The organism is Massilia sp. 01N410 (assembly GCF_056399665.1).
The window spans coordinates 54,936-168,986 of record NZ_JBFTRV010000011.1; the positions used below are offsets into that span (position 1 = coordinate 54,936).

Sequence of the window (114,051 nt, forward strand, 5' to 3'; positions counted from 1 at the left end):
TAACGAAAATTTCTTCGAAAACAGAGAATAAGTCGAATTTAGCGGTGAATTACGTGAAAAAGAAGCGTGATATCAGCCATGTGCAAACCTCATAATGGCCGCGATTTGTGACTGGAAAGCAAAAAATCGCCGTGGAACCCGCCGCTGCCGGACGCGTGAAAGCCACCTCGCCGCGTGTCATGCGAGCAGGTTTTCGGCAGGAGAGATTTTGTAACTGAATGCAACGCGCAGCTGCTGCCGGCGTTACGAATGTGCGGATGCAGCCCGGTCGATCAGGTCGGCCGGGACACTGCACCGACCTGCGCCGGTCAGCTCTTCAGGAAATCCAGCATCAGCCCGTTGAGCTGCTGGGCGTGGGTCGCGGCAAAGCCGTGCGGCGCGCCCTTCACCACCTCGAGGCGGCTGCCGGGAATCATCTGGTGCGAGCGCTGGCCGGACACTGCCAGCGGCACGATCTGGTCGGCGTCGCCGTGGGCGACCAGGGTCGGGACGTCGAATTTTTTCAGGTCGGCGCGAAAGTCCGTGGTGCCGAAGGCGACGATGCATTGTTCGGTCGCCAGCGGCGATGCCGCCCAGGCCTGCCATTTGCTGAAGGCCAGCAAGTCCTGGCCTTGCCCCGGCTGCAGGTTGTAGAAATTCGGGAAGAATCCTTCGAGGAAGGCGATGCGGTCTTTCCTCACGCCCTCCAGCATGCCGTCGAACACGGATTTGTCCACGCCCTCCGGGTTGTCGTCCGTCTTCAGCAGGAAGGGCGGCACGGCGCCCAGCAGCATGGCCTTCGACACGCGCTCCGTGCCGTAGCGGCCGATGTAGCGCGCCACCTCGCCGCCGCCCATCGAAAAGCCGGCCAGCGCCACGTCGCGCAGGTCGAGCTGGGTGATCAGCTCGTTCAGGTCGGCGGCAAAGCTGTCGTAGTCGTAGCCCGCGGTCGGACGGCCGGACTGGCCGAAGCCGCGGCGGTCGTAGGCGATCGCGCGGTAGCCGGCCTCGGCCAGCGCCGTGATCTGCGATTCCCACATGCGGTGGCTGAGCGGCCAGCCGTGGATCAGCACGACGGGTTTTCCTTGCCCCTGTTCGTAGTAGTACAGCTCGGTCGGATTGGCGCCGGACGTGCGGATGGTAGGCATGGACACTCCTTTCATGAGAAGTCGGCAGTGTAAGGCTTTGTCCGGCGACGAATCGCACGCTTGCCCGCCGCCACAAGCTGAATTGCCTCCAGCTTCTCCGAGCGCTTGTCGTTCCGCCCGGCGGCAGCGGTTCCATCATCTGTCCTCGCTTACTTCGCCGCGTTCCAGGCCGCAACCTTGGCACGCGTCTGCGCCAGCATGGCGTCCAGCGCCGCCCGATCCTGCAATCGACCGCGCAGCACCACGGCGCGGATCTCGCGCAGCGCGCCGATATCCTCCAGCGGATTGCGCTCGACCAGCAACAGGTCGGCCGCCTTGCCGGCTTGCACCGCGCCGTAGCGATCGAGTTTGCCGAACCAGGCCGGTCCCGCACGCGTGGCCGCGGCCAGCGCCTGGGGCGGCGTCAGGCCGAGTTTGACGAACAGGGCCAGCTCATCGTGCAGGCCGATGCCGGGATAGTTGAACGAATTGAGGAAGCCCGCATCGGTGCCCGCCATGATCGTCACCCCGGCTTGTTGCAGCATGGGCAGCACGGCCGCCACCTGCTCATAGTGGGCGTGGCGCGCCGCCACGTCGGCCGGCGTGGCCTTGGCCGCGCGGTCGACACGCCACTGGTAAGTCTGGCGCAGGCGCGGACCGATATAGGCGAGGTAGGCGTCCTTGTCATGCGCTTCGCTGTCGAGAAAGGCCAGGACGCGGCTGCCGTTCAGGGTCGGCGTCACGAACACGCCGGCTTGCGCCAGCTGGCGATACGACGCCATCGCCCCTTGCGGGTCGAAGCCTTTGGCAAGGCGGGCGCTGGCCTGGGCGCGCGTGATGCGGCCAGCCGCAAAATCGGCGGCGATACTGTCGCCATCACGCACTCCTGCGTTGTAGGCGTAGTCGAGGTGTTCGATCGAACTGATGCCGGCATCGACGGCCTGGCGCACCGTCAGCGCCATCGGGATGTGGCCCGAGGTGCGCATGTGGCGCGCCTTGGCCTGGGCCAGCGTGTACAGGAACAGCTGGGGATCGAGCGTGCTGTCGGTGATCTTGACGAAGTCGACTTTATCGCGCCGCTGCAGGCGGTCCAGCGCGGCGTCGGCATCGGCCCGGCTGCCCACCTCCAGGGTGCCCTTCCAGACCGGCTTGATGCCCTCGATCTTGGCGCCCGAGGTGAACAGCTGCGGCCCGAACAGGCGGCCTGCCGCGATATCGGCGCGCCAGGCCAGCACTTGCTCGGGCAAGTCGCCCGAGGCGTCGCGCACGGTCGTGATGCCATGCGCGACATACAGCGGCAGCAATGCCTGGTTTTCTTCGATCAGTTCGGGACCACCGCCGAAATGCACGTGCATATCCCACAAACCGGGCAGCAGGTAACGGCCGGCGGCATCGCTGTTGCGCGTGGCGCGCCAGCCGGCGGCGATGACGGCGTCGGGACCGCTGGCGACAATGTCCTGGCCGCGCACGGCCACGGCCTGGTCGTCGAGAACGCGCGCCTGCGCCACGTCGACCACGCGCGCATGGCGGATCAGCAGGTCAGCCTGGGCCGGCTCGGCCGCTTGGACGGAGGACAGCAGGAATGCGAACGAGAAAGCAAGGGGGCGAAACAGGGACATGGCAAGTCGAATCAGTAGAAGGTGAACGGGATGCGGAAGATCAAAAGAAAACGGCGAGCGCCGGGTGGCGCTCGCCGTTTCGACAGCGAATCCGCTTGGGGACCTTCCTGGTTTAGAACGGGATGTCGTCATCCATATCCGAGAAGTTCGGTGCCGGTTTCGGCTGCGGACGGGCTGCCGGTGCCGGCGGGGCCTGGCGCGGCGCCGGACGGCTCGGCGGTGCGTCGTAGCTGTCGCCGCCGCCGCCGTAGCTGTCGCCACCACCGAAGCTGTCGCCGCCGCCCATGCCCTGGCGGCCGCCCAGCATCTGCATGTTTTCAGCGATGATGTCGGTGGCGTAGCGTTCGATGCCGTCCTTGTCGGTGTACTTGCGGGTCTGCAGGCGGCCTTCGACGTAGACCGAGGAACCTTTCTTCAGGTACTGGCCGACGATTTCAGCGAGGCGGCCGAAGAAGGAGATGCGGTGCCACTCGGTCAGCTCTTTCTGTTCGCCGGTGTTGCGGTCCTTGGATTTGTACGAAGTGGCCACAGCGATGTTGGCGATGGCGTCACCGCTCGGCATGTAGCGGATTTCCGGATCGCGGCCGAGGTTGCCGACGATGATGACCTTGTTGACTGATGCCATGGTGAAACTCCTTCAGAATGATGTGAGCCCTGGCTCTGCGTGTTGACTAAGTGCCAGGGAAATTAAGGGTATTGCCTCCGTTATTATGCCTGTTTGCTAGGCTTAACAGGCAACTTTTTAAACGCTGCGGAGGCAGGCGCATGCCGGTTTATCCGACATCCGCTCAGACAGGCAAAATGGGGGCGAAGTGCCCCATTTGGAAGAGACGCCCGTCAAAGTTCTCGAGGTAACGATGCGCTAGTAAGTCGCTTTACCCGAGCGCTTTTTACTCGAGGTTCACCGCGGTAATCTCGCCCCCGAGCGGCGTGATGTACAGCACCCCGTTCGGCGACAGCGACAGCCGGCCTCCCTCCGGGCAGGACCACACGACCTTCCGGGTCGCGATATCGATCGCAACCGTGCCGGCGCCGCCCTGCGGCTCGCCGCTGACGAACAGCAGGTTCCTGGTGGCCAGGATCGAATGCGAGACCGAGACCGGGCCCGGTCTCGGCATGCTCCACAAGGTCTTGCCGGTGGCGCGGTCGAGCGCCAGCACGGCATTGCCGGTGACGCCGTACAGCACCGGCCCCGGCGGTGCTGCCATCTCCAGCAGTACCGGCCCCTGCCACTTGAAGCTGCCCTGGGCGATGCCGGTCGCCACGAGTCCGTTCGGCGACAGCGCATACGCCAGGCCATCCGCCACCATTCCGTCCATGGGGCTGTCGGTGAATTGGCGGTGATGATCCACCACCTTGGCGCCGGTCTTCGCATCCATGCCGAGCAGGCCGCCATCGGAAAAGGCCACGTAGACCCGGCCCTGGTCGACGGCCGGCGCGAAGGCATGGTTCGGCGCGCCGGTCCACTCGCTTTCCCACAGCAGCTCATGGGTCGCGGCGTCGAATTTCGCCAGCAGCTTGCCGGCGGCGCGGTCGTTCACGTAGATGCCGCCGTCGGCAATGACGGGCGCCATGCGCATGTCGGCGGTCGAGTGGCCGGGTGCACGCCGGCTCGGGATGACCCGCTTGTCGAGCAACGCGCCGGTGCGCTGGTCGAAGAACAGGAGGGCATCGCCATCGATGCCGGCCTGGGCGCTCAGCACCACCTTGCCGTCATCGGCCGCCGGCGGATCGACGAGGTCGAATTTGCCGAGCGCCGCGGCCCAGCTTTCCTTGCCCGTCGCTTCGTCGAGGGCGCGCAGGGTCCATTGCCCGGCGGCTTCCTGGACGACGGCGAAAGCCTGCCCCTTGTCGAGCGCAAGCTGGGCCTGGGAAACCGATGCGCCGGCAGGCAGGGACCAGGCGAAACGGCGTGTGAATCTTGCCGGGTCGAAGGCGGCGGGCACGTGGTTCGTGTGGCCGGCATTGCCGCCCGTCGCCGACCAGGCCGGCAGGCCCGGCATGGCGGACAAGGGCGTCAGGTGGCTTGCCGGCGCCGCCTGCGGCAAGGCGCCGGCGGGAACGCGCGCCGGCCCGGCAACCGGGCCGGCGCCGACCGCACTCTTGCCGCTGCCGTTGCAGCCTACCTGTGCGATGGCCAGCGTCGCCAGGAACAGCGTGCGCAGGATGATCTTCATGAAATGAGCCGGGGACGGCAAGCGTTGAAAACCGAAAAGTATTTCACTGTCCGGCCGACCTCTCAATTCCATTCCAATAGAAACCAAAAGTAATTATGCACTTAATACTTTTAATAAAACGCCACCTGTCTCAGGAATTAATTTCGAGATTTTGATCGCTTTGTCATTGAAGAGGGCCTGAAGCAGCCCACATACGAAAGACCAGAGATTCCATGTAGATAACGCGGCCACAGTTAATTCACGCCACGTATACCACTGTGAATAAAAACAGGTAAACTAGTGAGTTCTTCTCGCTTGGCCCGCTCACCGTGGAACTTCGTGCGCCGGCCCTCAACCATTCGAAAGCCAGCAAAAACCTGATGGAAGAAATCCGAATCCGCGGCGCCCGCACGCACAACCTCAAGAACATCAATCTCGACCTGCCGCGCAACAAGCTGATCGTGATCACCGGCCTGTCGGGCTCCGGCAAATCCTCGCTCGCCTTCGATACCCTGTATGCCGAGGGCCAGCGCCGCTACGTCGAATCGCTGTCGGCCTATGCGCGCCAGTTCCTGCAGCTGATGGAAAAGCCGGACGTCGACCTGATCGAAGGCCTGTCGCCGGCGATCTCGATCGAACAGAAAGCGACCTCGCACAACCCGCGTTCGACCGTCGGCACCGTCACCGAGATCCACGACTACCTGCGCCTGCTGTACGCGCGCGTCGGCACGCCCTATTGCCCGGACCACTCGCACGAGCCGCTGACCGCGCAGACCGTCTCGCAGATGGTCGACGCCGTGCTCGCCATGCCGGAAGAGACCAAGCTGATGATCCTGGCTCCGGTGGTCGCCAACCGCAAGGGCGAGCACAGCGACCTGTTCGCCTCGATGCAGGCCCAGGGCTTCGTGCGCTTCCGCGTGCAGAGCGGCACCGGCGACGCCAGGATCCATGACGTCGACGACCTGCCGAAGCTGAAGAAGACCGAGAAGCACACCATCGACGTCGTGATCGACCGCGTGAAGGTCAACGCCGAGATCAAGCAGCGCCTGGCCGAAAGTTTCGAAACCGCGCTGCGCCTGGCCGACGGCCGCGCCGTGGCCTACGAGATGGACACCGCCAAGGAACACATCTTCTCGAACAAGTTCGCCTGCAATGTCTGCGGCTATTCGCTGCAGGAGCTTGAGCCGCGCCTGTTCTCCTTCAATAACCCGATGGGCGCCTGCCAGGAATGCGATGGCCTGGGCCACATCGAGTTCTTCGATCCGAAGCGCATCGTCGCCTTCCCCAACCTGTCGCTGGCCTCCGGCGCCGTGAAGGGCTGGGACCGCCGCAACCAGTTCTACTTCCAGATGCTGAGCAGCCTGGCGCAGCACTACGGCTTCGACCTCGACAAACCCTTCGAGCAGTTGCCGAAGACGGCCCAGGACGCGGTCCTGTTCGGCTCCGGCAAGAACACCGTGCCCTTCGCCTATGTGAACGAGCGTGGCCGCACCGTGATCCGCGAACACACCTTCGAGGGCGTGGTCAACAACCTGCAGCGCCGCTACCGCGAGACCGATTCGATGGCGGTGAAGGAGGAGCTGGCCAAGTTCATCAACGAGAAGGAATGCCCGACCTGCGGCGGCGCGCGCCTGCGCACCGAAGCGCGCTATGTCCGCATCGGCCACGGCGAGCAGGAACGCGCCATCTACGAGGTCGCCAGGACCCCGCTGCGCGACTGCCTGGCCTACTTCGACAGCCTGCAGCTGACGGGCGCCAAGAAGGACATCGCCGAGCGCGTGATCAAGGAGATCATCGCACGCCTGAAATTCCTGAACGACGTCGGCCTCGACTACCTGTCGCTGGACCGCAGCGCCGATACCCTGTCGGGCGGCGAAGCCCAGCGTATCCGCCTGGCCTCGCAGATCGGCTCCGGCCTGACCGGCGTGATGTACGTGCTGGACGAGCCCTCGATCGGCCTGCACCAGCGCGACAACGACCGCCTGATCGCGACCCTCAAGCACCTGCGCGACATCGGCAACAGCGTGCTGGTGGTCGAGCACGACGAGGATGCGATCCGTACCGCCGACTACATCGTCGACATGGGTCCGGGCGCCGGCGTGCATGGCGGCGCCGTGATCGCCGAGGGAACGATCAAGGACATCATGAAGAACAAGGAGTCCCTGACCGCGGCCTACCTGAGCGGCCGGAAGAAGATCGAGGTGCCGAAGAAGCGTACCGAGGCCGACCCGGAGCGCATGCTGCACATTAGCGGCGCGACCGGCAACAACCTGAAGAACGTCACCCTGGAACTGCCGGTGGGCCTGATGACCTGCGTGACCGGCGTGTCCGGCTCGGGCAAGTCGACCCTGGTCAACGACACGCTGTATCCTGCCCTGTCGCGCCACCTGTACGGCTCGCAGACCGAGCCGGCGCCGCACGCGACGATCCACGGCCTGGAACACTTCGACAAGGTGATCTCGGTCGACCAGGCGCCGATCGGCCGCACCCCGCGTTCGAACCCCGCCACCTATACCGGCGTGTTCACCCCGATCCGCGACCTGTTCGCGACGGTGCCGACCGCGAAGGAACGCGGCTACTCGGCCGGCCGCTTCTCGTTCAACGTGAAGGGCGGCCGCTGCGAAGCCTGCCAGGGCGACGGCGTGATCAAGGTCGAGATGCACTTCCTGCCGGACGTCTACGTGCCTTGCGACGTCTGCCACGGCAAGCGCTACAACCGCGAGACGCTGGAAGTCCAGTACAAGGGCAAGAACATCACCGAAGTGCTGGAGATGACGGTCGAGGACGCGCATGAGTTCTTCAAGCCGGTGCCGGTCATCGCCCGCAAGCTGCACACGCTGCTGGACGTGGGCCTCGGCTACATCAAGCTGGGCCAGAGCGCGACCACGCTGTCGGGCGGCGAGGCGCAGCGCGTAAAGCTGTCGCTGGAACTGTCCAAGCGCGACACCGGCCGCACGCTGTACATCCTGGATGAACCGACCACCGGCCTGCACTTCGCCGACATCGACCTGCTGCTGAAGGTGATCCACCGCCTGCGCGACCAGGGCAACACGCTCGTGATCATCGAGCACAACCTGGACGTGGTCAAGACCGCGGACTGGATCGTCGACCTCGGTCCCGAAGGCGGCGCGGGCGGCGGCACCATCGTCGCCACCGGCACGCCGGAGGACGTGGCCAAGAACAAGGCCAGCGTGACCGGCAAGTACCTGAAGCCGCTGCTGAAGCAGTAAGCCAAGAGGACGTCGTCCCCGCGCAGGCGGGGACCCAAGTTATGAGGCACCCGAAGCTTGGATTCCCGCCTGCGCGGGAATGACGAGGCTTCTTATCTCGCTAACTGGTACCCCTCGTCCAGCCAGCCGGTGATCCCGCCGATCATCAGTTTCACGGGCCGTCCCAGCCTGGCCAGGCGCAGCGCCCCGCGGTGGGCGCCATTGCAGTGCGGCCCGGCGCAGTACACCACGAACAGGGTCTCCGTCGGGTATTCCTTCAGCTTCGCCTCGACGATCTTCCCATGCGGCAGATTGAGCGCGCCCGGCACGTGGCCCTGCCCGTACAGCGCGGGTCCGCGCACATCCAGCAGCACGAAGTCCTGCAGGCCGCCGCTCATCGCCTCGTGCACGTCGGCGCAATCGGTCTCGTATTCGAAGGCCGTGCCGAAATGCCGGGCCGCCTGTTCGCCGGGCGCAGCGGGTATGCTTGAAACTGCTGAAGCCATCTCGATCTCCTTTGCAAAATGAGACTGCAGTGTGCCCGTGGGTTCGACAACCCGGCAGTGGCCGCGGCGACAGAAGCTGGTAACATCCGGCCATGTCCCACCACGTCGCCATCCTCGCCTACGATCGCCTGTGCACCTTCGAATTCGGCTGCGCGGTCGAGCTGTTCGCGCTGGAACGGCCGGAGCTGGATGTGGACTGGTACAGCTACGCGGTGTGCGCCATCGAGCCGGGCCCGCTGCGCGCCGCCGGCGGCCTGACAGTGCAGGCGCCGCACGGCCTGGATGCCCTCGACGGCGCCGGCACCATCGTCATCCCCGGCTGGCGCGACGCGGACGAAGCCCCCCCTCCGGCGCTGCTTGACGCCCTGCGCCGCGCCCACGCACGCGGCGCGCGCCTGTGCTCGATCTGCTCGGGCGCCTTCGTGCTGGCGCATGCCGGCCTGCTCGACGGCCGCAGGGCAACCACCCACTGGCGCTATTTCGACAGGCTGGCTTCGCATTTCCCGGCCATCGCGATCGAGCACGGCACGCTGTACGTCGAGGATGGGAATATCGTCACCTCGGCCGGCTCGGCGGCCGGCCTCGACATGCTGCTGCACCTGGTGCGCAGCGACTTCGGCGCCGGCATCGCGAACAGGGTCGCCCAGCGCCTGGTCATCCCGGCCCACCGCGACGGCGACCAGGCGCAGCTGGTGGCGCGTCCGCTGCCGCAGTCGAATACCGACCCGATCGCCCGCACCATGGACTGGGCAAGAGAAAACCTGCGCGCCGCGCACACGCTGGCCTCGATGGCGGAACAGGCCCGCATGGGCGTGCGCACCTTCCAGCGCCACTTCAAGGAACGCACCGGCGCCAGCCCGCTGGACTGGCTGGTGCGCGAACGCGTGATGCTCGCCGCGCAGCTGCTGGAGACCCGGCCGGCGCTCGGCATCGAGGCCGTGGCCGACCTGGCGGGACTCGGCTCGCCCGAATCGCTGCGGCGCCACTTCCGCAGCCACGGCCTGCCCTCGCCGGCGCGCTACCGCAGACAACACGGAGAATCCAGACCATGAGCGACTTCCTGCTGGCCTCGGTCCACCACCTGATCGTGTTCGGCATCGCCTCGGTGCTGGCGGCCGAACTGGCGCTGATGCGCCCCGCGGCCATGTCGCCGCACACGGTCAGGCTGCTGGGGCGCTTCGATGCGGTTTACGGCGCTCTGGCGATGGCGATCCTGGGGGTCGGCTTCGCGCGGGTGTGGTTCGGCGCCAGGGGGCCGGATTTCTATCTGCACAATCCGATGTTCTGGGCCAAGATCGGCGCCTTCCTCGTGGTCGGGCTGGTGTCGATCCGCCCCACCCTGCGCATCCTGGCGTGGCAAAAGGTGTTGAAGGCCGATGCCGCCTTCGTGCCGGCCGTGCAGGAGATCGGCGCGGTGCGCCGCCAGCTGCTGATCGAGATCCACGTGTTCGCGCTGATCCCGATCTTCGCGGCCGCCATGGCGCGCGGCATCGGCTTCTAGCCGGCGCTCAGTCGGCCGAGTACAGCGGCTGGTGCATCTTGACCGGCCGGATATCCATCCTGATCCGGTAGATCGAATACGCATCCTCGCGGTTGGTGGCGTATTCCCTGGTGTCCGGCACGCGCGTAAACGTAAACTCGAAGCCGCGTTCCGGCGACTTGCTGGCAGGTCCGTCGAAAGCGATGCCGACGGCGCGCTGCTGGTCGCTGTCCACCAGCTTCTCGAGCAGGTTCACCACCGAGGTGTTGCCGAGGATGTCGGTGGTGAAGATCGATTCGCGGTGCTCGCGGTCGATGTTCTTCAAGGGCTCCTTGTCCGGTCCCGGCGAATAGGCGCGGTTGACGAGGTTGAAGCGGTCGCCGCTGTCCAGGTAACTGATGCGCGCATTCGACAGGTTGAAGTCCGGCTTCGCCTTGTCGACGGTGGCCCCGGCCAGGTCGAGCACCAGTGCGCCGCGGTAGCCGACGATGCTCACGTCGCGCGAGGGACCGACCACGGCGGCGGTGTTCTCGTCGATGCCCAGTCCCAGCGTGTAACCCTTGGCCAGCATCACCGGCAGCATGCGGGCGAAGCGTCCGCGGACCAGGAAGTGCTGGTCGATGAAGACGTCGTCGCCGACGAAGCCGAGCCCCGGCGCGACGTCCTTGCCGTCGACCACGCCGTGCTTCAGCAACGGCAGCACATCCAGCGGCGGATCGTAGAACATGGTGCTGCTCATGATGGCGGCGCCGGCGCTGGTGCCGGCGATCACGCCGCCTCTCCGGTACATCGCCCACAGCGCATCCAGCACGGCGGTGTTGCTGCCGTCGACGCGGCGCAGCGCGCCTGTGATGCGGGCCTGGTCGCCGCCGGTGAAGAAGGCGCCGCCGGCCTTGCCCACCGCCTCCGCCAGGGCCGGATCGTCGGCGGCCCTGCGTGCGTCCGTGCCCGCCAGGCGCGGCGCGATCGGCACCACGAAGGGCTGGGCGCCGTAGCGCTTCAGGTTGGCGGCGGTGAGCTCGGCTTCCCGCTGCGGCGTCCCGGCCGCGGTCGGGAACACCGCGATGCGCGCTCCCTTGCCGCCCGCCAGCGCGACGATCTTCTGGTACACCTCGGCGTTGTTGGCGCGCAGGCCGCCGCCGATGATGACCAGCGATCCTTTCACGGCGGCCGGCGCACCGGCGGCCGGCGCTGCGGGTTCGGCCGCCTGTCCGCCGGCGCCGGCGGCCAGCATCGCCAGCGCGAAGTACCATCTCTTCAGCATACGGAACCCATCACTTGAACGAGTAGTTCACGCTCACGAAGCCGCTGCGGCCGCGCGGATCGGTGTAGCTCGGGTCGTAGCCGGCCAGGAAGAACCAGGCCTGGTTCGAGAACGGCGGATCCTTGTCGAGCAGGTTCAGGATGCCGGCGCGCAGCTTGAGGTTCTTGCCGATCGCCCAGCTGCCGGTCAGGTCCCACAGCGAATACGCCTTCACGTGGTTCGGCGGCAGCAGCGTGTCGGTGTAGGGGTCGTAGGTCGTGTTCTGGTCGGTGTAGCTGGTCGAGTACTGGTTCGCCAGGGTCAGCGTGACCGGGCCGTTGTCCCATTCGAAGTTGATGCGGTGGCGCCACTTCTGGATCACCTGGTCGTTCAGGAACACGTTCAGGTTGCTGCGGTAGGGTTCCTGCGGGCCGAACTGGCGGTCGTACTTCAGCACCCAGGTGCCGGACAGGTTGATGCCGAAGCGTCCCCAGGGGCCGCGCTCGGTGCGCCAGTCGCCGGCGATGTCGAAGCCCGAGGTCTTCAGGCGGCCCTGGTTCTCCTTCATCAGCAGGATGTTGGAGATGAAGCCGTCCTCGTCGCGCTCGATGTACTTGCCGTTGTAGGCGGCCGGGTTTTCGATGATGACCTGTTCGCCCAGGGTGCTGATCACGTCCTTCTTCTCGATGTTCCAGTAGTCGATCGAGAGGCTGGCGCGCTTGACCGGCTCGAACACCACGCCCAGCGTGAACTGGCGCGACTTCTCGGGCTTCAGGTTCGGATTCGAGCGGCGCTCGACGTTCCACTGGTCGGTACAGGTGTCGATGCTGCCTTCCTGCTTCACGCACTGCGGGTCGGTCAGGATGCCGGCGGTGGTGCCGAAGATGGTCGGGCGCTTCAGGTCCGACAGCGAGGGCGCGCGGAAGCCGGTGCCGGCCGAGGCGCGCAGCAGCAGGGCCTGGGACGGCTGCCAGCGCAGGCCGATCTTCGGATTGGTGGTGTTGCCGACTTCGCTGTAGTGGTCCCAGCGCAGCGCGAACTGCATCTCCAGTTCCTTGGTGAACGGCGCCACCACTTCGGTGAACACCGAGGCCACCTTGCGGGTATTGTCCGCGGTCTCGACCTCGAGCAGCTGGCCGGCGGGAACCGTGCTGTCGCGGTCGCCGGCGATATTGTTCGACTTCAGCAGCTCCGAAGGCGTGAACAGCTGGTGCTCATGACGCAGTTCGCCGCCGATCGCGATCGCGAGGTCGCCGCCGGCGAGCGGGGTCAGCGCGCGCGACATCTTGCCGTCCAGCGAAGTGGCAATGCCCTTGGCCTTGCGCGCCTCGTCGTTGATCTTGATGCTGTTGATCAGGTCGATGCCGGCCTTGGACGAAGGCGCGAAGGGATTGACGGTGCCGTTGCGCACGGCGGCGTCGAACTTGTCGTAGAGGACGTAGCCGTCGACGTACTTGTCGATCGCGCGGTTCTCGGCGCGCGCCAGGGCCGCGTCGTAGTCCCAGCCGCCCAGGGTACCGGTGGCGCCCAGCACCAGGCGCTGGCCGGTACTGGTCACCTCGTTGCTGCGGTTGCCGGCTTCCGCCATGCGGTAGCGGATCCCGCTGAAGGTGGTGGGCAGGCCGGCGCCCGAGAGCGCCGTGCGATAGGCCTGCGGCAGGATGCTGACCGGCAGGTTGCGGATCCGGACCGGGTTCGGCGACAGCACGTATTTCGTCTTCGCCTCGCTCTGCACCAGTTCCGCGAACAACTGGTTTTCCGAATCCAGCTGGAAGGTCGCGCGGCCGATGAAGCCGACCTTGCGCGAATCCGGATAGATCTCGGTATCTTCCATGTAGTCGTAGCTGCAGCCTGCCACGCCGCCAGGGCCCTTGGGCGCATACACGGTGGCGGGCGGGTTACAGCCCGGCGAGCTCGGATTGACCCGGCTGGAGGTGGTGCCGGCCGGGAGCAGGCCGGCGGCGATCAGGGCGGCGCGCTGCGCGCCCGAGATGTCGATATTCGCCGGGAAGGTATTGCTCGACATCTGGGCCGGCAAGGTGGTCGCCAGCTCGCGTTCCTTGATGAAGCTGCGCTGGCCCGAACGCAGGCGGTCGAGCTGCTGCACGTCGAGCACGCCGAACACATTGAAGCGGTCGGTGCTCAGGTCGCCGAAGCCGGCGCTGATGCTGGCGGTCTTCTTGCCGGCACCGCCGTGCTGGGTACCGGCCAGCGAGCCGGCCAGGTCGACGCCGGTATAGTCCTTGCGCGTGATGAAGTTGATCACGCCGCCGATGGCGTCGGTGCCGTAGATCGCCGAAGCGCCGTCCTTCAGCACCTCGACGCGCTGGATGGCGGCGGCCGGGATGTTGTTCAGGTCGACGCCGGCGTTGTCGCCGGGGGAAGCGAAGTTGGCCAGGCGGCGGCCGTTCAGCAGGACCAGCGTCGACGAGGCGCCGATGCCGCGCATGTTCGCGGCGTTCAGGCCGCGCTGGCCCGAGGTGCCGTCCGTGATGCTGGGGCCGTCCGTGATCGGCGCCGTGTTGGCGCTGATGTTCTTGACCAGTTCGGCGGCGGTGGTGGCGCCCATCTTCTCGATCTCTTCGCGCGTGATCGTCTGCACCGGCAGCGCGGTCTCGGTATCGATGCGCTTGATCGACGAACCGGTGATCTCCACCCGGTGCATCGTCTGGCCCTGCGCCTGCTCCTGCGCCCAGGCCTGTTGCGCCATCAGGCCCAGCGCCGCGGCGACGCTCGATGCCAGGATGGCGGGCCGAAGGGTACTCGAAGTGTGCTTAGTCATTGGTGCTCCCTCTTGGTTTCACTGTGCGGCGCCTGCGGGCGCCTTCCTTTTTCTGCATGCTGCCGGTACGAATCTGGTGTTCGCCGTAGAGGTAGGCGGCAATGGCTTCGGTATGCCGGGCCGCCTTGGCCACATTGGCTTTGTTGGAGGTCATCAGCGATACGGCCAGCGCTTCGATCACGGCCAGTGCGGAGCTCGAGCTACTGGGCAGCACGGGGTGCGCACTGTGGGCATACAGCACGTGATGCCCCAGCTCCGCGAGCGGGGACGCGGGCGAATCCGTGATCGAAACGACGGTCGCGCCGCTGTCGCGTGCGAACCGGGTGAGCGGAACGACGGCCAGCGTGTAGCGCGGCAGGGAGACAACGACCAGCACATCCTTGCCGGTGATATTCGCCAGGTGGCTGGCCGCGACTTCGGTGCCGCCGCTTGCAGCCACTTCGACCACGTGACGACAGAAGGGCTGCAGGTGCATGGCGAGCGCGCCCGCCAGGAAGGACGACAGGCCGAAGCCCATCACATATACGGTACCGGCCTTGGTGAGCACGGCGCCAATGCGGTCGAGCTGGGCACCTGCCAGCGCACGGCTGGTGGCCGTGATGGCCGCCTCCGCGTAATTCAGGCTTTCGAGCGCGGGAGAGGCGGCTGAGGCTTTGCGGGCGATCGTGCTGCGCAGCTTCTCGACCGGCTGCAGTACCGACTGCAGGGTCTCCGCCACCGCGCCGCGCATCGCCGCATAGTTCTTGAAGCCGAGATCGCGCGCGAAGCGGCTGATGGTGGCGGTGGAGACGGCGCAGGCATCGGCCAGTTCCTCGATACCGAGCGCGGTCACGCGAACCTGGTTGCGCAGCAGGTAGTCGGCGATCGTACGGTTCGAGGCCGAGCCCTCGGCCAGCATGCGCAGCAGGCTCTGGCCAAGCGAAGACTCGGCGAAGCCGATGTCGGGCGAAGCGTTGGGCAGAGCGGCTGAAGTCATGATGACCAATGTTAATGAATAAACATTTCCAAATTTAAACCAGGTGTATTCACGAACTCAACATATTTTTGAAAATAATCCATCACGGATTTACCTTGTGTAAAAATTCATACATAATCCGCCGGGCAGCCGACCCGGCCGAGGAGACCGCATATGCATGCACACACCCACCCGATCGCGACCGAACCAGGCGTCGCCAGCTACCAGCTCGCTTCCTGCCACTACGGCAGCCCGGGCAGCGGCAAGAAGGTCTATATCCAGGCCGCCCTGCATGCGGACGAAGTACCGGCGATGCTGGTGGCGCACTTCCTGAAGCGCGAGCTGGACCGGCTGGATGCCGAAGGCCGGGTGCGCGGCGAGATCGTCCTGGTGCCGGCCGCGAATCCGGTCGGCCTGTCGCAAATCGTGCACGGCATGCCCTTCGGCCGCTTCGACCTCGGCACCGGCGTCAACTTCAACCGCGCCTTCCGCCACCTGGCCGACGAACTGAAGCCAGCGCTGGCGGGCAGGCTCGGCGCCGATGCGCGGGCGAACGTCGCCCTGATCCGCAGCGAGGCGCGCGCCGCCGTCGCCCGCTGGGAACCGGCCGACCATACCGAGGCCCTCAAGAAAACCCTGCTGGGGATGGCGATCGACGCCGACATCGTGCTCGACCTGCACTGCGATAACGAAGCCGTGCTGCACGTCTACACCGGCAGCGCGCTGGCCGGGCGGGTCGAGCCGCTGGCGGCGCTGCTCGGCGCGCGCGTCCTGCTGCTGTCCGATGCGTCCGGCGGCGAGCCTTTCGACGAAGCCTGCAGCCGGCTATGGTGGGACCTGGCCGCGCACTTCGGTCCGGATACGCCCATTCCGCCGGCCTGCGCCGCGATCACGGTCGAACTGCGCGGCGAGATGGAGGTGCGCTACGACTACGCCCGGCAGGATGCGCAGGCGCTGCTCCAGTACCTGGCGCGCGAAGGCCTGCTCGAGATCCCGCAGGGCCCCCTGCCCGCGCCGCTGTGCGCGCCGACGCCCCTGACGGCCGTCGAGCGCCTGGATGCGCCGCAGTCGGGCGTGCTGGTGTTCCTGAAAGCGCTGGGCGAACAGGTCGCTGCCGGCGAAGCCGTCGCCGACATCGTCAATCCGGTCACCGGCGTCACCGCGACCGTGCACGCGCACCATGGCGGCCTGCTGTTCGCCTCGACCGCCCATCGCCACCTGCTGCGCGGCATGCACATCTGTAAAATCGCCGGGGCGACGCCCTTCCGTTCCGGTTCCCTGCTGAGCCAATGAGGATTCCATAAGCATGCGCCTTCGAATGCCCAATACCTTCGTGCTGCTGTTCGCGATCCTCGCCCTGATCGCGCTGGCGACCTGGTTCGTCCCCGGCGGGAAGTACGAGACCCACCTCGTGGGCGGCAAGCAGCTGGTCGACCCGGACACCTTCCATTACGTGGCCAGCGCCCCGCAGGGCCTGGTGGCGCTGATGAAGGCGCCCATCAAAGGCTTCGTCGAGGCGGCGCAGATCATCGGCTTCGTGCTGATCGTCGGCGGCGCCTTCGCGGTGGTGCAGAAGACGGAAGCGATCGACACCGCGATCCGTTCGATCGCGCGCGCCCACGAACACTCGGCACTGGTGCGCGCGACCATCATCCCGGTGTTCGTCACCCTGTTCTCGCTGGGCGGCGCCACCTTCGGCATGAACGAGGAAGTGATCCCCTTCGTGCTCATTTTCGTTCCGCTGGCACTGGCGCTCGGCTACGACACCGTGACCGGCGTCTCGATCCCCTTCCTCGGCTCCCAGGTCGGCTTCGGCGCCGCCTTCCTGAATCCCTTCAACGTCGGCATCGCGCAGGGCATCGCCGGCGTACCGGTGTTCTCTGGGATGGGCTACCGCCTGATCGTGTGGGCGGCGGCGACGATTGTGACGATCGCCTTCCTGATGTGGTACGCCGCGCGCGTGAAACGCAATCCGTCGCTGAGCCCGACCTTCGTGCTGGACCAGGCCAAGCGCCTCGAGCATCCGGTGGCCGTGTCGTCCGACGACCGGATGACGGGCCGCCATGCGGCGGTGCTGGCGATCTTCGCAATCTCGCTCGGCACCATGGTGATCGGGGTGGTGAAGTACGACTGGTTCATCGACGAGATCGCGGCCCTGTTCCTGGCGATGGCGATCGTCGTCGGCCTGGTCGGCCGCCTCGGCGCCGACAGCTGGGTGGCGGCCTTCATGCAGGGCGCAAAAGACCTGGCGCCGACGGCGCTGGTGATCGCGATCGCGCGCGCCACCATGATCATCGCCCGCGACGCCCACATCATCGACACCATGCTGCACGGCCTGATGCCGTGGGTAGCGTCGAGCCATCCGGTATTCGCGGCGCAGAAGATGTACCTGATCCAGTCGGTGATCAACTTCTTCATCCATTCGGGCACCGGCCAGGCAGCGCTGACGATGCCTATCATGGCGCCGCTGGCGGACCTGGTGGGCGTGTCGCGCCAGACCGCGATCCTGGCCTTCCAGCTGGGGGAGCTGTCGACGCCCATGATCCCGACCTCCGGCATCACGGTCGGCGTGCTGGCGCTGGCGCGCGTGCCCTGGCTGACCTGGGCCAAGTGGATGATCCCGCTGCAGCTGATCTACCTGGTGCTGGCGCTGCTGCTGCTGGTGCCGCCCTGCCTGATGGGGTGGAGCTGAGGGGCTTGCGCAATCGCGCATGAAAAAAGGGACAGGCGCTCGCCTGTCCCTTTTTCGTTTTGTGCGGCCGGTTTCGGTGAACCGGCCGTCGTCTCCCCACTAATTCATCGCGTCATGCGCCCAGGCGCTGCTCCAGCTGCTGCTTGGTCGCCACCAGTTCCTGCGGCAGGCGGTAAGCCAGCTTGTCGAACAGCTCGCTGTGCAGCTTCAGTTCTTCGCGCCAGGCGTCCTTGTCGATCGAGGTGATCTGCTGGAACTGCGCTTCGGTGAAGTCGATGCCGGTCCAGTTCAGGTCGCCGTACGACGGCGAGGTGCCGAACATGTGCTCGACGCCGCCCTGCTTGCCTTCGGTGCGTTCGAGGATCCACTTCAGCACGCGCATGTTGTCGCCGTAGCCCGGCCACACGAAGTTGCCCTTCTCGTCGGTACGGAACCAGTTGACGCAGAAGATCTTCGGCTGCGCCGAGATTTTCTTGCCCAGGTTCAGCCAGTGCTGGAAGTAGTCGCTCATGTTGTAGCCGATGAAGGGCAGCATCGCGTAGGGATCGCGGCGCACCACGCCCATCTGGCCGGCGGCGGCGGCGGTGGTTTCCGAGCCCATGGTCGCGGCCATGTACACGCCTTCGGTCCAGTTGCGGGCCTCGGTCACCAGCGGCACCGTGGTCGAGCGGCGGCCGCCGAAGATGAAGGCCGAGATCGGCACGCCGGCCGGATCGTCCCAGGCCGGATCGATGACCGGGTTCTGGGTCGCGGCCACGGTGAAGCGCGCGTTCGGGTGGGCGGCCTTGGTGCCGGACGCCGGGGTCCAGTCCTTGCCCTGCCAGTCGATCAGGTGGGCAGGAGCTTCCTTGGTCATGCCTTCCCACCAGACGTCGCCGTCGTCGGTCAGGGCGACGTTGGTGAAGATGACGTTCTCGCGCAGCGAGGCCATGCAGTTGGGGTTGGTCTTCTCGTTGGTGCCCGGGGCGACGCCGAAGTAGCCGGCTTCCGGGTTGATCGCGACCAGCTTGCCGTCCGCGCCCGGCTTGATCCAGGCGATGTCGTCGCCGATGGTGGTGACCTTCCAGCCTTCGAAACCGGCGGGCGGGATCAGCATCGCGAAGTTGGTCTTGCCGCAGGCCGAGGGGAAGGCGGCGGCCACGTATTTCTTTGCGCCTTCAGGCGATTCGACGCCCAGGATCAGCATGTGCTCGGCCAGCCAGCCGGTGCCGCCCTGCTGGGCTTCCTGGTACCCCATGTTGGAAGCGATGCGCAGCGCGAAGCATTTCTTGCCCAGCAGCGCGTTGCCGCCGTAGCCGGAGCCGAAGGACCAGATCTCGCGGGTTTCCGGATAGTGGACGATGTACTTGGTGGCGTTGCACGGCCAGCGCACGTCCTGCTGGCCGGCGGCAAGCGGCATGCCGACGCTGTGCACGCAGGGCACGAAGTCGCCGTTCTCGCCCAGCACGTCGTACACGGCACGGCCCATGCGGGTCATGATGCGCATGTTGACGGCCACGTAGGGCGAGTCGGACAGTTCGACGCCGATGTGGGCGATCGGCGAGCCCAGCGGGCCCATCGAGAACGGCACCACGTACATGGTGCGGCCGGCCATGCAGCCGTCGAACAGGCCGTTCAGGGTCTGGCGCATCTCGTTCGGGTCGGTCCAGTTATTGGTCGGGCCGGCCTGCTCTTTGGTTGCCGAGCAGATGAAGGTGCGGTCCTCGACGCGCGCGACGTCGCTCGGGTCCGAGCATGCGAGGTAGGAGTTCGGGCGCTTTTCCGGATTCAGGCGCTTCATCGTGCCGGCTTCGACCATCAGGGCGCACAGGCGGTCGTACTCTTCCTGGGAACCGTCGCACCAGTAGATGGCGTCGGGCTTGGTCAGGGCCGCGATCTCGGCCACCCAATTGATGAGTTTGTTGTGCTTGATGTAAGCTGGGACGTTCAAAGCGGCAACGCCGCCCATCACGGGCTGATTCATAGGTACCTCCAATGCCAATAAAGAATTCTTGGGGCCTCGAAAAACCGGCTTCGCGTCACAGGGCCGCGGCTGGTAACGGTGTCATCGAGGGTCCGTCCGTCAGGGAATCCCGGTACCGGGCCCGCGCTCAAGAATCCATTTGGCAATGGATCGGCGCCGGGGTAACGTGATGCGGCGGTCGTGTCGGCTGCTGGCCTCGATCGATGTCTCAAAACATGTCAATCAGACATCGCTGGCCTTTATTTCTGGTCGATTCTACACCCGCACAAATGCGTTTCAAATGCTTCAATAACAAAAATGTAGGAAATTTGGTTGACCAATGTAGTAGGTTATTCTCCATCTTTTGAATCCGCGTTATTTCATTACTTACCCGTACGAAATTTACAGAAAACATTATGAAAATAGCCATCCTTGACGACTACCAGGACGCCGTCCGCCATCTCGATTGCTTCAAGCTGTTGGACGGACACGAGGTCAAGGTGTTCACCAATTCGAGCCGCGGCCTGGGCCAGCTGGCGATCCGCCTGGCACCCTTCGACGCCCTGGTCCTGATCCGCGAACGCACCGCGTTTCCGCGCGCCCTGCTGGCCAAGCTGCCGAACCTGAAGCTGCTGTCGCAGACCGGCAAGCTGGCGGGCCACGTCGATGTGGCGGCCGCGACCGAGCACGGCATCGCGATCGCGGAAGGCATCGGCTCGCCGGTCGCGCCGGCCGAGCTGACCTGGGCGCTGATCATGGCCGCGAGCCGCAAGATCGTCCCCTACGCCAACAACCTGAAGCAGGGCCTGTGGCAGACGGCGTCAAGCAATCCGGAGCTGAACGGCCTGGGGCGGACGCTGAAGGGACGCACCCTGGCGATCTGGGGCTACGGCAAGATCGGACGCATGGTGGCCGGCTACGGCAAGGCCTTCGGGATGCAGGTCATGGTGTGGGGCAGCGAGACCAGCCGCGCGGCGGCGGTCGGCGACGGCTTCCAGGCGGCGCCCTCGCGCGAAGCCTTCTTCGAGCAGGCCGACGTGCTGAGCCTGCACCTGCGCCTGAACGCCGCCACGCGCGGCATCGTCACCCGGGACGACCTGGCGCGCATGAAGCGCGACGCCCTGTTCGTGAATACCAGCCGCGCCGAGCTGGTGGAAGAGAATGCGCTGGAAGACGCGCTGCAGCGCGGCCGCCCGGGCTATGCAGCACTGGACGTGTTCACCGACGAGCCGCTGCCGGCCGAGTCGCCGCTGCTGAAGATCCCGACCGTGCTGGCGACGCCGCACCTGGGCTATGTGGAGAAGGACAGCTACGAGCTGTATTTCCGGGTGGCGTTCGAGAACGTGGTCAATTTCGCGAACGGCACGGCGACGAACATCTTGAATCCGGACGCGTCGGCGAAATGACCGCATGCGTCCGCGTGGGCATGGAATGCCCACCCTAGGTTATCGCAACTCGGGTTCGCCGGTGAAATTCGGCTTACGCATCGGCATCTCATGCCGGCGCGTCCACAAGCCGGCCCAGCCCGGCGGCCACTCGATGACGGGACCGTCGTAGGCCGGCAGGCCGGCGCGCACCGGCACCACGGGCACCGGCGGCATCTCGACCAGGCCGCCGCCCTTCGGCTGGGGCGCCATGTCGAAGCTGTACATATAACCCGGCAGCAGGGCCTCGCAGACGCCGGCGAACCAGGCGGTATGGTCGTCGTCGCGGCCCAGCGCGCGCGCCAGGCCTTCGGGATCGAACTTCGCCAGCGCGTGGATCAGCTCGTCCGTGCTGGCGCCGGGCGCATCGCCCCAGCCCATCACCGGATTGCCGTTATACACGTCGCCCGAACCGTACCAGCCTTCGCGCCAGGGCCGCTGCATCCAGTCGCGCTGGCCGGCGAACAGGTGCCAGCGCCAGTGCAGGCCGGACGGCTTCGGCCAGGAGTGCAGGTAGAGCTTTTCGTAGCCGGCCTTGTGCAGCTCGCGCACCATCGCCATCAGGCGAGCGTGCGGCATGCGGTCCGGCGGCGAGCGGCGGAACAGGATGGCCTCGCCATCGGCGTGCTGCACTTCGTCGGTGGAGAGGTTGAGGTCGAGCGTGCGCGCTTCGTTGCCGAAGCGCGCGGAGATCCAGCCGGTCAGCAGGTTGACGTGGGTAATCACGCCGTAACCGCGATGGCGATGGAAGATGACAGTGCCTGGAGCGACGGGTTTCATGTGATCAATGTACTCATCCGATCCGGAAGATTCTAGCGCAGTCACATGCGGATACATACCCGTTTGCGGCTATCATAAGCACCTTATTTTTCTGCGTTTCCAAACCATTATCATGACTTTGCGGATCATCGCCACCGGCGGCACTTTCGACAAACACTACAACGAACTCAACGGTGTCCTGGGCTTTGCGGACAGCCACTTGCCTGAAGTTATCAAGCGCGCGCGCATCACCATTCCGGCCGCGCTCGAAGTGGTTTCCCTGCTCGACTCGCTCGACATGCAGGACGCCGACCGCCAGAAGGTCCTGGCCGCCTGCCAGGCCGCCAGCGAGAAGGCGATCGTGATCGTGCACGGCACCGACACCATGCGCGAAACCGCCGAGGTGCTGGGCGCGGCCGCAGGCACGAGCGACAAGACCATCGTCTTCACCGGCGCCATGATCCCCTACGAGATCGCCAACTCCGACGCGCTGTTCAACTTCGGCTTCGCCTGCGGCGTGGCGCAAACGCTGCCGCCGGGCGTGTACGTGGCGATGAACGGCACCATTTTCACCTGGGATAAAGTCACCAAAAACCGCGCCGCCGGCGTGTTCGAGGCGCGCTGACACGACAGCATTGCTGGACGGCTATCGGGCGCTGCGCGTTTCCCGCCATTTTTACAATGCTTCTTCCACCAACGCAGGAGGAAGCAATGAACGAGCAGCGCCCGACTTTGACCACCCGCCAGGGGCATCCCGTCCGCGACAACCAGTCCTTGCGCTCGGTCGGCGAGCGCGGCCCGGCCACGCTGGAAAACTACCAGTTCATCGAGAAGATCACCCACTTCGACCGCGAACGCATTCCCGAACGCGTGGTGCATGCGCGCGGCACCGGCGCCCACGGCTATTTCGAAGCCTACGGCAAGATCGGCGACGAGCCGGCCAGCAAGTACACCCGCGCCCGCGTCCTCAACGAGACCGGCGTGCAGACCCCGGTATTCGTGCGTTTCTCGACCGTCATCGGCGGCAAGGAATCCCCGGAGACGGCGCGCGATCCGCGCGGCTTCGCCGTCAAGCTCAAGACCGTCGACGGCAACTGGGACCTGGTCGGCAATAACCTGAAGGTCTTCTTCATCCGCGATGCGATCAAGTTCCCGGACATGATCCACGCTTTCAAGCCCGACCCCGTCACCAACCAGCAGGAGCCGTGGCGCTTCTACGACTTCATCTGCAGTCATCCGGAAGCCCTGCACATGGTTACCTGGCTCAAGAGCCCATGGGGCATTCCTGCCAACTACCGCGAGATGGAAGGCTCGGGCGTGAACACCTATAAACTGGTGAACGACCAGGGCATCGCCCACCTCGTAAAGTTCCACTGGCAACCGAAACAGGGCGTGCGCAACCTCACCAGCCAGCAGGCCGCCGAGATCCAGGGCCACGACACCAGCCACGCCACCCGCGACCTGTACGCGGCGATCGAACGCGGCGAGTTTCCGGAGTGGGAATTCTGCGTGCAGATGATGTTCGACGGCGAGCATCCCGAGCTCGACTTCGATCCGCTGGACGACACCAAGCGCTGGCCGGAAGACCAGTTCCCGCTGCTGCCGCTGGGACGCATGGTACTCAACAAGAACCCGGACAATGTGTTTGCCGAAACCGAGCAATCGGCCTTCGGCACCGGCGTACTGGTCGACGGCGTCGACTTCTCGGATGACAAGATGCTGCAGGGCCGCACCCTGTCCTATTCGGACACCCAGCGCTACCGCGTCGGCCCCAACTACCTCCAGCTGCCGATCAATGCGCCCCAGGAAAAGGCCCGCGCCCGCACCAACCAGCGCGACGGCCAGATGGCCTTCTACGTCGACGGCGGCGGAGAAGAAAAGCACATCAACTACGAGCCCAGCCTGCTGGGCGGCCTGCAGGAAGCGCCGCAGCCGCAGAAGGACTACCACCAGGTCGTGCAGGGCCACCTGGGCCGCTACCAGACCACGAACACTGCCTCCGACTACAAGCAGGCGGGCGACCGTTACCGGTCCTTCCAGGACTGGGAACGCGACGACCTGGTCAACAACGTCGGCGGCGATCTGAAGAAATGTCCTGAAGTCATACAGCTACGCATGGTCTGGCACCTGTGGCACTGCGACGAGGACTACGGCCGCCGCGTGGCGCAGGTGGCCGGCATCGACCTGGAAAAGGCGAAGGCCCTGCCGCCGCTGCCGGGCAAGCCGGCGCCGCATCAGAACCGCGGCGCGGCCACGTATACCAGCGGACAGGCGGAGATGGGATCGGAGGGGAGGAAGGAGCCGGCTACTTCGGAGGAAGTGGCGACCAAGTGAAGAACAGTCAGCTGACCAACCGTCGTTCCCGCCAAGGCGGCCGGCCAGGTCGGGAACGACGGCGGGTTGCGCGGGTGTTGCTTACGCCTTGGCTTCCCCGCCCAGCGCCTCAACCAGATCCGCCATCAGCTTCGACAGCTCACCGGTCATCAGCATGATGTCGTTATCGAAACGCTCGTCATCGCTATAGGTGATGGTTTCGTTTTCCTTGATCACGTCCAGCGGCTTGACGCCCTTGATTGCCAGCTGCTCGGTCAGCACGAAGGAGACGCGGCTGTTCCAGGTCATGGCCAGGCGGGTGCACTGCTTGCCGGCGGCGATGTGGCGGCGGATATCTTCCGGGTCCAGCGAGTGCTTGACGTAGCGCACCGCGGCCTTGCTCTCGCCGGTGGCGCGCAGTTCGGTGTCCTGGTCGATGGTGAAGTTGTACGGCGCTTCGTCCGATTCCAGCCAGCCGGTCATCACGGCCACCGGCGAGCGCTGCACGCGCAGCGATTCCAGCGGCATCTTGTCGACGGCCTTCAGCAGCAGCTTGATGACGTCGTCGGCCTTCGACGGGCTGGCGGCGTCGACCACCAGCCAGCCGTTGACCGGGTCGATCCAGGTCCAGACATTGCTGCGGATCGAGAATGCGCGCGGCAGCAGTTCGTCGGCCACGCGCTCCTTCAGTTCCTTCATTGCTTTCTTGCCCGGCGGGAAGCCCTGCTGCTCTTCCAGCTCGGCTGCACGGGCCTTGGCAACCTGGTTGATGACCGAGCCCGGCAGCAGTTTCTTTTCCGTGCCCAGCATCATCAGCATCTGCTTGTTCACTTCGTGGACCAGCTTGCCGTTGCCGCGCGGCGAATCCCAGCCCTGGCGCAGCAGTTCATTGCTGCTGGCCGGCGTGAACGCCTGCGACTGCAGCGCCTCTTCCATTTGTTCGGCGGTGTATGCCCACGGTGCGGGCAGGCGGTAAATCTGAAGATTCTTGAACCACATAGTTGCTTTCAGTTATCTCTTTATTTCCAGGGGAACGACATTCTACACGCTGCCGGGTGGCAAATTTCAGCCGGCAGCGCGGCCTTTTTTAATGTGTTGCGCGTTCGTCAAACAAGCTCAGCTGCTCAACCTGTTCGCTGTCCGCCAGCCGCACGCCCACGCCCAGCAGGCGCACCGGCCGGCTGGCGCGCAGCCAGCCGGTTTCCATCAGGTGGGTATAGACCGCCAGGTTGGGCGCATAGCCGACGCACTCGACCGTGGTCTGCTGGAAGTCGTTGAACTTGATTTTCACGAACAGCTTGTTGATGAATTTTTCGGCATTGTTGCGCTTGATGCGGCCCTGCAGGTGCTCCATCAATTCCGGCAGCAGGGCCAGGCAGGCGGACAGGTCCGGCACGTCCGGCGTATAGGTTTCCTCGGTGCTGATCGACTTGCGCTCGCGTACCGGATTCACCTCGCGGTAGTCGATGCCGCGGCACAGGTCGTGCAGGCGGGCGCCGAAGGACCCGAAATGTTCCTGCAGCTTCGCCATGCTCCAGCCGCGCAGGTCGGCGCAGGTCTGCACGCCCAGGCCATTCATCTTGGCCGCCGTGACCTTGCCGACGCCATGCAGCTTTTTCACCGGCAGCGCCGCGACGAAATCATCGATCTCCTCCGGCCGCACCAGGAACAGGCCATCCGGCTTGTTCCAGTCGCTGGCAATCTTGGCCACGAACTTGTTCGGCGCCACCCCGGCCGAGGCGGTGATGCCGACGGTCTCGAAGATGCGCCGGCGGATCTCCTGCGCGATCAGGGTCGCGCTGCCCTTGCAGTGCGGTGAGGCCGTCACGTCCAGGTAGGCCTCGTCCAGCGACAGCGGCTCCACCAGCTCCGTGTAGTCGCGGTAGATGTCCATGATCTGGGTTGATGCGATCCGGTACTTTTCCATGTTCGGCGGGATCAGGAGCAGCTCCGGGCACAGCTTCATCGCCTGGGCGGTCGCCATCGCCGAATGGATGCCGAAGCGGCGCGCCTCGTAGTTGCAGGTGGCGACCACGCCACGCTGGTCCGGCCGTCCCCCGACCGCCAGCGGCCGGCCGCGCAGCGACGGGTCGTCCCGCATCTCGACGGATGCGTAGAAACAGTCGCAATCGCAGTGGATGATCTTGCGGAGGGGGATGTTCATACTGTAATTGCATACAGTATCAGGGGAAAGCGGGAATGATGCAAGAGTGCAAGCAAAAAGGGCGCGCAACCTGCGTCGCGCGCCCTTGTCTCACTGCTTGTCCAGCCGCTTACCAGGTAAACTTCAGCGAGTACGACGCGCCATACACACCCGTGTGGTAGCGCACGCGGACGTAACGCGGCGAAGTCGCCGAGGTGGCGTTGGCGACCGACACCGCGTCCGGCGTGCCCGCGCCGTTGGTGCTCATCGCCAGCTGGGTGCCGGCGCTGTTGTAGGCGTACAGGTCATAGTCCGTGCTGCCGCTGCCGGCGTTCATGGTCAGGGTCGCGGTCAGGGTCTTGCCGGCCGGGACCTGGACCACGAAGTAGTCGTTGTCGGTCGTACCGTACAGCGTGCCCTTGACCACGGTGCCCGAGACGTTCACCGCATTGGCGGCCGAGATCGAGTTGTTCGGCTCGACCTCGTTCTGCGTCGGCGGCGTGACCGTCGCGCCGGCCGCCACGGCGTTCACGGCCGCTGCGGCGTCGACGATGCCGGCGCCGCAACCCGAGCATGCCGCCGGGAAGGCGCGCGCGGTGGACTTCAGCTTGGCCTCGACTTCGTCCGGCGTCAGATTCGGGTTCGTCGACAGCATCAGGGCGGCCACGGCGGCCACGTGCGGGGTCGCCATCGAGGTGCCCATCATGTAGCCGTAATTGTCGCCGGCCGGGGTGCTGGTGCCGGCGTTCCAGGTCGACAGGATGCCCGCGCCGCTGTCGCCGCCCGGCGCCGCCACGTCGACCACGCTGCCGTAGTTCGAGTACGAGGCCTTGCCGCCGGTACGGCCGACCGCCGCCACCGCGATCACGCCAGCGCAGTTGGCCGGATTCGAGTTGGCGGCATTGATGTTCGAGTTGCCGGCCGCTACCACGACCACGGCGCCGCGCGAACGGGCGCTGTTGATCGCATTCTGGGTGGTGGTGTCGCAGGCGCCGCTGCCGCCCAGCGACAGGTTCAGCACGCGCGCCTTGTTGGCATTGGCCGGCACGCCGGTGACGGCGCCGCCGGAGGCCCAGACGATGGCGTCGGCGATGTCCGAGGTATAGCCGCCGCACTTGCCCAGCACGCGGGCCGGGACGATCTTCGCGCCGTAGGCGATGCCGGCCACGCCGACGCCGTTGTTGGCCTTGGCGGCGATGGTGCCGGCCACGTGGGTCCCGTGCCAGCTCGAGGCTTCGTCCTGCGCCGGGATGCCGGTGCCGCACTGGCCGGCATAGGTGTTGTCGCCCGGGTCGCTGGCGTCGCTGTCGCGGCCGTTGCCGTCGCCGGCGATGGTGGCGTTGGTGATGAAGTCATAGCCCGGCAGGATCTGGCCCTGCAGGTCGACGTGCGGACGGTAGCCGGTATCGATCACGGCCACGTTGATGCCGGCGCCGGTCGACTTGTCCCAGGCGGCCGGCACGTTCATGCCGCCCTTGGCGTCGAACAGGTCCCACTGCTGGGTGTACATCGGATCGTTGGGCACGAACAGCGGCAGCATGATGCGGTCCGGTTCGGCGTATTCAACGTCCGGGTCGCGCGCCGCCAGGTCGGCGGCCAGGGCCCTGGCTTCGTCGATCGACATGGCGCGGCTGAGCTGCATCACGTTGGCGCCGGTGGCGGTGGCGCGCAGCAAGCGCATGGTGGCGCCGAGCTGCTGGCCGGAGCGGGCCATCAAGGCCTGGCGCGCGGCCGTCAGGGCGCGGGCGGGCATGGCGCCCTTGGAATTGTCGACCGCATCCTTGTAGCGGACGATCAGGCGGTCGGTCTGGGTGATGACCTTGGTGTGCGCCGCATCCTGCGGCGCGGCGTTGGCGGCCAGCGACCCGAAGGCGACGAGGGCTGCGGCGCAGAGTTTCAACACGGGAGACATCTTGTGGTGCGACATGCTTGCTTCCTCTTTTCGTTAACCGAACCGACGAGCGTAACGAAAAGCGGCCCGCTTGGGGCCGCTTTAGGGGTTTTCACCACAGGAAAATTTTTGATAAGTAATTGATTGCTAAAGGAATTTATTGACTCTCGGCATTTCCTTTACAGGCAATCAGCTTTCCCGTTTCCAGGCAATTACCAGCTCGGTTACCAGCTCAGCTTCAGCGTGTATTTGCCGCTGGTCGAACCGGTGCCGCCGCTGTAGTACACCACGCGCACGTAGGCGGGCACGGTGGTGGAGCCGGTATTTGTCGCACTGGCCGAATCGATCGAACCGGCGCCATTGGTGCTGGACGTCACCTGGGTGCCGGCGCTGTTGTAGATGTACAGGTCGTAGTCCGAGGTCGAGTTCGGCGTCAGGGTCGCGCTCAGGGTCTTGCCGGCCGGCACCTGGACCACGAAGTAGTCGGTGTCGGTGGTGCTGCCCATGGTGCCGTTGACCGTGGTGCCCGCGGTCGTCACGGCGTTCGCGGTGGAGATCGTGTTGTTCGACTCGGTTTCCGAGATCGTGGTGCCGGTGCCGCCGGTGCCCAGGGCCGCATCGACCGCCGCCGAGGCGTCGACGATGCCCGCGCCGCAGCCCGAGCACGATGCCGGGAAGGCGCGCGCGCTCGACTTCAGGCGGGATTCGACGTCGTCCGGGGTCAGGTTCGGATTCACCGACAGCATCAGCGCGACCACGCCGGCCACGTGCGGAGTGGCCATCGAGGTGCCCATGTAGCCGGCGTAGCTGTCGGCGCCCGGACCCTTGGTGCCGGCGTTCAGGGTCGACAGGATCGCCGCGCCGCTGTCGCCGCCCGGCGCCGCCACGTCGACCAGGGTGCCGTAGTTCGAGTACGAGGCACGGCCGCCCGACTTGTTGGTGGCCGCCACCGCGATCACGCCCGAGCAGTTGGCCGGGCTGCTGTTGCTGACGTTCTGCGACTCGTTGCCGGCCGCGACCACGACCACGGTGCCGCGCGAACGGGCGCCGTTGATCGCGTTCTGGGTGGTGGTGTCGCAGGCGCCGCCGCCGCCCAGCGACATATTGATCACCTGCGCGCGCGCCGCGATGTTCGGCACGCCCGAGACGGTGCCGCCGGAAGCCCAGATGATGCCGTCGGCGATGTCCGAGGTATAGCCGCCGCACTGGCCCAGCACGCGCACCGGCACGACCTTGGCGTTGTAGGCGACGCCGGCCACGCCGATGCCGTTGTTGGTGAGGGCGGCGATGGTGCCGGCCACGTGGGTGCCGTGCCAGCTCGAGTTGGTGGCGGCCTGGCCAGTACCGCACTGGCCGGCGGCGGTCCAGTCGCCCGGATCGCTGGCATCACTGTCGCGGCCGTTGCCGTCGTTGGAGATCGTGGTGTCGGCGATGAAGTCGTAGCCTGCCAGGATCTGGCCCTGCAGGTCGACGTGCGGACGGTAGCCGGTATCGATCACCGCCACCCGGATGCCGGTGCCGGTGGCCTTGTCCCAGGCCGCCGGCAGGCGCATGCCGCCGACGGTATCGGTGTAGTCCCACTGCTGGCTGAAGTAGGGATCGTTCGGCGTGAACATCGGCTTCTTGATGCGGTCCGGTTCCGCGTACTCGATCGAGGCATCGCCGGCGGTCAGGTCGGCCGCCAGCTTGGCGGCCTCGGCCACCGAAATCTTGCGGTTCATCTGGATCACGCGGGCGCCGGTACCGATGGTGTGCAGTTCCTTCATCGTCAGGCCGAGCTTGCGGCCGGCCGTGTTGAGGACGGCCAGGCGCGAAGCGGCCATCGGCGACGCCGCGGCGGCCCGCGACAGCCCTTTGGCGACGCTCTTGGCATCCGGCGCCGACTCGTCCTTGTACTTGACGATCAGGCGGTCGGTCTCGGCAGTGACGTCCACACCCTGCGCGGCGGATGCGGTGACTGCCGTGGCCGGCACGCCGGCCTGGACAAAGCCTGCGCCGATGCCGAGGACGGCCACTGCGCACAGTTTCAAGACTGCCGGGTACATCGATTTCTGAGACTTCATGTTTCTTCCTTTTTATAGAAAAACACAAAAGTTTTGATTTTCCGCAAGCACGTCATGAACTACTGAGTGCCTGAGATCTAGTTGTGTCGGCGCTATTTCTGCACACCGATTGCCCGTCTGAAAGCGGACACGGAAGAGTAGCGCGAAGGAAGAAACCTTGTGGAAATTTCACAATTGATTTCGGCATCTTTACAACGAAAAACAGTACTTCGTAGCAAAAACCTACTTTATTTGGCGGAAAATCGGCTCAGCAAAATAAGATCTTGCTAAAAAACGCAAAATTATAAGGAGATTATCATTCTTGGTCAGCCATAACATTTAACACATAGCTTTGATCTATATCAGATATAACGCATAAATTTTAACGAAGATGCATACGCGCCAGACGTAAAAAAGGCCGCGATCGCTCGCGGCCTTTTGCTCAACCGGACAGCCGTTCAGGACTTAGAAATTGCCCTTGAACTGGACGCCGTAGGTGCGCGGCTCGTTGGTGAAGCCGGTCAGGTTGTTGAAGTCGATCGCACCGGTGATGCGGCGCTGGTCGAGGATGTTGCGGCCGAAGGCAGCCACTTCATACTTGCCGCCCGCCCAGTTGTAGCCGACGCGCAGGCCGCCTTCGGTCAGCGGCTTGCCGCTGAATTCCTTCGCTTCGTACAGGAAGAAATTGATCTTCGTACGGTAGGACCAGTCGGTGTAGACGAAGAACTCGCCGTCGCCCATCGGGATGCCATAGCGCGCGGTGGCGTTGAGGGTCCACTTCGGCGCCTGCGGCAGCGGGTTGCCGTTGATCTCGACGCGGCCGGCCGCGTTGACCGGGTCGGTGACGGTGCACTGGGCGCACTTGTTGACCGACAGGCTCGGGTCGCGGATCTCGGTGAAGTTGTAGCTGGCGCCGCCGGTCACGCGCAGCGACGGGCTGACGATGCCTTCGAAGTCGAACTCGGCACCCTGGGCCTTGGTCTTCTTGGCGTTGATCAGCTTGGTGACGTTGGAGTTACCGCCGACCACGGTCAGCTGCTGGTTCTTGACCTCGAAGTCGTACAGCGAGAAGTTGACGCGGGCGCGGCGCTCGAACAGGTCGGCCTTGATGCCGCCTTCGACCGAGGTGACGGTCTCGGCATCGGCCACGGTCACCGGCACCGATGCCGACGCGGCGGCGATACTCGGCGCGCGGAAGCCGGTCGCCATGCGGGCGTACAGGTTCACTTCGCGGTTCAGCTTGTAGGTACCCGACAGGTCCCAGTTGACCTTGCTCTTGCTCTCGCTGATGCCGGCCGGGCCGATCAGGGTCACGTTGGTGTGTTCCAGCGTGGCGAAGTCCTTCTTGTCGTCGGTGTAGCGCAGGCCGCCGCGCAGGGTGAAGGCATCGTTGACGGCATAGGTCACGGAACCGAAGGCGGCCCAGGCCTTGTTCTTCTGGTTCGAGACCACGCGCGAGGTCTGCTGCTGGGTCACGCTGTCGAAGTTGTCGCTGCCGCCGGTCGCGTCTTCATCGAAGTAGTACAGGCCGGCCTGCCAGTTCATCGGGCCCGCGTTCTTCGACTCGACACGGAATTCCTGCGAGTACTGGGTCAGGTCGGTCAGGCGGCTGGCGGTCTGTACCTGGAAAGGAATGAAGCCCGGACCGGCCGGGGTGCCGCCGTCGATGTCGCCGCGGCTGTTGTAGTGGCCCACGCCTTCGTAGCCGGTAATCGAGTACAGCTTGACCGGGCCCAGGTCCCACGACAGGCGCAGGTTGGCGCCGTTGGTCTTGAGGTTCTGGAAGTTCAGGGCATTGGTGACGATGCTGTTCAGGTCGTAACCGTCGGCGATGTCGTTGGTGCCCTTCTTGATCAGGTTGGCGCGGAACAGGCGGGCGCTGCCGGCGGTGGTGCGCTGGTGCACGTTGAACAGGGCGCTGAAGGTGCTGTCCGGGGTGTACAGGAACTGCACGCGCTCGGCGTGTTCGTTGTAGCCGTCCAGTTCGCCGGTCTTGTTGGTCTTGGCCAGGTCGCTGTAGTTGTCGACGTAGTTGTCGCGGTGCTGGCGCAGGGTCGAGACGCGCATCGCCCACTTGTCGGACAGCGGCACGTTGACGGCGCCTTCCAGGTTGACGGTGTTATGCGTGCCCCACGAGGCGTTGTAGTAGCCCTCGACCTTCTTCAGGTTCGGCTTTTCGGATTCGAACTTGACCACGCCGGCCGGGGTGTTGCGGCCGAACAGGGTGCCCTGCGGGCCGCGCAGCACTTCCACGCCGGCCACGTCGAAGATCGGGAAGCCTTTCAGGATCGGGTTTTCCTGCACGATGTCGTCGACGATCAGCGACACCGGCTGCGACGCGAACAGCGAGAAGTCGGTGTTGCCGTAGCCGCGGATGTAGAAGCGCGGGAAGGTGCGGCCGTTCGACGATTCGATGTTCAGGCTCGGCACCTTGCCGGCCAGCACGCGGATGTCTTCGCCACCGGAGACGATGACGTCCAGTTTCTCACCCTTGATGGCGCTGACGGAAACCGGCACCTCCTTGATGTTTTCGGTGCGGCGCTGCGCCGTCACGGTAACGGTTTGCAGCTCGTTGGTCGATGTAGCTTGGGCCAGGGCCGGGGCGGCCGACATGGCGGACAGCGCCAGCATCGCGCCGTGGGCGGCGATGACGCGCTTGTGCATCTTGGACATCTTGGTCATTTCGATTTCCTAGGAAGGGTAAAAAAACTTGTATTTATGTCTCCCCCAGCCCCCTCTTCCCCCGGCAAGCGCGCCGTGCTCGGCGTCTTCATATTGCCAGGTTGGTAAGCGCGCAATTGTCGAGCATGTGTATAAGTCAAGGCAAGAAATATGCGTGGGGATAGGCGGCCATACAACAAATTATTTTTCCCCAAAACCCTTGCGTGCTCCGGAAGGGATACGCTATGATTCGGGCCTCTTCGGACGCGGTGACAAACGTCGAAGGCAACATCGAAGTGGTTTGCGGGCGCTTAGCTCAGTTGGTAGAGCGGATCCCTTACAAGGATTAGGTCGGGAGTTCGAGCCTCTCAGCGCCCACCAGATCTTCCGATGATGCCGACAGCGAAGAAAAGATCAGTAAAAACGGAGCGGTAGTTCAGTTGGTTAGAATACCGGCCTGTCACGCCGGGGGTCGCGGGTTCGAGCCCCGTCCGCTCCGCCAGAATCAAAGAAGAAAGGTCCGACTTGTCGGGCCTTTTTTCTTTTTAGCTACAGGAGGGTCTCCCCTGCGGGCGACCCGGTTTCGGGCTCGAAGGGAATCGCCTGCAAGCGATTCCGCGGCCCGCGGGACGTGGGCGAGCCCCGTCCGCTCCGCCAGAATCAAAGAAGAAAGGTCCGACTTGTCGGACCTTTTTTCGTTTCTGCCCTGCCTTGCGCGTCATGCCCTCCTGAGCATCGGGGCGCCAAGCTCGACGCGGTTGCGTCCGCCGGTCTTGGCCGCATACAGCGCGTGGTCGGCGCGCGCCAGCGCCGCCGTCAGCTCCTCGCCGACGCCGATCGTCACCACGCCGATGCTCACCGTCATGCGGTAGCCGGGCGCGCAGTCGAGCACCGGGGCCTCGGCCACCGCGATACGCAGGCGTTCGGCCGCTTCGAGCGCGCCCTCGAGCGCGGTGCCCGGCAGGACCAGCGCGAATTCCTCGCCGCCCAGGCGGCCGATCACGTCGTGCTCGCGCAGCACGCCGCGCGCGGTGTCGGCGAATGCCTGCAGGGCGCGATCGCCGCAGGCGTGGCCATAGCCGTCGTTGAGCTGCTTGAAGTGGTCGATGTCGAGCATCAGCAGGGTGATCGGCTTGCGCAGGCGCAGCGCCAGCAGGCGCGCACTGTCGGCGCGCTCGAAGAAGGCGCGGCGGTTCAGCATGCCGGTCAGGCTGTCGACGGTGGCCAGGCTGCGCATCAGGGCATCGTCCTTCTGCTTGCACAGCAACAGGAAGCCGAAGCCGTTCACGATCATCAGGAGATAGCTGGCCAGGTAGGCCACGTCCTTCACCGGCGACACGGTCGTTCCCGGATTGCCGCCCTCGAGGCCCAGCCAGGTCCAGATCGCCAGCGCGAACAGGATGTTGTTGATGCCGATGAGACGCTGCAGCAGCGGTGCCTTGCGCGGACGCAGCAGGACCACCGCCGCGCCGAATACGAACAGGGCGATGATGAAGGAAATCAGTTCGGTGAGCTGCAGGCGCGAGGCTCCGGTCGCCACCGCATAGCCGATCGCCACCCAGCCGGGCAGCGTGAACAGGTAGAGGGACTGGCGCCAGCGCCTGAAGCCGAAGAACAGGCAGTTGGCGCCCACTTCCAGCGCCACCCCGGCCAGCCAGACGCAGGCGGACAGCGCCTCGACCAGGCCCGGCTCGAACTGCGGCGCGACCCACCAGCAGAGCTGGGCGAGCCCGATCGACAGGCGTCCCCACATCCACCAGCCGAGCGCCGGGCTGTTGTCCGCCCCCCGCATATAACCTGCCATCAGCAGGGCAAACGCGATATTGCCGACACCGAGCGCCAGCATGAAGGTTTGAATATCGATCACTGTGGTCCTCAGGGACTGCTGCGGTTTACTGTAATTATTACAACAGCTGTTTCCCAAAGGAATTATCTTACACGGTTTCAACATTTGGTTACGCACAATTCGAGTGCGTCCTCGGTTTGCTGCCGGATATGCCGCACTGTTGGAACATTGCTACATGGCACAACTGAATCGTGCATAATTCATGGAGCCGCCGTGATCTTTGGTTTTCTCACATCCCAGACCCTGTCCCCGCGCCAGCACAGGCTGCAGAACACACCGCTGTTCCGCACGCTCAAGCCGCTCGAGGTCAAGTTCGTGGATGGCCTGATGCACGAGCGGCGCTACCTGCCGGAAGAAATCGTCTTCGACGAGAACGAGGAAGGCCAGGCGCTCTACCTGGTGATGGCGGGCCGGGTCGAGATCAGCCGCGCCCACGAAGGCAGCCGCCGGCTGGTGAGCGAGCTGGGACCGGGCGGCTTCTTCGGCGACCTCGCCCTGCTCGACAACTCGCCGCGCAGCGCCCAGGCGCGCGCCGTCGAGCACTGCGAGCTGGCGGTGTTCTTCCGCGACGACTTCCTGGCGCTGATGGATACCGACGCCGTGATCGGCTACAAGATCTCGCTGGCGCTGGCGCGCCACATCGGCCAGCGCCTGCGCGAGCGTCTCGACGGCCGTCCGCAGCTGGAAGCGCTGTGATCGGCGGCCCCGTGGTCCGCGAGGAGCGCGCCGGACCGGTGGCCTGGACCGCGATCGTCGCCGTCACCTGCCTGCTGCTGGTGCTGCTCGAGCACATGCTGTGGCTGGTACTGCCCTTCATCTTCGGCACCGTGATGTACTTCACCCTGCTGGGGCCGATGCGGCGCCTGCTGCGCCTGGGCTTTTCGCGCAGCGTCTCGTCGATGCTGGTGTGCGCCGTGTTCTTCGGGCTCGCCACGCTGGCGGTCGCGGCCGCGCTGTCGTGGAGCAGCGGACCGGCGGAGGACAGCGCTTCCTGGAGCGAGACCCTGTCGCTGTACGCGAACGGCGGCGTGGCCTTCGTGCGCAACACGATGGCGCTGCTGGAAGCGAAATTCCCGCTGCTGGCCGAGATGCACCTGACCTCGCTGGTCAACAAGCGCTTCAAGGCCTTCACCGACAACTTCGCCCAGCGCTACCTGGCCACCATCCTGGTCACCGCGGCCGGCTGGCTGCCCTCGCTGCTGCTGGCACCCTTCCTTGCCTTCTTCTTCCTGCGCGACGGCCTGCGCTTCAAGAAATTCCTGGCGCGCGCGGTGCCGAACGCCTACTTTGAACGCACCCTGTTCCTGCTGCACGAGGTCGACCAGACCGCGCGCCGCTATTTCGAGGGCCTGCTCAAGCTGACCGTGCTCGACACCATCGTGCTGGGCTTCGGCCTGTGGGTGATCGGCGTGTCATCTCCGCTGCTGCTGGGCTTCATTTCCGCGCTGCTGGCCTGGGTGCCCTTCATCGGCTCGGTGGTCGGCTGCGTGATGGTGGTGATCGTCGCCGCCACCGACGCCCCCGTCAATCCGCTGGTGGCCTACGGCGCCATCGTCGTCTTCATCCTGGCGCGCCTGCTGGACGATTTCGTCTTCATGCCGATCACCCTCGGCCGCAGCCTGAAGATCCACCCGCTGATCGCGGTGCTGATGATCTTCATCGGCGGCGCCCTGTCCGGCGTGGCCGGCCTGATGCTGGTGCTGCCGCTGCTGGGCGTGGCGATGGTCATCGGAGAAACCCTGGGCCGCCTGATGACCAATCCACGGCTGCGGGCAAGGCACCGCTACGCAAGGCAGTTGCGGGAAAAACAGGCGAGCGAGGATCTGCTTGCCTGACGGCGACGTTCAACCCAGGCTGCATATTGTTGGTTATATTAAATTATTAACCAACTGTCGGAAAATTTGACGTCTGCTCATCCCTGGCACTCCCTTTCGATGGAAAATCAAGGACTTGGTTTAATGGTATGAATATTGCATTGCGTTTTGCGTCGAAATTCCTTCGGCAACCAAAAACAAAGAGGGAGCAAAATGACAACAAATCGCCATACCGCATTCCTTCGGAGTGCCATTTTCGCCCTGGCCTTCGTGGCCGCCGGCACGGCCAGCGCCGCTCCGATCTACTGGACCGATTGGCAGGGCGGCGACCTCGACACCGGTCCCGGCTTCAGGGCCCAGGGCACCATCACCACCGCCACCTCGACAGTCACCGTCACGTATACGAATGCTGCGGGCGTCGGTTTCTACCAGCCCAGCGGCGGTACCGACTACTGGGGGCCGCGCAACTCGACTTCGCCCTACACCAGCAGCGCAGTCGACAACGCGCCCACCGGCACCGACATCATCGCCTTGCAGTATGCGGGCAGCCAGACGCTGACCTTCTCGCAATCGGTCGCCAATCCGGTATTCGCCGTCGTCAGCCTGAACGGCAACGGCTACGCCTTCCTGAACCAGGACTTCGATATCCTCAGCTATGGCGCCGGCCTGGGAGCGGCCGCTCCAGGCAACCATAGCTGCGGCTTCTATGGCTGCGGCACCCTGACCAAGCAGGTAGTGGATCTCGGCGGCGGCAACACCGAATACCGGCTGATCGGCACCGGCGAGCCGCATGGCACCATCCGTTTCACCGGCACCTTCGACGCGCTGACCTGGCGCAGCCTGACTTCCGAATACTGGAATGGTTTCACCGTCGGCGTGGAGGGCACGGCGGACGAGGGTCCGCCGCCGAATGACGTGCCGGTGCCGGCGACCTGGCTGCTGATGGCCATCGGCAGCGCAGGCCTGGCTGCGGTCCGTCGCCGCAAGCCGGGCGTGTAGAGCCGGGCTCTACTTCCGCCCTGCCGCCTTCGGTTTGGTCTTGATGGTTGACAGGATGCCCGGCTTGGCCTTGCCCGGCGGCGCCACGAAGGGTGCTGGATCGTTGCGGCTGTTTCCACGCCCGTTGCGGCGGGTGGCCACCTCGATCACCCGGCCCTTCGGCGCGGCACCGCGGGACTCGGCCACCAGCGGCAGGGCCTTGCGCTCGCTACGCGGCGTGGCTTCCTGCTCGCTGCCGGGCGGCGGCACCAGGTGGCGCTCGCCGTTGCCGATCAGGTCGCCGCGGCCCATGCGTTTCAGGCCTTCGCGCAGCACCGGCCAGTTTTCCGGGTCGTAGTAGCGCAGGAAGGCTTTGTGCAGCTTGCGCGTCTTGCCGCTCTTGGCGGTGACGACTTCTTCCGAATCCTCGGTCACCTTGGCCAGCGGGTTCTTGCCCGTGTGGTACATGGTGGTTGCCATCGCCATCGGCGTCGGCGTGAAGGTCTGGACCTGGTCGAGGTGGAAGTTGTTCTTCTTCAGCCACAAGGCGAGATTCAGCATGTCCTCGTCGGTCGAACCCGGGTGGGCCGCGATGAAGTAGGGGATCAGGTACTGCTTCTTGCCCGCCTCCTTCGAGTACTTGTCGAACAGCGCCTTGAACTCGTCGTAGGTGCCGATGCCCGGCTTCATCATCTTCGACAGCGTGCCCTCTTCCGTGTGCTCCGGCGCGATCTTCAGCAGGCCGCCCACGTGGTGGGTGACGAGTTCCTTCACGTACTCGGGCGAGCGCACGGCCAGGTCGTAGCGCAGGCCGGAGCCGATCAGGATCTTCTTGATGCCCGGGATCGCGCGCGCCTTGCGGTACAGCGAGATCAGCTTGCTGTGGTCGGTACCCAGGTTGGAACAGATGGTCGGATAGACGCAGGACAGGCGGCGGCAGGTTTCCTCGATCTTCTTGTCCTTGCAGGACAGGCGATACATGTTCGCGGTCGGACCGCCGAGGTCGGTGATGGTGCCGGCGAAGTTCTTCGTCGTATCGCGGATCAGCTCGATCTCGCGCAGGATCGACGGCTCCGAACGGCTCTGGATGATGCGGCCTTCGTGCTCGGTGATCGAGCAGAAGGTGCAGCCGCCGAAGCAGCCGCGCATGATGTTCACCGAATAGCGGATCATCTCCCAGGCCGGGATATGCGCCTTGCCGTAGCTCGGGTGCGGCGCGCGCGCGTACGTCAGGTCGTATACGCCGTCCATCTCGTCCATGGCCAGCGGCAGCGGCGGCGGGTTCAGCCAGACGTCGCGGTCGCCGTGCTGCTGCACCAGCGCGCGCGCGTTGCCCGGGTTCGACTCGAGGTGGAACACGCGCGAGGCGTGCGCGTACATCACCGGATCCTCGCTGACGGTCTCGAAGGACGGCAGGCGCACCACGGTCTTGCGTGCTTTTTCGCGCGCGGCGGCCTGTCTCTCTTCGCGCGTCATGATGACGATCGGCTTGACCTCCGGTTCCGGCTGCGCATTCTCGGTGGCGCAGGCCTTGGTGTCTTCCTGCGCCATCGCGTAGGGGTTCGGATGCGGGTCGACGCGGCCCGGCACGTCCACGCGGGTGGAGTTGTGCACCGACCACTCCTGGTCCGGCAGCCAGCCGTGCGGCACCAGGAAGGCGGTGCCGCGCAGGTCGCGGATGTTCTTGATGCTCTCCCCTGCCGCGATGCGGCGGGTGACGTCGACCAGGGCGCGTTCGGCGTTACCGAAGATGACCAGATCCGCCTTCGATTCGAACAGCACCGAGCGGCGCACCTTGTCCGACCAGTAGTCGTAATGCGCGATGCGGCGCAGCGAGGCCTCGATCGAACCGGCGATCACCGGCACGCCCGGGAAGGCTTCGCGGGCGCGCTGGCAGTAGACGGTCACGGCGCGGTCCGGACGTTTATTCGGCTCGGCGTTCGGCGTGTAGGCGTCGTCCGAGCGGATCTTGCGGTCGGCCGTGTAGCGGTTGACCATCGAGTCCATGTTGCCGGCGGTGATGCCCCAGTACAGATTGGGCTTGCCGAGCGCGCGGAAGGGTTCCACGGAGGTCCAGTCCGGCTGGCTGATGATGCCGACCCGATAACCCTGGGCTTCCAGCAGGCGGCCGACCAGCGCCATCCCGAAGCTCGGGTGGTCGATGTAGGCGTCGCCCGTGATCAGGATGATGTCGCACGAATCCCAGCCCAGCTTGTCCATCTCCGCGCGGGACATGGGCAGGAAGGGCGCGGCGGGAGCGCGGCTGGAGCGCTTGGGGACGCTCGCGAAAAGATTGGTGGGGGAGTTCATTGGCCGGCATTTTACAGGAAAAGCCGTCGGTCAACTCCTCCCCCCTCCAAAATTGGCTTAGTTTTCAACAACTTAATCAGATGCCCATGTTGTTGAGGATATTGCCGAGCTGGCGTAGGGCCGGCTCCAGGTTCGGGTGGCGGGCCGCGAAGCGGGCCGTGATTTCCTGGCTGCGCGAAGCCAGGCCATAGGTGTTGGCGTCCGGGTCGTCGGCGCGGCGCTCGAGCACGTGCTTGATGTCGCCGTCGAGCTGGCGCAGCAGCATCTCCAGTTCGTCGTCGACCTCGCCCGTCTCCTCGAGGTGGCGGTGCAAGGTCTTCAGGTGCGCTTTCAGGGTGTCTTCGTTATCAGGCAGCATGTCGTCGTCCCTCATGTGGTGAACCTGGTCTCCAGGTACAGCTTCTCGACCTGTTCGCGGGCCCAGGGCGTCTTGCGCAGGAACTTCAGGCTCGACTTGATGCTGGGGTCCTTGATGAAGCAGTTGATCGCGATACGGCGGCCGAGCCCATCCCAGCCGTAGTGCTCGACCAGGCGGGTTAATAAGGATTCTAAGGTAATACCGTGTAATGCCTGAACACTCATTGCAGAGACGATGTCCTCGTGAGGGCGTTGTGGGAAATTTTATATCTGAAGGGGAAGGATGGGCGCGCCGCTCGCCGTTGCCGCGCCCTGTTTCGTCGTTCCCGCGCAGGCGGGAATCCAAGTCCCTCGGGTATTCGTAAAACTTATTACTCGCCCGTCAGTCCACGGCGCTCCAGCAGCGGCTCGATCTTCGCATCGCGGCCGCGGAACTTGCGGTACATCTCCATCGCATCCATGGTGCCGCCGCGCGACAGCAGGGTCTGGCGGAAGTGGTCGCCGTTCTTGCGCAGCAGGCCGCCGTTCTCCTTGAACCACTCGACGGTGTCGGCGTCCAGCTTCTCGGCCCACAGGTAGCCGTAGTAGCCGGCCGAGTAACCGCCCGAGAACACGTGCGAGAAATAGGTCGTGCGGTAGCGCGGCGGCACCAGCGGGAAGTCGACGCCGGCGTCATGCAGGGCCTTGGCTTCGAAGCCCAGCACGTCGGTCGGGATCTGGTTCGGGGCCAGCTGGTGCCAGCTTTGGTCCAGGATCGAGGCCGCCAGGTACTCGGTGGTGCGGTAGCCCTCGTTGAACTTGCTTGATGCCTGCACCTTGTCCAGCAGCGCCTGAGGCATCGCCTCGCCGGTCTGGTAGTGCTTCGCATAGTTGGCCAGCACTTCCGGCCAGGCCATCCACATTTCGTTGACCTGCGAGGGGAACTCGACGTAGTCGCGCGGCACGCGGGTGCCCGAGAAGCGCGGGTACTTCACGTTCGAGAACATGCCGTGCAGCGCGTGGCCGAACTCGTGGAACATGGTGCGCACTTCGTCGTAGGTCAGCAGGGTCGGCTCGCCGGCGGCCGGCTTCGGGATGTTCAGGTGATTCGCGATCACCGGGTGGGTGCCCAGCAGGGTGTTCTGGCCGACGTAGGCATTCATCCAGGCGCCGCCGCGCTTGTTGGCGCGCGCGTAGGGATCGTGCAGGAAGATCGCCAGCTGCTTGCCGTCGGCGTCGAAGACGTCGAACACGCGCACGTCCGGGTCGTACACCGGCAGGTCCTTGCGCTCCTTGAAGGTGATGCCGTATTCCTTGGTGGCGGCGAAGAACACGCCGTCGATCAGGACGCGGTTGTACTCGAAGTAGGGACGCAGCTGGTTCTGGTCGAAGGCGTAACGCTGGGCGCGCACCTTGTCGCTGTAGTAGTTCCAGTCGTAGGCGGCGGCCTGGAATTGTCCGCCTTCGGCGTCGATCACCTTCTGCAGGTCGGCCGCTTCCTTCTTCGCGTTGTTCACGGCCGGCTTGGCGAATTCGGCCAGCAGCTTGTTGACCGCGCCGGTGGTCTTCGCTGTCTGGTCTTCCAGCATATAGGCCGCGTGGCTCGGATAGCCCAGCAGCGCGGCGCGCTCGGCGCGCGCCTTGGTCAGCTCCAGCACCAGGGCGCGGTTGTCGAATTCGCCGCCATGGCTGCCGCGCGCCAGCGAGGTTGCCAGCAGCTTTTCACGGGTCGCGCGGTTGGTCAGCACGGACAGCGGCGCCTGCTGGGTGGTGTTCACGACCGGGATCACGAACTTGCCGTCCAGGCCGCGCTTCTTCGCTTCCGCACTGGCGACGTCGATCGCCTTGTCCGACATGCCGGCCAGCTCTTCGCGGCTGTCGACCACCAGCGCCGAGGCGTTCGCTTCCTTCAGCACGTTCTGGCTGAACTGGGTCTGCAGGGCTGCAATCTTCGCGTTATAGGCCTTCAGCTTGATCTTGTCGCTGGCGGACAGCTGGGCGCCGGCGCGCACGAAGTCGGTGTGGTAGCGCTCCAGCAGGTAGGCCGATTCGGCATCGAGGTGCAGCTGCTCGCGCTTGTCGTACAGGGTCTTGATGCGCTTGTAGAGCTTCTCGTTCAGGCGGATCTTGTCGCTGTGCGCGGCCAGCTTGGGCGCCAGTTCCTTGTCCAGCGCGTTCAGGGTGTCGTTGGTGTTAGCGCCGACCAGGTTGTAGAAGACGGTCGAGACGCGGTTCAGCAGCTGGCCCGAACGCTCCATCGCGACGATGGTGTTCTGGAAGCTCGGCGCCGCCTTGCTATTGGCGATGACGTCGATCTCGGCCGACTGCTGGCGCATGCCTTCCTCGAAGGCCGGGGCGAAGTCTTCATTCCTGATCTTGTCGAAGGCCGGGTACTGGAACGGCAGGGTGCTCGGCTTGGCGAAGGGGTTCGAGGCCGGCAGCTGGGATGGCGCCGCCTGGGCGAAGGTGGCGACGGCCGCGGTGACGGCGAAGGCCAGGATGTGGGAACGGTTCATTCTCTCTCCAGTGAAAATCGTCTTGTTGTTTGTTGTGGTGCTTCGCGTGGGCTCGGGGAGCCCACGCTTGACGGTGGATCAGCCGCTCAATTGCCGGTCAAGCCACGGCGCTCCAGCAGCGGCTCGATCCGCGCATCACGGCCACGGAAATTGCGGAACAGGTCCATGGCGTCGGCCGAACCGCCGCGCGACAGCAGGGTCTCGCGGAAGTGGTCGCCGTTCTTGCGCAGCAGGCCGCCGTTCTCCTTGAACCACTCGACCGTATCGGCGTCCAGCTTTTCGCTCCACAGGTAGGCGTAGTAGCCGGCCGAATAGCCGAGCGAGAAGCTGTGCGAGAAATAGGTCGTGCGGTAGCGCGGCGGCACCGGCGCGAAGTCGACGCCCGCATCCTTCAGCGCGGCGGCCTCGAAGCCCAGCACGTCGGTCGGGATCTGGCTCGGGGCCAGCTGGTGCCAGCGCTGGTCGAGCAGCGAAGCGGCCAGGTACTCGGTGGTGATGTAGCCCATGTTGAACTTCGCGGACGCCTGCACCTTCTGCAGCAACTCTTGCGGCATCGGCTCGCCGGTCTGGTAGTGCTTCGCGTAGTTGGCCAGCACTTCCGGCCAGGTGGCCCACATCTCGTTGACCTGCGACGGGTACTCGACGAAGTCGCGCGGCGTGTTGGCGCCCCCAAAAGTAGGGTACTTCACGTTCGAGAACATGCCGTGCAGCGCATGGCCGAATTCGTGGAAGGCGGTGCGCACCTCGTCATAGGTCAGCAGGGTCGGCTGGCCGGCGGGCGGCTTCGGGATGTTCAGGTGGTTCGCCACCACCGGGTGGTTGCCCAGCAGCGTGGACTGCGTGACGTACTCGTTCATCCAGGCGCCGCCCTGCTTGTTCGGACGCGCGTAGTAATCCATGATGAAGATCGCCAGCTGCTTGCCGTTGGCGTCGAAGACGTCGAACACGCGCACGTCCGGGTCATACACCGGCAGGTCCTTGCGCTCCTTGAAGCTGATGCCGAACTCCTTGTTCGCGGCGAAGAACACGCCGTTCTGCACCACGTTGTTCAGTTCGAAGTAAGGCTTCAACTGGTTCTCGTCGAAGGCGTACTTCGCCTGGCGCACCTTGTCGGTGTAGAAGGCCCAGTCATGCGCGGCGACCTGGAAGCCGCCCTCGGGTTTACCAACTTCGGCATCGATCACACGCTGGATTTCGGCGGCCTCCTTGCGCGCATTGTTCACGGCCGGCGGCGCCAGCTCGCCCAGCAGCTTGTTGACGGCTTCCGGCGTCTTCGCGGTTTCCACTTCCAGCGAATAGGCGGCATAGGTCGGGTAGCCCAGCAGGGTCGCCTTCTCGGCGCGCAGCTTCGCCAGGCGCTGCACCAGCTCGCGGCTGTCGAATTCGCCGCCGCGGCTGCCGCGCGTCATCGATGCCGCCATCAGGCGCTCGCGCGTACCGCGGTTGGTCAGCGACGACAGCAGCGGCTGGCCGGTGGTGTTGGCCAGCGCGATCACGAACTTGCCGTCCAGGCCGCGCTTCTTCGCTTCCGCGGCGGCGGTATCGATCTCGGCATCAAGCATGCCGGCCAGTTCGGCGCGGGTATCGACCACCAGCGCCGAGGCATTCGCTTCCTTCAGCACGTTCTGGGCGAAGGTCGACTGCAGGCTGGCGATCTCGCCGTTATAGGCCTTCAGCTTTTCCTTGTTGGCGTTGGAGAGATTGGCGCCGGCGCGCACGAAGTCGCGGTGGTAGCGTTCCAGCAGATGTTTCGATTCGGCGTCCAGCTTGAGGCCATCGCGCTTGTCGTACAGGCTCTTCACGCGCTTCCACAGTTTGGCGTTCAGGTAGATCGCGTCCGCGTGGGCCGCCAGCTTCGGCGACATCTCGCGGTCGATCGCGTCCAGCTTGTCGTTGGTGTTGGCGCTCTGCAGGTTCGAGAAGGTGGTCGACACCCGCGCCAGCAGCTGGCCCGCGCGCTCCATCGCGACGATGGTGTTGTCGAACGTCGGCGCCGCGTGGTTGTTCGCGATCGCCTCGATCTCCAGCAGGTGCACGCGCATGCCCGCTTCGAAGGCCGGCTTGAAGTGCTCGTCCTTGATCTTGTCGAACGCCGGGTAGTGGAAGGGCAGCGTGCTGGCCTTGGCGAACGGGTTCGAAGCGTCGAAGACGGCAGCGGGTGCGGCGGAAGCAGTGGGAGCGGCGGCGGCGGGGATGGCGGTGCTTGCGTAGGCAAGCGCGATGCTTGCCGCGACGATGAAGCTGTGTTGACGTTTCATGCGATCTTTCAGGACACTAATCGGACGCTGCCGAAGCGTGCCCGGCAGCAGGTGCGCCGAAGATCATAGCAGGCTTATTGCCGCGTCGTCATATTGATGTGTTGCAATCCGCCGTATTGACGGCATCCGTCAGGACGCCTCTTTCCTGGCTTCTTCCGCCTCCTCTTCCTGGATCTCCTGGACCACTTTCTTCTCGATGCGCCGGTCCGGAATCAGCCACATCACGGCCACGGCCGCATACACCAGGAAGCCCAGCCAGGCGGCAAACCAGGACAGCGCCACCCCGGCCAGGTAGAGGACGATCGAGATCTTGCCCTTGCGGTCGTCGCCAATGGCTTCGGCCAGGGTCGTGTTCTTGTCGTGGTTGCGCACCAGGCCGCGCACCAGCAGCGAATACGACACCGCGCACATGAACAGCACGAAGCCATAGGTGGCGGTCGGCCCGGTCTCGAAATGGTTCTCGCCCGTCCACGCCGTCACGAAGGGAATCAGGGACAGCCAGAACAGCAGGTGCAGATTGGCCCACAGGATGCCGCCGCTGACTTCCTTCACCGCGTGCAGCATGTGGTGGTGGTTGTTCCAATAGATCCCGATGTAGATGAAGCTGAGCACGTAGCTCATGAAGACGGGCCACAGCGGCAGCAAGGCCCTGAAATCGGGGCTGTGCGGGACTTTGAGTTCCAGCACCATGATGGTGATGAGGATGGCGATGACGCCGTCGCTGAAGGCTTCCAGCCGGTTTTTTCCCATGACAGTCCTATGTCGTCGTACTGCTCAGCATACTCCACCATCTTTGCTTGTTCCCGCACCGAGGCCCATAGGCGCAATGATGATGCGTCAAGTGTTGGACGGCAGCCAACTCAACCATCACAAGAATGACTGAGAAACCAGCAGATAGCATCCGAAAGCTGATCCGTCCCTGCGAATAAGCGCGATTCCGGGATTGGCACACTTTCTGCAATCACCGTAATTGTGTCCGGCACCGTGCCTGGCATCGCTAATTATTCCAGGAGATAGACATGAACAAGCTGACAATCAAGGACCTGGGCATCGCAAGGGAACTCGACAAGCATCAGATGACCGCCTTTTCAGGCGGTATGGGACGCACACCGCAGCAAATCCTGGCGTGGGAAATGACGGGCAAGCCCGCAACCTGGCAAGGACTGGTTTTGGGGGACGATAACCGGCTGCATGTGCCGACGATCTGAGAGCCCCCATGCGGCGGGAAGGGAATCGCTTACTGCGACGGCGTTCCGATATCGTATTTGCCGAGATTCGCAATGAAATCGTCCAGATTCTCCGCCATCATCTTGCGGAACTGATCGGTGAAATACTCGAGTGCCCGCTCCTTTTCCTGCTGCATGTGTTCCGGACCGCTCGTGGTGCGCGCGACGATGAAGGCATTGAAGCGTGCCGAGGCATACATCGTGGAGGCGCAGACTTCGCTGGGGTCGGCGGAATCGCACTGGGTGTTGGCCTGGTCGATCAGGGCGTTGACGCGGGTCCAGAACTCCGGACCAGGGGCTTGATTACTCATGATGTATATACCGTGGATGAAAGCCCTGAACGTCAGAGCAAGAAATAGACTGTAGCATAAGCAATACGCTGCCCAAGGCCGGTCAAGACCCGCCAGGCAGGAGCGCAGCGGCGATCAATATCAGCCACAGCACCGCGCCCGCAATCACCCAGGCCCAGTTCGCCTTCGACAGCCGGTCGTTGCCCTTCCCTTCCGGGTCGCCGCAGCTGAGGTTGATCTTGTCCTGCGCCACCAGGAAGGGCGGCAGCAGCACGAACACGCTGGCGATCGAGACGAGATCGCCGGCCGTGCCGCCGATGAGGACGTCGATGGCGTTCGCCAGCAGCATCAGCGCGACCAGGATGCTCGCATGCCAGCCGCTGCGCCAGCCGGCGACTTGCGGCAGCGCATGGCCATAGGCTTTGACCTTGCGGAACAGCGCATGCGTGAAAAACATCCAGAACACGGCGCGCGGCACCGGCGAGACCATGCTGCCGAACTGCGAGGCTTCCGGATGCCTGCTCTTGTAGCGATCCCAGTTCTTGTAATACCAGTACAGGACGTAGAGCGAGGACGTCGCCAGGAACAGGATCGCCAGCTTGCGCTTCGACACCACGTAGAAGTCGGGCTCAGCCTGCATGGGAATCCGGTAGTTGAAGGCCGTGCCTGTCGAGGATGTCGCGGATGCGCGCCCGGTTCGCCGCCACGATGCGGTACAGGGTGCGGTAGTGGTCGTCCTGCCAGAAGGCCAGGATCCGCTTTTCCTCGCTTGCTCCCAGCACCTTGCGCACGCCGTCCAGCTCGATGCAGATCACCAGCAGGTGGGAATACGAACTGTCGGCGCGGTCGGCGCCTTCGGGGTAGCCGACCGGCAGGTTCGGATACATCGCCTTCAGCTCGGCCAGCGCCGCTTCCGTCCGGCGCGGATGGCGCTCGAGCCACCAGTGGGTCTGCTCGTGGATGAGGGTGGAGAGGAACAGGCCGTCGTCGTCGGTGTGGCGCGTGTTGAAGGTCAGCACCGGGTGGCTGTGCGGGATGGCGCCCTGCTCGAACACGATCTCGCGGGTCTGGATCCAAGGGTCCAGCGCATGCGCGGCCAGCACGCGCTCGAACTGGGCGCGCGCCGCCCGCTCGCGGGCATTGCCGTGCGCCAGGCGCAGCGTGAAGCCGGCGGCCTGCGCCTGCAGCCCGACTGCCAACCCGGCCAGCGCGCAGAGTGTCAGCAGGCGCCGCTTCATGGGCTGTCGAAGCAGGCCTGGCAAGCGGCGTCCGTGAACCTGGCCTGGCAGCTGCGTTCGCCCGGGAATTTCTTTTCGATGTCCTTGTACGATGCACAGGTGGCCGCAGACAAGGTCGTAATGACCGGCTGCTGCGTCACGACGCCGGATTTGTTGGTGACGCTGAGGCGCTGGCCGTTGCCATCCGAGCGCATCTCGATGCCGCCGCCCTTGTTCCACAGGCCCAGTGCGCTGGCCTGGCTCTCGTCGGGACCAGCCACGAACAGCGCGGATTGGCGGTATTTGGAATCCAGGGTCAGCATGACGTTGCTGCCGACATCCTGGGTGACATAGCCGCCGCGTTCGATGCCCTCCTCGTCGTACAGCATCACGCCGGCCGCTTTCGAGCCGCGCTTCGAAACACGGCCGCCAGCCATGACCGCATCCGGCAGATCGCCGCTCAGGCGGGCGCGCACCACGCCCTTGCCGTCGACGACCACGACTTCCCTGGCCCGCACGCTGTCGAAGATGGCGTCCTTGATGCTGCCGCCTGCGATCGCGCCGCCACCGGCAATCAGGAGCAGTCCGAGTGCCCAGGCCCGGTTTTGCCGTGCGAGCCGTTTATGCAGGCGTGCGTTTTCCTGCTCGCAGGCGAGGATTCGTCGTTCGAGGTCGGCGATACTCATGCAGTACATCCTGTTATCCAATAAACATGACCCACCTTATTGGATTTATTAGCAGAATGCAACTATTTGCTCGCCTGCCTGCGCTCCTTCAGCCGCTTGCGGGCTGTCTTGACACGCGCGATCAACGCTTCGTTCATCCGGTTCTGGACGCTATAGAGCTTGAACAGCAGGTCGGCCATGCCATGGCGGCGGCACAGCAGCAGTTTGCCGCGCCGCTGCAGCACGTGCGTGGAGCGGAATTCCTGGTTCGGCGTCCCGTAGCCGAAATCGGCGTGGGTGAAATTGAAATGCACGATCGCATCCTGCAGGGCCAGGTGGATGATGCTGGTGCCGATCGACAGGTTCATGTACTCCTGGGCGCAGCAGATATTGTGTACGTGCCACACCTCATCCGAGTGCGTGCCCAGCACCAGCGCGACCGTCTTGCCGCCGCACTGGAGCAGGTAGGAATGCAGCAGGCCATTGCGCGCCAGGTTCTCGAGCTTGACCTGCGAACTCTGGACGGAGAAGTCCTCGGCGTTCATCAAGGTCCGCATGGCGTCCACCAGGGCTGGGACCTGGTCCGGGTGCTCGATCCTCACCAGGCTGACCTCGCCCGCTTCCTTGGCCAGCAGCCGCACCTGGCGCGAGAGGTTGTAGCGCTTCTTGGAGCTGAACTTTTGCAGATAGGTCTCGACGTCTTCCGGCAGGGGCACGGTATGACAGTTTTGCCAGCCGTTGAGGACGTGACGGGACAGCCCCTTGCCGCCAACCGTATGGGCCAGTTCCTCGGGCATCGCCTGCATCAGCAAGGCCTGGCAGTCGGGATGACGCTGCAGCAGACTGTTCAGGACGAAACTGGACAGGCCTTCCTCGCCCGCATCGATCAAGGGCACGCTGCCGAGCAGCTGGTAGACGGGCACGGTACGCTTGAATACGGTCAGCGGACCGAGGCGGACGCTCACCTTCTGCGTCATCCGGCGTCCCGGGACGATCCCGACGATGCGTGTATCGCTGCAGCGGCGGATGACATGAAGTTCGCAGGGGCCCGCGCCGTCTTCCTTGGTTTCCTGCAGGTATTTGAAAAACGCCGGCAGCTGGTACAGCTTTTCCGGACTACGGCGCACCTGCAGCAGGCGGTGCCATGCGGCCTGCACGTCGGAACGCTCAAGGTCGGTTGTGGAAGGGATGAACTCGAACCGTTGTGCCGTCTCGGTGCGGCGCAAGAAGACCGGCAATTCCGGGGCGGTCCATGCGGCGGTCTCTGGCATTTCTTTGGTATGCGGAACGAATAATTTCACATGGACCTCGCACGAAACAACTCAACCAACAGAAATGATGGAATTGATTGTATTTACACTGTGCGATGATCATACCTTGAGGGAACTCAACAGTACAGTAATTTTCGACTAACTAAACATTAAATTTCGTTAACTTGTGGCTCATAAAATACGGCATTCAATCTGGATGAGCCATGTGCTTTTCATCACGATATGATGAAATTGCCGCTTAGTAATGCGGCGGCTTTTCGTTCACCGGCCCTTGCCCGGCGTCGCGCAGAACGCGGACATGCTCGGCCAGCTTGGCCACCATGGCCTCCAGCTGGTCGATACGGCGTCCCTGCTCGTAGATGGTCTGGTTCAGCGACTCGACCAGGTTTTCCTGGTGGGCCAGCTTGATCTCGATATCGATGAAACGGTCTTCGTCGCTCACGGCGCTTCCTTAAATGAAAAGAGCCGCATTATGCCAGCGGCTCTTGAATGGGGCCGGCGCATTCCGCGCCGGCATGCCGCCGGATGGCCCGGTCAGGCCTGGTGCCAGGGCGTGAACTCGATGCCCGTCTTGAAGGTGCCGACCACGTTTACCTGGTTCTCGAGGCTCTCGCTGAAATCGATCAGCATCTGGGTACGCACCGCAGCCTTGTCCGGATTGCTGTTATTGCTCAGAGTATCCATCCAGTACTTGAAGCCATCGGGCTCCGGATCGCGGTGCAGCACGTTGTTGTACAGCTTCGTCACGAAAGTCGCATCGGTCGGGTTGGCGCCGTACAGGGTGTTGAACTCGGGCTGGTTCATGAATTCGCGGGCCACGTCGGTGATGGGGCTACCGCCTTCCATTCGCCACATCCAGTAACCCATGCCTGCGGCCTCGGCCGGACGTCCGAGGACGGCCGTATAGAGGCGGAAGATCTGGCCGGCGATGCCGTCGATGTCCAGCGCCAGCCAGCCGTCGTCGAACTGGACGCGCTCGACATTGATCAGCGAATCGTGGCCGTTATTGCCGGCTTTATCGGTGATGCCGTAGCCCCAGGCCTCCTGGGCCACCGTGTAGTTGGTGCGCGAACCGGCGTAGACGGCGGTGTCGATGCCGGCGCCGCCATCCACCGCGTTGTTGCCCGCCCCCGGCTTGAGTGTATCGTTGCCGCTAGTGCCGGTGATGTTCGCCGAGCTGTTGATGGTCCAGCTCGCGCGGGAGGCGGCGCTGGTGCCGTTGTCGGCCTGGTCGAGCGAAACCACGCTGACCGTGTAGTTGCCGTTCGGCAGAGGCGAAGTCGGCAGGTGCCATGTGCCGTCGCTGCCGACCGTCGTACGTGCGATCGTCTGCAGGTCGCCGGCGCGCACCAGCTCGATCGTGGTGCCGGCCTCGCCCGTACCGTTGAACGTGACCTGGTTGCTGCCGTTCAGATCGCCGGGCAGCGGGTCATAGGTCGGCTTGACCGGCGGCGTGGCATCGACCTTGAAGCCTACCGCATCGCTGGCCACAGAAACATTGCCTGCAGCATCGGTCGCGGTGGCAAAGACCGAATAGTTGCTGCCATCCGCAAAGGCGTTGAGCTTCAGCGTGTACAGGCCGTTGGCGTCGGCCGTCGCCGTGCCTACCAGCATATTGTTGTCGCTGGTAAAGATCTTCACGATCGAACCGGCTTCGGCCTTGCCGGTCACGAGCGGCGTGTTGCCGGTCGTGTAGCCGTTCACGTTCTTGGTGACCACCATGGTCGGCTTGGCAGGGGCCACGGTGTCGGCCGCCAATACATCGGCACGGGTCGCGCTCATGTCCGCAAACTTCAGGATCTCGATCGAGCGCAGGGTGTCGATGCCGTCGATGCCGTCCTTGCTCGTCACCGTCATGTCGCCATTCGGCAGTTCTGCGAAAGCGTAGTTGCTGCGAACGCCGCGGAACACGGCGGTATCGATTCCATTTCCTCCATCAATCATGTCATTGCCTCCATCGCCTTCAAGCGTGTCATTGGCGTCGGTACCCGTCAGGGTATCCGGGCCATTCGTACCCGTGATATACCGGGCTCCGGTTGTCGAATTGATGCCTAGTGCGCCGCCGAGACCATCCTTGCCGTAGAGCCAGTTCAGGGCTGCGACGTCGTATTGCTGGTATGTCGTATAGGGTCCACCGAAGTTGGTGTACGACATCAGGGTATTGCTGGTGTTGTCTTGCGCCGCCGGCAGGACGATCGGGTTCGGGTTGTCGTCGTTCGGATCCCAGAACGAATGCTTCAGGCCGAGCGCATGTCCCATTTCATGCAGCAGGGTCTGATACCCTCTTCCGCCAGGCGTCAGGTTGCTGTTGGCCGCGCCGAACTGGACATTGTCGAGATAGACATAGGCATCCGCGTCGTAGCTGACCAGCCTGTTGGTGCCGGGCTCGTACTGGTACGTGCTTTGCCAGCTGCACAGTCCGGTGACATTGCTGGTGATGATGTCCGCATTGCAGAGGTGGATCTGCGCAGCGTCGCCATTGCCGGTTTCGACGAAGTGAATGCCGGTCAGCGAATTCAGATAGCCGCCATCCTTCAACAGCTCCCGTACCGCGGCTTGCTGGGCGGCTGAAAACGCCTGCTGGTTTCCGTAAAAAATACTCTGTGTATTGGAAGCGCTCTCATTCCCTGAAGTCACGGAAAACGTGAAATAGAGAACATTGCTCTGTCCGGAAGCAGTCGTGAAATAATTCCAGTCAGGCCCCGTATCGAGCAAGGCGTCGATATGGTTCAGTCCAGAAGTGGGAATAACGGTGATGTCGGATACGGTTGCCATTGTTTAACGTCAATGTTGATTGTGACAAAGTCACTTCAGGAAAGTATTTCCTGCTCAACAGTTGAAGTCAAATGAGAATTCAATCGTGCGCACCCCTTGGCATCCCATCAAGGCTTATTCGCAACGAATGATTTTGAACATTTGCCGTCGTTAAACTGATGTCAACGTCCGGCAAATGTTTCTAGCTGGCAGTCTTTGGCGTCGCCAGCAAGGCCTTGAGGTTGGCCAGGCGCGCCTTGGGGCTCAGTACTTCATCTTCTTTGGGCGGCGCGTCGCCGACCTCGAGCGCCATCTCCTTGATGAAGCGGGACGGGTCGCAATGCATCAGTTCGCCCGCGCGCTTGCGCTTCTTGCACCAGGTAACGTGCAGGGTGCGCTGGGCGCGCGTGATGCCGACGTACATCAGGCGCCGCTCTTCCTGGATGCGCGCGGCGATGCGCTCGACGGGGTCGTCCGGATCGCCCTTGTGCGGCAGGATGCCCTCCTCGACGCCGACCAGGTAGACGTGCGGATACTCCAGGCCCTTGGATGCGTGCAGGGTCGACATGCGCACCGCGTCCTGCTCCTCGTCCTGGCCTTCGAGCATGGACATCAGGGCCACCATCTGGGTCAGCTCGAGCAGGTTCTTCTCTTCGCCGTCACGCTCGCGCCCGCCGCGTCCGCGCTCCTTCAGCCAGTTGGTGAACTCGAGCACGTTCTGCCACCTGGCCTGGGCCGCCTTGTCGTCGAAGTTCTCGTACAGGTAGTGCTCGTAGTTGATCTCTTTCATCATGTCATCGAGCAGCTCGGCGGCGTGATCGCCGCTGCCGGACGGGCCGGGACGGGTGGCGCGGTCTTCCAGCTCATTGATCCAGTGGCAGAACTCGCGCAGCGGGATCAGCTGGCGGTCCTGCAGCCGGGCTTCGAGGCCGCCCTTGAAGGCGGCCTCGAACAGCGAGCAGTTCCACTGCTTCGAGACTTCGCCCAGCACCTCGATGGTGGTCATGCCGACCCCGCGTTTCGGGGTCGTGATGGCGCGGATGAAGGCCGGGTCGTCGTTCTGGTTGGCGATCAGGCGCAGGTAGGCGATCACGTCCTTGATCTCGGCCTTGTCGAAGAAGCTCTGGCCGCCCGAGATCGTGTACGGGATGCGTTCCTTGCGCAGCGACTGCTCGATGATGCGGGCCTGGTGGTTGCCGCGGTACAGGATCGCGTAGTCCGTCCATTTGTTCTTGCGCTGGAAGCGCTCGGACGAGATCATGATCGCCACCTGGTCGGCCTCGGTCTCCTCGTTCGGCATGCCCAGCACCTTGATCGGCTCGCCCAGGCCGTGTTCCGACCACAGCGCCTTCTCGAACAGCTTCGGATTGTTGCCGATGACCGCGTTGGCGGCCTGCAGGATGCGGGTGGTCGAGCGGTAGTTCTGCTCGAGCTTGATGACCCGCAGGTCCGGGAAGTCGGTCTGCAGGGTTTTCAGGTTTTCGACCGAGGCGCCGCGCCAGGCATAGATCGCCTGGTCGTCGTCGCCCACCGCCGTGAACATCGGCTTCTTGCCGAGGCCCGTCACCAGCAGTTTCACCAGCTCGTACTGGCAGGTGTTGGTGTCCTGGTACTCGTCCATCAGCAGGTAGCGCAGGCGGCGCTGCCAGCGGTCGCGGATCGGCTCGTTATTCCGGAACAGTTCCACCGGCAGGCGGATCAGGTCGTCGAAGTCGACCGCCTGGTAGGCCTGCAGGGTCGCCACATAACTGCGGTAGATGCGCCCGGCCTGGGCTTCGTCTTCGTCGCGCGCGTCACGGATCGCGTCCTCGGGGTCGACCAGGCCGTTCTTCCACAGCGAGATCGCGTTCTGGATGCGGCGGATCTCCTGCTTGTCGGTGGTGACGGCCAGGTCGGAGACGACGGTATAGCAGTCGTCGCTGTCCATGATGGAAAACTTGTCCTTCAGGCCGACGCCGGCCGCCTCCTGGCGCAAGATCTTGACGCCCAGCGAGTGGAAGGTCGAGACGGTCAGCTGCTTGGCCTGCTTGGGCTGCTTGAGCAGCTTGCCGATCCGCTCCTGCATCTCGAGCGCCGCCTTGTTGGTGAAGGTGAGCGCGGCAATCGTGCGCGGATCGTAGCCGCGATGCTCGATCATGTAGGCGATCTTCTGGGTGATCACGCGCGTCTTGCCGGAGCCGGCGCCAGCCAGCACCAGGCAAGGGCCGTCGAGATAGAGCACGGCTTCGCTCTGCGGACCGTTGAGGCCGAAATTCGGTGTCGACATGGGATAATTCTTGCAGGACTGCCAGTGGGTGAGCTCATCATTTTAACGAAGCTCGGCCATGCACGCCGAAAACATTTCAGGAAAAGTGCATGAGGTTGTGGCTTGTCAGCACGCTATCCGCCACCATATAGCGCTTTTACCGCTGTCCATGCGAGAGACAAGAACATGAAATTTGAACACCTGATCGAGATTAACGACCCGCTCAACCCCCTCGCGGACACCATGACCCGCGAACAACTGTGGCGCGGCCTGGTGCTGCGCGCCGAAGACCCGAAGATGTTCATGCCCCACCTGGACGAGTGCACGATCGGCGAGCGCCAGAGCGGCAGCTTCGCGCGCCGCCTGCGCTACGGCCAGCTGGTGATCGACGACGTAGTGCACCTGAGCCCGCTGCAGGAAGTGCGCTACGAAGTCCCGGCCCAGGGAGAAATCCCCGCCTCGCGCATGACCATGACGATCGAAGCGCCGAGCGAAGGCGTGATGTGGGTGCGCTTCCTGTACGACGACGGCAATGTGTCCGCGACCGACGAGATGGGCAAGATGTACGAGGACTTCAAGAAATCGGCCTACCAGGAGGCCGATATCGATACCATCAAGATCGTGCGGCAGCTGGCTTCCGAGGGTAAGCTGGATACCAGCTACCTCAATTAATCAACTTCACGCGTGGGCACGCCGTGCCCACGTGTTACGTGCCCGGCTCGACCTCGTCCGGATCGATGTCGCTGCCCCCCTTCACGATATTCGCCGCCAGGTCGCGCAGCGCGGTGCGCACGCCCTCTTCCACCACCGGGTGATAGAAGGGCATCTCCAGCATCTGCTCGACCGTCAGGCGCGACTGCACGGCCCAGGCCAGCAGGTGGCCGATGTGCTCGCCGCGCGGGGCGATCATCTCGGCGCCCAGGAAGCGCCCGGTGCCGTATTCTCCGTACACCCGCAGCATCCCCTTATTCTGCAGCATGACGCGGCTGCGGCCCTGGTTCTCGAAGGACACCTGGCCGATCGCGAACTTCGGCTTGCCCGGCGCGCACAACTGCTTGTAGCTGGCGCCCAGGCTGACGATGTTCGGTTCCGTGAAAGCGATCGTCAGCGGCGCGCGGCGCAGGCCTGGACGGATGTCCGGGTAGCGGCCGGCATTGTCGCCGGCGATCTTGCCGTGGTCGGCCGCTTCCGGCAGCACCGGACGCTCGTTGTTGGCGTCGCCGGCAATGAAGACATGGCTGTTCCCGCACTGCATGGTGCGGCTGTCGAACAGCGGCACGCCGTTGGCGCCCAGTTCCAGGCCCAGGTGCTCGATGCCGATCCCGGCCACGTTGGGCGTGCGCCCGGCCGCCTGCAGCACGTACTGGAAGCGCATCGGGCGTTCCTCGCCGTTCTGGCGGATGGTCAAGGCGACCTCATCGCCGTCCTGCACGGCGCTGACGATCTCGGACTGGAAGTGCAGGTCGATCTCTTCGGCCAGCGCGCGCCCGGCATTGCGCAGCACCACCGGGTCGGTCAGCTGGGCCACGCTGCCGCCGCGCGCGAACACGCTCACGCGCACGCCCAAGCGGCTGAGCGCCTGGCCCAGCTCCAGCCCGATCACGCCGGTGCCGATCACGGCCACCGAACGCGGCAGGTCCTGCCAGTAAAACACGTCGTCGCTGGTAATCAGGCCGGGGCCGACGTTTTCCAGCTTCGGCAGCCTGGTCGGGGTCGAGCCGGTGGCGATCACGATGCGCGCGGCCTCGACTTCCGTATGGTCGTCCACCACCAGGGTATGCGGACCGGTGAAGCGCGCATAGCCGCGCAGCTTGTCCTGGTCCGGGATATTGTCCACGCCTTCCAGCACGAAGCCGACGAAGCGGTCGCGCTCGCGCCGCACGCGCTCCATCACGGCCACGCCGTCGACACGCTTTTCGCCGGCGTGCACGCCGAAGCCGGGCGCGGCATCGATGAAGTGCGCGGCCTCGGCGGCGGCGATCAGGAGCTTGCTGGGCATGCAGCCCACGCGCGCGCAGGTGGTGCCGTAGGGCCCGCCCTCGATCATGACGGCGCGCGCGCCCTGGGCTTTCGCGGAACGGTAGGCCACCAGGCCCGCGGTGCCGGCGCCGACGATGGCGACATCGACCTTCATTTTCTGCATAGTCATCTCCGGTAGTTCGCGGACATGACGATACGCTATTTTCGGGAAACGCTCAGGGCATCACTCGAGTTGGAAGATGTAGCGGACATAGAACACCGCTTCCGCCGGAATGCCGCCGGGCCTGGGATAGCGGCGCAGGGCCCGGTCGGCGACGGCGCCGAGCGCTTTCTCGAAGCCGCCGGTCACCATCGAAGTCTCGCGGTCGCGCAGCATGTCGCCATTGAAGATCCCGAGCAGCCGGTACTCCTGGGTGTCGCCTTTCTTCAGCTCGATCTTCGGCACCGAGGGCAGGAAGCGCAGCGTCACCTGCCCGCCTACGCCGTAGGCCTGCGCCGGCGCCGGGTACCTGATCTCGGCCGACAGCATCGACATCACCCCGACCACGTAATTGCACATGGCGAGCTGCCATTGCGGCCAGGTCTGCAGCTCGGCGACGAAGCGGTCCATGTTGTCGCTGGCCGCCGGGCTGACCGCGCATGGCGCCAGGACCTGCTGGCCCGGCGATGCCTGGATGCGCCCCTTGCCGGACCACCAGATCGCGGCCGCGACGTCGGCGCCGTTCTCCGGCGCGGCATAGCCGGCCGCCATGCGGTCGGCCGCTTCCTTCATGCCGCTCTGGTAAGCCTGGGAGTAGAACAGCACCGCGCGGTTCCAGTCGCGTTTCACGCACACGGCGTGTTCGTACATGGTACCCGCCAGCAACGAGACTTCGGCATGACCACGCTTCAGCCCGGCCTTCAGTTCATCGACCGCGCCGACACAATCCTTGGCTTCGATCCGGCTGGTGACGGCGGCCGCCGATTCCTGGCCAGGCGTGGCGGCGCCCGCGCATGTGCAGAGCGGCAGTGCGAGAACGCCTGCGAACAGGCGTAGGAGCAAGGCGAGGCGGCACGGCATGTCCAGGTTCTCCGGCAAGCGTCAGATATCCAGCGGGTCGACCTCCAGCGACCAGCGCACCCGCGACTTCATCGCGCGCAGGGCGTCGACCCAGACTTTGAGGAAGGCCTGCAGCGCCAGGCGCGAATTCGATTCGACCAGCAGCTGGGCACGGTCCACATTATGCACCCGGGTCATGGTCATCGGAATCGGATCGTTGAGCACCACGGCGTCGCTGGGCAGCGCGTCGCGCGCCTGCTCCAGGAAGGCGATCGCGGTGGCGAGTTCCGGCGCCTCCGCGCGCAGCAGGGCCTGGTACATGAAGGGCGGCAGCGCGGCCTGGTGGCGCTCTTCCAGCAGGGAGCCCGCGAAGCGGTCGTAATCGTGCCGCATCACCGCGCCGTACAGCGGGTGCTGGCAGTAGCGCGACTGGATCAGCACTTCGGACTCGAGTCCGGCGCGGCCGGCCCGTCCCGCCACCTGCATCAGCTGGGCGAACAGGCGCTCGCTGGCGCGGTAGTCCTGCGAGAACAGGGCCGTATCGGGATTGAGCACGCCCACCAGGGTCAGGTTCTTGAAGTCGTGCCCCTTGGCGACCATCTGCGTGCCGATCAGGATGTCGACGTCGCCGCGGTGCACGGTATCGAACGCGGCCTGGGCGCTGCCCTTGCGGCGCGTGGAGTCGGCGTCGATGCGCAGCACGCGCGCCTCCGGGAACAGCGACTGCAGGCCTTCCTCGATGCGCTGGGTGCCGCGCCCCAGCGGCTGCAGGTCGATGTTGCCGCAGGTCGGGCAGGAATGCGGGATCCGCAGCTCCAGCGAGCAGTGGTGGCAGCGCAGCCGGTGCTCGGGCCGGTGCAGGACCATGAAGGCGGTGCAGCGGGTGCAGTTGCTGATCCAGCCGCAGGCGTCGCAGCTCAACACCGGCGCATAGCCGCGCCGGTTCAGGAACAGCAGCGACTGTTCGCCGCGCGCCATGCGGTCGCGCAGGGCCGCGATCAGGTGCGAGGTCAGGCCTTCCTTCGGCTTGTCCTTCTCCATGTCGACCAGTTTCACGCGCGGCAGCACGGCATCCTTCACGGCGCGCTCGCGCAGCTCCAGCTTGCGGTAGCGGCCCGTCTGCGCGTGGTGCCAGCTCTCCAGCGAGGGCGTGGCCGATCCGAGCACGATGGGGATCTGAAGCTGGTGTGCGCGCCACACGGCCAGGTCGCGCGCCGAATAGCGCAGGCCTTCCTGCTGCTTGTACGAGGGGTCGTGCTCCTCGTCGATGACGATCAGCTTCAGGTGCGGCAGCGAAGCCAGGATCGCCAGCCGCGTGCCCAGCACGATGCGCGCGCGGCCCTGGTGGGCGGCCAGCCAATGCAGCATGCGTTCGCCCTCGGACAGGCTGCTGTGCAGGGTGGCCAGCATCACGCCCGGGAAGCGCGCGCGGATGTTCGCCTCCAGCTGCGGCGTCAGGTTGATCTCGGGGACCAGGACCAGGATCTGGGCCTCGCTTTCCCTGGCGAGCACCTGGGCGCAGGCCCGCAGGTAGACCTCGGTCTTGCCGCTGCCGGTCACGCCGTACAGCAGCAGCGGATTGAAGCCCCGGGCCTGGCCGATGGCGTCGGCGGCCTGCTGCTGGGCCGGATTCAACACCGGCATCGCGGCCGGCGCCGGGTCGTGGGCATCCTCGACCTTGGCGAGCTTCTTGAGCGCGCGGTCCAGTGCCACCGTGCTGCCCAGGCGCAGGTTCTTCGGCAGGCCGGGCATCGCCACCTCGCCGAGCGGGCGGTGGTAATAGTCGGCGGCGAAACGCGCCAGCGCCAGCCATTGCGGCGACAGCGGCGGTAGCTGGCTGCGCACCGCCAGCGCGTCCTTGAGCTTGTCCAGCGGGACGTCGGTCTCGTGCTTGACGGCGACGATCACGCCCACCGCTTCGCGCCGGCCGAAGTTCACCAGCGCCAGCTGCCCGACCTGCGGCTCGCTGCCGGGATCACATTCCCAGCGATAGTCGAACACGCTGTCGAGCGGGGTGTCGAGCGCGATTTGTAAGATGCAGTAGGCCAAGCCGGACCTTATCCTTAATACTGTGGGGGAACTGTGGAAAACTTTGTGGAAAATGGAAAACTTGACCGGGACAAAGGTTTACGTTAGCTCAAAGCACTTAGCAATTCCTCAAGTTCACAAAAAAATTTCTCTTTTAAATTCAATCACTTGCCTGTGCAACCTTCCTGGCGCCGAAATCCGGCATCGCTCGGGCGCTTCTGTGCATAACTGGGCATTTCCGGTGAAGAACTCAAGCGCAGTGCAGCAAAAACTTGATACAACACTTGAAGAAATCGCGTAAACCCCGGTAAACCAAGGACTTTTCAACATTATTCACAGAAGCTGTGCATAACTTTGTGAACAATGCGCTGTCAACTTGGGCAACTGCCTTCCGGACCGCCGATACGCCACGCTGGCGCACTCGCCAGCCCCGGCATAAATCACAATGGAATCAATGACTTATCAGGATACATCCAGTACTGTACATTTCCACAGCCAAGGACGCGAGAGTTCAAGAATTTGTGAATAAGTGTGATTATGATGCGCCGCAGGCAGCGGCGCAGCCATAGGGCTTTGTCAGCGCTCAGGCCTGGCGCTGGCGGCGGCTGAAGCTGTGAACTGCCTCGACCATCGCCGTCACCGACTCCGGCGGCGTGAACTGCGAAATGCCGTGGCCGAGGTTGAACACGTGGCCATGGCCGTTCGACGGCGTGCCGTAGCTGCCCAGCGCCTTCTCGACTTCCGCCCGCACCTGCTCCGGGCCGGCCATCAGCACGGCCGGGTCCAGGTTGCCCTGCAGGGCCACGCGGTCGCCGACCAGGGCGCGCGCGCGGCCCAGGTTCACGGTCCAGTCCAGGCCGAGCGCATCGGCGCCGATGTCGGCCATCTCGTCCAGCCACAGGCCACCGCCCTTGGTGAAGACGATCGCCGGAATCCGGACGCCATCCTTCTCACGCTGCAGGCCTGCCACGATGCGGCGCATGTAGTCCAGCGAGAAGGCCTGGTAGGCGCCGTCGGCCAGCGCGCCCCCCCAGGAGTCGAAGATCATCACGGCCTGGGCGCCGGCGTCGATCTGGGCGTTCAGGTACTGCGTGACGGCTTGCGCGGTCACGTCCAGGATGCGGTGCATCAGGTCCGGACGCGCGTACAGCATCTTCTTGATCGTATGGAATTCGCGCGAGCCGCCGCCTTCGACCATGTAGCAGGCCAGGGTCCAGGGGCTGCCGGAAAAGCCGATCAGCGGCACGCGGCCGTTCAGGGCGGTGCGGATCTGGGTCACGGCATCGAACACGTATTGCAGCGATGCCATATCTGGCACCTGCAATCGGGCGACGTCTTCCTCGGTGCGCACGGTGCGTTCGAATTTCGGGCCTTCGCCGTCCTCGAAGTACAGGCCCAGGCCCATCGCGTCCGGCACCGTCAGGATGTCCGAGAACAGGATCGAGGCATCCAGCGGATAGCGGTCGATCGGCTGCAGAGTCACTTCGGTGGCGAAATCCGGATTCTTGGCCAGCCCCAGGAAGGAGCCGGCGCGCGCGCGGGTGGCGCGGTATTCCGGCAGGTAGCGCCCCGCCTGGCGCATCAGCCATACCGGGGTGTAGTCGGTCGGCTGGCGCAGCAGCGCACGCAGGAAGGTGTCGTTCTGAAGCGGGGCGAATTGTGGCATGGCTGGCAACCTGAAGTAAGGCGCCCGGCGCGCGGGCAAACTTCTATTATCGCATTCCCTGACCCATCCGTACCCATCCTTCGTGACAGGCCGGTGCGCACTTATAATGGACGCCTACCTTTGCCAGGACCGATCCATGCCCGAATCCTCCCGCAAACAGGCTGCCCCCTGCGGCGCCTGGGCCTCTCCCATTACCGCCGCCGTCGTGGCCGCCGGTTCGACCCCGCTGTCCGGCGTGCTGCTCGACGGCGCCGACCTCTACTGGCTGGCCGGCCGTGCCAGCGAAGGCGGCCGTACCACCCTGCTGCGCCAGCGCGACGGCCGCGTCGACGAACTCACGCCTGCGCCCTTCAACGTGCGTACCCGCGTGCACGAATACGGCGGCGGCGCGGTGCTGGTGGCGGACCGGCGCGTGTGGTTCTCGAATTTCGCCGACAACCGTGTTTACAGAATCGATCGGTACGGCGCTCCGGCGGAGGGGAACGAGCCGGTGCCGGTCAGCGAGGGCGGCGCACTGCGCTGGGCCGACTTCGTGCTGGACCGCATTCACCAGCGCCTGGTCGGCGTGCGCGAAGACCATTCGGCCGGCGAGACTTATCCGGTCAACACCCTGTGCGCCCTGGGCGCCGACGGCACCCAGCTGGTGCTCGACGACGGCTACGATTTTTACTCGTCCCCGCGCATCTCGCCGGACGGCAGGCAGATCGCCTGGCTGTGCTGGAACCACCCGCGCATGCCCTGGGAGGGTACGGAGCTCTGGCTGGCCGACATCGTCGCGGACGGCACCCTGGCCAACGGCCGCCTGATCGCCGGCGGCATCGATGAAGCCATCGTGCAGCCGGAATGGTCGCCGGGCGGCGTCCTCCATTTCGTTTCCGACCGCGGCGGCTGGTGGAACCTGCACCGCTACGACCACGGCGTGGTGCACCCGATCTGCCCGCGCGAGGCCGAGTTCGGCCTGCCGCACTGGGTCTTCGGCCAGTCGATGTATGGCTTCCGTTCGGACGACGAGATCGTCTGCGCCTATATCGAGGGCGGCGTCAGCAAGCTGGCGCGCCTGGACACCCGCAGCGGACGGCTGACGCCGATCGACACGCCCTACCAGGAGATCCGCGAGCTGCGCGTGAACGGCGACAGCGTCGCCCTGCTGGGCGGCGCCCCGACCGTCGCGGCCGAGGTGGCGCGCATCGACCTGGCTGCCGGCCATCGTGAGGTGCTGGCGCGCGCGATCGAGCAGCTGCCCGAGGCCGGCTATCTGTCCGTGCCGCAGACGATCAGCTATCCCAGCGCCAAAGGCCGTACTTCGCACGCCTTCTACTACCCGCCGACGAATGCGGCCTTCGAAGCGCTGCCCGGCGAGCTGCCGCCGCTGATGGTGATCGGCCACGGCGGCCCGACCGGCATGGCCAGCAGCACGCTGAAACTGGCGACCCAGTTCTGGACCAGCCGCGGCATCGCCGTGCTGGATGTGAACTACGGCGGCAGCACCGGCTTTGGCCGCGCCTACCGCGACCTGCTGAAGGAACAGTGGGGCGTGGTCGACGTCGAGGATTGCGTGGCCGGCGCCCAGTATCTGGCCGACCAGGGCCTGGTCGACCGCGAACGCCTGCTGATCCGCGGCGGCAGCGCCGGCGGCCTGACCACCCTGTGCGCCCTCGCCTTCCACGACGTGTTCAAGGCCGGCGCCAGCTACTACGGCGTGTCCGACCTGAAGGGCCTGGACGCCGACTCGCACAAGTTCGAGTCGCACTACAACGAATACCTGATCGCGCCGAAGGCTAGAGCCGACGCCGTGTATGCGGAACGCTCGCCGATCAACCACACCGATAAACTGCGCCGGCCGATGATCTTCTTCCAGGGCCTGGACGACAAGGTGGTGCCGCCGCCGCAATCCGAGGTGATGGTCGAGGCCCTGCGCGCGCGCGGCGTGCCGGTCGCCTACCTGCCCCTGGAAGGCGAAGGCCACGGCTTCCGCAAGGCGGACAGCATCGTGCGCACGCTGGAAGCGGAGTTGTATTTTTACCTGCGCGTCTTCGGCATTCCCGTCCCTGCCGACCTGCCTGGCGTCGATATTGAGAACCTGGCTGCATGAGTGTGGAGGTTCTCGGCGCGATCTTCGAAGCGTGCAATGAAAAGCGCAAGCTGATCCTGGCCCTGCTGGCCCTGGCCGGCGAGCCGATGGGCCGGCGGCGCATCCACGAGCATTTGCTGCCGCTGGGCGAAAGCGCGGCCGAGGACGATCTCGCCGATGATCTCGAAGCGCTGCGCGCGGACGGCCTGATCGGCGAGCTGCCCTCGCGCGGCTACGTGATCACGCCGGACCTGGCCTGGCCGGCGATGGCCTGGGCCCTGCGCGGACGCCGCCTGAACGAGCTGCGCGAGGTCTACCAGCTGGTCACGCCGCTGCGGCTGGACTGGCAGGGCACGCCCATGCTGCGCAGCTACCGCCAGGGCGTGGCCCTGCTGCGCATGGCCTTGCTGGCCGGAGAAGGACCGAAGACCATCGCCCCCCTGCTGGCGGCCTGCCTGCGCTGCCACGAGGCGGCTTACCTGCATCCGCTGGTCGACATCTGCGCCCGCCCCTTCGAGCCGGAACTCATCGAACGCATCAACGGCGCGGTGCGCGACGAGGTGCTGGCGGTGCTGGTCAGCCATGTCCAGCGCGAGCCGGGCAGCGCCCCGCCGATACGCGCCTACGCCGAGGAACACGTGCCCCAGGGCGGCGCCTCGATGGCCCTGCGCACCGCCCTGGCCGAGCACCTGATCCTGTGCGGCCGCCTGGACGCCGCCGGCGACTTGCTGCACGACCTGGACGAATCCGCGACCCTGTACTACCGCAGCGTCATCCAGCTGCTGCGCGGCGATCCCGATGAAGCCCTGGCCGGCTTCGACAAGGCCTTGAAAGCCCTGCGCAAGGAAACCGGCAAGAGAAAAGCCATCTTCGAAGGCATCGGCGGCCACCTCTACATCACCGCCCTCTTGAAGAGCAGCGACCCGAAGCACGCCAAGGCGCTCGATACCTACCTGGAATCGGCCACCCGCGCCGTGCAGAGCCACGACACCGCCGTCTACCAGCAGCTGTCGATGCTGCGCCAGATCCGCGGCGGCACCGTCGACGCCGAAGTCCTCCCCTCGCGCAACTGGGAGACCTCGCTGCAGCCGGTCATGTTCCGCGCCCTGCTGCACTGGTGGCTCGGCATGCCGCAGCTGGCCGAGCGCAAGGCTTTCCTGGAACAGCAAATGGAGATGGCGGAAGCGGCCGGCTTCGATTTCATCGCCGCGCAGATCGGCGCCGTGCTGGGCCAGCTGGGCATGGTCGGCATCGACAAGCGCGCGATCGCCCTGCGCCAGCGCCACCGCTTCACCGACATGGCGCTGTGGTTCGAGCGCGAGCAGGCCTGGGAGCGCCAGCTCAATGCCCTGATCAACCTGCAGCCTGCCGTCAACGTCGAGGTGGTGAAGGAATCGCGCCTGGCCTGGCTGGTGGGCTGGGACGAGCACCTGGGCGTGCGTGCGCTGGAACCGCGCGAGCAGAAGCGCGACGTGCAGGGCGGCTGGACCCGCGGGCGGCCGCTCGCCCTGAAGCGCCTGGCCGAGGACGCGGCGGAGCTCGACTTCCTGACGGCCCAGGACGTGCAGGTAGCAAGCACCATCGGCGCCTACCGCTACTACAGCGGCACCGGGATGCGCTACGAGTTCGACCTCGACAAGGCGGTGGCGCTGCTGGCCGGCCACCCGCTGCTGTTCTGGATGGATTCGCCCGGCACCCGCATCGAACTGCTGCCGGGCGAGCCCCAGCTGATGGTGCGCGCCGGCGGCGGCAAGGTCACGATCTCGCTGAACCCGCCGATGCGCGAGCAGCAGGGCGAGGTCGTGGTGACCAGGGAGACGCCGACCCGCCTGCGCATCGTCCGCATCAAGGAAGAGCACAAGCGCATCGGCGCCATCGTCGGCGAGGGCCTGGAAGTGCCGCTGGAAGCGGAAAAGCGCGTACTGCAGGCGATCAGCGCGATCTCCTCGATCGTGACGGTGCAGTCCGACATCGGCGGCAGCCCGGCCGACATCGAACAGGTGGATGCCGACATGCGCCTGCATATTCACCTGTTGCCCTACCAGCAGGGCTTGCGCGTGCGCGTGCTGGTGCGCCCGCTGCCGGACGCCGGTCCGTTCCTGCAGCCCGGCGACGGCTTTGATCGCATCATCGCGGACGTGGCCGGCGTGCGCGTCGAGGCGCGGCGCGACCTGAACGCCGAGCGCGAAGCCGAGCGCCAGCTGCTGGCCGATTGCAAGTCGCTGGAAAACGCCGAGCACGAACATGGCGAATGGCTGCTCGGCCAACCCTTCCACTGCCTGGAACTGATCACCGAACTGCAGGAACTGGATGCGTCGCGGGTGGTGGTTGCCTGGCCGGAGGGAGAATCCTTCCGCATCACGAAGAAGGTATCGTCGAAGTCGGTGCGCCTGAACATCCGGCGCGACAAGGACTGGTTCGCCGCCAACGGCGAAGTCAGGATCGACGAGAACAAGGTGATGGATTTGCGCGAGCTGCTCGGCCGCCTGCGCGAAGACCGCTTCGTGGCCCTGGGCGACAACCAGTTCCTGGCCCTCACCGACGAGCTGCACCGCAGGCTGACCGATTTGTCGGCGTATACCGACGCGGACGAAGAGGCACTGCGCTTCCACCCGCTGGCCAGCTTCGCGCTGGAAGAGATGGCGCTGGAGGCCGGCGAAGTCGATGCCGATGCCGCCTGGCGCAAGCACCTGCAGCACATGGCGGCGAATGCCGACTACCGGCCGCAGCTGCCGACCACCCTGCAGGCCGAGCTGCGCGACTACCAGGTCGAGGGCTTCGAATGGCTGTCCCGCCTGGCCCACTGGGGCGTGGGCGCCTGCCTGGCCGACGACATGGGCCTTGGTAAAACCCTGCAGGCGCTGGCCCTGATCCTGTCGCGCGCGCCCGGCGGCCCGACCCTGGTGGTGGCGCCGACCTCGGTGGCCACCAACTGGATGGCCGAGGCGGAGCGCTTCGCGCCTACACTCCAGATGAAGCTGTTCGGTGCCGGCAAGCGCGAGGCGATGCTGAAGGAAGCCGGGCCCTTCGACGTGATCGTCGTCAGCTACGGCCTGCTGCAACTGGAAGCGGAGCTGTTCAAGGACATGCGCTGGCACACCATCGTGCTGGACGAGGCGCAGGCGATCAAGAACGCGCACACGCGCCGCTCGCAGGCGGTGATGTCGCTGCGCGGCGATTTCCGCATGGCCGCCACCGGCACCCCGCTGGAAAACCACCTGGGCGAGTTGTGGAACCTGTTCAGGTTCATCAACCCCGGCCTGCTCGGCACCAGCGACCAGTTCAACCTGCGCTTTGCCGGCCCGATCGAAAAGGCGACCGATAAACGCGCCGAGCTGGCCGCGCGCACCCGCCTGCGCCGCCTCACGCAACCCTTCATCCTGCGCAGGACCAAAGCCCAGGTGCTGTCCGAACTGCCGCCGCGCACCGAGATCGTGCTGCCGGTGGAGCTGAGCCAGGAAGAGATGGCGCTCTATGAATCGCTGCGCCGCGACGCGCTGGAACGCATCGCGACCCTGCAGGCCCCGCAAGCACAAAAGCAGATCCAGATCCTGGCCGAGATGATGAAGCTGCGGCGCGCCGTCTGCAATCCGGTCCTGGTGGCGCCCGACAGCGGCATCCGCAGCAGCAAGCTGGACACGTTCGCGCGCCTGGTGGAGGAGCTGCTGGAGAACCGCCACAAGGCCCTGGTGTTCAGCCAGTTCGTGGATCACCTGACCCTGCTGCGCCGCCACCTGGACGAGCGCGGCATCCGCTACCAGTACCTGGACGGCGCCACGCCCATGCAGGAGCGCAAACGCCGCGTGGACGCCTTCCAGGCCGGCGACGGCGACCTGTTCTTGATCAGCCTGAAAGCCGGCGGGGTCGGGATCAACCTCACCGCCGCCGATTACGTGATCCACATGGACCCGTGGTGGAACCCGGCGGTCGAAGACCAGGCCTCGGACCGCGCCCACCGCATGGGCCAGCAGCGGCCGGTGACGATCTACCGCCTGGTGGCGCGGCATACGATCGAGGAAGGCATCGTCGACCTGCACCGCCACAAGCGCGACCTGGCCGACAGCCTGCTGGAAGGCAGCGACGTCTCGGCGCGCATGTCCCCGGACGACATGCTGGCCATGCTGCAGGCCGGCCTGGCGGGCGGGCGTGCGGCGCCGCCGCTTACGTGACGGATTGTTTCAGGCTTCCGCAAAGGCCGGGAATGGTGCTAATCTTGGCGCCCATGATGAAAACGAAACTCGCGCTTGCGGTCCTGCTCACCAGCTTCGTGCTGGCGCCGGCCGGCGCGCGCACCAGCAAGGCGGCCAAGCCGAAGCACACCAGCAGCGCCAAGGCCAAGCCGTCGTCGAAAGCCAAAGCCTCCGGCAAGTCCTCGGCCAGGGCCGACAGCAAACCGGGCAAGGGCAAGGCCAGGGCCGCGGCTGCTCCGGCCGTGGCGGTGGCGGCGCCGATCGCCGCGGCGACCCCGCAGAACCGCAACGACCGCTTCATGGACTCGCAGTCGATGCAGTTCCTGACCGCGCTGTGGCGCATCGATCCGGAAGGCGCTATCTACGTCGGCAAGTTCGACGCCGCCGCCAAGCTGACCATCCCCGACGCACCGACCCGCGCCAAGCAGCTGGCCTTCATCGACGAGTGGCTCGAGAAGTTCCGCAAGCTGAACGCCGACAAGCTCTCGCCCAACCAGCGCACCGATCTTGCAGTCCTGATCAACAAGCTGCAGTACGACCGCTGGAAGCTGACCGTACTGCGCGACTTCGAGTGGAACCCGGCCCAGTACAACGTGGCCCAGCCGCTCGACCTGATCATGAACACCGAGTACGCCGCCAGGCCGCAGCGCCTGCGCACCATCCTCAAGCGCCTGGCCGACGTGCCGGCCTACTACCAGGCGGCGCAGGCATCGATCGTGAACCCGACCCGCGAACATACCCAGCTGGCGATCTCGCAGGCGCCGGGCACGCTGGTGGTGCTGGCCGACCTCGGCAAGGCAGCCCAGGATTCGGTCCAGCTGACGCCGCAGGAAAAGGCGATCTTCGCGCAGCGCGTAGCGAACGCTGGCAGCGCGGTGCTGGCCTGGGTCGACTTCCTGAGCGACCTCGATAAGTCGCAGGAACAGATGCGGCACGCCCGCTCGTTCCGGCTCGGCAAGGAGCTGTACGAGCAGAAGTTCGCTTTCGAGATCGAGTCCGCCAGCACGGCCGAGCAGACCTACCGCAAGGCCCTGGCCGCGCGCGAAGAACTGCTGACCCGCATGGACGGCCTGGCCGACCAGCTGTGGGACAAGACCATGGGCAGCGCCGCCAAACCGGACGACCGCTTCAAGAAGATCGGCATGGTGATCGACAAGCTCTCGCTGCAGCACGTCGCCGCGGCCGACTTCCTGCCCGAGATCCGGCGCCAGATCCCGCAGCTGCAGGACTACGTCATCAAGAACAACCTGGTCTCGATCGACCCGAGCAAGCCGCTGGTGGTGCGCGAGACCCCGCTGTACCAGCGCGGCGTGGCCGGCGCCAGCATCGACGCGCCGGGACCGTACCGGCCGAAGGACAAGACCTATTACAACGTCACGCCGCTTGACGGCCTCACGCCGGAACAGGCCGAAAGCAGCCTGCGCGAGTACAACAACTGGATGCTGCAGATCCTGAACATCCACGAGGCGATCCCCGGCCACTACACCCAGCTGATGAACGCCAACCGCTCGCCCTCGCTGGTGAAAGCCCTGTTCGGCAACGGCGCGATGGTCGAAGGCTGGGCCGTGTACGGCGAGCGCATGATGCTCGAATCCGGCTACGGCAACAATGCGCCGGAACTGTGGCTGATGTGGTGCAAGTGGAACCTGCGCAGCGTGTCGAACACCATCCTCGACTACAGCGTGCACGTGCTCGGCATGACGCGCGAGCAGGCCATGGACCTGCTGGTGCGCCAGGCCTTCCAGACCCCGCAGGAAGCGGCCGAGAAGTGGCGCCGCGTGCAGCTGTCCTCGGTACAGCTGACCAGCTACTTCAGCGGCTACAGCGACATCATGGAACTGCGCGAACGCCGCAAGCAGCAGCTGGGCGAGCGCTTCAACCTGAAGGCCTTCCACGACCAGTTCCTCGGCTACGGCAATGCGCCGGTGAAGATCATCGGCCAGCTGATGCAGTAAGCCACGACGCATGTACAAGGCCCCGCCCTCCCCGGCGGGGCTTTTTTTCGCCTGTTTCCGGCCCTTGCCGGACGGTGTTGGCCGGGAGCCGACACCGTCTGCCCAGGCTGTTGTTCCCGGCCCGACTCTACAAGGCTTGATCCGGGCCCGCGGAGGCCTTCATGCCCGTTTCAGGGGGCTGGCACGCCTTGTGCTGAATGGAGATCGTGGGACGAACGATCGCTCCGCACTTTCCAAAACCAGCCATTGAAGGGGAACATCATGAACATCCACAAGCACATGGAAGCCATCTTCGTCGTCGCACTCGCCGCCGTCGGCTTCGGTACCTTTACGATCGACAGCATGGCGGAGGCCGAAGCCGGCACGCGGGCGCCGATGGTGCGCGAGGCGGCATCGTCATCGGCGTCCGCCGATGCGCTCGCCGTCATGTGCGCAGCGCGGCCGGCGCGCCGGGCCTGATACCGAGGTTCAGGTCTCGGCGCGGATCATGTTGCGCATGACGCCGAGGCCGGTGATCTCGGTCTCGATCACATCCCCATGCTTCAGGAACTCGGGCGGTTTGCGCGCAAAGCCGACGCCCGAGGGCGTGCCGGTGGCGATGATGTCGCCCGCCTCCAGCGTCAGGCCGCGCGACAGCTCGGCGATGATGCGCGGGATCTTGAAGTACATCTGCTTGTAGCTGGCGTTCTGCTTCTCGACGCCGTTCACGCGGCAGATCACGCGCAGGTCGTCGAGCCTGACGCCGGCCGCGGTGACGATCCAGGGTCCCATCGGCCCATGGCCGTCCAGGCTCTTGCCCTTGAACCACTGGCCGCCGTGCAGCTTCTGCTGCGCCTCGCGCATCGTGGTGTCGTTGTAGGGCGCGTAGCCGAACACGTAATCCATGGCCCGCTCTTCGGGGATGTTGCGGCCGGTCTGGCCGATGACGACGGCCAGCTCCGCTTCCCAGTCGGTGGTGTTCGAATACGCCGGGTCGTGCGGGATAGCATCGAAAGGCCCGTTCATCGTGTGCGTGCCCTTGGTGAAGAACACTGGATGCTCAGGCAGCTTCTCGGTCGACTTGTCGAAGCGGGCCTGCTTGCCTTCCTCGAAGTGATCGAGGTAATTCCAGCCGACGCAGTAGATGTTGCGCTCGGGCCGAGGAATCGGCGACATGAAGCGCGCCTTCTCGACCGGCAGCAGCGAAGCCGGCCGGCCGAGCGCATTGTCGACCACCGCGCGCACCTGTTCGAGGCCGGCATTGCCGCTCTTGATCAGCGCCAGCATCGAGCCGGCGTCGAAAGCGAGCGCTCGCTTTTGCCGCCGGGCTTCGGCCTGCAGGTCGACCAGCCTGTCGTTGTCGAGGACCGCGACCACGGTCGGCTGTCCATTCGGCGTGAGGCTGCAGGTGGCGAGGCGCATGCCGATCTTGCCGGCCAGCGGCGGCACGGCGACTGCGGGAGCGGGAGGGTTCTGTGCGAGGGCGGGATGCTGGGTGCCGGCCAGCAGGCCCCCCATGGCGGCGGATGCGCTGGCTGTCAGCAGCTTGCGACGGTTTGAATCCATTGAGACGTCTCCTTGTGGTTGTCGTTATGGCAAAACTCATCTGAAAGCATTCTAGCGGGCATTTTTCCGCCGCTGAGCGGGTGTTACAAAACTTTTGTCCTGAAATGCAAAGCGGCGCCCTCGGGCGCCGCGCGTTCACCAACAAGGTGGCAGGGACTCAGGCGTGCTCTTCCGGCGCGCGCGTGACGCGTACGAACACCGGCGCCAGCAGCAGGCCGAGTTCGAACAGCAGGCACATCGGAACGGCGAGGGCCAGTTGGCTGACCGCGTCCGGCGGCGTGACCACGGCGGCGATCACGAAGGCGCCGACGATCACGTAAGGGCGTATCGACTTCAGCTTCTCGACGCTGATGATGCCCATCCGCACCAGGATCACGACCACCACCGGGACCTCGAAGGTGGCGCCGAAGGCCAGGCACATCGAGATCACGAAATCGAGGTAGTTCTCGATGTCCGGCATGACCGCGATCGAGCTCGGGGCGAAGTTGGCGATGAAGTGGAAGACCCGTCCGAACACCAGGAAATAGCAGAAGGCGACGCCGGCGATGAACAGCAGCGAGGACGAGATCACCAGCGGCAGCACCAGCCGCTTTTCGTGGGCGTAGAGGCCGGGCGCGATGAAGGCCCAGGCCTGGTAGAACACCCAGGGCAGCGAAATGATCAGCGCCAGCACCAGGGTCACCTTCATCGGTACCAGGAAGGGTGAACTGACGCCGGTGGCGATCATCTTGGCGCCGGGCGGCAGCGAGGCCAGCATGGGCGCGGCCAGGAAATCGTAGATGCGGTCCGGGCCCGGCCACAGGAGCAGGGCGATGCAGACGATCGCGACCCCGATGACGGCCCGGACAAGGCGGTCACGCAGTTCGACCAGGTGCGAAATAAAGGTTTCGCCTGCAGCTTCGTCAGTCATCTAGAAAAAGGAAGTGTTGGACTTGGTTCCGGGGCGGAACTTGCGCACGCGCGCCGCACCCGACAGCACGTGCTGGCGGCCGCCGTGGCGGTTCTTGTACCAGGCGGGAACGCTGGAGGTCTTGACCAGCTTCTTGCGGCGGAATTCGCGCGCCTTGCGCTCGATGTCGTCCGGCGTGACATGGGAGCTCGATGACGATGCGGTATCGCCGCGCCAGGCGGATTCGACCTCGCCGAGGTGGGACGAGACCGTGTTCTCGACCTCGGCGCCGAAACTTTCGACCTCGGTCTTGAAGCTGTGCGCGGTTTCCTGCACTTCCTTGTGCAGGTTGCGCAGCTCTTCCATTTCGATCTCGCGCGAGACTTCCGACTTCACCTCGTGCAGGTAGCGCTGGGCGCGGCCGTACAGCGTGCCGGCCATGCGCGCCACCTTGGGCAGGCGCTCGGGGCCGATCACGATCAGCGCGACCACGCCGATGACGGCGAGTTTGGAAAGCCCGAGATCGATCATGGAAATGGATTACGAGCGGTTCTTTTCGCGCGTTTCGACGTCGATCGTGTTCGTGGACTTGTCGGCCACCTGCTGGGTCGAGGCCGGCGGGACATTCGCCTGGCGCTCTTCTTCGCTGCCCTTCACGCCGTCCTTGAAACCTTTCACGGCCTTGCCGAGATCGGAACCCGCGTTCTTCAGCTTGCCGGTACCAAACACCAGGACCACCACCACCAGCACGATCAGCCAGTGCCAAATACTAAACGAACCCATTGTTTTCTCCTTGCGGGCGCACGCCCGAATTCGCATGTAGCGTACGCGCAGTATAAGCGATGATTACCCGGCATGGTTTCTTTCCAGCCGGAAGTTTTAGTCAAGTTCCCCGCATCAAGTCCCGAGCCCGCGCCACGGACGAGGACCGCCATACACGTGCAGGTGCAGGTGATACACCTCCTGGCCGCCATCCGGACCGGTGTTGATCAGGGTCTTGAAGCCGCCGCTGCGCTGGCCGTCCGGGCCCTGCTTGACGGCGATTCCATGCTCGGCGGCCAGTTTCGGCGCCAAGGCCAGCATCTTGCCGAGGATCGCCGCGTGCGCATCCGTGCAGTCGGACAAGGTGTCCACGTGCCGCTTCGGAATGACCAGCAGGTGGACCGGTGCCGCCGGGTTGATGTCCTTGAACGCGAGCAGCTCGTCGTCCTCGTACACCACGCCAGCCGGGATCTGCTTTGCGGCAATCTTGCAGAAGATGCAGTTATCCATGTTCTCTCCAGTCAGCACGATATTCTATTCGGGTCGGATGACAGCGCCATGACGCTCTCAGCCCTTGCGCTCTCACTCCTTGCGCGAGGCCTTTTCCTCGATGCCGGACAGGCCTTCGCGGCGCGCCAGCTCGTCCAGCACCTGCTGCGGGCTCAGGCCGAAGCGCGCCAGCAGCACAGCCGAATGGAACCACAGGTCGGCCACTTCGTACAGCAGCTTGGAGGCATCGGCACCGGCGCGCACGTCCTTGGCCGCCATGACGGTCTCGGTCGCTTCTTCGCCGATCTTCTTGAGGATCGCATCGTCGCCCTTGGCGAACAGGCGGGCCACATAGGATTTGTCGGGATCGCCGCCGTTTTCCGGCTTGCGCGTCTCGATCGTTTCCGCCAAGCGGTCGAGGATGGTGCTCATAGGTCTTTCTTTTGAACCGTCTTCTTCGGTTTGGTATAGATGGTATTCGGGTCTTTCAGCACCGGGTCGGCGTCATGCCAGTCGCCGTTCCCGAACTTCTGGAAGAAGCAGGAATGGCGGCCGGTATGGCAGGCGATGCCGCCGGCCTGTTCGACCTTCAGCAGCACCACGTCCTCGTCACAGTCGAGGCGGATCTCCAGCACTTTCTGGACGTGGCCGGACTCTTCGCCCTTGTGCCACAGCTTCTTGCGCGAGCGGCTCCAGTACACCGCTTCGCCCAGCTCCACGGTCTTGGCCAGGGCTTCGCGGTTCATCCAGGCGAACATCAGGATGTCGCCGGTGGCGGCTTCCTGGGCGATCACCGGCACCAGGCCGTGCTCGTCCCATTGCACCTTCTTCAGCCAGGGCTGGGCCGGAATCGATGGGGTCGTCGTCGGGGTTACCATCTGTGTTTGTCCAGTTCAGTCCAGTCGCATCGGGATGCCGCGGTCATGCATGAAGCGCTTGGCTTCGCCGACCGTGTGCTGCCCGTAGTGGAAAATGCTGGCGGCCAGCACCGCGTCGGCGTGGCCTTCCAGGATGCCGTCCGCCAGGTCCTGCAGGCCGCCCACGCCGCCGGAGGCGATCACGGAAATGCCGACCGCATCCGAGACGGCGCGCGTCAGGCCGAGGTCGAAGCCGGACTTGGTGCCGTCGCGGTCCATGCTGGTCAGCAGCAGTTCGCCGGCACCCAGGCTTTCCATCTTGCGCGCCCACTCCACCGCGTCGAGGCCGGTAGGATTGCGGCCGCCGTGGGTGAACACTTCCCACTTGCCGGGCGCGACCTGCTTGGCGTCGATCGCCACCACGATGCACTGCGAGCCGTGCTTCTGCGAAGCCTCGAACACCAGTTGCGGGTTGGTCACGGCCGAGGTGTTCATCGACACCTTGTCGGCGCCGGCGTTCAGCAGGCGGCGCACGTCCTCGACCTTGCGCACGCCGCCGCCCACCGTCAGCGGGATGAAGACGGTCGAGGCCACGGCTTCGATGATCGGCAGGATCAGGTCGCGGCCGTCGCTCGAGGCGGTGATGTCGAGGAAGGTGATCTCGTCGGCGCCCTGGCCATCGTAGCGGCGTGCGATCTCGACCGGGTCGCCGGCATCGCGCAGCTCGGTGAAATTGACACCCTTGACCACGCGGCCGCCGGTGACGTCAAGGCAGGGGATGATGCGTTTTGCGAGCATATAAATCTTTAGTTAACCCGTCAATCCCGCTTTCGCGGGAACGACGGTTTCTCGGTTCCGGGCTAGTTAAGCCTGCGCCCCTTCAGTCAGCTCATCCGCACGCTCCTGCGCGCTGGCCAGGTCGAGCGTGCCTTCATAGATCGAACGGCCGCAGATCACGCCTTCGATGCCTTCGTCCTGTACCGCGCACAGCGCTTCGACGTCGGCCAGGTTGTGCAGGCCGCCGGAGGCGATGATCGGGATCTTGACGGCCTGGGCCAGGCGCACGGTGGCTTCGATGTTCACGCCGCCCATCATGCCGTCGCGGCCGATGTCGGTGTAGACGATCGATTCGACGCCATAACCCTCGAACTTCTTGGCCAGGTCGATGACTTCATGGCCCGACATCTTGCTCCAGCCGTCAGTCGCGACCTTGCCGTCCTTGGCGTCCAGGCCGACGATGATCGAGCCCGGGAAGGCGCCGCAGGCGTCGTGCAGGAAGCCCGGGTTCTTCACCGCGGCGGTGCCGACGATGATGTAGGTGATGCCGTCGTCCAGGTAGCGCTCGATGGTGTCGAGGTCGCGGATGCCGCCGCCGAGCTGGACCGGGATCTCGTCCAGGTCATTCTCGGTAGCGTATTCCTGCACCACCTGCAGGATCGATTTGATGGCGTCCTCGTTCTTCGGCTTGCCGGCGAAAGCGCCGTTCAGGTCGACCAGGTGCAGACGGCGCGCACCCTTCTTGAGCCAGTGCAGCGCCATCTCGGCGGGATCTTCGGAGAACACGGTGGCGAGGTCCATATCGCCCTGTTTCAGGCGAACGCAGTGACCGTCTTTCAGGTCGATGGCGGGAATCAGCAGCATGGTCGTAATCGGTTGGTTGACGGGTGAAGAACGTGAGCGTTCAGGGTTTCCAGTGGATGAAATTGCGATACAGGCGCAGGCCGGCGGCCGCGCTTTTTTCAGGGTGGAACTGGGTGGCGACGATGTTGTCGCGCGCGACCGCGCAGCAGTAGGGACCGCCGTAATCGGCTTCGCCGATGGTGTCGTCCGGATTGGCCGGCCGGGCGTAATAGCTGTGCACGAAGTAGAACCAGGCACCGTCCTCGACGCCTTCCCACAATGCATGCGCGCGTGCCTGTCGCACGCGGTTCCAGCCCATCTGCGGCACCTTGAAGCGCGAGCCGTCGGCGGCAAGCTTGCCGTCGAGCTGGAAACGCACCACCTTGCCGGGGAACAGGCCCAGGCCGGGCGTGCCTTCGTTTTCTTCGCTGGAGTCGAACAACATCTGCTCGCCCACGCACACGCCCATCACCGGACGCGTCTTCATGGCGCGCAGCACCGCTTCCTCGGCGCCGGATTCGCGCAGGCTGCGCATGCAGTCGCGCATGGCGCCCTGCCCCGGCAGCACGACGCGGTCGGCGGCGTCGATCACGGCGGCATCGCTGGAAACGATCACGTCCGCTTCGGGAGCGGCGGCGCGCAGCGCCTGCGCTACCGAACGCAGGTTGCCCAGGCCATCAACCACAACAATCTTGTTTGCCATGATCGATCGCTTACAGGCTGCCCTTGGTCGATGGAATCGTGCCCAGCGCGCGCTCGTCCAGCTCGGACGCCATGCGCAGGGCACGGCCGAAGGCCTTGAACACGGTCTCGCACTGGTGGTGGGCGTTCACGCCCCGCAGGTTGTCCACGTGCAGGGTCACGCCGGCGTGGTTCACGAAGCCGCGGAAGAACTCGATCGTCAGGTCGACGTCGAAGCGGCCGATGGTGGCGCGGGTGAAGGGCACATGCCATTCCAGGCCCGGACGGCCGGAAAAGTCGATCACCACGCGCGACAGCGCTTCGTCGAGCGGGACGTAGGCGTGGCCGTAGCGGCGGATGCCTTTCTTGTCGCCGATCGCCTTGGCGACCGCCATGCCCAGGGTGATCCCGGTGTCCTCGACGGTATGGTGGTCGTCGATGTGCAGGTCGCCGACGGCCTCGACCTCGAGGTCGATCAGGCCATGGCGGGCGATCTGGTCCAGCATATGGTCGAGGAAAGGCACGCCAGTGTTGAGTTTCTGGCGGCCGGTACCGTCGAGATTGAGCGCGACGCGGATCTGCGTCTCGCTGGTGTTGCGGGTGATTTCTGCGGTGCGGGTCATTGCAGGGAAGCCTTCAGGGCATTCAGGAATACGGAATTCTCTTCCGGGGTGCTGACCGTCACGCGGATGCAGTTGGCCAGCAATTCGTGCATTTTACTCAAATTCTTGATCAATACCCGTTCATCGAACAGTTTAGCGCAGGTACGGTCGGCGTCCGGTACACGCAAGGTAATGAAATTCGCGCTCGACGGGAAGACCGTCACGCCCGGCAGCGCAGCCAGCGCCGCCGCCAGTTCGCCGCGCGCTTCGTTCAGGCGGGCCGCCTGCTCGTTCAGCACGTCGATATGGTCGAGCGCGAACTCGGCCGCCGCCTGGGTCAGCACGTTGATGTTATACGGCGGGCGCACCTTGTCGAACTGGTCCAGCAGCGCGGGCGCGGCCGCCAGGTAGCCGAGGCGGATGCCGGCCAGGCCCAGCTTGGACAGCGTGCGCATCACCATCAGGTTCGGGTATTGCGGCAGGCGGCCCATGAAACTGGTGCGGGCGAAGGGTTGGTAGGCCTCGTCGACCACGGCGATGCCGGTGTCGCCCAGCGCCTCGATGATGGCGACCATGTCGTCTTCAGCGTAGAGGTTGCCGGTCGGATTGTTCGGGTAGGCCAGGAACACGACCGACGGCTTGTGCTTTTCGATGGCGGCCAGCATCGCCGGGCGGTCGAGCGAGAAATCGGCTTTCAGCGGCACGCCGACGTAGTCCATGCCGGCAAACTGGGCCGAGCGCTGGAACATCACGAAGGCCGGGACCGGGGCCATCAGCACTGCCCTCTTGTCCTGGCGTGCGGTGGCCATGGCGATGATGCTGATGATCTCGTCGGAACCGTTGCCGAGGATGACGTCGTAGCCGGCCGGGACGCCGAGCTTGTCGCGGATCTTCTGCTTGAGGGTGCCGTACGAGGCCACCGGATAGCGGTTCAGCACGGCGTCGGCCAGGCGCGTGGCCAGTGCCTGGCGCAGGTTTTCCGGCAGCTCGTAGGGGTTTTCCATGGCGTCGAGCTTGATGTAGCCGCTGGCGTCCGGCACGTTATAGCTATGGCCGGCACGGACGTCTTCGCGGATCGTGTTGGCGATGAGGGTGTCGATGTCGGTCATGGTGTGCTTCCTTGAATAGCGTTGTCTAAATTTTGCTCGTTGGCTACTGCCCCGTCGCCCCCGCGCGGGCGGGGGTCCAGGTTTGCGTGCGTTTTGACTGCTCGTGCAACTTGGGGCGTCGCACAGCGAGGCGCCTGCGCGGGGACGACGGTGCAAGCGCTCTCGGTCATAACGGTTTTGTCCTTCTTGCGACTGCCTGCCGTCTTTTTCCTGGCCGGCGCCTCCGGCATCGCCAACCTCTGCTGAATGATCTCGCAATAAGCCTGGTTCAGCTCGAACCCGACGAAATGCCGCCCCAGCCGACGCGCCGCCAGCGCCGTGGTGCCGCTGCCCATGAAGGGGTCGAGCACCACGCCGCCCGGCGGGCAGGAGGCCTTGAGCATGCGTTCGATGATCTCGAGCGGCTTCTGGGTAGGATGATCGACCCGCTCCGCATGTTCGCGGTGCAGGCGCGAGACGCTCCACAGGTCCTTCGGGTTGTAGCCGACCTCGAGCCACTTGGCGCCCACGAAGATCGAACGCGAGCGCGCCTTCTTGGTCTCGGCGTCGTAGGGGATGCGCACGGCGTCCAGGTCGAAATAATAGTCCTTGCGCTTCACGAAGAAGCCGATGGTGTCGTGCACCGAGCTGAAGCTGCGGGTGCTGCCGCCCATCGAGGGCACGCGGCGGTCCCAGATGATCTCGTTCATCATCGTCAGGCGCTTCTTCAGCATGACGAAGATTTCCGGCGCAAAGCGCCAGGTGAGGAAGATGTACAGGCTGCCGTTGGCTTTCAGCTTGGGCAGCGCGACGTCGATCCAGCGCTCGGTCCAGGCCAGGTAGTCGTCGACGCTCTGCTGGTCGGAAGCGTTGCCGTAGTCCTTGCCGAGGTTGTACGGCGGATCGGTCAGGATCAGGTCGATGGACCCGTCGGGGATGCGCGCCATGCCGGCCAGCGCGTCCTCGCAGAAGACCCGGTCGACCCAGTCCATCATGCGGAACCAGACCCGGTCGGCTCGCCGTCCTGCCTGATCCTTAGCTCTGCGCTGCGGGCGTGCGCCTGCAGGCCTTCGCCGTACGCCAGCTCGGCCGCGACCTTGCCCAGGGTCTGGGCGCCGGCTTCGGACACGAACAGCAGCGACGAGCGCTTCTGGAAGTCGTACACGCCCAGCGGCGACGAGAAGCGCGCCGTGCGCGAGGTCGGCAGCACGTGGTTCGGGCCGCAGCAGTAGTCGCCCAGCGACTCGGACGAGAAGCGGCCCAGGAACATCGCGCCCGCATGGCGGATCCGGTCCGCCCATTGCTGCGGCTCGGCGGCCGAGATTTCCAGGTGCTCGGCGGCGATGTCGTTGGCGATCGCGCAGGCTTCTTCCATGTCGCGCACGAGGATCAACGCGCCGCGGTCCGTCAGCGAGGTCGTGATCGTCTCCTTGCGCGGCATGGCCGGCAGCAGCTTGTGGATGCTGGCTTCGACCCGGGCGATGTAGCCGGCGTCCGGGCACAGCAGGATGGCCTGGGCCAGCTCGTCGTGCTCGGCCTGGGAGAACAGGTCCATGGCGACCCAGTCCGGGTCGGTGCTGCCGTCGCACAGCACCAGGATTTCGGACGGGCCGGCGATCATGTCGATGCCGACCGTGCCGAACACGCGGCGCTTGGCGGCGGCCACGTAGGCATTGCCCGGGCCGACGATCTTGTCGACGGCAGGAATCGTCTCGGTGCCGTAGGCCAGGGCGCCGACGGCCTGGGCGCCGCCGATGGTGATCACGCGCGTCACCCCGGCGATCGCGGCGGCGGCCAGCACCATGCGGTTCTTGATGCCGTCCGGCGTCGGCACCACCATCACGATCTCTTTCACGCCCGCGACCTGGGCCGGGATCGCATTCATCAGCACCGACGAGGGATACGCCGCCTTGCCGCCCGGGACGTAGATGCCGACGCGGTCCAGCGGCGTCACGCGCTGGCCCAGCACGGTGCCGTCAGGTTCGGTGTAGGTGAAACCGTTCAGTTCCTGCTTCTGGCGCTCGTGGAAGACCCGGATGCGATCGGCGGCGGTCTGCAGCGCGGCGCGCTGGGCCTCCGGCAGCGAGGCCAGCGCATCCTGCAGTTCCTGCTGCGTCAGGTCAAAGGCGGCCATACCTGTAGCACCCCCACCGGGGATGCGGTCAAACTTGTTGGTGTACTCCAGCACGGCCGCATCGCCGCGCGCCCTGACGTCGGCGAGGATCTTGGCGACGGCGGATTCGATCGCGTCGTCGGTCTCGGCTTCGAAGGCCAGCAGCTTGGTCAGCTGCTGCTTGAAATCGGGGGCGGTGGAATCGAGCTTGCGGACATCCATGTTATTGACCTTGCTGCTTGGAGGCGCGTTCGAAGGCCTCGATGATGGGTTGCAGGCGCTCGCGCTTGAGCTTGAGCGCGGCCTGGTTGACCACCAGGCGCGAAGAGATCTCCATGATCTTCTCGACTTCGACCAGGTTGTTGGCGCGCAGGGTGCCGCCGGTCGAGACCACGTCGACGATGGCATCCGACAGGCCGACCAGCGGCGCCAGTTCCATCGAGCCGTACAGCTTGATCAGGTCGACGTGCACGCCCTTCTTGGCGAAGTGCTCGCGCGCGGTTTCCACGAACTTGGTGGCCACGCGCAGGCGCGCGCCCTGGCGCACCGCGGTCTCGTAGTCGAAGCCGGCGTTCACCGCCACCGACATGCGGCAGCAGGCGATGCGCAGGTCGACCGGCTGGTACAGGCCTTCGCCGCCATGCTCGAGCAGCACGTCCTTGCCGGCCACGCCGAAGTCGGCGGCGCCGTACTGGACATAGGTCGGCACGTCGGTGGCGCGCACGATCAGCACGCGCACGCCAGGGTCGTTGGTCGCCAGGATCAGCTTGCGCGAGGTTTCCGGATTTTCCAGCACCTCGATGCCGGCCGCGGCCAGCAGCGGCAGCGTGTCTTCGAAGATGCGGCCCTTGGAGAGGGCGAGGATCAGCTGCTTGCTGTCCTGGGGTGATTTGGTCATATTGAGTGTCAGCCGATGCCCGTCGTCCCGCGCAGGCGGGAACGACGTTGGTAATGCTGGTACTACGCTAATAGTAGCTTTATTTGATACGAACGATGTCGGCACCAACCGCCGACAGCTTGGCTTCCATGCGGTCGTAACCGCGGTCCAGATGGTAGATCCGGTCGACGATGGTGGTGCCCTCGGCGGCCAGGCCGGCGATCACCAGCGAGGCCGAGGCGCGCAGGTCGGTGGCCATCACCGGTGCGCCGACCAGGCGGCCGACGCCGCGCATGAAGGCGGTGTTGCCCTCGATCGAGATCTGCGCGCCCAGGCGGTTCAGTTCCTGCACGTGCATGAAGCGGTTCTCGAAGATGGTCTCGGTCACGCGGCTCGGGCCGTCGGCGATGGTGTTCACCGCCATGAACTGGGCCTGCATGTCGGTCGGGAAGCCGGGATATTCCGTGGTGCGGAAGGACACCGGACGCGGACGGCCGTCCATGCGCGCACGGATGGCCTGGCCTTCCACCGTCAGTTGCACGCCCATCTCGCGCAGCTTGTCGATGGCGACGTCGAAGATGTCGGTGCGGGTATTGACGATGCGGATGTCGCCGCCGGTCGCCGCCACCGCGCAAAGAAAAGTAGCGGCTTCGATGCGGTCCGAGATCACGGCGTGCCTGGTGCCGTGCAGGGCGTCGACGCCCTGGATCACCAGGCGGTCGGTGCCGATGCCCTCGATCTTCGCGCCCATCGCCACCAGCATGTTGGCGAGGTCGGTCACTTCCGGCTCGCGCGCGGCGTTTTCCAGCACCGTCTCGCCTTCGGCCAGCACCGCGGCCATCAGCAGGTTCTCGGTGCCGGTCACGGTGATCATGTCGGTCAGGATGCGCGCGCCCTTCAGCTTCGCGCATTTGGCATGGATGTAGCCGCCTTCGATCGTGATCTCGGCGCCCATCGCGCGCAGGCCCTTGATGTGCTGGTCGACCGGACGCGAGCCGATCGCGCAGCCGCCCGGCAGCGAGACCTTGGCTTCGCCGAAGCGCGCCAGCATCGGGCCCAGCACCAGGATCGAGGCGCGCATGGTCTTCACCAGCTCGTACGGCGCTTCGAGCTTGTCGATGTTGGCGCCGTTCAGGGTGACGTTCTCGCTGTCGTCCCCTTCGCCCTGGGTCACCTTCAGGCCGGTCTGCGCCAGCAGCTTGAGCATGGTGCGCACGTCGTGCAGGCGCGGCACGTTCGACAGTTCGAGGTCGCCCGAGGTCAGCAGGCCGGCGCACAGGATGGGCAGCGCGGCGTTCTTGGCGCCCGAGATGACGATGTCGCCGTTCAGGCGCTTGCCGCCGGTGATCTGGAGCTTGTCCATGGATTATCCTTGCTTAGTTGGCAGCAAATTCTTCGGGGGTCAGGGTCTTCATCGACAGCGCGTGGATCTCCTCGCGCATGCGGTCGCCGAGGGCGGCGTAGACGATCTGGTGGCGCTGGATGCGGCTCTTGCCGGCAAAGCTGGGGGACACGATGACGGCGCTGAAATGCTGGCCGTCGCCCTCGACTTCGAGGTGGGTGGTGTCCAGGCCGGCCTTGATGTAGCCGTGGATGAGTTCAGGTGTGGTAGCCATGATGCGCAGTGAATTTTGGATAAATCTTAATGACGCAGCTTGTAGCCGCGGCGGAGCAGGTTGATGGCGACGCCGGCCAGCACGATGAAGAACACGGCGACGATGGCCAGGCTGGTCCAGGGCGAGACATCAGACTTGCCGAAGAAACCGTAACGGAACCCGTCAATCATATAAAAGAACGGGTTGAAATGCGAGACTGCGAGCCAGAACGGGGGCAGTTTCTGGATCGAATAGAACACACCGGCCAAAAATGTTGCAGGCATGATCAAAAAGTTCTGGAACGCGGCCAGCTGGTCGAACTTCTCGGCCCAGATGCCGGCGATCACGCCCATCGTGCCGAGGATGGCCGCGCCCAGCAGGGCGAACACGACGATCCACAGCGGGAACACGAAGGACAGGTGGGCGAACCAGGCGGTGATGATGAACACGCCGGCGCCCACGCACAGGCCGCGCACGATCGATGCCGTCACGTAGGCGGACAGGATCTCCCAGTGCGACAGCGGCGGCAGCAGGATGAACACCAGGTTGCCGGTGATCTTGGACTGGATCAGCGAGGACGAGGAGTTGGCGAAGGCGTTCTGCAGCACGCTCATCATCACCAGGCCCGGGATCAGGAAGGCGGTGTAGTCGACGCCGGCGAGCATCTGCACGCGGCCTTCCAGCACGTGGCCGAAGATCAGCAGGTAGAGCATCGAGGTGACGACCGGCGCGGCGATGGTCTGGGTGGCGACCTTCCAGAAGCGCAGGATCTCTTTGTAGAACAGGGTGCGGAAACCCACGGAGAATACATTCATCGGATGGGTGCCCCTTCCATGATCTGGATAAAGATGTCTTCCAGGTCGGCCTGCTGCAGCTGCATTTCGTCGATCACGGCGCCCGATTCGCGCAGGCGCGCCAGGATGCCTTCGACGTCGGCGTACTCGTTCACGCGCAGGGTGTACTTGTTGCCCTGTCCATTCGGCTTGGAGGCGTCGTCGTGCTCGTCGTGGGCGACCAGGTGGCGCAGGCCTTCCGGCAGCGTCCCCTGCTTCAGGTGCACGATCAGCGAGGAACCCGACACGCGGCGCAGCAGCTGCGACATGGTGTCCAGCGCCACCACGTTGCCGGTCTTGAGCATGGCCACGCGCTGGCACATGGCCTGCGCTTCTTCGAGGTAGTGGGTGGTCAGGACCACGGTGTGGCCCTCGCGGTTCAGGCGCGAGATGAACTTCCACAGGGTCTGGCGCAGTTCGACGTCGACGCCGGCGGTCGGTTCGTCCAGCACGATCACGGGCGGTTTGTGGACCAGGGCCTGGGCCACCAGCACGCGCCGCTTCATGCCGCCGGACAGGGCGCGCATATTGACGTCGGCCTTGGCGGTCAGGTCGAGGTTTTCCATGACCTCGTCGATCCACTTGTCGTTGTTCTTCAGGCCGAAGTAGCCGGACTGCAGGCGCAGGGTCTCGCGCACCGTGAAGAAGGGATCGAACACCAGCTCCTGCGGCACCACGCCGAGCGCCATGCGGGCCGAACGGAAGTCCTTGACGACGTCGTGGCCGTGGATGCGCACACTCCCGACATCGGGCCGGATCAGGCCCGCGATGCAGGAGATGAGAGTGGTCTTGCCGGCGCCGTTCGGGCCGAGCAGGCCGAAGAATTCGCCTTGTTCGATGGTCAGGGAAACGCCCTTGAGGGCCTTGAAGCCCTTGTAGCTTTTCTCGACGCTGTCAATCTGGATGGCTGTCATGCGAAAGTGGCCGCGCCGGACGGCGGACCATGCAGGGGAAACGAGCCATTATAGAAGAAATCGTCATGACGGGTCGGCGTGAGCCCATCCGTCATGAAGCGGCGGTCACGCCCGGCCGATCAGGCCATCGACACCATACAGGCGCGCCAGCGCATCGACGTTGGCCGGCACGTTGACGAAACTGAGCTTGCGCCCCTGCGCCTGGGCGCGGCGCTGCCAGGCCAGCATCAGGGCCAGGGCCGAGGAATCGGCGGCGCGCACGCCACCGAGGTCGAACACGGTCGCGCCGGCGGACAGCGCCGCGCAGCCCTGCTCCAGCGCCGCCTGGGCGTTCTGGAAGGTCAGGGCATCCAGCGACAGCATGGGATTGGACTCCGCCATGCTTACTTCTGCGGCGCCTTCAGCGGCTTGTTGGCCAGCTGCTGGTTACGGTCGTGCAGCTTCTTGATCAGGCCGTCGATGCCGCCCTTGCCGATCTCGGAAGCGAAGGTCGACTTGTAGGTCTCGACCAGCCAGGCGCCCATCACGTTCAGGTCGAAGATCTTCCAGCCCTGCGGGGTCTTGCTCAGGCGGTAGTTCAGGGTGATCGGCTCGCCGCGGGTCAGGTTGACCTGCGACTTCACCTCGACTTCGGTGTCGGCCGGGTCGGCGCGGAAGGGCTTGAACTCGATGGTTTCGTTCTTGATCTGCGAGAGCGCGCCGGAATAGGTGTAGATCAGCAGCTGGCGGAATTCTTCCGACAGTTGCTTCTGCTGTTCCGGGCTCGCCTGGCGCCAGAAGCGGCCGGCCGCCTGCGACGTCATCTTGTCGGAATCGACGTACGGCAGGATCTTGGTGTTGACCAGGTCGATGATCTTGCGGCTGTTGCCGGCCTGGATGTCCTTGTCGGCCTTGACGGCGTCGATCACGTCGGTGCTGACGCGCTTGACCAGCAGGTCCGGCGCTTCGCTGGCGGCCTGGGCCGGGGCAGCGATCACGCTGGTGGAAAAGGCCGCCACGGCGGCAGTCACGATCAATTGTGCGATAGGCTTCATACGCTTCCTTTGTCTTGGTTATCCCGTTAACTACTTCTGGACCGGTTCGGATGACACAGGGGCCGGCGCCGGCGGATTATTCGGCGCCGAATCCTGTTTTGCCGGGGGCTGGTCCTGGCTGGCCGGCGCAGCGTCGTCGCCCGCGTCGTCCGGACGCGGCGTCTTCTTCACGCCCAGCTTTTCCTGCACTTTTTCCTGCACCTTCTCGAGCTTTTCATGCACCTTGTCGGCACGCTCCTGGGCCTTGTCGGTATCCAGCACCTTGCTGTTACGGCGCTGCAGGTAACCGTCGCGGATGAATTCGTAGCGGTCGAGGGCAGCGTCTTCCAGCAGGTTCGAGGCGTCCAGCACACTGGCGCGCTGGTCGACGGCGCGCAGCAGGATGCCGCCGTTACGCCACGGGATATCGTTCACGTGATCCCAGGGATCGCCCCAGAAGTCGCCCGGCAGGGCAATGGTGTCGCGCACCGTAGATGCGCCCAGAATCGGCAACATCAAGTAGGGGCCGCTTGGGACGCCCCAGTAACCCAGGGTCTGGCCCAGGTCTTCGTTGTGCTTGCGCAGGCCGGCCGGGGTCGCGATGTCCAGCACGCCGACCAGGCCCAGGGTCGAGTTCACGGCAAAACGGGTGAAGTCGTTCAGGCCGTCCTGGCCCTTGAGCTGGGCAAAATTGTTGACCGAGCTCCACAGGTCCGACAGGTTGCCGAAGAAGTTGCCGACACCGGTCTGCACGAAGTCCGGGGTGTAGTTCCGGTAGAAAGTCGCGGTCGGCTTCAGGGCGGTACGGTCGACCGCGTCGTTGAAGCTGAACATTGCCCGGTTGAACTTCTCGAAGGGGTCCTTCGGATTGGTGGCGGTCGCGCAGCCGCTCAGCAGCACGGCAGCGCCTGCCGCCAGTGCCAATGCGTTACGAATGCTCATTTGCTGTTGCCATCCTTTCCTTCGGCTGCTTTGCTATAAATAAATTGGTTGATCAGGTCTTCCAGCACCGCGGCGGACTGCGTGCGGGTGATACGGTCGCCATCCACCAGGTTGTTGGTGTCGCCGCCCGCTTCGATGCCGATGTACTGTTCGCCCAGCAGACCGGAGGTCAGGATCTTCAGCGAACTATCTTTCGGGAACTTATAGGCCGGGTTCAAGTCGAGGCGAACCAGGGCCTGGAAGCTCTTGTCGTCGAAGCTGATATCGCCGACGCGGCCCACGACCACGCCTGCGCTCTTGACGGGCGATTGGGGCTTGAGGCCACCGATGTTGTCGAACTTGCCGACGATCGCATACGTCTTGCTGAACGAGATAGTGCTCATGTTACCTGCCTTGAGGGCCAGGAAAAGGAGCGATACCGCACCCAACAGCACGAAAAGTCCGACCCAGACGTCAATAGATTTGCGATGCATAAGATTTCCTAATATATGTAGGCGTTAAATCAGCCAGTCTTCTAAATTATTTGTTGAACATCAGCGCGGTCATGACGAAGTCGAGGCCCAACACCATCAGCGACGCGATCACGACGGTGCGCGTGGTCGCGCGCGACACGCCTTCCGGCGTCGGCTGCGCTTCATAACCCTGGAACAGGGCGGTGAAGGTGACCGCAATGCCGAACACGAAGCTCTTCAGGACGCCGTTCATGATGTCGCGGCGCACGTCGATATTGCTCTGCATCTGGGACCAGAACGCGCCTTCGTCCACGCCGATCAGCTGCACGCCGACCAGGTAGCCGCCGATGATGCCGATGGCGGAAAAAATCGTGGCCAGCACCGGCATGGCGATCACGCCGCCCCAGAAACGCGGCGCCAGCACGCGCTGGAGCGGGTTCACAGCCATCATTTCCATTGCCGACAGCTGCTCGCCGGCCTTCATGAGGCCGATCTCGGCGGTCAGCGAGGTGCCGGCGCGGCCCGCGAACAGCAGCGCGGTGACCACCGGACCGAGCTCGCGCAGCAGCGACAGCGCCACCAGCTGGCCGAGTTTCTCGTCGGCGCCGAACTGGCTCAGCGTGTAATAGCCCTGCAGGCCCAGCACCATGCCGACGAACAGGCCGGACACGCCGATGATCAGCATCGAATAGTTGCCGATGAAGTGGACCTGCTCCGAGATCAGCGCCGGGCGCTTCAGCGCGCCGGGCAGCCTGCCCAGCAGCTTGACGAAGGAACGCGTGACGAAACCGATGCGGGCGATCGTGTCCAGCACGAAGGCGCCGATGAAGCCGAGGAAGCGCGCGATCATCGCTTGGCCTCCAGGCCCAGGTCTTCGGCCAGCGATTTGCCCGGATAGTGGAAGGGTACCGGACCGTCCGGCTGGGCGTTGACGAACTGTTTCACGTAGGGATCGGACGAAGCACGCATTTCTTCCGGCGTACCCTGGGCGACGATTTTTCCGCCGGACAGGAAATAGACGTAGTCGGCGATGCTGAAGGTTTCGTTGACGTCGTGCGACACCAGGATCGAGGTCGAGCCGAGGGTGTCGTTCAGGTTGCGGATCAGGTTGGCGGTCACGCCCATCGAGATCGGGTCGAGGCCGGCGAAGGGCTCGTCGTACATGATCAGTTCCGGGTCCAGCGCGATCGCGCGCGCCAGCGCCACGCGGCGCGCCATGCCGCCCGAGATCTCGTTCGGCTTGAGCTGGGCCGCATTGCGCAGGCCGACCGCGTTCAGGCGCATCAGCACCAGGTCGCGCAGCACTTCTTCCGGCAGCTCCGTGTGTTCGCGCAGCGGGAAGGCCACGTTCTCGAACACGGTCAGGTCGGTGAACAGGGCGCCGAACTGGAACAGCATGCCCATCTTGCGGCGCAGGCGGTAGAGGTTTTCCGTGTCGAGCTGATGAACGACTTCGCCGTCCACCGCGACCGTGCCGCGCTGGGGACGGATCTGGCCGCCGATCAGGCGCAGCACCGTCGTCTTGCCGGAGCCGGAACCGCCCATCACGGCGATCAGCTTGCCGCGCGGGAAATCCATGCTCAGATTCGACAGGATGGGGCGATCTCCATACGAAAAATGCAGATCGCGGATTTCGACAAGGTTGGACACAGTGGAATTTGGTATTTGGTGAATCTCCTATTGTAGTGCAGAAACGTCAATCCCTGCTGGAGACGGCCCAATTCCAGCGTACTTATCGACGTGATATTACAACACTACTGAACAGTGAGTCAGATATTTTCCTCACGTAAGTATTTGTTTTAAATGAGATATGCATACCTGAGATTGTTGCGTTTTGCTAAAGATTATTAACAAATTCCCCATGGAAACGAATACTTTGCATGCGAAGCAAGCCTGACGATTCCCCTTCGCGCGAGGGCATGGACTACCCGGATTTTCGGGCGCATCATGGGCTTGAACTTACCCGGGAGGCCAACGTGAACGCCAAGGCCCTGATCCACATCCAGCACGACGCCATCGATATGGAAGGCATGCTGGAACTTCCCCACGAAGCGCTGGGTGTCGTCCTGTTCGCCCATGGCAGCGGCAGCAGCCGCCTCAGTCCGCGCAACAACTACGTGGCCCGTATCCTGCGCGAGGCCGGCATCGGCACCCTGCTGCTCGACCTGCTCAGCGAGGACGAGGAAGCCGATTCCTATCACCGCTTCGACATCGCCCTGCTCACCCTGCGCCTGCGCAGCGCGGCGCGCTGGCTGGCGCGCGAGCCAGCGACGGCGAAGCTGCCGCTGGGACTGTTCGGCGCCAGCACCGGCGCCGCCGCCGCGCTGCGGCTGGCGGGCGAGCCCCACCTCGGCGATCCCTACCTGGGCCAGCCGCATCCCGGCCCGCCCTACCTGTCGATTGCCGCCGTGGTCTCGCGCGGCGGCCGGCCCGACCTGGCCGGCATCGCGGCCCTGCACGGCGTGACAGCGCCGACCCTGCTCATCGTGGGCGGCAACGACGACGCCGTGATCGACCTGAACCGGCAAGCCTTCGCCCAGCTGCGCTGCCCGCGCGAACTGGCCATCGTGGCCGGCGCCACCCACCTGTTCGAGGAGCCTGGCACCCTGGAGGAAGTGGCGCGGCTGGCGGCCAACTGGTTCGTCGGGCACTTTGCCCGCAAGACGGCATGAGTCCTGCTGCGATACCGCTGCGCCTGCTGTTCGGCGGCGACCTGATGCTCGGGCGCCTGGCCGGCGAGGCCATGCTGCGCGAGGGTGCGCAGCATCCGCTGGGCGCGGTCGCGCCGCTGCTGCGCGAGGCCGACCTCGCCGTCGCCAACCTCGAGTGCGCGATCTGCGAGCCGGGAGAGCGCTGGCACGGCGCACCGAAAGCCTTTTATTTTCGCGCGCCGCCGCTCGCCGGCGAGGCGCTGCGCGAGGCCGGTGTCAGGCTGGTGAGCCTGGCGAACAACCACATCCTCGACTACGACGTGCAGGGTTTGCTGGAGACCGTCCGCATCCTCGACGCCAACGGCATCCTCCACACGGGCGCCGGCGCCGACCTGGCGGCCGCATCGGCGCCGGTGATCGTCGAGCGCAAGGGCGTGCGGATCGGCATGGCCGCCTTCTGCGATCACCAGGACGATTTCGCCGCCACCCAAGACCACCCCGGCATGGCCTGGCTCGGCCTGCACGACGAGGCCGCTGCCGTCGACGCCTTCGCCCGCGCGCTGGCGCCGCTGCGTGCGGAAGGCGTGCGCTGGCCCATCCTGTCGCTGCACTGGGGGCCGAACATGGCGAGCGCGCCCGACCAGCGCCAGCGCCGCCTGGCCCGGGTCGCGATCGAGGTCGGCTGGAAGATCGTGTTCGGCCACAGCGCCCACGTATTCCAGGGCATCGAGCTGTACGAAGGCTGCCCGATCCTGTATGCGGCCGGCGACCTGGTCGACGATTACGCCGTCGATCCGGGCTTTCGCAACGATCACCAGCTGCTGTTCGCGCTGGAGTTCGGAGACGACGCGCTGGAGCGGATCATCATGCACCCGCTGTTCATCCGGCATTGCCGGGCGTTCCCGGCGAACAGCGCGCAGCGGACCTGGATCGCCGAGCGCATGCATGAGCTGTGCGCGGCCCTCGGCACCACGGTCCAGGTCGAGGACGATCGCCTGGCGATCTACCTGAGCACCACCCGCGAGACGACCGGGAAGTGGTCGGAGGGATAGCGCCTGTCGAAGGAGTCGCCCAGCACCGCGTACTTGAGGACGTCGAAGTGGCGGTCGACGAAGATGTAGTCGATCCTGTCGGTGGCAAGCCTGTCGATGTGAAAATCGTTGAAGGTGCCGGCTGGACCATAGGGCGGCGCTTTGCTGGCCTGGTAGGCGTCGCGCAGCGCGGTCGACATGGTGCGGATCTGCACCGTGTCCGGCGTCGAGTTGAAATCGCCGACGCAGATGGCCGGCTCGCCGTGGGCGATCTCAACGATCTTCTTCAGCATCAGATCGGCCGAGGCGCGGCGGGCCTGCTCGCCCTCATGGTCGAAATGCACCGAGAAGACATACAGCACGCGCGAGCTGGCGCGGTCGCGCAGGCGCGCCCATGAGGCGAGGCGATGGCAGCACCTGGCGTCCCAGCCGAAAGAAGGACGGTCGGGCGTTTCGCTGAGCCAGAAATCCCCCTTGTCCAGCAAGGCGAAACGGCTCTTGCGGAAGAAGATCGCCGAATGCTCGCCGGCGTCCTTGCCGTCGTCGCGGCCGACGCCGACATGCTCGAATTCTTCCATCTGCGCGAGGTCGGCGATCTGGCCGGACAAGCCTTCCTGGGTGCCGAGGATGTCGAACTCGTGGTAGCGGATCAACGCCTTGACCATCTCCCTGCGGGCGGGCCAGGCATTGGGGCCGTCGCCGGGGTTGTCGTAGCGGAGGTTGTAGGTGGCGACATTGTAGGTGGCGACATTCAGCGGCACCGAGGCCTGGGACGCCGCCCACGCGGCGGGTCCGCAGAGCATGGCGAGCAGCAAAAGGATGGTCTTCATACGGGAGAGTTAAGCACATCCTGCTGCCGATGGCGCGGGAATGGCCGGGCAGGGGCGCAGTTTATCGCCCTCCACTAAACGACAAAGCGGCCCCGCAGGGCCGCTTCTCAGGTGAGCTTGATACCGCCGCTCAGCGCGGCAGTTCGGAAGAACCCATCAGGAACTCGTCCACGGCGCGCGCGCACTGGCGGCCTTCGCGGATCGCCCACACCACCAGCGACTGGCCGCGGCGCATGTCGCCGGCCGCGAACACCTTCGGTACCGTGGTCTGGTACGAGGTCTCGCCGTCGACCGTCGCACGGGCATTGCCGCGCGCATCCTTCTGCACGCTGAAGGCATCCAGCACCTGCTGCACCGGTGCGACGAAGCCCATGGCCAGCAGCACCAGGTCGGCCTTCAGTTCGAATTCGCTGTTCGGCACTTCGATCATCTTGCCGTCCTTCCACTCGACGCGGCAGGCGATGACCTTCTCGACCTTGCCGCCCTTGCCTTCGAAGCGCTTGGTGGCCACCGCGAAGTCGCGCTCGCAACCTTCCTCGTGCGAGGACGAGGTACGCAGCTTGGTCGGCCAGTAGGGCCAGACCAGCGGCTTGTTTTCAATCTCGGGCGGCATCGGCATCAGTTCGAACTGGGTGACGCTGGCGGCGCCGTGGCGGTTCGAGGTGCCGACGCAGTCGGAACCGGTGTCGCCGCCGCCGATCACGACCACGTGCTTGCCGGTGGCCTTGATCTGGTCCTTCACCTTGTCGCCGGCGTTCACGCGGTTCTGCTGCGGCAGGAAGTCCATCGCGAAGTGCACGCCCTTCAGCTCGCGGCCCGGCACCGGCAGGTCGCGCGGCTGCTCGGCGCCGCCGGCCATGATGACGGCGTCGAAGTCCTTGACCAGGTCTTCCGGGAAGATGGTCTCGCGCGCCATATTGCTGACCGTGGTCGGGAAGTCCTTGCCGATCAGGGTGCTGGTGCGGAAGGTCACGCCTTCCGCCTGCATTTGCTCAACCCTGCGGTCGATCAGGCCCTTCTCCATCTTGAAGTCGGGGATGCCGTAGCGCAGCAGGCCGCCGATGCGGTCGCTCTTCTCGAACACGGTCACGTCGTGGCCGACGCGCGCCAGCTGCTGGGCCGCGGCCAGGCCGGCGGGACCCGAGCCGACGATCGCGACCTTCTTGCCCGTCTTGACGGCGGCCGGCTGCGGCACGATCCAGCCGTTTTCCCAGCCGGCGTCGGCGATCTTGCGCTCGATCGACTTGATGCCGACCGGCTCGTTGTTGATGCCCAGCGTGCAGGCGGCCTCGCAGGGTGCGGGGCAGATCCGGCCCGTGAATTCCGGGAAGTTGTTGGTCGAATGGAGGTTCTCGACGGCGTTGCGGTAGTTGCCGTGATAGACCAGGTCGTTCCAGTCGGGGATCAGGTTGTTGACCGGGCAGCCTGTGTTACAGAAGGGGATGCCGCAATCCATGCAGCGCGCGCCCTGCACCTTGGCCTGCTCGTTGCTGAGCGTCAGCGTGAATTCCTTGTAGTTCTTCAGGCGCGCGGCGGGTTCCAGGTGGTCTTCTTCCTGGCGCTGAAATTCCATGAAGCCGGTGATTTTACCCACAATATTTTCCTTATCAATTCCGTCGATTCAGCCGTCGCCCCCGCGCAGGCGGGGGTCCAAGTTTGCACGCGTATCGTCAGCGCTCGCAGAACTTGGATTCCCGCCTTCGCGGGAACGACGGTATTCAGGCAGCCAACTCGATCTTGTCGTTCGCCTCTTCCATGCTGGAGTTGTGCATCTCCTCCAGCGCGCGCTTGTATTCGGTCGGGAAGACCTTCACGAACTTGCCGCGGCTGGCGGCCCAGTCGTCCAGCAGGTTGCGGGCGCGGGTCGAGCCGGTGTGCTTGAAGTGGCGTTCGATCAGGCGCTTCAGGATCGCTTCGTCCGACTCGCGCTCGCCGTTGCGGGTCTGGGCGTGCCAGGACGACTTGTCGCCCTGCTCCTTGGTGGACAGCACGCGCTCCAGGTTCACCATCGTCGTATTGCACTTCTGCTCGAACTCGCCCTTCGGGTCGTACACATAAGCCACGCCGCCCGACATGCCGGCTGCGAAGTTGCGGCCGGTGTCGCCCAGCACGACCACGGTACCGCCGGTCATGTATTCGCAGCCGTGGTCGCCCAGGCCTTCGACGATGGCCGTCGCGCCCGAGTTACGCACCGCGAAGCGTTCGCCGGCCACGCCGTTGAAGAAGGCTTCGCCGGCGATGGCGCCGTACAGCACCGTGTTGCCGACGATGATGTTGTCCACCGCCCAGCCGCGGAACTCGGTATTCGGACGCACGATGATGCGGCCGCCCGACAGGCCTTTACCCACGTAGTCGTTGCCCTCGCCCACCAGGTCGATCGTGATGCCGGCCGCCAGGAAGGCCGCGGCCGACTGGCCCGCCGTGCCCTGCAGCTGGATGTGGATGGTGTCGTCCGGCAGGCCGGCATGGCCGTAGCGCTTGGCGACTTCACCCGACAGCATGGTGCCGACCGTGCGGTTGACGTTGCGCACCGGCGAGATGAAGGACACGCGCTCGCCACGCTCCAGCGCCGGCTTGGCCTGGGCGATCAGCTTGTGGTCCAGTGCCTTGTCCAGGCCGTGGTCCTGGCCTTCGCTGTGCAGCAGGGCCTGCGGGCTGGCGGCCTTCGGCTGGTAGAAGATGTTGCTGAAGTCCAGGCCCTGCGCCTTCCAGTGCGTGATGGCGCGGTTCTGGTCGAGCAGGTCGGCGCGGCCGATCAGCTCGTCGTAGGTGCGGATGCCCAGCTGGGCCATGATCTGGCGCGCTTCCTCGGCGACGAAGAAGAAGTAGTTGACCACGTGTTCCGGCTTGCCCTGGAACTTGGCGCGCAGCTCCGGATCCTGGGTTGCCACGCCCACCGGGCAGGTATTCAGGTGACACTTGCGCATCATGATGCAGCCTTCGACCACCAGCGGCGCGGTGGCGAAGCCGATTTCGTCGGCGCCCAGCAGGGCGGCGATGACGACGTCGCGGCCGGTGCGCATCTGGCCGTCGGCCTGCACGCGGATGCGGCTGCGCAGGCCGTTCAGCACCAGGGTCTGCTGGGTCTCGGCGAGGCCCAGTTCCCACGGCGTGCCGGCATGCTTCACCGACGACAGCGGCGAGGCGCCGGTGCCGCCGTCATGGCCGGCGACCACCACGTGGTCGGCCTTGGCCTTCGAGACGCCGGCGGCGACGGTGCCGATGCCGACTTCCGACACCAGCTTCACCGAGATCGACGCGTTCGGGTTGGCGTTCTTCAGGTCGTGGATCAACTGGGCCAGGTCTTCGATCGAGTAGATGTCGTGGTGCGGCGGCGGCGAGATCAGGCCGACACCCGGCACCGACACGCGCAGGGACGCGATGTACTCGGACACCTTGTGGCCCGGCAGCTGGCCGCCTTCGCCCGGCTTGGCGCCTTGTGCCATCTTGATCTGGATCTGGTCGGCCGAGGCCAGGTACTCGGCGCTGACGCCGAAGCGGCCCGATGCCACCTGCTTGATCTTCGAGCGCAGCGAATCGCCTTCCTGCAGCGGGATGTCGGCAACCACGCGGTCCGAGCCCAGGATCGAGGCCAGGGTCTCGCCCTTGGCGATCTTGATGCCCTTGAACTCGCCCATGTAGCGGCGCGGATCTTCGCCGCCTTCGCCGGTATTGCTCTTGCCGCCAATGCGGTTCATGGCGATGGCGAGCGTCGCGTGGGCTTCGGTCGAGATCGAACCGAGCGACATCGCACCGGTGGCGAAGCGCTTGACGATTTCCTTGGCCGGTTCGACTTCGCCCAGCGGGATCGCCTTGGCCGGGTCGATCTTGAATTCCATCAGGCCGCGCAGGGTCAGGTGACGCTTGCTCTGGTCGTTGATGATCTGGGCGTACTCTTTATAGGTGTTGAAGTTGTTGGCGCGGGTCGAGTGCTGCAGCTTGGCGATCGCGTCCGGAGTCCACAAGTGGTCTTCGCCGCGCACGCGGAAGGCGTATTCGCCGCCGACGTCCAGGCTGTTGGCCAGCACCGGGTCCTTGCCGAAGGCCAGGTGGTGCAGGCGCAGTGCTTCCTCGGCCACTTCGAACAGGCCGATGCCTTCCACCGTCGACGAGGTGCCGCGGAAGTATTTGTCGACCAGCGACTTGTTCAGGCCCACGGCTTCGAAGATCTGGGCACCGCAGTAGGACATATAGGTCGAGATGCCCATCTTCGACATCACCTTCATCAGGCCCTTGCCGACCGCCTTGGTGTAGTTGTAGGTCGCGTCCTGCGGCGACATCGCCTTCGGCAGGTGGGCCGCCAGGTCGACCAGGGTCTCCAGCGCCAGGTAGGGGTGCACGGCTTCGGCGCCGTAGCCGGCCAGCAGGGCGAAGTGGTGGGTTTCGCGGGCCGAACCGGTTTCGACCACCAGGCCGGTGGAGGCGCGCAGGCCGCGCATCACCAGGTGCTGGTGGACGGCGGAGGTGGCCAGCAGGGCCGGGATCGCGACCTGCTCGGCCGACATCGCGCGGTCCGAGACGATCAGGATGTTGTGGCCGGACTTGACCGCGTCCACGGCTTCCGCGCACAGCGAGGCCAGCGAGGCTTCGATGCCTTCCTTGCCCCAGCTCGTCGGGTAGCAGATGTTCAGCTCATAGGACTTGAACTTGCCGCCGGTGTGCAGGCTGATCGAGCGCAGGCGCGCCATGTCGTCGAAACCGAGGATCGGCTGCGAGACTTCGAGGCGCATCGGCGGGTTCACGTTGTTCGTGTCCAGCAGGTTCGGCTTCGGGCCGATGAAGGACACCAGCGACATCACCATGCTTTCGCGGATCGGGTCGATCGGCGGGTTCGTCACCTGCGCAAACAGCTGCTTGAAGTAGGAGTACAGCGGCTTGAGCTTGTTCGACATCACCGCCAGCGGCGAGTCGTTGCCCATCGAGCCGGTGGCTTCCTCGCCCAGCACCGCCATCGGCGCCATCAGGAATTTCAAGTCTTCCTGGGTATAGCCGAAGGACTGCTGGCGGTCCAGCAGCGAGATCGCCGCCTTCTCTCCCTGGGCCGGCGTATCCTTCACGCGGCTGTGGGCGAGCTGGCTGTCGGTGACCTTGATTTCGTTGAGCTTGATGCGCACCGACTTGATCCAGGCTTTATACGGCTTGGCGTTCGAGTAGGTGTCCTTCAGTTCCTTGTCGTCGATGATGCGGCCGGCTTCGAGGTCGATCAGGAACATCTTGCCCGGCTGGAGGCGCCATTTCTTGACGATGCGCGATTCCGGGATCGGCAGCACGCCGGACTCGGAAGCCATCACCACCAGGTCGTCGTCGGTGACGACGTAGCGCGCCGGACGCAGGCCGTTGCGGTCGAGGGTGCCGCCGATGTGGCGGCCGTCGGTGAAGGCCATCGCGGCCGGACCGTCCCACGGCTCCATCATCGCGGCGTGGTATTCGTAGAAGGCGCGGCGGTTCTCGTCCATGGTCGCATGGTTTTCCCACGCTTCCGGGATCATCATCATCATCGCCTGGGCTACGGGATAGCCGGCCATCACCAGCAGTTCGAGCGCGTTGTCGAAGCAGGCGGTGTCGGACTGGCCTTCATAGATCAGCGGGAACAGCTTGTTCAGGTCTTCGCCCAGCACGGCCGACTTCATCATGCCTTCGCGGGCGCGGGTCCAGTTGAAGTTGCCCTTGACGGTGTTGATCTCGCCGTTGTGCGCAATGAGGCGATACGGGTGGGCCAGCGGCCATTCCGGGAAGGTGTTGGTCGAGAAGCGCTGGTGCACCAGGGCCAGCGCCGAGACGCAGCGCGGATCCTGCAGGTCGCGGTAGTAGACGCCGACCTGGTCGGCCAGCAGCAGGCCCTTGTACACGACGGTACGGGCCGACATCGAGGGCACGAAGAATTCCTTGCCGTGGATGAGTTTCAGAGCCTGGATCGCGTGGCCGGACGATTTGCGGATCACGTACAGCTTGCGCTCGAGCGCATCGGTGACCATGACGTCGGGGCCGCGGCCGATGAAGATCTGGCGGATCACCGGTTCCTTGGCGCGCACGGTCGGCGACATCGGCATGGTCTCGTCGACCGGCACGTTACGCCAGCCCAGCACGACCTGGCCTTCGGCGCGCACGGCGCGTTCGATTTCCTGTTCGCAGGCGATGCGCGAGGCGTGTTCCTTCGGCAGGAAGATCATGCCGACGCCGTATTCGCCGGGCGGCGGCAGGTCGACGCCCTGCTTGCCCATCTCGTCTCGGTAGTACTGGTCGGGAATCTGGATCAGGATGCCGGCGCCGTCGCCCATCAGCGCATCGGCACCGACCGCACCGCGGTGGTCCAGGTTCTTCAGGATCAGCAGACCCTGTTCAATAATCGAATGACTCTTGTTGCCCTTGATGTGGGCGATGAAACCGACGCCGCAGGCATCGTGTTCATTGGCGGGATCGTATAAACCTTGGGCAATCATGAGGGACTCCACGGCATTTTTGAAGAAGTGAAGGCCGAGAATAGAGCAGAGTCAAGTAAACATCAATCACAACAATTAGGGTCGGAGTCGAATTAAATTTGGAAAATTCCCCCCTCAAAATAAATAGGGACATAGTAATAACGGGCACACCAACAGCATCCACGATATCAAAATGCTTTTTTAAATCAAGGGATTGCTGGAATCGAAGGCTCAGTCGAGCAGCTCTTCCGGCTGCCTGGTCTTGAAAGGGCGTCCACGCTTGGCTGGCAGAATCTGCCGTTTGGTCTTTTTTTCGAGCTCGGCCTTGAAGGCATAGGAGCCCACCGGCGCGCCCTTGGCCAGCGCGCCGCCGATCAGTTCCCCCTCCTCGCTGCCATAGCCCTGCCGTACCAGTTCGATGTAGGCGGCTTCGCGCTGGAAGGGCGTGTTGCCGAGTCCCCAGTACAGCATGTGGTCGGTGACCAGGGTATCGGACCGCAGGCCGGCGTGGTGGGCATAGCTGGACCAGCGGTAGTCGGCCGGTTCCGGCGCCAGCTGGGCGAGCACCGGCGCCAGCTCGAGGTAGCGGCTTGCGGCCAGCAGGTAGTGCGGGGCGTCGACCAGCGAGGTGCGGAAGCGGCCCTGGAACAGCGTGCCCGAGCGGCCGTACTTGCTGTTGAACCAGGGAACGTAATGGCGGCCGACCTTCTGCATCATCAGCGCCAGGCCGTCTTCGTCCGCGGGCGTGGCCAGCAGGATGACGTGATTCGGCATCAGGACCCAGGCGTGGACCGCCACCTTGTACAGCCGCGCGCACTCCTTCAGCCAGTCGTGGAAGCGCTCCTGGTCTTCGTCGTCGCGGAAGATGGGCTGGTTGTCGTTGCCGCGCTGGAGGATCAGGTGCGGCTGGTTCGGCAGGATCAGGCGGGGTTGGCGGGCCATGGCAGTATCGAGAATTGACTATGTCCCCGATTATATCCGCGCACACAGAAAAAATGCATCACCATGTCCCCAATTATCGGATTTTCTTGAAAATGCCGTCGAAAGGCGGCTCCGGCCACACCAGGCGCCAGGTTTCGCGGCTCTGCAGGTGCAGATACCAGACCTCGACCAGCACGATGCTGCCATCGCCATCGCCATCGCCATCGTCGTGGCGGTAGGGAACGGCCACCGGCACCTGCCTGGCCAGCCCACCGCTGACCTGCCCGGTCATCCAGCGTTCGAAGCTGCGGAATTCGACCAGGCTGGTGAAACCGTCGACTTCTTCCCAGGGGCAGGGAAACTTCATGGCGGATTGCCTCCATGCGCGCGATCGACAGCCTAGGGTATCAGGGTCCGGTCAAGACGACCATGCAGTCGAGCCGGACCAATTTCCTGGCGCTGTCGAATTCGACGCGGACATCCTCGCGCCGGCTGACCAGGAAACCGGTTTCCCTGAGCCTCACGTACAGCCGGCGTGTATCGTCGGCGTCGTACCCCGGCAGCGGTTCGGGCGCCTCGTAGCGCAGCTTCCTGTGCTGGATTTCCTTCACGACCTCGGGATAAGGCATCCCCGGCCCGAGCGAGGCCATGAACTTTTCCGTCGAAGCGCTGCAAGTTGACGGATCGCCGTCAGCTTCCTGGTGCAGCGACTGCCAGGCCAGCAGCACGCCGGCGCCAGCCGCGCATGCAAGCAAGAGCCAGGCATTGCGCCTCATGCGCTCGAGGGTTTCAGGCCAGCGTGAAACCGGCCGACAGGCTGTAGCCCTCGCCGTAGGCACTGCGCAGCGGCAAGTCCTGGCCGAGGCCGGTGCGCGCTTTCTTGCGCAGGCGGTAGACCAGCATGTCGACGCGGCGGCTGGCATCCGGATCGTCGCCGCCCATGCCGGCCACGATCACCTGGCGCGGCACCGGCCGGGTATTGATGGTCAGCAGGTGCAGGAAATTGCACTCCTTTTCCGTCAGGTCGATGACCTTGCCCATCAGCTCGAGCTGGCGGGCGGACACGCGCAGCGTCCACTTGCTCGGCGCCGGGGGCGGCGCCGAGGGACGCACGCGGCGATCCAGCGCCTCGATGTGGGCGGCCAGCTCGGGGAACTTGATCGGCTTGGTGAGATAGTGGTCCGCCCCCAGGCGCAGGCCGAGGATGCGGTTGTCGAACGCGACCCGTCCGGTCAAGACCAGCAGGCCGATCTCCGGATACAGCTGGCGCATCCGCGGGATGACGTTGAACCCGTCTTCGTCCGGCAAGCCGAGGTCGAGCACCACCACGGCGGCAGGCGTGCGGGTCAGCGCCGCCCACATGTCGCCGGCGGTGGTCGCGATCGTGACGTCGTGGCCGAGCTCCGTGAGGAAGTCGGCCATGTCGCCGGCGTATTCGCCATTGTCTTCAACAATCAGTATTTGCGTCATGGGTTGGCCATGTCTTTATTCGTTTTCCCGGTCTCTCTCTGTTCGGGCGGCGATCCCGTAGGCCGTCCGATTATCACTGCTGGTCTGTCAGGAAGCAAGACCTTTCCCCGGCGCATCCTGTACCGGCAGCCACAGGCGGAATTCCGCCCCGCCTTGCGGCGCCGCCGCATGCTCCAGCGTGCCGCCGTGCACTTCGACGACGGAGCGCGCCATGTACAGGCCCAGGCCGCTGCCCGGCAGGCCGGCGGCATTGCTGCCGCGATAGCCCTTGTCGAAGATGCGCGGCAGGTCGGCCGGCGGCACGCCCGTCCCCGCATCGCGCAGCGCCAGCTCGACGCCGCTTTCCCTGCGCCGTCCCAGCACCGTCAGGGCTGCGTCGGCCGGCGTGTAGCGCAGCGCGTTCTCGAGCAAAATCTTCAGCGCCAGACGCAGGCCGGCGGGTTCGCCGCGCAACTGGGCCGGCAGCTCGTCCACCTCCAGCGCCACCTTCCTGCCGGCCACGCGCGCCTGCGCCACCAGCTCTTCCAGCAGCAGGCGCGGCGCCACCGATTTCTCCTGGCGCTGGCGCCCCAGCGCCGCCATCCGTTCCGGCGACAGGTAGTCGTCCAGCATCGCGATCAGGCGGTCGGTTGCGGTCGCGATCTTGCGGTAGCGCTGGCGCGTCGGCTCGTCGGCTTTCGTGTTGGTCGCTTCCAGCCGCTGGATGGCGCCGTCGATGGTCGACAGAGGCGTGCGGAACTCGTGGTTCAGCATGCTGGCGAAATGCTTCTGCTCGCGTTCGCGCTCGCGCCGCGCGGACTGGTCACGCACCAGGCCGGCCAGCGCCTGCGCCCTGCCCGCCTCGTCCAGCAGCAGGGTCGAGATCACTTCCACCGGCACTTCGCGTCCATCCGGCCGCAGGATGTCGTACTCGCGCACCACGCGCAGGCGCGAACCGTCGCCCGCGGCAAAGCGGCGCAGGCGCTCCTGCAAGCCGGCGCACAAGGGTGCCAGCGGTCCCTCCTTATTAGTTAACAAATGTTCATGAACATCGAGAACGCAATAACCCAGCATGTCGTTGACGTTTGGACTGATATAGATCGGCAAGCCGCTCGCGCAATCGAGGATGAAGGCCAGGTCGCCGCCGAGTTCGGCAATGGTACGGAAGGCGTCGGCCGTCGCCAGGGTATTTACCGGCTCCGCACGGCCAGACAGAGGAAGGTGGGCGCTGCGGGCCATGGAACCCTTCACGAAAGTATGTTCAGTCGTGAAGTATAGTGCCCTGTTTAGTAATTTGTATAGAACGGTGACTCTAAGACGTTGCTTTTGAGTACCTACGCCGCATGAACGTCGTCCCCGCTTTCGCGGGGAGTCGTGTCGGGCCATGCCCGGCACGACGGCAACTTTTAGTCTTCTAAAGGCGCAAAAATCGCCTGCAGGTCTTCCTGCGTCAACGCCATCTTCTGCGATTCGCCTTCGGACAGGATCGACTGCGCCAGTTCCGACTTCTTCTGCTGCAGCAGCTGGATCTTCTCTTCCAGCGTGCCTTTCGCAATCAGCTTGTAGACGAACACCGGCTTGTCCTGGCCGATGCGCCAGGCACGGTCGGTGGCCTGGTTTTCGGCTGCCGGGTTCCACCACGGGTCGTAGTGGATCACGGTGTCGGCCGCAGTCAGGTTCAGGCCGACGCCGCCGGCCTTCAGGCTGATCAGGAAGATCGGCACCGCGCCCTGCTGGAAGGCGGCCACCTGGGCCGAGCGGTCGCGGGTTTCGCCGGTCAGCAGCGCATAGCGGATGCCGCGTGCTTCCAGCTCTTCCTCGATCAGGGCCAGCATACTGGTGAACTGCGAGAACACCAGGATCTTGCGGCCCTCGCCCAGCAGGTCGTCGATCATCTGCATCAGGTCGGTCAGCTTGGCCGATATCGCCGCCGTGTTCTTGCGCGACGGCATGGCTTTCACCAGGCGCGGGTCGCAGCAGACCTGGCGCAGTTTCAGCAGCGCTTCCAGGATCACGATCTGGCTGCGCGCCACGCCCTTGCGGTCGATCTCCTCGCGCACCTTCTTGTCCATTGCCAGGCGCACGGTCTCGTAGAGGTCGCGCTGCGGACCGCTGAGCTCGATGCGGCGGATCATCTCGGTTTTTTCCGGCAGTTCCTTGGCCACATGGTCCTTGGTGCGGCGCAGCAGGAAAGGCTTGATGCGGCGACTCAGCAGCGAGCGGCGCACCGGATCGTCCTGGCGTTCGATCGGATGGCGGAACTGACTATTGAAGGTCTTCTCGTCGCCAAGCAGGCCCGGCAGCAGGAAGTGGAACTGCGACCACAGCTCGCCCAGGTGATTTTCCAGCGGCGTGCCGGACAGGCACAGGCGGTGGCGCGCGTTCAGCGAGCCGGCCGTCTGTGCCGCCTTCGAGCGGGTGTTCTTGATGTAGTGCGATTCGTCCAGGATCACCAGGTGGTACTCGTGCTCGCGCAGCTTTTCCTCGTCGCGCGGCAGCAGGGCGTAGGTGGTCAGCACGATGTCGGCGCCGTCGATCTGGTCGAACAGCTCCATGCGTTCCTTGCCTTGCAGCAGCAGCACCTTCAGGCTGGGGGCGAAGCGCGCGGCTTCTTCCATCCAGTTCATCATGAGGCTGGTCGGCGCGATCACCAGCGCCGGGCTGGTCAGGCGGCCCGCTTCCTTTTCCGTCAGGATGTGGGCGATGGTCTGCACGGTTTTACCGAGGCCCATGTCGTCGGCCAGGATGCCGCCCAGGTCGTATTCGCGCAGGAACTGCATCCAGGCCAGACCGTCGAGCTGGTAGTCGCGCAGGGTCGCCCGCAGGCCTGTCGGCGCGTCGACCTTCTTGACCTTGCCGAACTGGCTCAGCTTGCGGCCGGTCTCGCGCAGGCGTTCGCCGCCGGTCCAGGTGAACTCGGCGCCGCGGGCCAGCTCTTCCAGGCGCGCCGCGTCCAGGGTCGACAGGCGCACCCTGGCCTTGATCTTGTCGTTGAAATACAGCTCGCCCAGGGTCGACAGGATGGGTTTCACGCGGCCCCAGGGCAGCGCCACGCGCAGGCCGTCGGGCAGGGTCGCCAGCATCTGGTCGGCTTCAAGGTGGACGGCCAGCACTTCCGGATTGAAATCCAGCGGTGCGCTGCGGATCAGCTGGACCAGCACCGGCAGCAGCGGCACCCGCTTGCAGTTGACGACGATGCCCAGCTCCAGCTCGAACCAGGCGTTGCCGGCCTCGGCCGGCTCGTCGATGTCGGCATACCAGTCTTCGACCGGCACCACGTCGTAGCGGTACTTGGCCGATTTCTGCATCTGCCAGCCGAGATCGGCCAGGGATTCGAGGTCGTTGCCGGCAAAGCGCAGCCACTGCGCCTGGCCGTCCAGCAGCAGCGCCCCGGACAGCGAGCTCAGCGGCGTCGTGGCCGGCTTGCGGAAGCCCATCTTGTTGAGGATGTCGAGCGCCTTCGCCTCGGCGGCTTCGTCGCGGGCGATGATCTCGGTGACGTCGCCGATCTGGCGCACCACGCGCTGGGCCGGGTCGAAGGAGATGCGCTGGCCGTCATAGTCGAAGGACAGGACGGCGAAGTCCTGCCAGCGCTGGCCATTGCCCTCGGCCACAGGAATCGCGTCCAGCAGCAGGTGGGGCACCGGCTTGACGTCGTCGCGCAGGCGCTGGGTGAGCGGCTGCGGCAACGGCATCAACTGTTGCAGGCCGTGCGCCAGCAGCAGCTGCGACACGCGCTTCTTGTCGTTGCCGCCCAGGGCCGGGGCTTGCGCCACCAGGGCCTGCAGCTCGGCCAGCGAGATGTCGATGCCGCCACGGTTCAACTCGAGAGGACCGCAGGACAGGTTGTCGATGTACCACGGCGGATCGGTCGGCAGCATGTAGTCGACCAGGTCGGCGCCGGCGTGGGTCGCGCCCTTGGCCGGTTCCACCGACCAGCCGAGCTTGGCCGTACGACCCTCGTCGCGCCAGGCCAGGCTGGCCTTGCGCACAGGTCCCTGTTGCAAGGGATACAGCAGGCCATTGGTCATGTCGGACCAGGAATTCGCCCACAGCAGCTTGCCCTGCGCGAGCAATTGCTCCAGCAGGATGGCGCCCACCTTGCCCTTCGGCTCGGTGGCGCTGGTGCTCTGGTTCGACCCGCTGCGCATTGCAATAAAGAAACGAACCAGATCCTCGTCGTCGCCCTCCAGGTAAGCCGGCGGCGCCGACAGCAGGGAAAACACTTCGCCCACCGGGCTGGCCGCGGCCACGTCGCCGTTCGGACGCAGGCGCGCCTTGCACAGGCACACCGCGACGTGACGGCCGCCGCTGGTCGGGGCCATGACATAAACGAATTTGTACTGGACAGCTTTGGGGTCGGCGACTTCCGCGGTCAGCTTCGGCTGGGGATGTGCTGCCGCTTCGACCCTTTGCAGCCAGCTCAACACCGGGGCAGGCAGGGCCGGCGCGCGTGCTGGCGCTCGAGCCGGAGGTGCCTCGCTGGTGTCGTCGCGATGAAGATCAACTGTGTGCATGGGTCTCACGAGTCTGTATGAAAAAAAACAACAACCGATATTATCCTTCATGCGGTCCGTTCTGTTTTGTTCGGAATCGCACCTTGCCAAGAAATCTTTACCGGCCGAAAGAAAGCAAAAGAGAGAAAAGTTACACTCTTCCGCGGGTTTACACCACCCCTACACGAACGAGCACGGCCAATAATTCGGTGGGCAACAACTGTCAAGACTGGCGCATCCGTCGCGTTTGCGTATCATTGCCCGTCTGACTCACTGATTTCCATACCATGCTGCCTTCGATCGAACAACGCCTCGCCCAAGAACTGTCCGCCAAACCGGTCCAGGTGGCTGCTGCCGTCGCCCTGCTCGACGAAGGCGCCACCGTCCCCTTCATCGCCCGCTACCGCAAGGAAGCCACCGGCGGCCTCGACGACATCCAGTTGCGCCTGCTGGAAGAGCGCCTGCGCTACCTGCGCGAGCTGGAAGACCGCCGCGCCGCGGTGATCGCCTCGATTACCGAGCAGAACAAGATGACGCCGGAACTGCTCGACGCCATCACCCATGCGGAAGACAAGACCCGCCTGGAAGACCTCTACCTGCCCTACAAGCAGAAGCGCCGCACCAAGGCCCAGATCGCGATCGAAGCCGGGCTGGCGCCGCTGGCCGATTCCCTGCTGGCCGACCCGTCGCAGAATCCGGAAGAAGTGGCCTCCCAATACCTGCGCGAAGCCTTCACCAATGCCGACGGCGTCAACAACCCCGGCGTGGCGGACACCAAGGCGGCGCTGGACGGCGCGCGCCAGATCCTGATGGAGCGCTTCGCCGAAGATGCCGAACTGCTGCAGTCGCTGCGCGAATACGTGCAGGAACACGGTGTGGTCGAATCGAAAGTCGTCGAGGGCAAGCAGGAAGAAGGCGAGAAGTTCGCCGACTACTTCGATTACGCGGAACCGTTGTCGACCGTCCCCTCGCACCGCGCGCTGGCGCTGATGCGCGGCCGCCGCGAAGGCATCCTGGACGTCACCCTGCGCCTCGACAGCGAAGAAGAAAAGCCGAAATGGGACGCCCCGCACAATCCCTGCGAGAGCCGGATCGCGGCCCGCTTCGGCATCAAGGGCGCCGGCCGTCCGGCCGACAAATGGCTGCTCGACACCGCGCGCTGGACCTGGCGCGTGAAGAGCTTCATGTACATCGAGACCGAGCTGATGGGTCTGCTGCGCGAAAAGGCGGAGAGCGATGCCATCCACGTCTTCGCGCGCAACCTGAAGGATCTGCTGCTGGCGGCGCCGGCCGGTCCGCGCGCCACCATGGGCCTGGACCCGGGCCTGCGCACCGGCGTGAAAGTGGCCGTGGTCGACGCCACCGGCAAGGTGGTCGATACCGCCACCATCTACCCGCACGCGCCGCGCAACGACTGGGACGACTCGCTGCACGTGCTGGGCCAGCTGGCCGCGAAGCACGGTGTGTCCCTGGTCTCGATCGGCAACGGCACCGCTTCGCGCGAGACCGATAAGCTGGCCCAGGACCTGATCAAGCAGCGTCCGGAACTGAAACTGACGAAAATCGTGGTGTCGGAAGCGGGCGCCTCGGTGTATTCGGCCTCGGAATTCGCGTCGCGCGAGCTGCCGGAGCTGGACGTCTCGCTGCGCGGCGCGGTCTCGATCGCGCGCCGCCTGCAGGATCCGCTGGCGGAACTCGTGAAAATCGACCCGAAATCGATCGGCGTCGGCCAGTACCAGCACGACGTCTCCCAGACCCAGCTGGCGCGCCAGCTCGACGCCGTGGTCGAGGATTGCGTGAATGCGGTGGGCGTGGACGTCAACACGGCCTCGGCGCCGCTGCTGGCGCGCGTATCCGGCTTATCAAGCAGCGTGGCCCAGAGCATCGTCACCTACCGCGACATGAAGGGCGCCTTCGCCTCGCGCGCGGCGCTGAAGAACGTGCCGCGCCTGGGCGATAAAACCTTCGAGCAGGCGGCCGGCTTCCTGCGCGTGATGAACGGCGATAATCCGCTGGACGCCTCGGCGGTGCACCCGGAGTCGTATCCGGTGGTCGAAAAGATCCTGGCCGACATCAAGCGCGACATCAAGAGCGTGATCGGCGACGGCTCGCTGGTCAAGACCCTGAACCCGGCCAGGTACGCGGACGAGAAGTTCGGCGTGCCGACCGTCAGCGACATCCTGAAGGAACTGGAAAAGCCGGGCCGCGACCCGCGTCCGGAATTCACCACCGCCACCTTCAAGGAGGGCGTCGAAGAGATCTCGGACCTGCGCCCGGACATGATCCTGGAAGGCGTGGTGACCAACGTCGCCGCCTTCGGCGCCTTCGTCGACGTCGGCGTGCACCAGGACGGCCTGGTGCATATCTCGGCCCTGTCGAACACCTTCGTCAAGGATCCGCACACGGTGGTGAAGGCCGGCCAGGTGGTGAAAGTGAAAGTGCTGGAAGTCGACGTCAAGCGCAAGCGCATCGCGCTGACCATGCGCCTGTCGGATTCCGCACCGCAGGCGGGCTCGCAGCCGCAGCAGCGCGGCGACCGCGACGACCGCAAGCGCCTGGCTGATCATCAAAATAAGCACCAGCGCGATAACCAGCGCCAGGACCGTTCTTCCCCACCGGCCGGTGGCGCGATGGCGGCGGCGTTTGCCAAGCTGAAGAAGTAAGCTGCCCGTGTTCGCCATCACGCCCGCCGATCCGGACAGTCCCGAGAGCCGGGCCCTGCTCCGTGAACTCGGCGCGGTGCTGGCGGCGATCACCGGCAGCGACGGCACCGCCTCCTTCGATGCGGCCGACGTGCGCGGCGAGCGCGCCTGCTTCCTGCTTGCCCGCGATGCGGATGGGCGAGCGGTGGGTTGCGGGGCGCTGCGGCCGCTGGCCGATGGCGTGGCCGAGCTGAAGCGGATGTATGCACGGCCCGGGAGCGGTGCCGGACAGTGTTTACTGGCGGCGCTGGAGCGGCAGGCTTCAGCCTTCGGCTACACCGAAGTCTGGCTGGAGACGCGCAGGGTGAATGCGCGGGCGGTAGGGTTTTATGGGAAGCATGGCTATCTTGTCATTCCCAACTACGGCCAGTATGTTGGCCGGGCCGAGGCTGTCTGCCTGGGAAAGACATTGAACACCAACGTCGTTCCCGCGAAGGCGGGATAGTGCCCCCGGCACTATCCCCCCAAAGTTTGCCTGCGTTCCGGTAACTCAAGCAGAACTTGGATCCCCGCCTTCGCAGGGACGACGAGGCAGATGCGAGAACGACGTCTGCCGACGTTCAGCTTTTCTTATAAAATGCCGCCATCCCTCCAAATTTCTCCTCGAAGGCAAAACCAAATGAGCGACGTACAAAACTGGATCAAAGAAACCGTGACCAACACGCCGGTCGTGCTGTTCATGAAGGGCACCGCCCAGTTCCCGCAATGCGGCTTTTCCGGCCGCGCCATCCAGATCCTGAAAGCCTGCGGCGTCGACAACATCGCCACCGTGAACGTGCTCGATGATGCGGAAGTCCGCCAGGGCATCAAGGAATTCTCGAACTGGCCGACCGTCCCGCAACTGTATGTGAACGGCGAATTCGTCGGCGGCTCGGACATCATGACCGAGATGTACGAATCCGGCGAACTGCAGACCCTGCTGAAAAAGAATGGCTGATCGCCCTCGCCGGATCGTCGTCGCCATCACCGGCGCGACCGGCGCGATCTACGGCGTGCGGCTGCTCGAGCGGCTGCGCGCGATTCCCGGCGTCGAGACCCACCTGGTCATTTCCGACGCCGCTTCCCTCACCCTGCATCAGGAAGTCGGCCTGCAACGGCGCGACGTGGAAGCGCTCGCCCATGTGGTGCACAAGAACCGCGAGATCGGCGCCTCCATCGCCAGCGGTTCCTTCCAGACCGACGGCATGGTGATCGCCCCCTGTTCGATGAAGACCCTGGCCGCGGTGGCGCATGGGCTGTCGGACAACCTGATCGCACGCGCGGCCGACGTGATCCTGAAGGAACGCCGGCGCCTGGTGCTGATGGTGCGCGAGACGCCGTTCAACCTGGCGCACCTGCGCAATATGACGGCCGTCACCGAGATGGGCGGCATCGTGTTCCCGCCCCTGCCGAGCTTCTACAACAACCCGGGCAGCATCGCCGAGATGGTCGACCACACGGTCGCGCGCGTCATCGACCTGCTGGGCATCGAGAACGAGCTCGCGCCGCGCTGGGCGGGCATGAAGAACGACACCGCCTGACTAGCGGGGTTCTCCGTAGCGCTCCTGCTCTGCCTCCCTTGCTTCTCTTGCGTCTTCGATTTTTCTGCGCTGCTCGTTACGTTTGCGCATGATTTCTGCGTGTTGGGCCGCCGTCATCGGCGGCGCGGTCATGAGGTCTTTCAACTGCGCGGTACTGCTGTAGTTATTAATCATGAGGGCACTGCATCCTTATATGACCGATAACGCTGGCGGGCGCCAGTAGCAGGTAGATTATGCGCGAGACTCGGCAGTTTGTCCCGTCCCGTTGAAGAAAAATTGCAGTAGAGAATAAATAGACAACGGCCCGGCCGGACGTGCTCCGGGCGGGCCGCAATGCCATACAGGCAGGGCTTACTTCGGCTGGTGGTTCATGCGCACCAGCATGCGGATGAACTCGCGTGCCAGCTGCTTGTGGTGCTCGTCCAGGCGCTGCAGGTCGGCGATCAGCTTGACGTCGGCCGATTCGAAACGGGCCGATGCATCGGCGGTTTCGCCGCCGGCCGGGGCGTTTTCGGAGCCGCCGAAGCGCAGCCAGTCGGCCGGCACGCCCAGCCACTGGGCGATCATGCGCAGTTTTTCCTGGGTCGGGATGGCTTCGCCGACCAGCCATTTGCGTGCGGCGTGGACCGTGATCGGCCGGCCTTCGAAGCGAATGTTAAATTCGCGCGCCAGCCGCGTCGGGCTGTCCGGCGAGTAATGGGCATTCTTCAAGGCTTGCTGCAGACGTTCGCTGAAGCTTTCGCGCTCGTTAGTCGAATTCATCGGTGGTACTAGTGGTTCATGCAGGGCCGTCATGGTTTCTCCATGGTTCAGACCTTGTGTAACAGATGAAAAGTCTGAAAGTAACAAACGTGTGAGTATTGACCAATTCTCACAGTGCTGTCCAGCAATTATCGCGCTTTGGGCCAAGAGAATAGGTAAGTGTGAAAAATATCCTACAGGAAAAAGAAAACGTTTGCTTGTCGGATTTCAGTCGTGTAAACGAAAAAGGCAAGCCCAAGGCTTGCCTGCAAGACATCATATGAAAGAAACAGGACCGAAATCAGGCCAATCCGAAGCGGATGACACCGTCGGCGCCGGTTACACGCGTGAGGATACCGGCGTACCAGAGCGCATGCAGATGGGCCAGGGCCTCGCCGATCGCAAAGCCGAGCTGGTGGCCGTCGAGCTGGCGCCGGAACATCAGCGGAACAATGTCAACTGCGGAGCGCGGCTCGGTGCAGGCAGCGCGCACCTCTTCCAGGCGGGCCGCGTGGTGTTCACGCAACTGCCGGATGCGCACGTGCAGGCCGCGGAAGGGTTTGCCGTGCGAGGGCAGCACTAGGGTGTCCTCCGGGAGATCGGCGAACTTGTCGAGCGAAGCCAGATATTGAGTGAGCGGATCGCCTTCCGGCTCGACCGCGAACACCGAGACATTCGTGGAGATGCGCGGCAGCACCATATCGCCGGAGATCAGGATCCTGCCCTCCTCCGCATACAGCGACACATGCTCGGGCGAGTGGCCGAAGCCCGTAATCACGCGCCATTCACGGCCGGCCATCTTCACACGCTGGCCATCCTGCAGCCGCGTATAGCTCGGCGGCACGGCCGGCACCAGACTCGGGTAGTAATTGCGGCGGCCCTGCATCTGCGCCAGCAGGCCGGCGTCCAGCAGGCCGTGGCGCTGGAAGTGGGGAATCGCCGACGGGCCGTCCACGCCCGGCAGCGCGGCCGCCATCATGCGCGCAAAGCCGAACTCGGCGGCGCTGGTCCAGAACGGCGCCGCGAAACGCTCGCACAGCCAGCCGGACAAGCCGACGTGGTCCGGATGGCAGTGGGTCGCGAACACGCGCAGCAGCGGCCGGCCATCCATCGGCCCGGCGATCACCTGTTCCCAGGCGGCGCGGGTAGCGTCGGTGCCGGCGCCACAATCGACCAGCGCATAGCCGGCCCGGTCGCCGGCGCGGTCGTCCAGCAGCCACAGGTTGATGTGGTCGAGGGCGAAGGGCAGCGGCATGCGCAACCAGCGCAGGCCGGGCGCGAGTTCGTGCACGGTGCCGGGCGCCGGGATGTCGTCGCCGAAGGGATAGGACAGCTGGGATTCGAGAAGGTTCATGCGGAGAATCTTTCGTGTTGGGCGGGCGCCGCAGGCTACAATGCATGCAACATTGACGTTGACGTAAACGGAAACAAAAGCGCAGACTGCGATTCTATGTGATTTTCGACTATGCAGAATAATATGGGCCCGACCTACACCATCGCCGAACTGGCACGCGAATTCGACATCACCGCCCGCGCCATCCGCTTCTATGAAGACCAGGGGCTGCTCAGCCCGATGCGCGAAGGCCAGGGCGGCCGCAACCGCGTCTACACCCCGCGCGACCGCACGCGCCTGAAGCTGACCCTGCGCGGCAAGCGCCTGGGGCTGACCTTGTCGGAGATCAAGAGCATCATCGACATGTACGAAACGCCGAAGGACACCGTGGCCCAGATCAACCGCTTCCTCGGCGTCCTGGCCCACCAGCGCGATACCCTCGAGCAGCAACGCGCCGACATCGAGATGTCGCTGGCCGAGATCGCCGTCCACGAGGACGAATGCCGGCGCCTGCTGGCCGAGGCGGGCACGGCGCCGCAACCCGCCGATTCGCAGCGCGACGCCGCCTGACAAGAACGTCCTGTTTGCGGCAACACCTTGTCGTCATGGAAAGAGCAACGCCGCATGTCGCTTGACGTTTACGTTAACGTCACTCCGCGCTATCATCCGGTCTAGCCATCCGCCATCCAGCCATAACGACACACGAGACACGAGAGGACGACATGCTGCATCTTCCAGGCTTGACCTTTGACCACGGCGAAGACATCGCCGCGCTGCGCGAAGCAGTGCAACAGTTCGCGGCGAGCGAAATCGCCCCGCGCGCGGCCGAGATCGACCGTACCGACCAGTTCCCGATGGATTTGTGGAAGAAGATGGGCGAGCTGGGCCTGCTGGGCATTACCGTGAGCGAGGAATACGGCGGCGCCGACATGGGCTACCTGGCCCACATCGTCGCGATGGAAGAGATCTCGCGCGCCTCGGCCTCGGTCGGCCTGTCCTACGGCGCCCACTCGAACCTGTGCGTGAACCAGATCAAGCGCAACGGCAGCGAAGAACAAAAACGTAAATATCTGCCCAAGCTGATCTCGGGCGAACACGTGGGCGCACTCGCCATGTCCGAGCCGAACGCCGGTTCCGACGTCGTCAGCATGAAGCTGCGCGCCGAGCTCAAGGGCGACCGCTACGTGCTGAACGGCACCAAGATGTGGATCACCAACGGCCCGGACGCCGACACCCTGGTCGTCTACGCCAAGACCGACATCGAAGCCGGCGCGCGCGGCATGACCGCCTTCCTGATCGAAAAAGGTTTCAAAGGCTTCTCGATCGCGCAGAAGCTGGACAAGCTGGGCATGCGCGGCTCGCACACCGGCGAACTGGTGTTCCAGGATTGCGAAGTGCCGGTCGAGAACGTGCTGGGCGGCGTCGGTAAAGGCGTCAACGTGCTGATGTCGGGCCTGGACTTCGAGCGCACCGTGCTGTCCGGCGGTCCGCTGGGCATCATGTCGGCCTGCATGGACGTGGTCGTCCCCTACATCCACGAGCGCAAGCAGTTCGGCCAGGCCATCGGCGAGTTCCAGCTCATGCAGGGCAAGATCGCCGACATGTATTCGACCATGATGGCCTGCCGCGCCTACGTCTACGCCGTCGGCCAGGCCTGCGACCGCGCCGACAACCCGGCCGCCGTGCGCGCCCTGCGCAAGGACGCCGCCGGCGCCATCCTGTACAGCGCCGAGAAGGCGACCTGGATGGCCGGCGAAGCGATCCAGACCCTGGGCGGCAACGGCTACATCAACGAGTATCCGGTCGGCCGCCTGTGGCGCGACGCCAAGCTGTATGAAATCGGCGCCGGCACCAGCGAGATCCGCCGCATGCTGATCGGCCGCGAGCTGTTCGGCGAGACGGCTTGATCGACTAAAGGCTTCAACGCAGAGAGCGGAGAGGAGACGCGGGCTGGTGCATAGAGTCGAAAAGACCGCTGCCGGCCCGCACCCCGAATACGTCGTTCCCGCGGCTCATGAACGTCGTCCCCGCGAAGGCGGGGATCCAGGTTAGTAGCACATCAACCAAACTTGGGTTCCCGCCTGCGCGGGAACGACGGCTTTAAAGCTAACGGTCATAGTAGAAATACCAGGGTCCTCCCACTACCAAAACCGCAGCCTTACAATATCCCCGTCCACCCTCCACCTCGCAGAAAACCGATGACCCAGGCAAGTTTCCCCAAACTGCTCTCGTCGCAGGTCGCCTTCGACATCGCGCGGACCATCCTGGACGGCTTCGACCGCCATTACTCGCTGTTCCGCCAGGCCAGCCAGGCGGCCAAGGGCTATTTCGAGAAGGCCGACTGGAGCACCGCCCAGCGCGCCGCGCGCGAGCGCATCGACTTCTACGACAAGCGCGTGCAGGAGTGCGTGCACGTCCTCGAAGAAGCCTACGCGCCCGGGGACTTCAACGACGAGACATGGCGCGAGACCAAGCTGCATTACATCGGCCTGCTGACCGGCCACAAGCGTCCCGAGCTGGCGGAAAGCTTTTTCAACTCCGTCAGCTGCCACATCCTGCACCGCCGCTACTACCGCAACGATTTCATTTTCGTGCGCCCGGCCGTCTCGACCGACTATATCGAGACCGATGAACCGCAGCCGACCTACCGCGTCTACTACCCGCGGGCGGACGGCCTGCGTTTCGCCCTGCGCCGCATCGTCACCAACTTCCAGCTGGCCTGCCCGTTCGCCGACCTCGACCGCGACGTCGCCCTGGTCGAGCGGCGCATGGTCGAGAAGTTCGGGCTGGACAAGGCGGAACCGAACCAGCAGCTGCAGGTGCTCTCAAACCTGTTCTTCCGCAACAAGGGTGCCTACATCGTCGGCCGCGCCATCAACGGCGCGCGCGAAGTCCCCTTCGTCATTCCGGTCCTGCACGACCGCGCCGGGCGGCTGGTCCTCGACACCGTGCTCACCGAACCCGAGCAGGTGCTGATCCTGTTCTCGTTCACGCGTGCCTACTTCCTGGTCGACATGGAAGTCCCGTCGAGCTATGTGCAGTTCCTGCGCAGCCTGATGCCGAAGAAGCCGAGGAGCGAACTCTACACCGTGCTCGGCCTGCAGAAAC

General features: G+C 64.9%; 98 protein-coding genes and 2 tRNA genes (1 of these 100 cut by a window edge). 29 read left to right on the forward strand and 71 right to left on the reverse strand.

Features of this window, described 5'->3' with window-relative positions:
* Positions 1-308 precede the first annotated feature (308 nt).
* The 4 genes from AC1DOP_RS15970 to AC1DOP_RS15985 form a co-directional block, all read right to left on the reverse strand.
* Positions 309-1,127, reverse strand: a complete 819-nt coding sequence (locus tag AC1DOP_RS15970; RefSeq protein ID WP_442121231.1) for an alpha/beta fold hydrolase — start codon at positions 1,125-1,127, stop codon at positions 309-311.
* Between the two features lie 149 nt (positions 1,128-1,276).
* Positions 1,277-2,725, reverse strand: a complete 1,449-nt coding sequence (locus AC1DOP_RS15975) for an amidohydrolase family protein (protein WP_477252173.1) — start codon at positions 2,723-2,725, stop codon at positions 1,277-1,279.
* A 112-nt stretch (positions 2,726-2,837) separates the two neighbouring features.
* Positions 2,838-3,350 (reverse strand): single-stranded DNA-binding protein, encoded by a 513-nt coding sequence (gene ssb / locus AC1DOP_RS15980; protein ID WP_442121229.1) that lies wholly within the window; start codon positions 3,348-3,350, stop codon positions 2,838-2,840.
* Between the two features lie 265 nt (positions 3,351-3,615).
* A complete protein-coding gene (locus AC1DOP_RS15985; RefSeq protein WP_442121228.1) occupies positions 3,616-4,902 on the reverse strand; it encodes a PQQ-like beta-propeller repeat protein in 1,287 nt (428 codons plus the stop codon).
* A gap of 359 nt (positions 4,903-5,261) precedes the next feature.
* Here AC1DOP_RS15985 and uvrA point away from each other — a divergent pair, with 359 nt between their 5' ends.
* Positions 5,262-8,111: an excinuclease ABC subunit UvrA gene (uvrA, locus tag AC1DOP_RS15990; RefSeq protein ID WP_442121227.1), complete on the forward strand. Its 2,850-nt coding sequence runs from the start codon at positions 5,262-5,264 to the stop codon at positions 8,109-8,111.
* A 92-nt stretch (positions 8,112-8,203) separates the two neighbouring features.
* Here uvrA and AC1DOP_RS15995 read toward each other — a convergent pair whose 3' ends face one another.
* Positions 8,204-8,596, reverse strand: a complete 393-nt coding sequence (locus AC1DOP_RS15995) for a rhodanese-like domain-containing protein (protein ID WP_442121226.1) — start codon at positions 8,594-8,596, stop codon at positions 8,204-8,206.
* Positions 8,597-8,688: 92 nt separating this feature from the next.
* On the opposite strand from AC1DOP_RS15995, the gene ftrA reads away from it, so the two are divergent.
* Both ftrA and AC1DOP_RS16005 read left to right on the forward strand, forming a co-directional pair.
* A complete protein-coding gene (gene ftrA, locus AC1DOP_RS16000; RefSeq protein WP_442121225.1) occupies positions 8,689-9,648 on the forward strand; it encodes a transcriptional regulator FtrA in 960 nt (319 codons plus the stop codon).
* Positions 9,645-10,097 (forward strand): DUF2214 family protein, encoded by a 453-nt coding sequence (locus tag AC1DOP_RS16005; protein ID WP_442121224.1) that lies wholly within the window; start codon positions 9,645-9,647, stop codon positions 10,095-10,097. The genes ftrA and AC1DOP_RS16005 overlap by 4 nt, the downstream gene beginning before the upstream one ends.
* Positions 10,098-10,104: 7 nt before the next feature.
* On the opposite strand, the gene AC1DOP_RS16010 is transcribed toward AC1DOP_RS16005, so the two are convergent.
* The 3 genes from AC1DOP_RS16010 to AC1DOP_RS16020 are packed head-to-tail and all read right to left on the reverse strand — an operon-like array spanning position 10,105 to position 15,077.
* The gene (locus tag AC1DOP_RS16010) at positions 10,105-11,340 is read right to left on the reverse strand and encodes a cyanophycinase (RefSeq protein WP_442121223.1); all 1,236 of its coding nucleotides are present in this window, start codon (positions 11,338-11,340) and stop codon (positions 10,105-10,107) included.
* 10 nt (positions 11,341-11,350) lie between these two features.
* On the reverse strand, positions 11,351-14,101 hold the full coding sequence (locus AC1DOP_RS16015; protein WP_442121222.1) for a TonB-dependent receptor: 2,751 nt from the start codon (positions 14,099-14,101) through the stop codon (positions 11,351-11,353).
* Positions 14,094-15,077, reverse strand: coding sequence for a MurR/RpiR family transcriptional regulator (locus AC1DOP_RS16020; RefSeq protein ID WP_442121221.1), 984 nt, complete (start codon positions 15,075-15,077; stop codon positions 14,094-14,096). The genes AC1DOP_RS16015 and AC1DOP_RS16020 overlap by 8 nt, the downstream gene beginning before the upstream one ends.
* Before the next feature lie 153 nt (positions 15,078-15,230).
* Between AC1DOP_RS16020 and AC1DOP_RS16025 the strand changes: the two genes are divergently transcribed.
* Positions 15,231-16,349 carry a succinylglutamate desuccinylase/aspartoacylase family protein gene (locus AC1DOP_RS16025; RefSeq protein WP_442121220.1) on the forward strand — a complete coding sequence of 373 codons (1,119 nt, stop codon included), beginning with the start codon at positions 15,231-15,233 and terminating at the stop codon, positions 16,347-16,349.
* Positions 16,350-16,374: 25 nt separating this feature from the next.
* Positions 16,375-17,748, forward strand: coding sequence for a YfcC family protein (locus AC1DOP_RS16030; RefSeq protein WP_477252179.1), 1,374 nt, complete (start codon positions 16,375-16,377; stop codon positions 17,746-17,748).
* 112 nt (positions 17,749-17,860) lie between these two features.
* Here the strand turns inward: AC1DOP_RS16030 and AC1DOP_RS16035 are convergent, their stop codons facing one another.
* Positions 17,861-19,711: a phosphoenolpyruvate carboxykinase (GTP) gene (locus tag AC1DOP_RS16035; RefSeq protein ID WP_442121218.1), complete on the reverse strand. Its 1,851-nt coding sequence runs from the start codon at positions 19,709-19,711 to the stop codon at positions 17,861-17,863.
* A gap of 395 nt (positions 19,712-20,106) precedes the next feature.
* Here AC1DOP_RS16035 and AC1DOP_RS16040 point away from each other — a divergent pair, with 395 nt between their 5' ends.
* Positions 20,107-21,096 carry a D-2-hydroxyacid dehydrogenase family protein gene (locus AC1DOP_RS16040; protein WP_442121217.1) on the forward strand — a complete coding sequence of 330 codons (990 nt, stop codon included), beginning with the start codon at positions 20,107-20,109 and terminating at the stop codon, positions 21,094-21,096.
* Between the two features lie 39 nt (positions 21,097-21,135).
* Here the strand turns inward: AC1DOP_RS16040 and AC1DOP_RS16045 are convergent, their stop codons facing one another.
* Complete coding sequence (locus tag AC1DOP_RS16045) at positions 21,136-21,894, reverse strand: L-asparaginase (protein WP_442121216.1); 759 nt, start codon at positions 21,892-21,894, stop codon at positions 21,136-21,138.
* Positions 21,895-22,006: 112 nt separating this feature from the next.
* Between AC1DOP_RS16045 and AC1DOP_RS16050 the strand changes: the two genes are divergently transcribed.
* Together AC1DOP_RS16050 and AC1DOP_RS16055 are read left to right on the forward strand one after the other, a co-directional pair.
* Entirely contained in the window at positions 22,007-22,498 is a 492-nt protein-coding gene (locus tag AC1DOP_RS16050; protein WP_442121215.1) for an asparaginase domain-containing protein, read from the forward strand.
* 86 nt (positions 22,499-22,584) lie between these two features.
* The gene (locus AC1DOP_RS16055; protein ID WP_477252182.1) at positions 22,585-24,207 is read left to right on the forward strand and encodes a catalase; all 1,623 of its coding nucleotides are present in this window, start codon (positions 22,585-22,587) and stop codon (positions 24,205-24,207) included.
* A gap of 81 nt (positions 24,208-24,288) precedes the next feature.
* Here AC1DOP_RS16055 and AC1DOP_RS16060 read toward each other — a convergent pair whose 3' ends face one another.
* The 5 genes from AC1DOP_RS16060 to AC1DOP_RS16080 form a co-directional block, all read right to left on the reverse strand.
* Positions 24,289-25,185 carry a recombination-associated protein RdgC gene (locus AC1DOP_RS16060; RefSeq protein WP_442121213.1) on the reverse strand — a complete coding sequence of 299 codons (897 nt, stop codon included), beginning with the start codon at positions 25,183-25,185 and terminating at the stop codon, positions 24,289-24,291.
* Positions 25,186-25,273: 88 nt separating this feature from the next.
* On the reverse strand, positions 25,274-26,350 hold the full coding sequence (dinB, locus tag AC1DOP_RS16065; protein ID WP_442121212.1) for a DNA polymerase IV: 1,077 nt from the start codon (positions 26,348-26,350) through the stop codon (positions 25,274-25,276).
* A gap of 109 nt (positions 26,351-26,459) precedes the next feature.
* Entirely contained in the window at positions 26,460-28,256 is a 1,797-nt protein-coding gene (locus AC1DOP_RS16070) for a S8 family peptidase (protein WP_477252184.1), read from the reverse strand.
* A gap of 188 nt (positions 28,257-28,444) precedes the next feature.
* Positions 28,445-30,283: a S8 family peptidase gene (locus AC1DOP_RS16075; RefSeq protein WP_477252186.1), complete on the reverse strand. Its 1,839-nt coding sequence runs from the start codon at positions 30,281-30,283 to the stop codon at positions 28,445-28,447.
* A 444-nt stretch (positions 30,284-30,727) separates the two neighbouring features.
* Positions 30,728-32,944 (reverse strand): TonB-dependent receptor, encoded by a 2,217-nt coding sequence (locus AC1DOP_RS16080; RefSeq protein WP_442121209.1) that lies wholly within the window; start codon positions 32,942-32,944, stop codon positions 30,728-30,730.
* A gap of 284 nt (positions 32,945-33,228) precedes the next feature.
* Between AC1DOP_RS16080 and AC1DOP_RS16085 the strand changes: the two genes are divergently transcribed.
* Positions 33,229-33,304 (forward strand) — tRNA-Val (locus AC1DOP_RS16085).
* 44 nt (positions 33,305-33,348) lie between these two features.
* Positions 33,349-33,425: transfer RNA gene (locus AC1DOP_RS16090), tRNA-Asp, on the forward strand.
* Positions 33,426-33,641: 216 nt separating this feature from the next.
* On the opposite strand, the gene AC1DOP_RS16095 is transcribed toward AC1DOP_RS16090, so the two are convergent.
* A complete protein-coding gene (locus AC1DOP_RS16095) occupies positions 33,642-34,790 on the reverse strand; it encodes a GGDEF domain-containing protein (RefSeq protein ID WP_442121208.1) in 1,149 nt (382 codons plus the stop codon).
* Between the two features lie 192 nt (positions 34,791-34,982).
* Between AC1DOP_RS16095 and AC1DOP_RS16100 the strand changes: the two genes are divergently transcribed.
* The 3 genes from AC1DOP_RS16100 (at position 34,983) to AC1DOP_RS16110 (ending at position 37,582) form a co-directional block, all read left to right on the forward strand.
* Positions 34,983-35,465 carry a cyclic nucleotide-binding domain-containing protein gene (locus AC1DOP_RS16100; protein ID WP_442121207.1) on the forward strand — a complete coding sequence of 161 codons (483 nt, stop codon included), beginning with the start codon at positions 34,983-34,985 and terminating at the stop codon, positions 35,463-35,465.
* Positions 35,462-36,604 carry an AI-2E family transporter gene (locus AC1DOP_RS16105; RefSeq protein WP_477252189.1) on the forward strand — a complete coding sequence of 381 codons (1,143 nt, stop codon included), beginning with the start codon at positions 35,462-35,464 and terminating at the stop codon, positions 36,602-36,604. The genes AC1DOP_RS16100 and AC1DOP_RS16105 overlap by 4 nt, the downstream gene beginning before the upstream one ends.
* Positions 36,605-36,796: 192 nt before the next feature.
* Positions 36,797-37,582, forward strand: a complete 786-nt coding sequence (locus AC1DOP_RS16110) for a PEP-CTERM sorting domain-containing protein (protein WP_477252191.1) — start codon at positions 36,797-36,799, stop codon at positions 37,580-37,582.
* 9 nt (positions 37,583-37,591) lie between these two features.
* On the opposite strand, the gene AC1DOP_RS16115 is transcribed toward AC1DOP_RS16110, so the two are convergent.
* The 6 genes from AC1DOP_RS16115 to AC1DOP_RS16140 all read right to left on the reverse strand — a co-directional run bounded on the left by AC1DOP_RS16115 (position 37,592) and on the right by AC1DOP_RS16140 (position 45,731).
* Entirely contained in the window at positions 37,592-39,871 is a 2,280-nt protein-coding gene (locus AC1DOP_RS16115) for a YgiQ family radical SAM protein (protein WP_477252193.1), read from the reverse strand.
* 76 nt (positions 39,872-39,947) lie between these two features.
* Positions 39,948-40,244 (reverse strand): DUF4404 family protein, encoded by a 297-nt coding sequence (locus tag AC1DOP_RS16120; protein ID WP_442121204.1) that lies wholly within the window; start codon positions 40,242-40,244, stop codon positions 39,948-39,950.
* Positions 40,241-40,453 carry a VF530 family protein gene (locus AC1DOP_RS16125; RefSeq protein WP_258847285.1) on the reverse strand — a complete coding sequence of 71 codons (213 nt, stop codon included), beginning with the start codon at positions 40,451-40,453 and terminating at the stop codon, positions 40,241-40,243. Before AC1DOP_RS16125 ends, AC1DOP_RS16120 begins: the two co-directional genes overlap by 4 nt.
* A gap of 146 nt (positions 40,454-40,599) precedes the next feature.
* Complete coding sequence (locus tag AC1DOP_RS16130; protein ID WP_477252196.1) at positions 40,600-42,723, reverse strand: M3 family metallopeptidase; 2,124 nt, start codon at positions 42,721-42,723, stop codon at positions 40,600-40,602.
* Between the two features lie 86 nt (positions 42,724-42,809).
* Positions 42,810-44,981, reverse strand: coding sequence for a M3 family metallopeptidase (locus AC1DOP_RS16135; protein ID WP_477252198.1), 2,172 nt, complete (start codon positions 44,979-44,981; stop codon positions 42,810-42,812).
* Between the two features lie 129 nt (positions 44,982-45,110).
* Entirely contained in the window at positions 45,111-45,731 is a 621-nt protein-coding gene (locus AC1DOP_RS16140; protein ID WP_441935290.1) for a TMEM175 family protein, read from the reverse strand.
* Between the two features lie 269 nt (positions 45,732-46,000).
* Here AC1DOP_RS16140 and AC1DOP_RS16145 point away from each other — a divergent pair, with 269 nt between their 5' ends.
* Positions 46,001-46,189: a hypothetical protein gene (locus tag AC1DOP_RS16145; RefSeq protein WP_477252200.1), complete on the forward strand. Its 189-nt coding sequence runs from the start codon at positions 46,001-46,003 to the stop codon at positions 46,187-46,189.
* A gap of 29 nt (positions 46,190-46,218) precedes the next feature.
* Here the strand turns inward: AC1DOP_RS16145 and AC1DOP_RS16150 are convergent, their stop codons facing one another.
* From AC1DOP_RS16150 to AC1DOP_RS16185, 8 genes are all read right to left on the reverse strand, one after another.
* Positions 46,219-46,518 carry a DUF3144 domain-containing protein gene (locus AC1DOP_RS16150; RefSeq protein ID WP_441935288.1) on the reverse strand — a complete coding sequence of 100 codons (300 nt, stop codon included), beginning with the start codon at positions 46,516-46,518 and terminating at the stop codon, positions 46,219-46,221.
* Positions 46,519-46,600: 82 nt separating this feature from the next.
* Positions 46,601-47,137: a hypothetical protein gene (locus AC1DOP_RS16155; RefSeq protein ID WP_441935287.1), complete on the reverse strand. Its 537-nt coding sequence runs from the start codon at positions 47,135-47,137 to the stop codon at positions 46,601-46,603.
* Positions 47,127-47,735: a hypothetical protein gene (locus AC1DOP_RS16160; RefSeq protein ID WP_477252202.1), complete on the reverse strand. Its 609-nt coding sequence runs from the start codon at positions 47,733-47,735 to the stop codon at positions 47,127-47,129. Before AC1DOP_RS16160 ends, AC1DOP_RS16155 begins: the two co-directional genes overlap by 11 nt.
* Positions 47,732-48,400, reverse strand: coding sequence for a hypothetical protein (locus tag AC1DOP_RS16165; RefSeq protein ID WP_441935285.1), 669 nt, complete (start codon positions 48,398-48,400; stop codon positions 47,732-47,734). The genes AC1DOP_RS16160 and AC1DOP_RS16165 overlap by 4 nt, the downstream gene beginning before the upstream one ends.
* A 62-nt stretch (positions 48,401-48,462) precedes the next feature.
* Entirely contained in the window at positions 48,463-49,650 is a 1,188-nt protein-coding gene (locus tag AC1DOP_RS16170; RefSeq protein ID WP_441935284.1) for a GNAT family N-acetyltransferase, read from the reverse strand.
* A gap of 238 nt (positions 49,651-49,888) precedes the next feature.
* Complete coding sequence (locus tag AC1DOP_RS16175) at positions 49,889-50,092, reverse strand: SlyX family protein (RefSeq protein ID WP_441935283.1); 204 nt, start codon at positions 50,090-50,092, stop codon at positions 49,889-49,891.
* A gap of 92 nt (positions 50,093-50,184) precedes the next feature.
* Positions 50,185-52,425, reverse strand: a complete 2,241-nt coding sequence (locus tag AC1DOP_RS16180; RefSeq protein WP_441935282.1) for a DUF4214 domain-containing protein — start codon at positions 52,423-52,425, stop codon at positions 50,185-50,187.
* Between the two features lie 181 nt (positions 52,426-52,606).
* Positions 52,607-54,670, reverse strand: a complete 2,064-nt coding sequence (locus AC1DOP_RS16185; RefSeq protein ID WP_441935281.1) for a UvrD-helicase domain-containing protein — start codon at positions 54,668-54,670, stop codon at positions 52,607-52,609.
* Positions 54,671-54,835: 165 nt separating this feature from the next.
* On the opposite strand from AC1DOP_RS16185, the gene AC1DOP_RS16190 reads away from it, so the two are divergent.
* Positions 54,836-55,321, forward strand: coding sequence for an SRPBCC family protein (locus AC1DOP_RS16190; RefSeq protein WP_441935280.1), 486 nt, complete (start codon positions 54,836-54,838; stop codon positions 55,319-55,321).
* Positions 55,322-55,355: 34 nt separating this feature from the next.
* Here AC1DOP_RS16190 and AC1DOP_RS16195 read toward each other — a convergent pair whose 3' ends face one another.
* The 3 genes from AC1DOP_RS16195 to AC1DOP_RS16205 are packed head-to-tail and all read right to left on the reverse strand — an operon-like array spanning position 55,356 to position 59,717.
* Positions 55,356-56,792, reverse strand: coding sequence for a dihydrolipoyl dehydrogenase (locus tag AC1DOP_RS16195; protein WP_441935279.1), 1,437 nt, complete (start codon positions 56,790-56,792; stop codon positions 55,356-55,358).
* 60 nt (positions 56,793-56,852) lie between these two features.
* Positions 56,853-57,689, reverse strand: a complete 837-nt coding sequence (locus tag AC1DOP_RS16200) for a hypothetical protein (RefSeq protein ID WP_477252206.1) — start codon at positions 57,687-57,689, stop codon at positions 56,853-56,855.
* Between the two features lie 21 nt (positions 57,690-57,710).
* A complete protein-coding gene (locus AC1DOP_RS16205; protein ID WP_477252208.1) occupies positions 57,711-59,717 on the reverse strand; it encodes a primosomal protein N' in 2,007 nt (668 codons plus the stop codon).
* A gap of 52 nt (positions 59,718-59,769) precedes the next feature.
* Between AC1DOP_RS16205 and AC1DOP_RS16210 the strand changes: the two genes are divergently transcribed.
* Positions 59,770-59,997, forward strand: coding sequence for a hypothetical protein (locus AC1DOP_RS16210; protein ID WP_441935276.1), 228 nt, complete (start codon positions 59,770-59,772; stop codon positions 59,995-59,997).
* 282 nt (positions 59,998-60,279) lie between these two features.
* Here AC1DOP_RS16210 and hemE read toward each other — a convergent pair whose 3' ends face one another.
* Positions 60,280-61,362, reverse strand: coding sequence for a uroporphyrinogen decarboxylase (gene hemE / locus AC1DOP_RS16215; RefSeq protein ID WP_477252211.1), 1,083 nt, complete (start codon positions 61,360-61,362; stop codon positions 60,280-60,282).
* A 136-nt stretch (positions 61,363-61,498) separates the two neighbouring features.
* Between hemE and AC1DOP_RS16220 the strand changes: the two genes are divergently transcribed.
* From AC1DOP_RS16220 to AC1DOP_RS16235, 4 genes are all read left to right on the forward strand, one after another.
* Entirely contained in the window at positions 61,499-63,454 is a 1,956-nt protein-coding gene (locus tag AC1DOP_RS16220) for a dipeptidyl-peptidase 5 (RefSeq protein WP_477252213.1), read from the forward strand.
* Entirely contained in the window at positions 63,451-67,602 is a 4,152-nt protein-coding gene (locus AC1DOP_RS16225; protein WP_477252215.1) for a DEAD/DEAH box helicase, read from the forward strand. Before AC1DOP_RS16220 ends, AC1DOP_RS16225 begins: the two co-directional genes overlap by 4 nt.
* A gap of 53 nt (positions 67,603-67,655) precedes the next feature.
* Complete coding sequence (locus AC1DOP_RS16230; protein WP_477252217.1) at positions 67,656-69,578, forward strand: DUF885 domain-containing protein; 1,923 nt, start codon at positions 67,656-67,658, stop codon at positions 69,576-69,578.
* Between the two features lie 261 nt (positions 69,579-69,839).
* Positions 69,840-70,037, forward strand: a complete 198-nt coding sequence (locus AC1DOP_RS16235; protein WP_441935271.1) for a hypothetical protein — start codon at positions 69,840-69,842, stop codon at positions 70,035-70,037.
* Positions 70,038-70,046: 9 nt separating this feature from the next.
* Here the strand turns inward: AC1DOP_RS16235 and AC1DOP_RS16240 are convergent, their stop codons facing one another.
* From AC1DOP_RS16240 to AC1DOP_RS16360, 25 genes are all read right to left on the reverse strand, one after another.
* Entirely contained in the window at positions 70,047-71,123 is a 1,077-nt protein-coding gene (locus AC1DOP_RS16240) for a fumarylacetoacetate hydrolase family protein (protein ID WP_477252219.1), read from the reverse strand.
* A 157-nt stretch (positions 71,124-71,280) separates the two neighbouring features.
* A complete protein-coding gene (gene tatC, locus AC1DOP_RS16245) occupies positions 71,281-72,033 on the reverse strand; it encodes a twin-arginine translocase subunit TatC (protein WP_441935269.1) in 753 nt (250 codons plus the stop codon).
* Positions 72,034-72,543, reverse strand: a complete 510-nt coding sequence (tatB, locus tag AC1DOP_RS16250; protein WP_441935268.1) for a Sec-independent protein translocase protein TatB — start codon at positions 72,541-72,543, stop codon at positions 72,034-72,036.
* Positions 72,544-72,552: 9 nt separating this feature from the next.
* Positions 72,553-72,795, reverse strand: a complete 243-nt coding sequence (tatA, locus tag AC1DOP_RS16255) for a Sec-independent protein translocase subunit TatA (protein WP_441935267.1) — start codon at positions 72,793-72,795, stop codon at positions 72,553-72,555.
* A gap of 114 nt (positions 72,796-72,909) precedes the next feature.
* Positions 72,910-73,284: a histidine triad nucleotide-binding protein gene (locus AC1DOP_RS16260; protein WP_441935266.1), complete on the reverse strand. Its 375-nt coding sequence runs from the start codon at positions 73,282-73,284 to the stop codon at positions 72,910-72,912.
* Positions 73,285-73,356: 72 nt separating this feature from the next.
* Positions 73,357-73,695 carry a phosphoribosyl-ATP diphosphatase gene (locus AC1DOP_RS16265; protein WP_441935265.1) on the reverse strand — a complete coding sequence of 113 codons (339 nt, stop codon included), beginning with the start codon at positions 73,693-73,695 and terminating at the stop codon, positions 73,357-73,359.
* A complete protein-coding gene (gene hisI / locus AC1DOP_RS16270; RefSeq protein WP_441935264.1) occupies positions 73,692-74,141 on the reverse strand; it encodes a phosphoribosyl-AMP cyclohydrolase in 450 nt (149 codons plus the stop codon). The genes AC1DOP_RS16265 and hisI overlap by 4 nt, the downstream gene beginning before the upstream one ends.
* Positions 74,142-74,156: 15 nt before the next feature.
* On the reverse strand, positions 74,157-74,918 hold the full coding sequence (gene hisF, locus AC1DOP_RS16275) for an imidazole glycerol phosphate synthase subunit HisF (RefSeq protein WP_441935263.1): 762 nt from the start codon (positions 74,916-74,918) through the stop codon (positions 74,157-74,159).
* Positions 74,919-74,984: 66 nt separating this feature from the next.
* On the reverse strand, positions 74,985-75,761 hold the full coding sequence (gene hisA / locus AC1DOP_RS16280; RefSeq protein WP_441935262.1) for a 1-(5-phosphoribosyl)-5-[(5-phosphoribosylamino)methylideneamino]imidazole-4-carboxamide isomerase: 777 nt from the start codon (positions 75,759-75,761) through the stop codon (positions 74,985-74,987).
* A gap of 40 nt (positions 75,762-75,801) precedes the next feature.
* On the reverse strand, positions 75,802-76,443 hold the full coding sequence (gene hisH / locus AC1DOP_RS16285; RefSeq protein ID WP_441935261.1) for an imidazole glycerol phosphate synthase subunit HisH: 642 nt from the start codon (positions 76,441-76,443) through the stop codon (positions 75,802-75,804).
* 10 nt (positions 76,444-76,453) lie between these two features.
* Entirely contained in the window at positions 76,454-77,044 is a 591-nt protein-coding gene (hisB, locus tag AC1DOP_RS16290; protein ID WP_047821313.1) for an imidazoleglycerol-phosphate dehydratase HisB, read from the reverse strand.
* On the reverse strand, positions 77,041-78,132 hold the full coding sequence (gene hisC, locus AC1DOP_RS16295) for a histidinol-phosphate transaminase (RefSeq protein ID WP_441935260.1): 1,092 nt from the start codon (positions 78,130-78,132) through the stop codon (positions 77,041-77,043). Before hisC ends, hisB begins: the two co-directional genes overlap by 4 nt.
* Complete coding sequence (locus AC1DOP_RS16300; protein ID WP_441935259.1) at positions 78,129-79,106, reverse strand: DNA-methyltransferase; 978 nt, start codon at positions 79,104-79,106, stop codon at positions 78,129-78,131. Before AC1DOP_RS16300 ends, hisC begins: the two co-directional genes overlap by 4 nt.
* Positions 79,103-80,446: a histidinol dehydrogenase gene (hisD, locus tag AC1DOP_RS16305; protein ID WP_441935258.1), complete on the reverse strand. Its 1,344-nt coding sequence runs from the start codon at positions 80,444-80,446 to the stop codon at positions 79,103-79,105. The genes AC1DOP_RS16300 and hisD overlap by 4 nt, the downstream gene beginning before the upstream one ends.
* Position 80,447: 1 nt before the next feature.
* Entirely contained in the window at positions 80,448-81,122 is a 675-nt protein-coding gene (gene hisG, locus AC1DOP_RS16310) for an ATP phosphoribosyltransferase (RefSeq protein ID WP_441935257.1), read from the reverse strand.
* 79 nt (positions 81,123-81,201) lie between these two features.
* The gene (murA, locus tag AC1DOP_RS16315) at positions 81,202-82,464 is read right to left on the reverse strand and encodes a UDP-N-acetylglucosamine 1-carboxyvinyltransferase (RefSeq protein WP_441935256.1); all 1,263 of its coding nucleotides are present in this window, start codon (positions 82,462-82,464) and stop codon (positions 81,202-81,204) included.
* A 13-nt stretch (positions 82,465-82,477) separates the two neighbouring features.
* Positions 82,478-82,717 (reverse strand): BolA family protein, encoded by a 240-nt coding sequence (locus AC1DOP_RS16320; RefSeq protein ID WP_441935255.1) that lies wholly within the window; start codon positions 82,715-82,717, stop codon positions 82,478-82,480.
* Positions 82,718-82,743: 26 nt separating this feature from the next.
* Positions 82,744-83,511 carry an ABC transporter permease gene (locus AC1DOP_RS16325; protein WP_441935254.1) on the reverse strand — a complete coding sequence of 256 codons (768 nt, stop codon included), beginning with the start codon at positions 83,509-83,511 and terminating at the stop codon, positions 82,744-82,746.
* Entirely contained in the window at positions 83,508-84,443 is a 936-nt protein-coding gene (locus tag AC1DOP_RS16330) for an ABC transporter ATP-binding protein (protein ID WP_477252227.1), read from the reverse strand. The genes AC1DOP_RS16325 and AC1DOP_RS16330 overlap by 4 nt, the downstream gene beginning before the upstream one ends.
* 105 nt (positions 84,444-84,548) lie before the next feature.
* A complete protein-coding gene (locus tag AC1DOP_RS16335) occupies positions 84,549-84,824 on the reverse strand; it encodes an STAS domain-containing protein (protein ID WP_441935252.1) in 276 nt (91 codons plus the stop codon).
* Positions 84,825-84,826: 2 nt separating this feature from the next.
* The gene (locus AC1DOP_RS16340; RefSeq protein ID WP_441935251.1) at positions 84,827-85,477 is read right to left on the reverse strand and encodes an MlaC/ttg2D family ABC transporter substrate-binding protein; all 651 of its coding nucleotides are present in this window, start codon (positions 85,475-85,477) and stop codon (positions 84,827-84,829) included.
* 30 nt (positions 85,478-85,507) lie between these two features.
* Positions 85,508-86,398 carry an MlaA family lipoprotein gene (locus tag AC1DOP_RS16345; protein WP_477252230.1) on the reverse strand — a complete coding sequence of 297 codons (891 nt, stop codon included), beginning with the start codon at positions 86,396-86,398 and terminating at the stop codon, positions 85,508-85,510.
* Positions 86,395-86,871 carry an outer membrane lipid asymmetry maintenance protein MlaD gene (gene mlaD, locus AC1DOP_RS16350; protein WP_441935249.1) on the reverse strand — a complete coding sequence of 159 codons (477 nt, stop codon included), beginning with the start codon at positions 86,869-86,871 and terminating at the stop codon, positions 86,395-86,397. The genes AC1DOP_RS16345 and mlaD overlap by 4 nt, the downstream gene beginning before the upstream one ends.
* Before the next feature lie 46 nt (positions 86,872-86,917).
* Complete coding sequence (gene mlaE / locus AC1DOP_RS16355; protein ID WP_441935248.1) at positions 86,918-87,700, reverse strand: lipid asymmetry maintenance ABC transporter permease subunit MlaE; 783 nt, start codon at positions 87,698-87,700, stop codon at positions 86,918-86,920.
* Positions 87,697-88,500 carry an ABC transporter ATP-binding protein gene (locus tag AC1DOP_RS16360; protein ID WP_441935247.1) on the reverse strand — a complete coding sequence of 268 codons (804 nt, stop codon included), beginning with the start codon at positions 88,498-88,500 and terminating at the stop codon, positions 87,697-87,699. The genes mlaE and AC1DOP_RS16360 overlap by 4 nt, the downstream gene beginning before the upstream one ends.
* Positions 88,501-88,871: 371 nt before the next feature.
* On the opposite strand from AC1DOP_RS16360, the gene AC1DOP_RS16365 reads away from it, so the two are divergent.
* Both AC1DOP_RS16365 and AC1DOP_RS16370 read left to right on the forward strand, forming a co-directional pair.
* The gene (locus tag AC1DOP_RS16365) at positions 88,872-89,522 is read left to right on the forward strand and encodes a dienelactone hydrolase family protein (protein WP_442121290.1); all 651 of its coding nucleotides are present in this window, start codon (positions 88,872-88,874) and stop codon (positions 89,520-89,522) included.
* On the forward strand, positions 89,519-90,553 hold the full coding sequence (locus tag AC1DOP_RS16370; RefSeq protein ID WP_477252233.1) for a CapA family protein: 1,035 nt from the start codon (positions 89,519-89,521) through the stop codon (positions 90,551-90,553). Before AC1DOP_RS16365 ends, AC1DOP_RS16370 begins: the two co-directional genes overlap by 4 nt.
* Here the strand turns inward: AC1DOP_RS16370 and AC1DOP_RS16375 are convergent.
* The 9 genes from AC1DOP_RS16375 to AC1DOP_RS16415 all read right to left on the reverse strand — a co-directional run bounded on the left by AC1DOP_RS16375 (position 90,505) and on the right by AC1DOP_RS16415 (position 104,668).
* Positions 90,505-91,362 carry an endonuclease/exonuclease/phosphatase family protein gene (locus tag AC1DOP_RS16375; protein WP_477252235.1) on the reverse strand — a complete coding sequence of 286 codons (858 nt, stop codon included), beginning with the start codon at positions 91,360-91,362 and terminating at the stop codon, positions 90,505-90,507. The two genes, AC1DOP_RS16370 and AC1DOP_RS16375, sit on opposite strands and share 49 nt — an antisense overlap.
* 130 nt (positions 91,363-91,492) lie before the next feature.
* Positions 91,493-92,956, reverse strand: coding sequence for a glutamate synthase subunit beta (locus AC1DOP_RS16380; protein WP_477252237.1), 1,464 nt, complete (start codon positions 92,954-92,956; stop codon positions 91,493-91,495).
* Positions 92,957-93,080: 124 nt separating this feature from the next.
* On the reverse strand, positions 93,081-97,802 hold the full coding sequence (locus AC1DOP_RS16385; protein ID WP_477252239.1) for a glutamate synthase-related protein: 4,722 nt from the start codon (positions 97,800-97,802) through the stop codon (positions 93,081-93,083).
* Positions 97,803-98,012: 210 nt separating this feature from the next.
* On the reverse strand, positions 98,013-98,723 hold the full coding sequence (locus AC1DOP_RS16390; protein WP_441935242.1) for a transposase: 711 nt from the start codon (positions 98,721-98,723) through the stop codon (positions 98,013-98,015).
* 73 nt (positions 98,724-98,796) lie between these two features.
* Positions 98,797-99,069, reverse strand: coding sequence for a hypothetical protein (locus AC1DOP_RS16395; protein ID WP_477252242.1), 273 nt, complete (start codon positions 99,067-99,069; stop codon positions 98,797-98,799).
* A gap of 40 nt (positions 99,070-99,109) precedes the next feature.
* Positions 99,110-99,478: a hypothetical protein gene (locus tag AC1DOP_RS16400; protein ID WP_441935240.1), complete on the reverse strand. Its 369-nt coding sequence runs from the start codon at positions 99,476-99,478 to the stop codon at positions 99,110-99,112.
* Between the two features lie 13 nt (positions 99,479-99,491).
* Entirely contained in the window at positions 99,492-100,172 is a 681-nt protein-coding gene (locus AC1DOP_RS16405) for a response regulator transcription factor (protein ID WP_441935239.1), read from the reverse strand.
* A gap of 87 nt (positions 100,173-100,259) precedes the next feature.
* Entirely contained in the window at positions 100,260-101,390 is a 1,131-nt protein-coding gene (locus AC1DOP_RS16410) for a PAS domain-containing sensor histidine kinase (protein WP_441935238.1), read from the reverse strand.
* 167 nt (positions 101,391-101,557) lie between these two features.
* Positions 101,558-104,668: a DEAD/DEAH box helicase gene (locus tag AC1DOP_RS16415; protein ID WP_441935237.1), complete on the reverse strand. Its 3,111-nt coding sequence runs from the start codon at positions 104,666-104,668 to the stop codon at positions 101,558-101,560.
* 266 nt (positions 104,669-104,934) lie between these two features.
* On the opposite strand from AC1DOP_RS16415, the gene AC1DOP_RS16420 reads away from it, so the two are divergent.
* From AC1DOP_RS16420 to AC1DOP_RS16435, 4 genes are all read left to right on the forward strand, one after another.
* Positions 104,935-107,310 carry a Tex family protein gene (locus AC1DOP_RS16420; RefSeq protein WP_477252245.1) on the forward strand — a complete coding sequence of 792 codons (2,376 nt, stop codon included), beginning with the start codon at positions 104,935-104,937 and terminating at the stop codon, positions 107,308-107,310.
* Positions 107,311-107,317: 7 nt separating this feature from the next.
* Positions 107,318-107,794: a GNAT family N-acetyltransferase gene (locus tag AC1DOP_RS16425; protein ID WP_477252247.1), complete on the forward strand. Its 477-nt coding sequence runs from the start codon at positions 107,318-107,320 to the stop codon at positions 107,792-107,794.
* A gap of 174 nt (positions 107,795-107,968) precedes the next feature.
* A complete protein-coding gene (gene grxD / locus AC1DOP_RS16430) occupies positions 107,969-108,286 on the forward strand; it encodes a Grx4 family monothiol glutaredoxin (RefSeq protein WP_441935234.1) in 318 nt (105 codons plus the stop codon).
* A complete protein-coding gene (locus AC1DOP_RS16435) occupies positions 108,279-108,869 on the forward strand; it encodes a UbiX family flavin prenyltransferase (protein WP_441935233.1) in 591 nt (196 codons plus the stop codon). The genes grxD and AC1DOP_RS16435 overlap by 8 nt, the downstream gene beginning before the upstream one ends.
* Here AC1DOP_RS16435 and AC1DOP_RS16440 read toward each other — a convergent pair whose 3' ends face one another.
* The 3 genes from AC1DOP_RS16440 to AC1DOP_RS16450 form a co-directional block, all read right to left on the reverse strand.
* Positions 108,870-109,043 carry a hypothetical protein gene (locus AC1DOP_RS16440; protein ID WP_477252250.1) on the reverse strand — a complete coding sequence of 58 codons (174 nt, stop codon included), beginning with the start codon at positions 109,041-109,043 and terminating at the stop codon, positions 108,870-108,872.
* Between the two features lie 177 nt (positions 109,044-109,220).
* A complete protein-coding gene (locus AC1DOP_RS16445) occupies positions 109,221-109,631 on the reverse strand; it encodes a hypothetical protein (protein ID WP_441935231.1) in 411 nt (136 codons plus the stop codon).
* A gap of 280 nt (positions 109,632-109,911) precedes the next feature.
* The gene (locus AC1DOP_RS16450) at positions 109,912-110,964 is read right to left on the reverse strand and encodes an MBL fold metallo-hydrolase (RefSeq protein ID WP_477252252.1); all 1,053 of its coding nucleotides are present in this window, start codon (positions 110,962-110,964) and stop codon (positions 109,912-109,914) included.
* A 123-nt stretch (positions 110,965-111,087) separates the two neighbouring features.
* Between AC1DOP_RS16450 and AC1DOP_RS16455 the strand changes: the two genes are divergently transcribed.
* The 3 genes from AC1DOP_RS16455 to aceK form a co-directional block, all read left to right on the forward strand.
* Positions 111,088-111,513 (forward strand): MerR family transcriptional regulator, encoded by a 426-nt coding sequence (locus AC1DOP_RS16455; RefSeq protein WP_441935229.1) that lies wholly within the window; start codon positions 111,088-111,090, stop codon positions 111,511-111,513.
* Positions 111,514-111,665: 152 nt separating this feature from the next.
* On the forward strand, positions 111,666-112,850 hold the full coding sequence (locus AC1DOP_RS16460; RefSeq protein WP_441935228.1) for an isovaleryl-CoA dehydrogenase: 1,185 nt from the start codon (positions 111,666-111,668) through the stop codon (positions 112,848-112,850).
* A 291-nt stretch (positions 112,851-113,141) separates the two neighbouring features.
* Positions 113,142-114,051, forward strand: the 5' portion of a protein-coding gene (gene aceK, locus AC1DOP_RS16465) for a bifunctional isocitrate dehydrogenase kinase/phosphatase (RefSeq protein WP_477252254.1). The gene runs 902 nt beyond the window's last position; 910 of the gene's 1,812 nt are visible here — the first part of the coding sequence; its start codon is at positions 113,142-113,144; its stop codon lies off the right edge, out of view.

Excerpts from the sequence above, each read along its gene's own strand:
- AC1DOP_RS15970 (WP_442121231.1), bottom strand. The coding sequence starts at position 1,127 with ATGCCTACCATCCGCACGTCCGGCGCCAATCCGACCGAGCTGTACTAC.
- AC1DOP_RS15975 (WP_477252173.1), bottom strand. The coding sequence starts at position 2,725 with ATGTCCCTGTTTCGCCCCCTTGCTTTCTCGTTCGCATTCCTGCTGTCC.
- ssb (WP_442121229.1), bottom strand. The coding sequence starts at position 3,350 with ATGGCATCAGTCAACAAGGTCATCATCGTCGGCAACCTCGGCCGCGAT.
- AC1DOP_RS15985 (WP_442121228.1), bottom strand. The coding sequence starts at position 4,902 with ATGAAGATCATCCTGCGCACGCTGTTCCTGGCGACGCTGGCCATCGCA.
- uvrA (WP_442121227.1), top strand. The coding sequence starts at position 5,262 with ATGGAAGAAATCCGAATCCGCGGCGCCCGCACGCACAACCTCAAGAAC.
- AC1DOP_RS15995 (WP_442121226.1), bottom strand. The coding sequence starts at position 8,596 with ATGGCTTCAGCAGTTTCAAGCATACCCGCTGCGCCCGGCGAACAGGCG.
- ftrA (WP_442121225.1), top strand. The coding sequence starts at position 8,689 with ATGTCCCACCACGTCGCCATCCTCGCCTACGATCGCCTGTGCACCTTC.
- AC1DOP_RS16005 (WP_442121224.1), top strand. The coding sequence starts at position 9,645 with ATGAGCGACTTCCTGCTGGCCTCGGTCCACCACCTGATCGTGTTCGGC.
- AC1DOP_RS16010 (WP_442121223.1), bottom strand. The coding sequence starts at position 11,340 with ATGCTGAAGAGATGGTACTTCGCGCTGGCGATGCTGGCCGCCGGCGCC.
- AC1DOP_RS16015 (WP_442121222.1), bottom strand. The coding sequence starts at position 14,101 with ATGACTAAGCACACTTCGAGTACCCTTCGGCCCGCCATCCTGGCATCG.
- AC1DOP_RS16020 (WP_442121221.1), bottom strand. The coding sequence starts at position 15,077 with ATGACTTCAGCCGCTCTGCCCAACGCTTCGCCCGACATCGGCTTCGCC.
- AC1DOP_RS16025 (WP_442121220.1), top strand. The coding sequence starts at position 15,231 with ATGCATGCACACACCCACCCGATCGCGACCGAACCAGGCGTCGCCAGC.
- AC1DOP_RS16030 (WP_477252179.1), top strand. The coding sequence starts at position 16,375 with ATGCCCAATACCTTCGTGCTGCTGTTCGCGATCCTCGCCCTGATCGCG.
- AC1DOP_RS16035 (WP_442121218.1), bottom strand. The coding sequence starts at position 19,711 with ATGAATCAGCCCGTGATGGGCGGCGTTGCCGCTTTGAACGTCCCAGCT.
- AC1DOP_RS16040 (WP_442121217.1), top strand. The coding sequence starts at position 20,107 with ATGAAAATAGCCATCCTTGACGACTACCAGGACGCCGTCCGCCATCTC.
- AC1DOP_RS16045 (WP_442121216.1), bottom strand. The coding sequence starts at position 21,894 with ATGAAACCCGTCGCTCCAGGCACTGTCATCTTCCATCGCCATCGCGGT.
- AC1DOP_RS16050 (WP_442121215.1), top strand. The coding sequence starts at position 22,007 with ATGACTTTGCGGATCATCGCCACCGGCGGCACTTTCGACAAACACTAC.
- AC1DOP_RS16055 (WP_477252182.1), top strand. The coding sequence starts at position 22,585 with ATGAACGAGCAGCGCCCGACTTTGACCACCCGCCAGGGGCATCCCGTC.
- AC1DOP_RS16060 (WP_442121213.1), bottom strand. The coding sequence starts at position 25,185 with ATGTGGTTCAAGAATCTTCAGATTTACCGCCTGCCCGCACCGTGGGCA.
- dinB (WP_442121212.1), bottom strand. The coding sequence starts at position 26,350 with ATGAACATCCCCCTCCGCAAGATCATCCACTGCGATTGCGACTGTTTC.
- AC1DOP_RS16070 (WP_477252184.1), bottom strand. The coding sequence starts at position 28,256 with ATGTCGCACCACAAGATGTCTCCCGTGTTGAAACTCTGCGCCGCAGCC.
- AC1DOP_RS16075 (WP_477252186.1), bottom strand. The coding sequence starts at position 30,283 with ATGAAGTCTCAGAAATCGATGTACCCGGCAGTCTTGAAACTGTGCGCA.
- AC1DOP_RS16080 (WP_442121209.1), bottom strand. The coding sequence starts at position 32,944 with ATGACCAAGATGTCCAAGATGCACAAGCGCGTCATCGCCGCCCACGGC.
- AC1DOP_RS16110 (WP_477252191.1), top strand. The coding sequence starts at position 36,797 with ATGACAACAAATCGCCATACCGCATTCCTTCGGAGTGCCATTTTCGCC.
- AC1DOP_RS16115 (WP_477252193.1), bottom strand. The coding sequence starts at position 39,871 with ATGAACTCCCCCACCAATCTTTTCGCGAGCGTCCCCAAGCGCTCCAGC.
- AC1DOP_RS16120 (WP_442121204.1), bottom strand. The coding sequence starts at position 40,244 with ATGAGGGACGACGACATGCTGCCTGATAACGAAGACACCCTGAAAGCG.
- AC1DOP_RS16125 (WP_258847285.1), bottom strand. The coding sequence starts at position 40,453 with ATGAGTGTTCAGGCATTACACGGTATTACCTTAGAATCCTTATTAACC.
- AC1DOP_RS16130 (WP_477252196.1), bottom strand. The coding sequence starts at position 42,723 with ATGAACCGTTCCCACATCCTGGCCTTCGCCGTCACCGCGGCCGTCGCC.
- AC1DOP_RS16135 (WP_477252198.1), bottom strand. The coding sequence starts at position 44,981 with ATGAAACGTCAACACAGCTTCATCGTCGCGGCAAGCATCGCGCTTGCC.
- AC1DOP_RS16140 (WP_441935290.1), bottom strand. The coding sequence starts at position 45,731 with ATGGGAAAAAACCGGCTGGAAGCCTTCAGCGACGGCGTCATCGCCATC.
- AC1DOP_RS16145 (WP_477252200.1), top strand. The coding sequence starts at position 46,001 with ATGAACAAGCTGACAATCAAGGACCTGGGCATCGCAAGGGAACTCGAC.
- AC1DOP_RS16150 (WP_441935288.1), bottom strand. The coding sequence starts at position 46,518 with ATGAGTAATCAAGCCCCTGGTCCGGAGTTCTGGACCCGCGTCAACGCC.
- AC1DOP_RS16155 (WP_441935287.1), bottom strand. The coding sequence starts at position 47,137 with ATGCAGGCTGAGCCCGACTTCTACGTGGTGTCGAAGCGCAAGCTGGCG.
- AC1DOP_RS16160 (WP_477252202.1), bottom strand. The coding sequence starts at position 47,735 with ATGAAGCGGCGCCTGCTGACACTCTGCGCGCTGGCCGGGTTGGCAGTC.
- AC1DOP_RS16165 (WP_441935285.1), bottom strand. The coding sequence starts at position 48,400 with ATGAGTATCGCCGACCTCGAACGACGAATCCTCGCCTGCGAGCAGGAA.
- AC1DOP_RS16170 (WP_441935284.1), bottom strand. The coding sequence starts at position 49,650 with ATGCCAGAGACCGCCGCATGGACCGCCCCGGAATTGCCGGTCTTCTTG.
- AC1DOP_RS16180 (WP_441935282.1), bottom strand. The coding sequence starts at position 52,425 with ATGGCAACCGTATCCGACATCACCGTTATTCCCACTTCTGGACTGAAC.
- AC1DOP_RS16185 (WP_441935281.1), bottom strand. The coding sequence starts at position 54,670 with ATGTCGACACCGAATTTCGGCCTCAACGGTCCGCAGAGCGAAGCCGTG.
- AC1DOP_RS16190 (WP_441935280.1), top strand. The coding sequence starts at position 54,836 with ATGAAATTTGAACACCTGATCGAGATTAACGACCCGCTCAACCCCCTC.
- AC1DOP_RS16195 (WP_441935279.1), bottom strand. The coding sequence starts at position 56,792 with ATGCAGAAAATGAAGGTCGATGTCGCCATCGTCGGCGCCGGCACCGCG.
- AC1DOP_RS16200 (WP_477252206.1), bottom strand. The coding sequence starts at position 57,689 with ATGCCGTGCCGCCTCGCCTTGCTCCTACGCCTGTTCGCAGGCGTTCTC.
- AC1DOP_RS16210 (WP_441935276.1), top strand. The coding sequence starts at position 59,770 with ATGGAAAACTTGACCGGGACAAAGGTTTACGTTAGCTCAAAGCACTTA.
- hemE (WP_477252211.1), bottom strand. The coding sequence starts at position 61,362 with ATGCCACAATTCGCCCCGCTTCAGAACGACACCTTCCTGCGTGCGCTG.
- AC1DOP_RS16220 (WP_477252213.1), top strand. The coding sequence starts at position 61,499 with ATGCCCGAATCCTCCCGCAAACAGGCTGCCCCCTGCGGCGCCTGGGCC.
- AC1DOP_RS16225 (WP_477252215.1), top strand. The coding sequence starts at position 63,451 with ATGAGTGTGGAGGTTCTCGGCGCGATCTTCGAAGCGTGCAATGAAAAG.
- AC1DOP_RS16230 (WP_477252217.1), top strand. The coding sequence starts at position 67,656 with ATGATGAAAACGAAACTCGCGCTTGCGGTCCTGCTCACCAGCTTCGTG.
- AC1DOP_RS16235 (WP_441935271.1), top strand. The coding sequence starts at position 69,840 with ATGAACATCCACAAGCACATGGAAGCCATCTTCGTCGTCGCACTCGCC.
- AC1DOP_RS16240 (WP_477252219.1), bottom strand. The coding sequence starts at position 71,123 with ATGGATTCAAACCGTCGCAAGCTGCTGACAGCCAGCGCATCCGCCGCC.
- tatC (WP_441935269.1), bottom strand. The coding sequence starts at position 72,033 with ATGACTGACGAAGCTGCAGGCGAAACCTTTATTTCGCACCTGGTCGAA.
- tatB (WP_441935268.1), bottom strand. The coding sequence starts at position 72,543 with ATGATCGATCTCGGGCTTTCCAAACTCGCCGTCATCGGCGTGGTCGCG.
- tatA (WP_441935267.1), bottom strand. The coding sequence starts at position 72,795 with ATGGGTTCGTTTAGTATTTGGCACTGGCTGATCGTGCTGGTGGTGGTG.
- AC1DOP_RS16260 (WP_441935266.1), bottom strand. The coding sequence starts at position 73,284 with ATGGATAACTGCATCTTCTGCAAGATTGCCGCAAAGCAGATCCCGGCT.
- AC1DOP_RS16265 (WP_441935265.1), bottom strand. The coding sequence starts at position 73,695 with ATGAGCACCATCCTCGACCGCTTGGCGGAAACGATCGAGACGCGCAAG.
- hisI (WP_441935264.1), bottom strand. The coding sequence starts at position 74,141 with ATGGTAACCCCGACGACGACCCCATCGATTCCGGCCCAGCCCTGGCTG.
- hisF (WP_441935263.1), bottom strand. The coding sequence starts at position 74,918 with ATGCTCGCAAAACGCATCATCCCCTGCCTTGACGTCACCGGCGGCCGC.
- hisA (WP_441935262.1), bottom strand. The coding sequence starts at position 75,761 with ATGCTGCTGATTCCCGCCATCGACCTGAAAGACGGTCACTGCGTTCGC.
- hisH (WP_441935261.1), bottom strand. The coding sequence starts at position 76,443 with ATGGCAAACAAGATTGTTGTGGTTGATGGCCTGGGCAACCTGCGTTCG.
- hisB (WP_047821313.1), bottom strand. The coding sequence starts at position 77,044 with ATGACCCGCACCGCAGAAATCACCCGCAACACCAGCGAGACGCAGATC.
- hisC (WP_441935260.1), bottom strand. The coding sequence starts at position 78,132 with ATGACCGACATCGACACCCTCATCGCCAACACGATCCGCGAAGACGTC.
- AC1DOP_RS16300 (WP_441935259.1), bottom strand. The coding sequence starts at position 79,106 with ATGATGGACTGGGTCGACCGGGTCTTCTGCGAGGACGCGCTGGCCGGC.
- hisD (WP_441935258.1), bottom strand. The coding sequence starts at position 80,446 with ATGGATGTCCGCAAGCTCGATTCCACCGCCCCCGATTTCAAGCAGCAG.
- hisG (WP_441935257.1), bottom strand. The coding sequence starts at position 81,122 with ATGACCAAATCACCCCAGGACAGCAAGCAGCTGATCCTCGCCCTCTCC.
- murA (WP_441935256.1), bottom strand. The coding sequence starts at position 82,464 with ATGGACAAGCTCCAGATCACCGGCGGCAAGCGCCTGAACGGCGACATC.
- AC1DOP_RS16320 (WP_441935255.1), bottom strand. The coding sequence starts at position 82,717 with ATGGCTACCACACCTGAACTCATCCACGGCTACATCAAGGCCGGCCTG.
- AC1DOP_RS16325 (WP_441935254.1), bottom strand. The coding sequence starts at position 83,511 with ATGAATGTATTCTCCGTGGGTTTCCGCACCCTGTTCTACAAAGAGATC.
- AC1DOP_RS16330 (WP_477252227.1), bottom strand. The coding sequence starts at position 84,443 with ATGACAGCCATCCAGATTGACAGCGTCGAGAAAAGCTACAAGGGCTTC.
- AC1DOP_RS16335 (WP_441935252.1), bottom strand. The coding sequence starts at position 84,824 with ATGGCGGAGTCCAATCCCATGCTGTCGCTGGATGCCCTGACCTTCCAG.
- AC1DOP_RS16340 (WP_441935251.1), bottom strand. The coding sequence starts at position 85,477 with ATGAAGCCTATCGCACAATTGATCGTGACTGCCGCCGTGGCGGCCTTT.
- AC1DOP_RS16345 (WP_477252230.1), bottom strand. The coding sequence starts at position 86,398 with ATGAGCATTCGTAACGCATTGGCACTGGCGGCAGGCGCTGCCGTGCTG.
- mlaD (WP_441935249.1), bottom strand. The coding sequence starts at position 86,871 with ATGCATCGCAAATCTATTGACGTCTGGGTCGGACTTTTCGTGCTGTTG.
- mlaE (WP_441935248.1), bottom strand. The coding sequence starts at position 87,700 with ATGATCGCGCGCTTCCTCGGCTTCATCGGCGCCTTCGTGCTGGACACG.
- AC1DOP_RS16365 (WP_442121290.1), top strand. The coding sequence starts at position 88,872 with ATGGAAGGCATGCTGGAACTTCCCCACGAAGCGCTGGGTGTCGTCCTG.
- AC1DOP_RS16370 (WP_477252233.1), top strand. The coding sequence starts at position 89,519 with ATGAGTCCTGCTGCGATACCGCTGCGCCTGCTGTTCGGCGGCGACCTG.
- AC1DOP_RS16375 (WP_477252235.1), bottom strand. The coding sequence starts at position 91,362 with ATGAAGACCATCCTTTTGCTGCTCGCCATGCTCTGCGGACCCGCCGCG.
- AC1DOP_RS16385 (WP_477252239.1), bottom strand. The coding sequence starts at position 97,802 with ATGATTGCCCAAGGTTTATACGATCCCGCCAATGAACACGATGCCTGC.
- AC1DOP_RS16390 (WP_441935242.1), bottom strand. The coding sequence starts at position 98,723 with ATGGCCCGCCAACCCCGCCTGATCCTGCCGAACCAGCCGCACCTGATC.
- AC1DOP_RS16395 (WP_477252242.1), bottom strand. The coding sequence starts at position 99,069 with ATGAAGTTTCCCTGCCCCTGGGAAGAAGTCGACGGTTTCACCAGCCTG.
- AC1DOP_RS16400 (WP_441935240.1), bottom strand. The coding sequence starts at position 99,478 with ATGAGGCGCAATGCCTGGCTCTTGCTTGCATGCGCGGCTGGCGCCGGC.
- AC1DOP_RS16405 (WP_441935239.1), bottom strand. The coding sequence starts at position 100,172 with ATGACGCAAATACTGATTGTTGAAGACAATGGCGAATACGCCGGCGAC.
- AC1DOP_RS16410 (WP_441935238.1), bottom strand. The coding sequence starts at position 101,390 with ATGGCCCGCAGCGCCCACCTTCCTCTGTCTGGCCGTGCGGAGCCGGTA.
- AC1DOP_RS16415 (WP_441935237.1), bottom strand. The coding sequence starts at position 104,668 with ATGCACACAGTTGATCTTCATCGCGACGACACCAGCGAGGCACCTCCG.
- AC1DOP_RS16420 (WP_477252245.1), top strand. The coding sequence starts at position 104,935 with ATGCTGCCTTCGATCGAACAACGCCTCGCCCAAGAACTGTCCGCCAAA.
- grxD (WP_441935234.1), top strand. The coding sequence starts at position 107,969 with ATGAGCGACGTACAAAACTGGATCAAAGAAACCGTGACCAACACGCCG.
- AC1DOP_RS16435 (WP_441935233.1), top strand. The coding sequence starts at position 108,279 with ATGGCTGATCGCCCTCGCCGGATCGTCGTCGCCATCACCGGCGCGACC.
- AC1DOP_RS16440 (WP_477252250.1), bottom strand. The coding sequence starts at position 109,043 with ATGATTAATAACTACAGCAGTACCGCGCAGTTGAAAGACCTCATGACC.
- AC1DOP_RS16445 (WP_441935231.1), bottom strand. The coding sequence starts at position 109,631 with ATGAATTCGACTAACGAGCGCGAAAGCTTCAGCGAACGTCTGCAGCAA.
- AC1DOP_RS16450 (WP_477252252.1), bottom strand. The coding sequence starts at position 110,964 with ATGAACCTTCTCGAATCCCAGCTGTCCTATCCCTTCGGCGACGACATC.
- AC1DOP_RS16455 (WP_441935229.1), top strand. The coding sequence starts at position 111,088 with ATGGGCCCGACCTACACCATCGCCGAACTGGCACGCGAATTCGACATC.
- AC1DOP_RS16460 (WP_441935228.1), top strand. The coding sequence starts at position 111,666 with ATGCTGCATCTTCCAGGCTTGACCTTTGACCACGGCGAAGACATCGCC.